Origin of the sequence: Cobetia sp. SIMBA_158 (genome assembly GCF_046566945.1) — a bacterium.
Classification (GTDB): Bacteria; Pseudomonadota; Gammaproteobacteria; order Pseudomonadales; family Halomonadaceae; genus Cobetia; species Cobetia amphilecti.
In genome coordinates this window covers 1-111,053 of record NZ_JAWJYL010000012.1, presented here as the reverse complement: position 1 = coordinate 111,053, position 111,053 = coordinate 1, and the positions used below count along the sequence as shown (strand labels likewise).

The window sequence follows — 111,053 nt, the reverse complement described above, 5'->3', positions numbered from 1 at the left end:
TGAAACCGCTTAGCGCCGATGGTAGTGTGGAGTTTCTCCATGTGAGAGTAGGTCATCGTCAGGCACTTATACCGAACTGCCCCTGTAGCCTTGCTACAGGGGCAGTTCTCTTTGTGCGCAGGAAAAGAAAGCCCGGCTCCCCCAGGAGTCGGGCTTTTTGCGTTCAATGTGCAAATACGGTGCTGAGAGACTGACAGCATGAGGTGTCAGGCAAAATGCCGTAGTCTCTGAGCACGACTCTTCGATGACGGGCTGGGCGATGGATGAGCTGATGTTGGTGGGCGTCATGATGGCGTTGCTGGTACTGGGTGGTTCCTTGATGGGGTGGCTCAGCATGTTGCGCATCAAAGCGCTGGAGCAGCGACTGCGCGATATGGAGGCCAGGCTTGCTCGCGAGCTTCCTGCTCATGGCGCTCCGGTTATGCACACCCCCTTGCAAGAAGGGGGTGTGGACAAATCGCCTGCCGAAGTGCCGCCCCGGGAGGGACTGGCAGCAGCCGATGCAACGCCATCGATCAGCGACTCGCGGACCACTGCATCATCCAGTGGCGGCCACTCTCTGTCCTACCGGCTACTTCAGCGCTTGTTGCATGGCGCTGCCTCCAGTCGTTCAGGCGAGAAGGGGCAGGGCGCAGACCCTGCAAGAAAGGCATCAGAGGTGCTGCCGGGGGGCATGTCACGTCTGCTGACGCTGCTTCAGGAACACTGGATGATTCTTGTGGGTGCCTTGTCTCTGGTGATGGCAGGCATCCTGCTCGTCGGGTACTCCCTTGAGCAGGGCTTGCTGGGGCCGGGGGTACGGTTGGCGCTGGGTCTCGGGTTCGGCCTGAGCATGACGGTATTGGCTGAGTGGCTGAGACTGCGTACGTCCCAGTCATCGAGTCTGACCGGCGCCGTCAGCGGTGCCGGCAGCCTGGTGCTCGCGGCGAGCCTGCTGGCTGGTCACTTTCTGCTTTCGCTGGTGTCCATGCCGGTCACCTTCGTACTGCTGGCAGCCTTGAGCCTGTGGATGCTGGAGCGTGCGCGGCATCATGGGCCGTGGCTGGCAGCATTGGGCATGTTGGGCGGATATGCTCTGCCCTTGGCGCTGCCCATTCACCAGCAGTGGCAGGAAGCCTCGACCTTGCTGTTGCTGGGGCATGCGGGTGTGATCGCGGCAGCGTGTCGTGTGCTGTACCGCCAGGTCGCGGTGAGCTGGCTGTATTGGGGCGGTCTGGTGGGAGCGCTCGCCTGGTGGTTGCTGTTGATGCCCTTCGGTATCACCTCTGGCACGACACTGCTGGTGGAGCTGTTGCCCTGGGTGGGTGGTGTCTGGCTGGCCGTGCTGGCGTTGGGGTATCTGTCGGAGCGGGTGTGGAAGCCATCCACGGGCGCCGCAGAAAAGGATGAGCGACAGGCGAAGACCTCACTTGCGACCTGGTTGCCCTGGCGCGCATCTCTTGAGCTGCGTCGGCACTGGCTCGCCGGAGGCCTTGTCTCAGTGAGCGTCGTGCTGGGACTCTGGCTGCCCTGGCTGGGCAGTCTCGTGCATGGCGTCTCCTTTGACTCCTTGGTGGCGTCTTCTGATATGGCCGGCTCCGGTGTGTCCCTGTGGCATCGGGGGTGGCTGGCTAGCCTCATGCCGATGCTGGTGATTGCCTGGTCTAGTCGCCGCCATGCGGTGCTGTGGTCGATGGTGGTTGTTGGCAACGGACTCTGGTTGCTGGTGTGGGGGCTTGCTTTGACGGCATCGCTGTCGAGCAGCGCGATGATCAGCCCGCTGATACTGAGTGCCGGCCTGTTGTCGCTGGCGAGTTGGCGACCACGTCATGAAGCGGGTGAAGGAGCAGAGAGGGCGCTTGCAGCCTGTTGGTGGGCATTGGCGACCATGGTGCCGCTGCTGGCGTGGGCCCTGGTGCTCTGGCAGGACGTCATGCCATGGGCGAGCGATGCAGGGAGGCTGATCAACACAGGGCTACCGCCATTGATCTGGGGGCTGGTGTGCTGGGCAGGTGCCATGCGCTTCCAGGCGCGTGAAGGCGCTCAGCTTGCCGCAGGACTGTGGTTGCCGGCGCAGGCCGGGATATTCCTTGCCCTGGTGGCAGTGCTGGAGGGGCCATCGTTGACCCTGGCGCTGGCGTTGCAGCTGTTGGGTTTGACCGCTTGTGAATGGCGCTGGTATCGCGAGGGGCATACCGCGGCGCGCTCCGTGTTTGCTGAGCTGTCACGCTTGCTGGCGTGGGGTGTCGTGGCTCGCTTGATGTATGGCATGGCGCATGACGACTATGCCGATATCGCGCACTGGCCACTGCAGATACTGCTGCCGGTATTGGCCTGTGTTGCCATGACCAGTCTCGGCATGCGCCACCGCCCGCGGACACAGCGCTGGCTGGAAGGTGCCGTTGTCCAGCTTGCCGTCGCGACGGTGGTGATGGAAATCCGCTATGTGTTGACCGGTGGAAAGCCCTTCGAGGGCAGCCTCACCCTGGCGGAGCTTTCCCTGCAGGTATTGGCGCTGGCTGGGGTGGCGGCAAGCTACGCCTGGCGTGCTCGTGGCGCCGGTGCTGAGGCGCGGACAGGGACGCAGCTCTATCGCGTGCTGGCGCTGGTGGTCGGCGGAGCGGCCGTGATTCTCTGGAGTGTCGGCGTGCTGGGCATCTTCAATCCGCTCTGGCACCCGGGGGATGTCGGGAGCTGGCCGCTGGTCAATTGGCTTCTGCCGGCCTACGGCCTGCCTGCACTCGGCGCCGCAATGCTCTGGCGCATGACATCCAGGCGCGCATCGGACGTGGATGCGAGAAGCGCCGCGTCACGCTCACGAATGCGCGGGCTGAGTGAAGTGCTCGGTCTGTTGTCAGCCGGATGGTGGTTGGCGCTCAACTTGCGTCACTGCTGGCATGGCGCTGGGCTGGGGCTACGGCAGGGCATCGAGCAGGCGGAGCTATATGCCTACAGTGTGCTGATGCTGGTCGTCGCGGCGGCGCTGGTCGTGAGTGGTGCCAAGGTGGGGCAGCAACACTGGCAGCGTATCGGACAGGGCATCCTGATTCTCACCGTGATCAAGGTGGGGGTGTGGGATACCGCCACCCTGGAGGGGCTGTGGCGAGTAGGTTCATGGCTGGGACTGGGCAGTGTCCTGATGCTGCTTTCCGCCTTGTTCAATCGCCTGGCGGGGGCGGGAATGCGTGCCGGGGAGCGGAATTGACGAAAAGAGCGTTATCTTTGGTCGTTGTTCTTGGCTCGCAAGCCCATGAATCCGATAGAATGTGCGCTTTTGCACAGGGATAGGCCTCCGCATGACCATCCGTGATCTCATTCGTCTGCTTGGAGATGGTGGCTACCACTCCGGAGAGGCCCTGGGCGAAGAGCTCGGGGTGTCGCGTACGGCGGTCTGGAAGCAGCTCAAGAAACTTGAGGCGCTCGACATTCCGCTGGAAGCCATCAAGGGGCTTGGCTATCGACTGGCCAACCCCATCGAGTTGCTCGATGGTCAACAGATCATCGAGGCGCTGCCGCGCGAGACTCGCAAACACCTGACGCGCCTGTTCGTCGAGGAGTCGGTGGACTCGACCAATACCTTCATCCGCGAGCGCTTTCGTCAGGGAGCCGGCCATGCCGAGGTCTGTCTGGCTGAGGTGCAATCTGCTGGGCGTGGCCGTCGTGGGCGTGAGTGGGAGACTCCCTGGGGGCGCAGCCTGGTCTTCTCGCTTGGCTGGCGCTTCGAATCAGGCGCCGCATCGCTTGAGGGCCTGAGTCTGGCGATCGGCGTGGCGGTGGCGGAGGTGCTCGAGGCCGATGGCCTGCCCGCGCGCCTCAAGTGGCCCAACGATGTCCTGCTGCAGATCCAGAAGGATCAACCCAAGATCGCCGGTATCCTGGTCGAGGTCACAGGGGATGTATCCGGTCCCTGTGATGTCGTCATCGGTATCGGCATGAACATCGAGTTGCCGGCCTCCCGACGCGAGGCGATCACTCAACCGGTGGCTGCGGTACGTGACATCATTCCCGGTGCTTCACGCAATCGCTATGCCGCGCGTCTGATGGAGTCATTGCTGGCGCTGTTGCCCGAGTTCGAGTCGCAGGGCTTTGCCGGATGGCAGGCGCGCTGGAATGAGCGCAATGCCTTCAAGGGGCGTGATGTGGTGATTCTGCGCGGAGACAGACGAGAAGAAGCCGTGGCAGAAGGTGTCGATATCAATGGAAATCTCGAGGTGCGCATGAATGGCGAAACCATCACTCTCGCCGGTGGCGAGATCAGTCTGCGCGCCGCCTCATGATTCTGGATCTTGATATCGGCAACACCTTGTCAAAATGGCGTCTCAAGGACACCGTTTCCAGCGAGATCCGCTCGCGCGGTGCCGTCTGGACGCGAGAGGAGTGGCGGCCGGGCGCAGACATTCCTGATCTGGATGTCGTCACGGCCGTGCGCATCTCCAGTGTGGCGCGCAAGCAGGTGCTGGATGAGACGGTGGAGTTGCTGCGCAAGCAGGTCGGCGTCGTGCATGTCGCGCACTCGACGCGGGAGGCGTTGGGCGTCACCTGTGGCTATGAAGAGCCTCAACGGCTGGGCGTCGATCGCTGGTTGGGCGCACTCGCCGGCCATCATCTCACCGGGGGCTGTTGCAGCGTCGATTGCGGTAGCGCGATCACGGTGGATTTCGTGCTGCCGGGTGGCAAGCATCTGGGGGGTTATATTCTCCCGGGGCTGCGTCTGATGAAGGAAAGCCTCAAGTTGGGCACGCGCAATGTGGCCATCGATCCGGATACCGAGGTGGATACGCTGCTCGCGCCGGGCCGCAATACGGTAGAGGCCGTCAATCACGGCATCTACATGGCGGCCGTCAGCGCGGTCAATCGTCTCTATGCCGAGGTCTGCGATCGCGAAGGGGTAGCCTTGCCGCTACTGCTGACCGGCGGTGACGCGCGGGTGGTGGCGCGCGGTCTGCGGGTGCCGCATGCGCTGTGGCCAGACATGGTGTATGCCGGCCTGGAGGCGCTGTATCCATTGACCGCTGCCGAGCGAGCAGGGCGCCTGTCGGGTGCGCCCGACCAGCCGCGAGTGCCTGATCTAGAAAAACTTCGCTCAGGGCTTGCGCTCACCCAGATGCTTTGACATACTACGTCCCGTTCTGAGGCGATACATTCCCTCAAGCGCTTGAAGTAGAATGAAATCAAGCACTTGACAGCGTATCCCAAGCGGCGTAAGATTCGTCGTCACAGATGGTGGGGTTCCCGAGTGGCCAAAGGGAGCAGACTGTAAATCTGCCGCGAAAGCTTCGAAGGTTCGAATCCTTCCCCCACCACCAGATTCGCTTGTGATGCCGCGTGCATCAGGGCAGCAAGAGTTGGAAAGCGGGCATAGTTTAATGGTAGAACCTCAGCCTTCCAAGCTGATGACGCGGGTTCGATTCCCGCTGCCCGCTCCAGTTCATCTCGCCAGTCGAGATTGCGCAAAGGTTTTGCTCGTGTAGCTCAGGGGTAGAGCACACCCTTGGTAAGGGTGAGGTCGGCGGTTCAAATCCGCCCACGAGCTCCATACAACGGAAAGGCGAGTCGCAGTTTGGCTCGTCTTTTTCGTTTCCGACGACCTCCCAGGTCGCGGTCAAAGATAAGGCTTGTCAGTTTGGGTTGTCTCAGCTATGATGGCGCCCGCTGTTCATTCAGCCTTGTTTTTAGTCTCTGGAACACGCAAGTGTTACAGGCCAGTAGCTCAATTGGCAGAGCAGCGGTCTCCAAAACCGCAGGTTGGGGGTTCGATTCCCTCCTGGCCTGCCATCCTTCCCCAGGATGGTATTCGACTTCTTACCGATTCTCGATTCTAGCGATCGCTGCACCCTTGAGGAGTCTCTTTGATGAAACAGAACGCCGAGGTGCAGGAAGCGCGCCACGACGGGTTCAAGTGGTCGGTCGTTGTCATTCTTCTTGTGCTGGCTGTTGCTGGCAACGCCTATTTTGCTGACCAAGCGCTGCTTTATCGCGTGCTTGGCGTCGTCGTGCTTGGTGTTGCAGCGGCTGCTCTGGCGATCACGACCAACAAAGGCCGTGATGTTGTCGAGCTGGCAAGTAGTGCGCGCCGCGAGATCCAGCGCGTCGTTTGGCCGACCCGACAGGAAACTGTCCAGACAACTGCCATCGTGCTGGGTGCCGTGCTTATCGTGGGCCTGTTGCTATGGCTCATCGATACCACCCTCGGCTGGCTGATGTCCGGCATCGTCAGTTAACGGAGTTTCCATGTCCAAGCGTTGGTATGTCATACACGCCTATTCCGGTTTCGAAAAGCAGGTCATGCGCTCGCTCAACGAGCGTGTGAAGCTTTACGCCATGGAAGATCACTTCGGTGAGATTCTCGTGCCGGTCGAAGAAATCGTCGAAATGCGTGACGGCAAGCGCCGCAAGAGCGAGCGCAAGTTCTACCCGGGCTACGTGCTGGTCGAGATGGACATGAATGATCAGTCCTGGCACCTGGTGAATGAAACCCCGCGCGTCATGGGTTTCATTGGCGGAACCCCGGAGAAGCCGGCAGCGATTACCCAGAAAGAAGCCGACGCCATGCTGCGTCGCGTTCAGGATGGCACCGACAAGCCGCGTCCGAAGACTCTCTTCGAGCCGGGTGAAACGGTGCGTGTCACTGATGGTCCGTTCGCGGACTTCAATGGCGTAGTCGAGGAAGTGAATTACGAAAAGAGCCGTCTGCAGGTCAGCGTGCTGATCTTCGGGCGTGCTACGCCGGTGGAGCTCGAGTTCTCCCAGGTCGAGAAGGACTGATCTCAGGATCATCATCTCACCTGTTTGAATACGAGCATCACGGCAACACGACGGGTCGCCTGAGGCGGCCCGGTTTTACGGGGAGCCGCAAGGCGCTACCACCCATACTGGAGTCCTATCATGGCCAAGAAAGTACAGGCTTACATCAAGCTGCAGGTTGCAGCCGGTAAAGCTAACCCGAGCCCGCCCGTGGGTCCTGCCCTCGGTCAGCACGGTGTCAACATCATGGAGTTCTGTAAAGCGTTCAACGCCGCTACCCAGAACGTCGAGCCGGGTCTCCCGACTCCCGTGGTCATCACTGTCTACTCCGACCGTAGCTTCACTTTCGTCACCAAGACGCCGCCTGCGGCCGTCCTGCTGCTGAAAGCGGCTGGTCTGAAGTCCGGTTCTGGCGAGCCGAACAAGAAGAAGGTCGGTACCGTGACTCGCGCTCAGCTCGAAGAGATCGCGACCACCAAGGAACCGGACCTGACAGCTTCCAATCTGGACGCTGCTGTTCGCACCATCGCCGGTACTGCCCGTAGCATGGGCCTGAACGTGGAGGGTCTTTGATCATGGCCAAGATTTCAAAGCGCGCCCAGGCGATCAACGCGAAAGTTGAATCCGGCAAGGTCTACAGCGTCGAAGAAGCTGTTGCTCTGCTGTCCGAGCTGTCCACCGTCAAGTTCAAGGAGACCATCGAGGTCTCTCTGAACCTGGGTGTTGATCCGCGTAAATCCGATCAGGTCGTGCGCGGCGCTACCGTGATGCCGAATGGCACCGGTAACGAAGTGCGCGTCGCTGTCTTCACCCAGGGCGCCAACGCTGAAGCAGCGAAGGAAGCCGGTGCAGACGTGATCGGCATGGACGACCTGGCAGAACAGGTCAAGAAAGGCGTGATGGACTTCGACGTCGTCATCGCTTCTCCGGATGCCATGCGCGTTGTCGGTCAGCTGGGCCAGATCCTCGGTCCGCGCGGCCTGATGCCGAACCCGAAAGTCGGTACCGTGACGCCTGACGTCGCGACTGCCGTGAAGAATGCCAAGGCTGGTCAGGTGCGTTTCCGTACTGACAAGAACGGCATCATTCACGCCGGTATCGGCAAGATCGACTTCAGTGCTGACTCCATTCAGGGTAACATTGACGCCCTGGTGGCCGAAGTCAAGAAGCTGAAGCCGAGCACTTCCAAGGGTATCTACCTGAAGAAGATCACCCTGTCCAGCACCATGGGCCCGGGTCTGACTGTCGATCACGCCAAGTACGCGTAAGGCAGTCTCAGAATGTTTCACTTTGCGGTCCCCGTGCTCAGCCGCGGGGCGCCGTCAAAGACCGCAGGCGCTGGCCTTGTCACCTCGGTGACGGGGCCGGCTTAATCGCGCCGCGATGCTTGCATTGCGCGTAGCCTGCGCAGATGGTGTCCCAGCCCTGCTGGTGGCAGCCATCCTCCAAGACTCTCCCGCGCAGTTCTGGTGAGAGAGATGGTAAACCACTGGGGAATTCGTTCCCCGGCACGAAATGGAGTCAACACCGTGGCTTTAGGTCTCGAAGACAAGAAGGCAATTGTTGCTGAGGTCAGCGAAACCGCCAAGGGTGCTCTCTCCGTAGTCGCTGCCGACTCTCGTGGTGTAACTGTTGGTGCAATGACCGAATTGCGCAAACAGTGCCGCGAAGCGGGCGTCCAGCTGCGTGTTGTTCGCAACACTCTGGCTCGTCGTGCGCTGTCCGGTACCTCTTACGAGGTGCTGAACGAGTCCTTCGTCGGCCCGACTCTGCTTGCATTCTCCATGGAACACCCGGGCGCTGGCGCTCGTCTGTTCAAGGAATTTGCCAAGCAGGTCGAGGCGTTCGAAGTCAAGGCATTGGCCTACGAAGGCGAGTTCATCCCGGCGGCGAATATCGACCGTCTGGCATCTCTGCCGACCCGCGATGAAGCACTGTCCAAGCTGCTGTCTGTCATGAAGGAAGCTTCTGCAGGCAAGCTGGTCCGTACTATCGCAGCACTGCGCGATCAGAAGGAAGCCGAAGCCGCCGCGTAAGCAGCGCTTTGACCTCCTGGCTGTCTCGTGCAGCCTGAATCGATTTCCGTTTGACTGAGCATCTTTGCTCCGCAAAGTTTAGGATTGCTAAAATGGCACTGACCAAAGAAGACATCATCAACGCCGTCGCTGACATGACCGTCATGGAAGTGGCTGAGCTGATCGAAGCAATGGAAGAGAAGTTCGGCGTTTCTGCCGCTGCCGCCGTCGCTGCTGGCCCGGCTGCCGCTGAAGCTGTTGAAGAGCAGACCGAGTTCGACATCGTTCTGACTGCTGCTGGTGACAAGAAAGTCAACGTCATCAAGGCTGTTCGTGAACTGACTGGCCTGGGCCTGAAAGAAGCCAAGGCAGCTGTTGACGGCGCTCCGGCCACCCTGAAAGAAGGCGTGAGCAAGGAAGACGCAGAAGCAGCTAAGAAGAAGCTGGAAGAAGCTGGCGCGTCCGTGGAACTCAAGTAACTCGTGTTCCAGGCTGCGCACGCTGCGTAAGCTTCCTGGCTGGTGGCGGACTCCGCCACCAGCCTTTTTCTGTTGCAAGACGAATTATGACGGCGAGCCAGCCCGCAAGGGAGGCTTGCCGTCCGCGCCTGATGGACATCGCCGCGCCATCAGGTATGAGCCGACCACGCATCGGTCACCCAAGGTGAACAAGCTGGGGAATACAGATGGCTTACTCATACACTGAGAAAAAACGCATCCGCAAGGATTTTGGCAAACTGCCCCAAGTGATGGATGTGCCTTACCTGCTGGCCATCCAGCTTGATTCCTACCACGACTTTCTCCAGCAGGACAGGGCGCCAGAACAGCGCCTGGAAGTCGGCCTTCACGCTGCCTTCAAGTCCGTGTTCCCGATTGCCAGCTTCTCTGGCAACGCAGCGCTCGAGTATGTCAGCTACCGCTTCGGTACGCCGGCGTTCGACGTCAAGGAATGTCAGCTGCGCGGAGTCACTTACTCTGCACCGCTGCGCGTGAAAGTGCGCCTGATGATCTATGACAAGGAATCGTCGAACAAGGCGATCAAGGACATCAAGGAGCAGGAAGTCTACATGGGGGAAATCCCCCTGATGACAGAGAACGGTACCTTCGTCATCAATGGTACCGAACGTGTCATCGTGTCACAGCTGCACCGCTCGCCGGGTGTGTTCTTCGACCACGACAAGGGCAAGAGCCACTCGTCCGGCAAGCTGCTGTACTCCGCACGTGTGATTCCTTACCGCGGTTCCTGGTTGGACTTCGAGTTTGATCCGAAGGACAACGTCTACGTCCGTATCGACCGTCGTCGCAAGCTGCCGGCTTCCGTTCTGCTGCGTGCCATGGGCATGACCAGCGAAGAGATTCTCGGTACGTTCTTCGACACCACGATGTACCACATCGAGCGCAGCGGCTTCTCCGTTGAGCTGGTGCCGGCACGTCTGCGTGGCGAGACCGCCGCCTTCGACATCAAGGATGCCGACGGTAGCGTGATCGTGGAGGAAGGTCGTCGTATTACACAGAAGCACGTCCGTCAGATGGAAGCCTCCGGCCTCGAGCGTCTCGAAGTGCCGATGGACTACCTGTATGGCAAGGTGCTGGCCAAGGATCAGATCGATCCGGCCACTGGTGAGCTGGTCTGCGAAAGCAACAGCGAGATTACTCCGGAACTGCTGGAGAAGATGGCTCAGGCCAAGATCACCCAGTTCGAAGTCATCTACACCAACGACCTGGATTGCGGTCCGTTCGTGTCCGATACCCTGAAACTGGATACCACGCGTAACCAGCTCGAGGCGTTGGTCGAGATCTACCGCATGATGCGTCCGGGCGAGCCGCCCACCAAGGATGCAGCAGAGTCACTGTTCCAGAACCTGTTCTTCAGCGAAGACCGCTACGACCTGTCGGGCGTGGGCCGCATGAAGTTCAACCGTCGCCTGCGTCGCGAAAGCGATACCGGCAGCGGCGTGCTCGATCAGGACGATATCCTGACCGTCATGAAGGAGCTGATCAGCATCCGTAACGGCAATGGCGATGTCGATGACATCGACCACCTGGGTAACCGTCGTATTCGCTCTGTGGGCGAAATGGCGGAAAACCAGTTCCGTGTCGGCCTGGTCCGCGTCGAGCGTGCGGTCAAGGAGCGTCTGTCCATGGCCGAGAGCGAAGGTCTGATGCCGCAGGATCTCATCAACGCCAAGCCGGTTGCGGCGGCGGTGAAGGAATTCTTCGGTTCCAGCCAGCTCTCCCAGTTCATGGATCAGAACAACCCGCTGTCCGAAGTGACGCACAAGCGCCGTGTCTCCGCGCTTGGCCCGGGTGGTCTGACCCGTGAGCGCGCCGGCTTCGAAGTTCGTGACGTTCACGCCACGCACTACGGCCGTCTGTGCCCGATCGAGACGCCGGAAGGCCCGAACATCGGTCTGATCAACTCGCTGGCGACCTACTCCAAGACCAACAGCTATGGCTTCCTCGAGACGCCGTACCGCAAGGTCGTGGATTGTCAGGTCACCGACGATGTCGTCGATCTGTCCGCGATCGAGGAAGGCGATTTCATCATCGCCCAGGCCTCCGCGACCGTCGACGAGAACGGCCGTCTGGTCGACGACCTGGTTCAGGTTCGTCACCGTGGCGAGACCACCTTCATGGCGCCGGAAAAGGTCACCATGATGGACGTGTCTCCGCGTCAGGTCGTTTCTGTCGCTGCCGCACTGATCCCGTTCCTCGAGCACGATGATGCCAACCGCGCCTTGATGGGTGCGAACATGCAGCGTCAGGCCGTTCCGACTCTGAAGGCTGACAAGCCGCTGGTCGGTACCGGCATGGAGCGCTTCGTGGCGCGTGACTCCGGCGTCTGCGCCGTGGCACGTCGTGGTGGCGTCATCGATTCCGTCGATGCCAAGCGCATCGTCGTACGTGTGCGGGAAGAAGAGATCATCGGCGGTGAAGCCGGCGTTGATATCTACAACCTGACCAAGTACGTGCGCTCGAACCAGAATACCTGTCAGAACCAGCGCCCGATCGTGCGCCCTGGCGACGAAGTCGCCATCGGCGACATCCTGGCCGACGGCCCGTCCGTCGACATGGGTGATCTGGCCCTGGGTCAGAACATGCGTCTGGCGTTCATGCCCTGGAACGGCTTCAACTTCGAGGATTCCATCCTGTTCTCGGAGCGTGTGGTGCAGGAAGATCGCTTCACCACCATCCACATCCAGGAACTGACCTGTGTCGCGCGTGACACCAAGCTCGGGCCGGAAGAAATCACTTCCGATATCCCGAATGTCGGCGAATCCGCACTCTCCAAGCTGGATGAGTCCGGTGTCGTCTACATCGGTGCCGAGCTGAACCCGGGCGACATCCTGGTCGGCAAGGTCACGCCGAAGGGCGAGACCCAGCTGACGCCGGAAGAGAAGCTGTTGCGTGCCATCTTCGGCGAGAAGGCGTCCGACGTTAAGGACACCTCTCTGCGTGCCCCGACCGGCATGAAGGCTACCGTCATCGACGTTCAGGTCTTCACCCGTGACGGCGTCGAGAAGGATCAGCGTGCGCTCTCCATCGAGCAGATGCAGCTGGCCGAGGTCCGCAAGGACCTGCAGGAAACCTACCGCATCGCGGAAGAGGCGACCTTCGAGCGTATGCAGCGCAACCTGGTCGGTCAGGCCGTCAACGGTGGTCCGAAGCTCAAGAAGGGCGACGTGCTGACCGATGACTACCTGGAAGCACTGCCGCGCCAGGAGTGGTTCAAGCTGCGTCTGCAGGACGAGTCTCTCAACGAACTGCTGGCTCAGGCCGATGAGCAGCTCGAGATCCGTCGTCGCGAGATGGACGAGCGCTTCGAAGACAAGAAGCGCAAGCTCACCCAGGGTGATGATCTGGCACCGGGCGTGCTCAAGATCGTCAAGGTGTACGTCGCCGTGAAGCGTCGTATCCAGCCGGGTGACAAGATGGCCGGTCGTCACGGTAACAAGGGTGTCATCTCCGCGATCATGCCGGTCGAAGACATGCCGTTCGATGGCAATGGCGAGTCGGTTGACGTCGTGCTGAACCCGCTGGGTGTACCGTCGCGCATGAACGTCGGTCAGATCCTTGAGACCCACCTCGGCATGGCCGCGCGTGGTCTGGGCGTGAAGATCGAGCACATGCTACGCGAAGAGCGTGCCGAGCAGGTCAAGCAGATCCGCGAATTCCTCGACAAGGTGTACAACACCGTCGGCGGTCGCCAGGAAGACCTCTCCGTGCTCAGCGATGATGAAATCATCACCATGGCGCACAACCTGAAGAAGGGCGTGCCGATGGCAACGCCGGTCTTCGATGGCGCCAAGGAACACGAGATCAAGCAGTTGCTCACGCTGGCCGGTATCCCTGATTCCGGACAGATGGACCTCTACGATGGCCGCACCGGCGAGAAGTTCGATCGCAAGGTGACCGTCGGTTACATGTACATGCTCAAGCTCAACCACCTGGTGGATGACAAGATGCATGCGCGTTCGACCGGCTCCTACTCCCTCGTCACGCAGCAGCCGCTGGGTGGTAAGGCGCAGTTTGGTGGTCAGCGCTTCGGTGAGATGGAGGTCTGGGCCCTCGAGGCGTACGGCGCTGCCTACACCCTCCAGGAGATGCTCACGGTCAAGTCCGATGACGTGGAAGGCCGTACCAAGATGTACAAGAGCATCGTAGATGGCGATCACACCATGCAGGCGGGCATGCCCGAATCCTTCAACGTGCTGGTGAAGGAAATCCGCTCGCTGGGTATCGACATGGAGCTGGAAGGCTGACGCCGAAAAGCCACAAGTATTGACGGTCCGCAAAGCCTGGTGTCAGCAGCCAGGCTTTGCCCATGACAACTCCGCAACGGAGCGACCCATGAAAGATTTGGTGAAAGTTCTCAAATCGCAGGCGCAGTCCGAAGAATTCGACGCCATCAAGATTACCCTGGCGTCTCCGGACATGATTCGCTCGTGGTCTTTTGGTGAAGTGAAGAAGCCTGAAACCATCAACTACCGGACATTCAAGCCGGAACGTGATGGTCTTTTCTGTGCCAAGATCTTTGGCCCGGTGAAGGACTACGAGTGCCTGTGTGGCAAGTACAAGCGGATGAAGCATCGCGGCATCATCTGTGAGAAGTGTGGCGTTGAAGTGACCAAGGCGGCAGTGCGTCGTGAGCGTATGGCTCACATCGAACTGGCGAGCCCGGTCGCGCATATCTGGTTCCTGAAGTCTCTGCCGTCCCGTATCGGCATGCTGCTCGACATGACTCTGCGTGATATCGAGCGCGTGCTGTACTTCGAAAGCTTCGTGGTCATCGATCCGGGCATGACGACCCTCGAGAAGGGTCATCTGCTCAACGATGAGCAGTACTTCGAAGCGCTGGAAGAATTCGGTGATGATTTCGACGCCCGCATGGGTGCCGAAGCCATCAAGGCGCTGCTCGAGGACATCGAGCTGGAAGAAGAGGTCGAGCGCCTGCGTGAAGAGATTCCGCAGACCAACTCCGAGACCAAGATCAAGAAGCTGTCCAAGCGCCTCAAGCTGCTGGAAGCCTTCTACTATTCCGGCAACAAGCCGGGCTGGATGATCATGGAAGTGCTGCCAGTGCTGCCGCCGGACCTGCGTCCGCTGGTACCGCTGGACGGCGGCCGCTTCGCGACCTCGGATCTGAACGATCTGTATCGTCGTGTGATCAACCGCAACAACCGCCTCAAGCGTCTGCTCGACCTCAATGCGCCGGACATCATCGTGCGCAACGAGAAGCGCATGCTGCAGGAATCCGTGGATGCACTGCTCGACAATGGTCGTCGCGGTCGCGCCATCACCGGTTCCAACAAGCGTCCGCTGAAGTCGCTGGCCGACATGATCAAGGGCAAGCAGGGTCGTTTCCGTCAGAACCTGCTGGGCAAGCGTGTCGACTACTCCGGTCGTTCCGTCATCACCGTCGGCCCGACCCTGCGTCTGCACCAGTGTGGTCTGCCGAAGAAGATGGCGCTTGAGCTGTTCAAGCCGTTCATCTACGCCAAGCTGCAGGCCTCCGGTCACGCCAGCACCATCAAGGCCGCCAAGAAGATGGTCGAGCGCGAAGCCCCGGAAGTCTGGGATTTCCTCGCCGACGTCATCCGCGAGCACCCGGTGCTGCTGAACCGTGCCCCGACTCTGCACCGTCTGGGTATCCAGGCGTTCGAGCCGCTGCTGATCGAAGGCAAGGCCATCCAACTGCACCCGCTGGTCTGCGCTGCGTACAACGCCGACTTTGATGGTGACCAGATGGCTGTCCACGTACCGCTGACGCTGGAAGCCCAGCTGGAAGCGCGTGCGTTGATGATGTCGACCAACAACGTGCTGTCGCCGGCCAACGGCGAGCCGATCATCGTGCCGTCCCAGGACGTCGTGCTGGGTCTGTACTACATGACCCGCGAGAAGATCGGTGCCAAGGGTGAGGGCATGGCCTTCGCGAACCTGGGTGAAGTCGAGCGTGCCTTCGGTACGCACAGCGCTCACCTGCACGCGATGGTCAAGGTCCGTCTGACCGAGACGCTCAAGGACGAAGAGTCCGGCGAGCTGTACGAGAAGACGTCCCTGCACGACACCACCATCGGTCGCGCACTGCTGTTCCGCATTCTGCCGAAGGGCATGCCGTTCGAGCTGATCAACCAGGTGATGAAGAAGAAAGCCATCTCCGGTCTGATCAACGAGGCGTACCGTCGTGTCGGTCTGAAGGACACCGTCATCTTCGCTGACCAGCTGATGTACACCGGCTTCCGTCTCGCGACCTGGTCCGGCGCCTCCATCGGCGTCAACGACTTCGTCATCCCGGACGCGAAGAAGGTCATCATCGACGCGGCCGAAGACGAAGTGAAAGAGATCGAAGACCAGTTCTCCTCCGGTCTCGTGACCGCGGGCGAGAAGTACAACAAGGTCATCGATATCTGGGCGCGTGCCAACGACCGTGTCGCCAAGGAGATGATGGCAGGTATCTCGAAAGAGACCGTCGTCAACTGGAAAGGCGAAGTGGTCAATGACGAAGACGGCAATCCGATGGAGCAGGACTCCTTCAACAGCGTCTTCATCATGGCCGACTCCGGTGCGCGTGGTTCCGCCGCACAGATTCGTCAGCTGGCTGGTATGCGTGGCCTGATGGCCAAGCCGGATGGCTCGATCATCGAGACGCCGATCACCGCCAACTTCCGTGAAGGTCTGAACGTACTCCAGTACTTCATCTCCACGCACGGTGCCCGTAAGGGTCTGGCGGATACGGCACTGAAGACCGCCAACTCCGGTTACCTGACCCGTCGTCTGGTCGATGTTGCCCAGGATCTGGTCATCACCGAAGCGGATTGCGGCACTCAGGAAGGTCTGATTCTGCACCCGGTCATCGAAGGCGGCGACATCATCGTCCCGCTGTCCCAGCGTGTGCTGGGTCGTGTCGTGGCGCAGGACGTGGTCGATCCGGTCTCTGATGAGGTCCTGATCGCACGCGGCACGCTGCTCGACGAAGCCTGGTGTGCACAGCTCGATACCATGGGCGTCGATGAGATCATCGTGCGTACCACCATCGGTTGTGAAACCGTGCACGGTGTCTGCTCGGCCTGTTACGGTCGTGACCTGGCGCGTGGCCATCAGGTCAACGTCGGTGAAGCCATCGGTGTCATTGCGGCACAGTCCATCGGTGAGCCGGGTACCCAGCTGACCATGCGTACCTTCCACATCGGTGGTGCCGCTTCGCGGGCATCTGCCGTGGATAGCGTCCAGGTCAAGCATGGTGGCAGCGTACGTCTGCACAACATCAAGTCGGTTGAGCGTGCCGATGGCAAGCTGATTGTCGTCTCGCGTTCCAGTGCACTGGCCGTGGCCGATGCGCAAGGCCGTGAGCGCGAATTCTACAAGCTGCCGTACGGTGCTGAACTGTCCGTGCGCGATGGCGACTCGGTCTCTTCCGGTCAGTCCGTGGCGAAGTGGGATCCGCACACCCACCCGATCGTCGCGGAAGTTGCGGGTCAGGTGCAGTTCACGGATATGGAAGATGGCCAGACCATCAACCGTACCACCGATGAAATGACCGGCCTGTCCTCCATCGAGATCATCGAGAGCGCTTCACGTCCGTCCGCGGCACGTGACAAGCGTCCGATGATCATGCTGGTAGACGGTAGCGGCAAGCACGTGACACTGCCGGGCTCCAACACGCCGGTCCAGTACCTGCTGCCGGGCAATGCCGTGGTGTCCGCCGAGAATGGCGCAGCCGTCGGCGTGGGTGACGTCATCGCACGTATCCCGATGGAAGCGTCCGGTAACAAGGACATCACCGGTGGTCTGCCGCGCGTTGCCGACCTGTTCGAAGCACGTCGTCCGAAAGAGCCGGCCATCCTGGCCGAGATCTCCGGTACCGTGACCTTCGGCAAGGAAACCAAGGGCAAGCGTCGTCTGACCATCACTCCGGCGGAAGGCGATCCGTTCGAGCTTCTGATTCCGAAGTGGCGTCAGATCAGCGTGTTCGAAGGTGAGACGGTCGAGAAGGGTGAGGTCATCTCCGATGGCCCGAGCAACCCGCACGATATCCTGCGTCTGCTCGGCGTCGCGGAAATGACCAAGTACATCACCACCGAAGTCCAGGAGGTCTATCGCCTCCAGGGTGTCGGCATCAACGACAAGCACATCGAAGTGATCGTGCGTCAGATGCTGCGCAAGGTGGAGATTACCGACTCTGGTGATTCCACCTTCATCACGGGCGACCAGGTGGAATACGCCCGTGTCGTCGAAGAAAACATGCGACTCGAGGCGGACGGCAAGTTCCCGGCCAAGTTCGATCGCATCCTGCTCGGTATCACCAAGGCGAGCCTGGCAACTGAATCGTTCATCTCCGCGGCGTCCTTCCAGGAAACCACGCGAGTTCTGACCGAGGCATCTGTCACCGGCAAGCGCGATTATCTCCGTGGTCTGAAGGAGAACGTCGTGGTCGGTCGCCTGATTCCTGCGGGTACTGGCCTGGCCTATCACGACGAGCGTCGCCGCCGTCGCGATGGCCTGCCGCTCGCACCGGCCCCGTCGGCACAGGACGTCGAGCAGGAGCTGGGTGCCCAGCTGACTGCGCTAGACGCGGACGACGACGACCTCTGAGGTCTTGAGCCCCGCCGTCTCTGACGGCGGGGTTGACGCCCTTGTGGCCCAAGCCCTAGAATATGCAGCCTTTAACAATAGGGCGGGTGAATCCTGTCCTGTCGTTGGAAGGCAGTACAACCCATTGGAGCAAGCAAATGGCAACCGTTAACCAGCTCGTGCGCAAGCCGCGCAAGCGTCAGGCGTCCAAGAGCGACGTCCCTGCGCTGCAGGCATGTCCGCAGAAGCGTGGCGTGTGTACCCGTGTATACACTACTACCCCGAAGAAGCCGAACTCCGCACTCCGTAAGGTTTGCCGTGTTCGTCTGACCAACGGCTTCGAAGTTTCTTCGTACATCGGCGGTGAAGGTCACAACCTTCAGGAACACTCTGTTGTTCTGATCCGTGGCGGTCGTGTGAAGGATTTGCCGGGTGTCCGTTACCACACCGTTCGTGGTGCACTGGATACCTCTGGCGTTCAAGGTCGTAAGCAAGGTCGTTCCAAGTACGGCGCCAAGCGTCCGAAGGCGTAATTCAAAGTTTAATATCGGTCTGATAAGAGTAAGGTCGGGCGTCGCGTCCAACGCGAGGCGTCCCGGGTTTACCTGAAGGACCCTTCTACTGAGGGCTTATCATGCCTAGAAGACGTGTAGCAGCTAAGCGCGAAATCCTGCCGGATCCGAAGTTCGGAAGCGAGCGCCTGGCCAAGTTCATGAACCACCTGATGATCAGCGGCAAGAAGTCTGCAGCTGAGCGCATCGTTTACGGTGCTCTCGATCGTGTTGCCGAACGCTCCAATGACGAGCCGCTGGACCTCTTCGACAAGGCGCTGGAAGCCATCCAGCCGATGGTCGAAGTGAAGTCCCGTCGTGTTGGTGGTGCAACCTACCAGGTGCCGGTTGAAGTTCGTCCTTCCCGTCGTCAGGCACTGGCCATGCGTTGGCTGGTGGACGCTGCGCGCAAGCGCGGCGAAAAGACCATGGTGCAGCGCCTCTCTGGCGAGATCCTGGATGCCGCTGAAGGCAAGGGTTCTGCTGTGAAGAAGCGTGAAGACGTGCACCGCATGGCAGAAGCCAACAAGGCCTTCTCCCACTACCGCTTCTAAACAACGGGGATACTCACCGTGGCACGCAAGACTCCACTTAAGCGTTACCGCAACATCGGTATCTGTGCCCACGTCGACGCCGGTAAGACTACCACTACCGAGCGCGTCCTGTTCTATACCGGCCTGTCTCACAAGGTCGGCGAAGTCCACGATGGTGCTGCCACCATGGACTGGATGGAGCAGGAACAGGAGCGTGGCATCACGATAACCTCTGCGGCAACCACCTGCTTCTGGCAGGGCATGAGCAAGCAGTTCGACGAGCACCGTATCAACATCATCGATACTCCGGGGCACGTTGACTTCACTGTTGAAGTCGAGCGTTCACTGCGTGTTCTCGATGGTGCGGTCGTGGTGCTGTGTGCTTCTTCCGGTGTCCAGCCGCAGACAGAGACTGTCTGGCGTCAGGCCAACCGTTACGAAGTTCCGCGCATGATCTTCGTCAACAAGATGGACCGTGCTGGCGCGGACTTCTTCATGGTCGTCGAGCAGGTGCGCAAGCGCCTGGGCGCGAACGCCGTCCCGATCCAGATCAACTGGGGTGCGGAAGACGAGTTCAAGGGCGTCATCGACCTGATCAAGATGAAGGCCATTGTCTGGGACGAAGACAACCACGGCATGAACTACGAGCTGATCGACATTCCGGCCGAGCTGCAAGATACAGCTGCCGAATGGCGTGAACACATGCTCGAGTCTGCTGCTGAAGCGTCCGAAGAGCTGATGGACAAGTACCTTGAAGAAGGCGAGCTGTCCGAGGAAGAAGTCAAGGCTGCGCTGCGTCAGCGTACCCTGGCCAACGAAATCTGCCTCGTGACCTGTGGTTCTGCCTTCAAGAACAAGGGTGTCCAGGCAGTTCTGGATGCGGTCATCGAGTACATGCCGTCTCCGCTTGAAGTCAAGGCCATCGAAGGTGAGCTTGACGACAAGGACGGCACCATCGAGACCCGCGAAGCTGACGACAAGGCTCCGTTCGCGGCGCTGGCGTTCAAGATCGCGACCGATCCGTTCGTGGGTACCCTGACCTTCATTCGCGTCTACTCGGGCGTGCTGAAGTCTGGTGATGGTGTCTTCAACTCCGTCAAGAGCAAGAAGGAGCGCGTCGGTCGTATCGTCCAGATGCACTCCAACTCTCGTGAGGAGATCAAGGAAGTGTATGCTGGCGATATCGCGGCATGCATCGGTCTGAAAGACGTGACCACCGGTGACACCCTGTGTGACCCGGATCACAAGATCGTCCTTGAGCGCATGGAATTCCCGGAGCCGGTGATTTCCGTTGCCGTCGAGCCGAAGTCCAAGGCTGACCAGGAAAAGATGGGTATCGCACTGGGCAAGCTGGCCCAGGAAGATCCGTCCTTCCGCGTCGAGACCGACGAAGAGTCTGGCCAGACCATCATCTCCGGTATGGGTGAGCTTCACCTGGACATCCTCGTCGACCGCATGCGTCGCGAGTTCAATGTCGAGGCGAACATCGGCAAGCCGCAGGTGGCTTACCGTGAGACCATTCGTACCAAGGTCGAGCAGGAAGGCAAGTTCGTTCGTCAGTCCGGTGGTCGTGGTCAGTTCGGTCACGTCTGGGTCCGCATTGAGCCTCTGACTGCAGAGGACAAGGGCGACGACGAAGAAATGACCTTCAAGTTCGTGTCCGAAATCGTCGGTGGTGCTGTTCCGAAGGAATACGTGCCGGCCGTCGAGAAGGGCGCCGCTGAGCAGCTCAAGAATGGTGTCATCGCCGGTTATCCGATGATCGACGTCAAGGTCACGCTGTTCGATGGTTCCTACCACGACGTCGACTCCAACGAGACTGCGTTCAAGGTCGCCTCTTCCATGGCGATCAAGGCCGGTGCCCCGAAAGCGGGTGCAGTGCTGCTTGAGCCGCTCATGAAAGTCGAAGTCGTAACCCCTGAAGATTTCATGGGTGACGTCATGGGCGACCTGAACCGTCGTCGTGGTCTCGTTCAGGGCATGGATGACTCTTCCACAGGCAAGATCATCAATGCACTGGTGCCGCTGGGTGAGATGTTCGGTTATGCGACCGACCTGCGCTCACAGACCCAGGGCCGCGCAAGCTACTCCATGGAGTTTGCGAAATACGACGAAGCGCCGAACAGCATCGTCGAAGCCGTCATCAACCAGAAGTAACCGATTAGCTAACGAAAGAGGTTATAGCAGTGGCTAAGGAAAAATTTGAGCGTTCGAAGCCGCACGTCAACGTCGGCACCATTGGTCACGTCGATCACGGCAAGACCACTCTGACTGCGGCACTGACTCGTGTCTCTGCAGAAGTTTTCGGTGGTGACGCGCGTGCGTTTGACTCCATCGATAACGCCCCGGAAGAGCGTGAGCGTGGTATCACCATCTCCACCGCTCACGTGGAATATCAGTCCGAAGAGCGCCACTACGCGCACGTCGACTGCCCGGGTCACGCCGACTACGTCAAGAACATGATCACCGGTGCTGCCCAGATGGACGGCGCTATCCTGGTCTGTTCCGCTGCTGACGGCCCGATGCCGCAGACTCGCGAGCACATCCTGCTGTCCCGTCAGGTCGGCGTTCCGTTCATCGTTGTCTTCCTGAACAAGGCTGACATGGTCGATGACGAAGAACTGCTCGAGCTGGTCGAGATGGAAGTTCGTGAACTCCTGAGTGAGTACGACTTCCCGGGCGACGACACTCCGATCATCATCGGCTCTGCCCTGATGGCTCTGGAAGGCAAGGACGACAACGGCATGGGTACTACCGCCGTTGCCAACCTGATCAAGGCCCTGGATGCGTACATCCCGGAGCCGGAGCGTGCTATCGACCAGCCGTTCCTGATGCCGATCGAAGACGTCTTCTCCATCTCTGGCCGCGGTACCGTTGTTACTGGCCGTATCGAGCGTGGTCTGGTCAAGACTGGCGAAGAGATCGAGATCATCGGCGTGCGTGACACCACCAAGACTACCGTTACCGGTGTCGAGATGTTCCGCAAGCTGCTGGACGAAGGTCGTGCTGGCGAAAACGTCGGCGCCCTGCTGCGCGGCACCAAGCGTGATGACGTCGAGCGTGGCCAGGTTCTGGCCAAGCCGGGCTCCATCAAGCCGCACACCAAGTTCGAAGCCGAAGTCTACGTCCTGTCCAAGGAAGAAGGCGGTCGTCACACTCCGTTCTTCAAAGGCTATCGTCCGCAGTTCTACTTCCGTACCACTGACATCACTGGTACCTGTGAGCTGCCGGAAGGCGTCGAGATGGTCATGCCGGGCGACAACGTCCAGATGGTCGTGTCTCTGATCGCTCCGATCGCCATGGAAGATGGTCTGCGTTTCGCTATCCGTGAAGGCGGTCGTACCGTCGGCGCTGGCGTCGTGGCCAAAATCGTCGAGTAAGGTTCTCCTTACCTGACACAGAAGGGGGCCCTGATGGGCCCCCTTTTCTCGCATGTTTGACACCTGATGTCAGTCTGCCTATAATGCGCATCCTTTGAATGCGTGGGTGACGGCCTACGCCGTCGACATCCATTGGAGTTTTGGGCAATGCAAAACCAGAAGATTCGCATCCGGTTGAAAGCATTCGACCACCGTCTGATCGACCAGTCCTCTGCAGAGATCGTTGAAACTGCAAAGCGTACCGGTGCTCAGGTTCGTGGCCCGATCCCGCTGCCGACCCGTCGCGAGCGTTACACCATCCTGGTCTCTCCGCACGTCAACAAGGACGCGCGTGACCAGTATGAGATTCGTACCCACAAGCGCGTTCTCGACATCGTCGAGCCGACAGAGAAGACTGTCGACGCGCTGATGAAGCTTGACCTGGCTGCCGGTGTGGACGTCCAGATCAAGGTTGACTGATACCTCACTAGTCACTGCGGCCCAGCGCTCTCACTGATAGAGCAGCAGCCGCCACGCCGGGATGGCGTCATACAATGTGCTAGTGGAATGCTCTGGAAAGGGCAGCCATAGCGGGTGACAGCCCCGTACACTAAAGGAGACTGAACATGTCTATCGGTTTAGTCGGTAAGAAGGCCGGGATGACCCGTGTCTTCACCGAAGCTGGCGCCTCTGTGCCGGTTACCGTGATTGAAGTTGAGCCGAACCGCATCGTGACCATCAAGTCTCTCGAGACTGACGGCTACAATGCTATTCAGGTGACAACTGGCTCTCGTAAAGCCAAGCACCTCACCAAGGCAACTGCTGGTCAGTATGCCAAGGCGGGTGTTGAGGCTGGCCGTACCCTGATGGAATTCCGCCTGAACGAAGGCGACGAAGCTCCTGCAGTGGGCGGCGAACTCACCGTATCCCTCTTTGAAGCTGGTCAAAAGATTGACGTGACCGGCACCTCCAAGGGTAAAGGTTTCCAGGGCGCAGTTAAGCGCTGGAACTTCCGCACCCAAGACGCTACCCACGGTAACTCACTGTCGCACCGCGCGCCGGGTTCCATCGGTAACTGTCAGACCCCGGGCCGCGTCTTCAAAGGTAAGAAGATGGCTGGCCAGATGGGCAACGTCCGTTCCACCGTCCAGAGCCTGGAAGTGGTCCGCGTCGACGCTGAACGCAATCTTCTGCTGGTCAAGGGTGCCGTTCCAGGTGCTCCGGGCGGCGAAGTGATCGTGCGTTCCGCTGTGAAAGCTCGCTGAGGGGAATTAACCGATGAATCTTAATCTTGCAGGTGCAGGCGGCGCAGTAGACGTCTCCGATGCCACCTTTGGTAAGGACTTCAACGAGGCTCTGGTTCACCAGGTCGTCACCGCCTATCTGGCTGGTGCACGTCAAGGTACCGTGGCTCAGAAGACCCGTTCTGACGTGTCCGGCGGTGGCAAGAAGCCGTGGCGTCAGAAAGGTACTGGTCGTGCACGTGCCGGTACCATCCGTTCCCCGCTGTGGCGTTCTGGCGGTGTGACCTTTGCAGCGCGTCCTCAGGACCACTCGCACAAGGTCAACCGCAAGATGTATCGCGCTGCCATGCGTTCCATCCTGTCCGAGCTGGTCCGTCAGGATCGCCTGGTCGCGGTCGATGCTATCAGCGTCGAAGCTCCGAAGACCAAGCTGCTGATCGCCAAGCTCCAGGAACTGGGCCTTGAGAAAGCGCTGATCGTCACTGAAGAGCAGGACGTCAACCTGTACCTGGCCGCGCGCAACATCCCGTATGTTGACGTCGTCAATGTCGCTGGCGCTGACCCGGTCAGCCTCGTCGGTTACGACAAGGTGCTGATGACTGTCGCTGCCCTGCGCAAGTTCGAGGAGAACCTGGGATGAATCAGGAACGCGTATTCAAGGTCCTGCTTGGTCCTCACATGACCGAGAAGGCCGCGGTCGCTGCCGAGAACAACCAGTACGTGTTCAAGGTTGCCAGCGACGCGACAAAGCCCGAAATCAAGAAAGCCGTCGAAGCGCTGTTTGGTAAGAAAGTCGATCGTGTTCAGGTTCTGAACATGAAAGGCAAGACCAAGCGCACCGCTCGCGGTGTTGGTCGTCGCGCTGGTTATCGCAAGGCCTATGTAACTCTGGCCGCCGGCGAGACCATCGAAGACTTCTCTGGCGCCGAGTAAGGCAGGAGTACGGAACATGGCAATTGTTAAGACAAAACCTACCTCCGCCGGTCGCCGCCACCTGGTAAAGGTCGTCAATGACGAACTTTTCAAAGGTCGCGCGTACGCTCCGCTGCTTGAAAAGCAGTCAAAGTCCGGTGGTCGTAACAATAATGGTCGCATCACTACTCGCCACATCGGCGGTGGTCATCGTCACCATTACCGTCTGGTCGATTTCAAGCGTAACAAGGATGGCATTCCGGCCATCGTTGAGCGTCTGGAGTACGATCCGAACCGTAGCGCGAACATCGCGCTGGTGAAGTACCTTGACGGCGAACGTCGCTACATCATTGCACCGAAAGGTGTCTCTGCTGGCGATCGTCTCGAGTCTGGTGTTAACGCACCGATCAAGAAAGGCAACGCTCTGCCGCTGCGCAATGTCCCGGTGGGTTCCACCGTTCACTGTGTAGAGCTGAAGCCAGGCAAGGGCGCCCAGATCGCTCGTAGTGCAGGTACCAGTGCCCAGGTCGTGGCACGTGACGGTAACTACACCACGCTGCGTCTGCGCTCTGGCGAGATGCGTAAGGTGCTGTCCGAATGCCGTGCAACTCTCGGCGAAGTGGGCAACTCCGAGCACAGCCTCCGTCAACTGGGCAAGGCCGGTGCTAAGCGTTGGAGAGGCGTGCGCCCGACTGTTCGCGGTGTCGCGATGAACCCGGTCGATCACCCGCATGGTGGTGGTGAAGGTCGTACCTCTGGTGGCCGTCACCCGGTCAGCCCGTGGGGCGTCCCGACCAAGGGTCACAAGACTCGCAAGAACAAGCGCACCGATAAGCTTATCGTCCGTCGCCGCAAGGCCAAGTAACAGATATTGAGGGGTAACGGCTGTGCCACGTTCACTGAAGAAAGGTCCTTTTATTGACCTTCATCTGCTGAAGAAGGTTGAGACAGCAGTGGAAAAGAACGACCGCAAACCGATCAAGACCTGGTCGCGTCGTTCCATGATCCTGCCGAACATGGTCGGGCTCACCATTGCCGTCCATAACGGTCGCCAGCATGTCCCGGTTCTCGTTTCTGAGGAAATGGTCGGTCACAAGCTCGGCGAGTTTGCTGCCACCCGCACATACCGCGGGCACGCTGCAGATAAAAAAGCCAAACGGTAAGCCAGAGAGGATTTAAGAGATGGAAGTAGCTGCTAAGCTGCGCGGCGCTCGTTTATCCGCCCAGAAGGCCCGTTTGGTGGCTGACCAGGTGCGCGGTAAGCCGGTCGCCGAGGCGCTGAATCTGCTCGCTTTCTCACCGAAGAAGGCCGCGAAGATTGTTCGCAAGGTTCTGCAGTCCGCGATCGCGAATGCGGAAGAAAACAACGGCATGGACATTGACGAGCTTCGCGTCTCGACTATCTGTGTCGACGAGGGCATGACGCTCAAGCGCATCCAGCCACGTGCCAAAGGCCGTGCGGATCGTATCTTGAAGCGCACTTGTCATATCACCGTCAAGGTAGCCGAGAAGTAGGAGACGACCAATGGGTCAGAAAGTTAATCCGACAGGTTTCCGACTGGGTATTGTCAAGGATCATACCTCTGTCTGGTACGCCGAAGGCGCTACCTATGCCGACAAACTGAACAACGATCTGCAGGTGCGTGGATTCCTGGAAGAGCGTCTGAAAAGCGCTTCCGTGAGCCGCATCAGCATCGAGCGTCCGGCAAACAACGCCCGTATTACCATTCACACCGCCCGTCCGGGTATCGTGATCGGTAAGAAAGGTGAAGATGTCGACCGCCTTCGTCGTGAAGTTTCCGAGATGATGGGCGTTCCCGTCCACATCAACATCGAGGAGATTCGCAAGCCGGAACTCGATGCCAAGCTGGTTGCTGCCAATGTGGCAGGTCAGCTCGAGCGTCGTGTCATGTTCCGTCGTGCGATGAAGCGTGCTGTGCAGAACGCAATGCGTCTGGGCGCCAAGGGCATCAAGATTCAGCTCTCTGGTCGTCTCGGCGGTGCCGAAATCGCCCGTACCGAATGGTACCGCGAAGGCCGCGTTCCGCTTCACACCCTGCGTGCTGACATTGATTACTCCACCTTCGAAGCTCACACCACCTACGGCATCATTGGTGTCAAGGTCTGGATCTTCAAAGGCGAGATCCTCGGTGGCATCGAAGAGGTGCGAGCCAAGGCGAAGCAGCCCGCGTCCGCACCCAAGAAGAAAGGCAAGTAAGGGGGTAATCGATGTTACAGCCCAAGCGTATGAAATTCCGCAAGATGCAGAAAGGTCGCAACCGTGGCCTGGCGCATCGCGGAAGCAAGGTAAGCTTTGGTGAGTTTGGCCTGAAAGCCACCGGCCGTGGTCGTATCACCGCTCGTCAGATCGAAGCTGGCCGTCGTGCCATCACTCGTCACGTCAAGCGTGGCGGTAAGATCTGGATCCGTGTCTTCCCAGACAAGCCGATCTCCAACAAGCCGTTGGAAGTTCGTATGGGTAAAGGTAAGGGTTCTGTCGAGTACTGGGTCGCTCAGATCCAGCCCGGCAAGGTCCTCTACGAGATCGAAGGTGTATCCGAAGAGCTGGCCCGTGAAGCATTTAGCCTGGCCGCTATGAAGATGCCGATCTCCACCACCTTTGTTAAGCGGACGGTGATGTGATGAAAGCCCAAGAACTCCGTGAAAAGTCAGTCGAGGCGCTCCAGGAGCAGTTGTTCGAACTGCTGCGTGAGCAATTCAATCTGCGCATGCAGAAGGCAACAGGCCAGCTGAGCCAGGTTCACCTGCTCAAGCAGACTCGTCGCCAAATTGCTCAGGTTAAGACTGTGCTCAACCAGAAGTCAGGTGAGTAAAATGGCCGAAGAAACTAAAGCACGCACACTCACCGGCAAGGTGGTGAGTGACAAGATGGAAAAATCCATCGTTGTCATGGTCGAGCGCCGTGAGCGTCACCCGATCTATGGCAAGTACCTGAGACGCTCCACCAAGCTGCACGCCCATGATGAGGCGAATCAGGCTCGGATCGGTGACACCGTCTCTATCGCCGAGACTCGTCCGCTGTCCAAGAAGAAAGCCTGGACCCTGGTCGAGGTGGTTGAACAGGCCAAGGGTTAATCCCTAGGCCAGTTCCCACCAGGCAGTCAGATTAGGTTTGGAGAAAACCGATGATTCAGACTCAGACAATGCTGGATGTCGCCGACAACAGTGGCGCGCGCCGGGTGCAATGCATCAAGGTGCTGGGTGGTTCACACCGCCGTTACGCTCGTGTTGGAGACATCATCAAGGTCACCGTCAAAGAAGCTATCCCGCGTGGCAAGGTCAAGAAAGGCCAGGTCATGAAGGCAGTGGTCGTTCGTACCAAAGCCGGTGTCCGTCGTAATGACGGTTCCGTGATCCGCTTCGACGGTAATGCGGCCGTTCTGTTGAACAACACCAACGAACAGCCGATCGGTACCCGTATCTTCGGCCCGGTTACCCGTGAACTTCGCAGTGAGAAGTTCATGAAGATCATTTCCCTGGCGCCCGAAGTGCTGTAAGGAGCGGAAGCGGATATGCAAAAGATCAAACGTGACGATGAAGTCATCGTCATCGCCGGGAAGGACAAGGGCAAGCGCGGTACCATCAGCAAGGTGCTGAAAGGTGAGCGTCTGCTCGTGTCCGGTGTGAATATGATCAAGCGTCACACCAAGCCCAACCCGATGCTGGGCACCCAGGGGGGTATCGTCGAGCGCGAGGCTCCGATTCACGCGTCCAACGTGGCCATCTTCAACCAGGAGACCGGCAAGGCGGATCGTGTCGGAATCCAGGTACAGGAAGACGGTACTAAGGTACGCATCTTTAAGTCGACTCAGAAGCTGATCGACGCCTAACGCGAGTCGGGTACAACATGGCGAACTTGAAAGAACGTTATCAGAACGAAGTGGCCGCCCAGCTTAAAGAGCAGTTCGGCTACGCCAATGTGATGCAGGTTCCCCGCATCACCAAGGTGACCCTGAACATGGGTATCGGTGAAGCCACCGCTGACAAGAAGCTGATCGACAACGCGTTTGCCGATCTCCAGATGCTTTCTGGTCAGAAGCCCATCGTCACCAAGGCACGCAAGTCCATCGCTGGCTTCAAAGTCCGCGAAGGATGGCCGATCGGTGTTAAGGTGACCCTGCGCAGCGATCGTATGTGGGACTTCCTGGACCGTCTCGTGAACGTGGCTATCCCGCGCGTTCGTGACTTCCGTGGTCTGAACCCGAAGTCCTTCGATGGCCGTGGAAACTACTCCATGGGTGTGCGTGAGCAGATCATCTTCCCGGAGATCGAGTATGATAAGATCGACCGGATTCGTGGCCTGGACATCACCATCACCACTAGCGCCAACACCGATGATGAAGGTCGTGCGTTGCTGGGCGCGCTGAACTTCCCGTTCAAGAAATAAGGGTGGATCATGGCAAAGAAAAGCATGGTTGAGCGCGAGCTCAAGCGCACCAAGCTGGTCGCTAAGTACGCCGCCAAACGCGACGCACTGAAGACCATCATCAACGACGTCAACGCTTCTGAAGAAGAGCGCTTCGACGCACAGCTGAAGCTGCAGCAGCTGCCGCGTGATGCCAGCCCGGTCCGTCAGCGTAACCGCTGCCGTATCACTGGCCGTCCGCACGGCTACTACAACAAGTTCGGCCTGAGCCGCAACAAGCTGCGTGAAGCCGCTATGCGTGGTGACGTGCCTGGTCTGACCAAGTCCAGCTGGTAACACCACTGCAAGAATTCAGGAGCGCAACGTAAATGAGCATGCAAGACACTCTGGCGGATATGTTCACTCGTATCCGCAATGCGCAGATGGCCACCAAGGAGACGGTTACCATGCCGTCTTCCAAGCTCAAGGTTGAAGTGGCCCGCGTATTGAAGGAAGAGGGTTATATTTCCGAGTTTGCCGTCGCAGAAGGCGCCAAGCCGGAACTGACCGTGACCCTCAAGTACTTCGAAGGCAAGTCGGTTATCGAGAGCATCAAGCGTATTTCCAAGCCGTCCCTGCGCCAGTACAAAGGCAAGGGTGAGCTTCCGAAAGTCGCAGATGGCCTGGGTATTGCGATCGTTTCCACCTCCCGGGGCGTGATGACCGATCGTGCGGCCCGTCAAGCTGGTGTCGGCGGCGAAGTCCTCTGCACCGTATTCTAGGAGTTTGGAATGTCCCGCGTAGCCAAGTATCCGGTTAAATTGCCGAACGGCGTCGAGGCAAAGCTCGACGGCGACAAGCTGACCGTGAAGGGCAGCAAAGGCCAGCTGGAACTGACCGTCCACCAGGACGTGGTCATCTCTATGGAAGAAGGTCAAATGACCTTCGCTCCGTCCGAGACCGCCAAGAACTGGGCAATGGTTGGTACCACTCGTGCTCTGGTCAACAACATGGTGTCTGGTGTTTCCGTAGGCTTCACCAAGTCTCTGGAAATCAATGGTGTGGGTTATCGTGCCCAGGCCAAAGGCCAGACAATCAACCTGACACTGGGCTTCTCACACCCGGTCGACTATGAACTGCCGGCAAGTGTTACGGCTGAAACGCCGAAGAACACTCAGATCGTCCTCACGTCTGCTGACAAGCAGGCTTTGGGTCAGGTCGCCGCAGAGATTCGCGCATTCCGTCCGCCGGAGCCCTACAAGGGCAAAGGTATTCGGTACAGCGACGAAGTCGTCCGTCGTAAAGAAGCCAAGAAGAAGTAAGGCAGGGTTATGAACGCGAAGAAAGAATCTCGTCTCCGTCGTGCCCGCCGCGCTCGTGCGAAAATCCGCGAGCTGGGCGTGTTTCGCCTGTGCGTGAACCGCACCCCGCGTCACATCTACGCGCAGATCATCTCGCCGGATGGCGGCCAGGTCCTGGCCACCGCATCCACGCTCGACAAGAGCCTGCGCGAAGGTTCTACCGGTAACTCGGACTCCGCCGCCAAGGTGGGTGCTCTGATTGCCGAGCGCGCGAAGGAAGCGGGTATCAAGCAAGTGGCTTTCGATCGCTCCGGGTACAAGTACCACGGTCGCGTGAAGGCCCTGGCCGATGCCGCACGTGAAGGCGGCCTGGAATTCTAAAGGGTTTTACGATGGCGAATATCGAACAGAAGGGCGGTGACCTGCAAGAGAAGCTCGTGCAGATCAACCGCGTCGCCAAGGTAGTCAAGGGCGGCCGTATCTTCGGTTTCACCGCTCTGACTGTCGTTGGTGACGGCAATGGTCGTGTTGGCTTCGGCCGTGGCAAGGCGCGTGAAGTGCCGGTCGCGATCCAGAAGGCAATGGACCAAGCTCGTCGCAACATGATCAAGGTTGACCTGAAGGGCCACACCCTGCAGTACCCGGTGAAGGCTCGTCACGGCGCATCCAAGATCTACATGCAGCCAGCGTCCGAAGGTACCGGCATCATTGCCGGCGGTGCGATGCGTTCCGTGCTCGAACTGGCAGGCGTCCATGACGTCCTGGCCAAGTGCTACGGTTCCACCAATCCGGTCAACGTGGTGCGCGCGACCATCAACGGTCTCGCTGCCATGAAATCTCCGGAAGACATCGCCGCCAAGCGTGGCCTGTCTGTCGACAAGATTGCGGGGTAAGGCACCATGGCAGCTAAGATCACGGTAACCCAGATCCGCAGCACCATCGGCGTCCTCGAAAAGCACAAGGCCACTATGAAAGGTCTTGGCCTGCGCCGCATCGGTCACACTGTCGAGCTGGAAGACACCCCCGCGGTACGCGGCATGATCAACAAGGTTCACTACCTTGTCCGTGTTGAGGGAGAGTAATCCATGAAATTGAATACCCTGAGTCCGGCCCCGGGCTCCAAGCACGCTGCAAAGCGTGTCGGTCGTGGTATCGGCTCCGGTCTTGGTAAGACCGGCGGTCGTGGCCACAAGGGCCAGAAGTCCCGTTCCGGTGGCAGCGTCAAGCCGGGCTTCGAAGGCGGTCAGATGCCTATGCAGCGTCGCCTGCCGAAGTTTGGTTTCACTTCCGCGAAGTCTCTGATTTCCGAAGAAGTGCGCCTGAGCGAACTGGCACTGGTAGACGGCGAGATCGTCGACCTCGAAACGCTGAAGAAGGCCAACGTGCTTCGTGATTCCACGAAGTTCGCGAAGGTCATGCTCTCCGGCGAACTGGACAAGGCAGTCACGGTTCGCGGCATTAAGGTCACCAAAGGTGCCCGTGCTGCGATCGAAGCTGCCGGTGGCAAGGTAGAGGACTAAATGGCTAAGTCAGGAAACGTACCGGCGATGCAGGGAAGTGGGTTGAGCGAACTCTGGGCGCGTTTGCGCTTCGTGTTCATCGCCATCGTGGTGTACCGAATCGGTGCACACATCCCCGTTCCCGGTATCAATCCTGACCAGCTTGCTGCCTTGTTCAGGGAAAACCAGGGCACCATCCTGAGCATGTTCAACATGTTCTCCGGTGGTGCACTGGAGCGAATGAGTATCTTCGCGCTGGGCATCATGCCCTACATATCCGCGTCGATCATCATGCAGCTCCTGACGGTGGTCTCGCCTCAGCTTGAGCAGTTGAAAAAGGAAGGCGAGGCCGGCCGTCGCAAGATCAGCCAGTACACGCGCTACGGCACGGTAGTACTGGCCCTGGTCCAATCGATCGGCATGGCAGTCGGACTGGTCGGAAACGGTGTCGCCTATTCCGCTGACTTCAGCTTCTACTTCACCGCCGTGAGTACGTTCGTGGCTGGTGCAGTGTTCCTGATGTGGCTGGGAGAGCAGATCACCGAGAAGGGTATCGGCAACGGGATCTCACTGATCATCTTTGCTGGTATTGTCGCCGGGCTGCCGAGTGCCATCGGCCAGTCTTTCGAACTGGCGCGCAATGATGGTGCCTGGAATGTGCTTCCGCTGCTGGCGCTGACGCTGCTCGCAGTCATTACCGTTGCCTTCGTGGTGTTCATCGAGCGCGGCCAACGCCGCATCACGGTGAACTATCCGCGCCGTCAGGTTGGCAACAAGATGTATGCAGGTCAGAGCAGCTACTTGCCGATGAAGGTCAACATGGCCGGGGTCATCCCGCCGATCTTCGCGTCAAGCATCCTGCTGTTCCCTGCGTCGATGGGTCAATGGTTTGGCCAGAGTGAAAGCATGCAATGGTTGCAGACGGCGTCTCAGGCTCTCGGGCCGGGTCAGCCACTGTATATCTTGCTTTTCGCTGCCGCTGTAGTATTCTTCTGCTTCTTCTACACGGCGCTGGTCTTCAATCCGAAGGATGTTGCTGACAACCTCAAGAAGTCAGGAGCGTTTCTGCCGGGTATTCGCCCAGGCGAACAGACCGCCCGTTACATCGATAAGGTGATGACTCGCCTGACGCTGTTCGGCGCCCTCTACATCACCCTAGTCTCCCTGATGCCTCAATTCCTCGTTGTTGCATGGCAGGTTCCGTTCTATTTCGGCGGCACCTCTCTGCTCATCGTGGTCGTGGTGGTCATGGACTTCATGGCCCAGGTGCAGTCGCATCTGATGTCAAATCAGTATGCGTCGGTGATGAAGAAGGCCAACCTCAAAGGCTATGGCAGCGGTGGCATGATGCGCTGATTGCGCAGCCCCTGTTAGCAAACTGGAGAGAACGATGAAAGTTCGAGCTTCCGTCAAGAAAATTTGCCGTAACTGCAAGATCATTCGGCGTCGTGGCGCAGTGCGGGTCATCTGCACTGAGCCCCGCCACAAGCAGCGTCAGGGTTAATCCCCTCGACCCGCTTAGCTGAATACAAGCTCGGGTGCTGGCATACCCCCTTGTTCCCAATGGGATCAAGGGGTATGCTATTGCGCCCTTTGTGGATGTAAAATCCGCCGCTAACCTTTCGGAGAAAACTGATGGCCCGTATTGCTGGCGTCAATATCCCGGACAACAAGCACGCGGCGATCTCGCTGACTTATATCTTCGGGATTGGCCGTACGCGTGCACAGCAGATCTGCGCCGCTCTCGGTTTAGAACCGAGCGTCAAGATCGCTGATCTGTCTGTTGAACAACTGGACCTGGTTCGTGCCGAGGTGGGTAAGTACACCGTCGAAGGCGACCTGCGTCGTGAGATCACGCTGAACATCAAGCGTCTCATGGACCTCGGTTGCTATCGTGGCCTGCGCCATCGTCGTGGTCTTCCGTTGCGCGGTCAGCGCACCAAGACCAACGCACGTACACGCAAAGGTCCGCGTAAACCGATTCGCAAGTAAACGAACTGGCGTTTAGACAGGAAACATCTAATGGCTAACCCGAGTAAGCGCAAGAAGGTTAAAAAGCAGGTAGTGGATGCCATCGCGCATATCCACGCCTCTTTTAACAACACTATCGTGACGATCACAGACCGCCAGGGCAATGCTCTTTCCTGGGCAACTGCCGGTGGTTCGGGTTTTCGTGGTTCTCGCAAGAGCACCCCGTTCGCTGCGCAAGTCGCAAGTGAGCGTGCAGCGACCGCTGCAGCCGAATATGGTGTGAAGAACGTCGACGTGCTGGTCAAGGGCCCGGGTCCGGGTCGTGAGTCCGCCGTGCGTGCTCTCAATGCCGCAGGCTTCCGCGTGCAAAGCATCACCGACGTGACCCCCATCCCGCATAATGGGTGCCGTCCGCCGAAGAAACGCCGCGTTTAAGGAGACAGACTCATGGCTCGTTATATTGGACCGAAGTGCAAACTGTCTCGTCGTGAAGGCACCGACCTCTTCCTGAAGAGTGGCGTGACTCCGTTCGAGAAGAAGTGCAAATCCGAACAACCCCCGGGTGTTCATGGCCAGCGCCGTCAGCGTCTTTCAGACTACGGCCTGCAGCTGCGTGAAAAGCAGAAGGTACGTCGTATGTACGGCGTGCTGGAAAAGCAATTCCGCAACTACTACAAAGAAGCCGCTCGCCTCAAGGGTGCGACCGGTGAGGTTCTGCTCCAGCTCCTCGAGACTCGTCTCGACAACGTCGTCTACCGCATGGGCTTCGGCTCCACGCGTTCCGAGGCACGTCAGCTGGTCAGCCACAAGGCGATCGCCGTGAACGGCCGTACCGTCAACGTTGCTTCCTTCAAAGTGAAGGCTGGCGATGTGGTCACCGTTCGTGAGAAGGCCAAGAACCAGGCTCGCATCCAGCAGTCTCTGGCACTCGCTGCCAACCGCGGTGATGTCTCCTGGGTCGACGTCGACTCCAAGAAGATGGAAGGCACTTTCAAGGCTGTCCCCGAGCGTGGCGACCTGTCTGCCGATATCAACGAAAACCTGATCGTCGAGCTGTACTCCAAGTAATGTAACGCCGGGCCGATTCGTCGGCCCGGCTGGAGTACCCAGATTATCCGTTTGGCAGCCTTAAAGGTGTTCTTATGCAGCGCTCAGTGACAGAGTTTCTCCGTCCTCGCGATATCAAGGTCGAGGAAGTCAGCGCCCATCACGCGCGAATCGTCCTCGAACCCTTCGAGCGTGGTTTCGGCCACACCCTGGGGAATGCTCTGCGTCGCATCCTGCTTTCTTCCATGCCCGGCTGTGCCGTCGTGGAAGCTGAGATCGAAGGCGTTCTGCACGAGTACAGCGCCATTGAAGGGGTGCAGGAGGATGTAATCGAAATCCTGCTGAACCTCAAGGACGTGGCCATCAAGATGCATGGTCGCGACGAAGCTGTGCTGGCGCTGAACAAGAAGGGCCCGGGTATCGTGACTGCTGGCGACATCGCTGGCGACCACGATCTCGAAATCGTGAATCCGGATCACGTCATCGCTCACCTCAATGATGGTGGCGAGCTGAAGATGCAGCTCAAGATCGCTCGTGGCCGCGGCTACGAAGCGGCAGATGCTCGCATCTCTGCTGATGACGAATCACGTGCCATTGGCCGCCTCCAGCTGGATGCGACCTTTACCCCGGTTCGTCGGGTCTCCTATGCCGTCGAGGCTGCGCGTGTTGAACAGCGCACCAACCTCGACAAGCTGGTGATCGACCTGGAAACCGACGGCACACTGGATCCGGAAGAAGCGATCCGCCGCTCCGCAACTATCCTGCAGGAGCAGCTGGCCGCCTTCGTTGATCTGGAAGCAGACAAGGAACAGGAAGTCGAAGAAGAGGAAGATCAAATCGATCCGATCCTTCTCCGTCCCGTAGACGATCTTGAGCTGACTGTTCGCAGTGCGAACTGTCTCAAGGCCGAGAATATCTATTACATCGGTGATCTCATTCAGCGCACCGAAGTTGAGCTGCTGAAGACCCCGAATCTCGGCAAGAAGTCCTTGAATGAAATCAAGGACGTGCTGTCCGCGCGTGGTCTGTCCCTCGGCATGCGGTTGGAAAACTGGCCGCCCGCAAGCCTGAAGGACGACAAGGCTTCCGCTTAAGGAAGCCCGGTCGGCTCAAGCCCCAGACTGGTAAGGAATCACAACCATGCGTCATCGTAAGAGTGGTCGTCACCTGAACCGTACCAGCTCTCACCGTGAAGCCATGTTCAAGAACATGTGCATCTCTCTGGTAGAGCACGAAGTCATCAAGACTACCCTGCCGAAAGCCAAGGAACTGCGTCGTCATATCGAGCCGCTGATCACCCTGGCCAAGCAGGACACCGTTGCGAACCGCCGTTTGGCGTTCTCTCGCACGCGCTCCAAGGAAGCGGTCGGCAAGCTCTTCAATGAGCTCGGCCCGCGCTACACCTCCCGTCCGGGCGGTTACCTGCGCATCCTGAAGTGCGGCTATCGCGCCGGTGACAATGCCCCGATGGCATTCGTCGAGCTGGTCGATCGTCCGGTTGCCTCCGAGGCAGCGGGCGAAGAGTAAGCTTCGGCTTGCTTCGTCCACAAGAAAAGGCCAACCCTCGTGGGTTGGCCTTTTTTTATGCCTGGCAGTTGGCCGAGTGACACGCCCGTGTCATTTGCCGAACGGTTCACCTCGCCCCGGGGTGTGTTGAGAGTGTGCTGGGGCGAGGTGAGTCAGAGGAGCGGAAGGGACGTGAGCCGGCGCCTAGCTGCTGGTCTCGGCCTTCTTCTTGTTGCTCGCGGTGGCACTGGTGGCTTTCTGGCGCTCCAGCAGCGGGGCCAGGAAGCGACCGGTGTGCGAAATCTCCTGCGTGGCCAGTTGCTCCGGCGTGCCTTCGGCGATGATCTGGCCGCCGCCTGAGCCGCCCTCCGGGCCAAGGTCGATCAGCCAGTCGGCGGTCTTGATCACATCCAGGTTGTGCTCGATCACGACCACGGTGTTGCCGTGATCGCGCAGACGGTGCAACACGACCAGCAGCTGGCGAATATCCTCGAAGTGCAGACCGGTGGTCGGCTCATCGAGAATATAGAGCGTCTTGCCGGTATCGCGCTTGGCCAGCTCACGCGCCAGCTTGACGCGCTGGGCTTCACCGCCGGACAGCGTGGTCGCGCTCTGGCCGAGGCGGACATAGGAGAGGCCGACATCCATCAGCGTCTGCAGGCGGCGGGCGATGGCCGGAACCGGCGAGAAGAACTCCAGCGCCTCCTCGATGGTCATCTCCAGCACTTCGTGGATGTTCTTGCCCTTGTACTGCACCTCAAGCGTTTCGCGGTTGTAGCGCTTGCCCTTGCAGACATCGCAGGGCACGTACATGTCGGGCAGGAAGTGCATCTCGACCTTGATCAGGCCGTCGCCCTGACAGGCCTCGCAGCGGCCGCCCTTGACGTTGAAGCTGAAGCGGCCCGGCTTGTAGCCGCGGGCGCGTGCTTCCTGGGTGCCGGAGAACAGCTCGCGAATCGGCGTGAAGATGCCGGTATAGGTCGCCGGATTGGAGCGCGGCGTCCGCCCGATGGGGCTCTGGTCGATATCCACCATCTTGTCGAACAGGTCCAGCCCTTCGATGGTGCCGTAGGGCGCGGGCGTCAGGGTGGTGGCCCGATTGAGCTCACGCGCCGCCAGCGGCATCAGGGTGGCATTGATCAGCGTCGACTTGCCTGAGCCCGAGACCCCGGTGATGCACGTCAGCAGGCCTGTCGGCAGCGTCAGCGTCACATCCTGCAGGTTGTTGCCGGTGGCACCGGTCAGGCGCAGCACCTTGTCAGGGTTGGCCGGAAGGCGGTAGGGCGGCACGGCGATCTCGCGCTCGCCGCTCAGGTATTGCCCGGTCAATGAGCCCGGCGTGGCCTCGATCTGCTCCGGCGTGCCCTGGGCGACGATCTCGCCACCATGCACGCCGGCGCCCGGGCCGATATCCAGCACGTGGTCGGCGGCGCGAATCGCATCCTCATCATGCTCGACCACGATCACGGTGTTGCCCAGGTCGCGCAGATGGATCAGCGTCTTGAGCAGGCGATCATTGTCACGCTGATGCAGGCCGATGGACGGCTCATCGAGGATGTACATCACCCCGACCAGGCCGGCACCGATCTGGCTGGCGAGACGGATACGCTGCGCCTCACCGCCAGACAGGGTGTCGGCGCTGCGCTCCAGGGTCAGATAGTCGAGGCCGACATTGACGAGAAATTCGAGGCGCGCCTGGATCTCATGCACGATCTTGGCGGCGATCTCGCCCTTGCGTCCCGGCAGACTCAGCTTGCCGAACTCTTCCCACGCTTCACCGATCGGCTGACGCACGACCTCGGAGAGCGTGCGGTCATCGACATAGACGTTGCGCGCTTCACGACGCAGGCGCGAGCCGTCGCAGCTGGGGCACGGCTGGACTGCCAGATAACGTGCGAGGTCCTCGCGCACCATGTTGGATTCGGTCTCGCGGTAACGGCGCTCCATGTTGGGCAGCACGCCCTCGAAGGGGTGCTCGCGGGTCACCTTGCGGCCACGGTCATTCACGTAGCTGAAGGCGATGTCCTCGCGGCCGCTGCCGTTGAGCACGGCGTCACGCGCTTCATCGCTGAGCGACTCCCAGGCCGCTTCCAGCGCGAAGCCATAATGCTCGGCAACGGCCTGCAGCTGGCTGAAGTAGTAGACACTGCGGCGGTCCCAGCCCTTGATGACGCCTTCGGCCAGTGACAGCTCAGGATGGCTGATCAGCTTGTCGGGATCGAAATACTGCTTCACGCCGAGGCCGTCACAGGTCGGGCAGGCACCCGCCGGGTTATTGAAGGAGAACAGGCGCGGTTCCAACTCGGCCAGTGCATAGCCACACACCGGACAGGCGAAGCGCGAGGAGAAGACGAGGTCTTCCTGTTCGTCATCCATGAAGTGCAGGCGTGCGCTGCCGTCGGCCAGATTCAGCGCGGTCTCGAAGGATTCGGCCAGGCGCTGCTTGAGGTCTTCACGCACCTTGAAGCGATCGACGACGACGTCGATGTCATGCTTCTTGTTCTTCTCCAGCGGTTTGAGGTCATCCAGCTCGACGATCACGCCGTCGATGCGTGCCCGCACGAAGCCCTGGGCGCGCAGCTCTGACAGCAGCTGGAGGTGCTCACCCTTGCGGCCACTGACCACGGGAGCCAGCAGCATCAGCTTGCTGCCTTCCGGCAGGGCGAGCGCCTGATCGACCATCTGCGAGATGGTCTGAGCTTCCAGATCAATCGCGTGGTCCGGGCAGCGCGGCGTACCGGCGCGTGCATACAGCAGGCGCAGGTAGTCGTAGATCTCGGTAATGGTACCGACGGTGGAGCGCGGGTTGTGCGAGGTCGATTTCTGTTCAATGGAAATCGCCGGAGACAGACCTTCGATATGGTCGATGTCCGGCTTTTCCATCATCGACAGGAACTGACGTGCGTAGGTGGACAGTGATTCGACGTAGCGCCGCTGTCCCTCGGCATAGAGAGTGTCAAAGGCAAGTGATGACTTGCCGGAACCGGAAAGTCCGGTCACCACGATCAGCTTGTCACGCGGCAGTTCGACATCGATGTTCTTGAGGTTGTGGGTGCGCGCACCCCTCACCTGAATCCTGTCCATTGCCACCTCGGGCTGCGTCGATAAAAGCAACGATTATAAGGCGCGGGTGAAACACCCGGCAAAGGCTGCATGCTTTCAAAGCCGCCAAGCGGGCCTTAGAATATGCAGTCCATTGGTGGGCGACCACCGTTGGATGTCACATCTCGGCGACCCACGTGGTCGGCCTCCCTCTTCTTGACTGTCATGCTCCGGAGCCCGCCGCCGCCCATGAAAACCTCTCGACTGCTCGCGCCGGAACGCCGCGCCATCGTCGGCCTTGCCAGCCTCTATGCGACTCGCATGCTGGGGCTGTTCATGGTGTTGCCGGTGCTGGCGCTCTATACCCGTGACCTCGCCGGAGCGACGCCGACACTGGTCGGTGTGGCGCTGGGTGGCTACGGGCTGACCCAGGCATTGCTGCAGATTCCGTTCGGCTGGCTGTCAGACCGACTGGGGCGCAAGGCCGTGATCGGCTTCGGGCTCGGGTTGTTCATTCTGGGCTCGCTGGTCGCGGCGACGGCCGACAGCATCGAGATGATCATCCTCGGGCGCTGTCTGCAGGGCAGCGGCGCCGTGGCGGGAGCGATCATGGCACTGCTGGCCGATCAGACCCGAGAGGAGGTTCGCACCATGGCGATGGCCTCCATCGGCATGTCGATCGGGGTCGCCTTTGCACTGGCGATGGTCGCAGGGCCACTGGCCGCAGATGCCTTCGGCCTGTCGGGGGTCTTCTGGTTGACCGCCGTGATGGCCGTCGCGAGCCTGTTCGTGCTCTGGAAGCTGGTGCCAGCTGCGCCCAGGCGTCAACATCAGGATGTGGGGCTTGATAGGCGCCAGCTCAAGGGTATCCTCGCGAATTCCGCCTTATTGCGCATGGATGTGTCGATCTTTGCGCTGCACATGATCCTGACCGCCTGCTTCGTGGCCATTCCCCAGCAGCTGGTCAATTTCGGCATCGCCCCGGCGCATCACGGCTGGATCTATCTGCCATTGATGGGGCTGGCCTTTGTCGCCATGCTGCCGCTGGTCATCGTGGCCGAGAAGTATCGGCGCATGAAGCCCGTCTTCCTGGGGGCCGTCGCGACCATCGCGACAAGCTTGCTGCTGCTGGGAGTCGATGGCATCGAGCATGCCGGGCTTGCGATGTTCCTCGGCCTGCTGTGGCTGTTCTTCGTCGCCTTCAATCTGCTTGAGGCGACCTTGCCGTCGATGATCTCAAAGCTGGCCCCGGCCGGTGCCAAGGGCACGGCGATGGGGGTCTATTCCACCAGTCAGTTCCTGGGCGCCTTCGTGGGCGGTGTCGGGGGCGGCTGGTTGACCGGGCATTTCGGTCTGAGCGGCGTGTTCTTCGCCACGGGGCTGGTCGCCATTCTGTGGCTGGCCGTGGTGTGGGGCATGCAACCGCCGCGACATCTGGGCAGTGAAGTGATCGGCCTGTCACCCGAGGCCTCGCAATTGTCGGCCGTCGAGCTGCAGACACGCCTGCTGGCGATCGCCGGCGTGGAAGAGGCGCTCGTGGTGCGTGAGGAACGGGTCGCTTATCTCAAGGTCACACGCGATACACTGGATGACAAGGCGCTGGCCCGCTTCACTCGCCAGCGTGATGACGAAACTCCGGCAGGCGCGGAAGTGCCTGCCAGCTGAACCCTGACATCGGCAACACATTGCCGGTGCACTCGATACCTTCTCCGGTGCCCATGGCGCGCCGGTCTATTTGCAGGAGTAATCTTCATGGCTCGTGGCGTAAACAAGGTCATTCTGATCGGTAATCTCGGTCAAGACCCGGAAGTTCGCTTCACCCCGTCCGGTAGTGCGGTGTGCAACCTGAACCTCGCGACGACGGACACCTGGAATGATCGCCAGAGCGGTCAGCGTCAGGAACGTACCGAATGGCACCGTGTGGTGATGTTCAACAAGCTGGCTGAAGTGGCCCAGCAATACGTCAAGAAAGGCTCACGCCTGTATATCGAAGGTCGCCTGCAGACGCGCAAGTGGCAGGATCAGAACGGCAATGACCGTTACAGCACCGAAATCGTGGCCAACGACATGCAGATGCTGGATACGCGTGGTGAAGGTGGCGGCGGCAACTTCGCTGGTGGTCGCCCGCAGCAGGCGCCTCAGCAGGGCGGCCAGCAACCGGCCGCAGCACCCCAGCAGGGTGGCCAGTTCGGTGGTCAGCAGCCGGCCCCGCAGCAAGGTGGCCAGTTCGGTGGTCAGCAGCCGGCCCCTCAGCAAGGCGGTCAGTTCGGTGGTCAGCAGCCGGCACCTCAGCAGGGCAACAACTTCGGTGGCCAGCAGCCTGCCCAGCAGAACAACTCCCAGAACAACAATTTCGGTGCGCCGCCCGCGGGCAGCTTCGATGATTTCGATGATGAAATCCCGTTCTGAATAAAGTTTTTCGTCTGTGCGCCGATAGAGCGCGCAAGCGATAACGATGAAAAGGCCCTCGTTCAGCGAGGGCTTTTTTTTGAATTAATCATAAGATGTTCGCGATTTTGTTTATGTAAGCGTCTGTTTTTCATGAGTTATTGCTGAGCATGAAAAATGATCCCGAGCGCGACATCCAGTGGCTTGTGCCGCGCGTAAGGGAGGATGAGCGCCACTCCATTGCGGCTCATACATGCGTTGCAAACGAGCGTTGTGCAAAAACGCTTCATGGCCGTATTCTCTTGGTATCTCGCCGTTGGACTGCCAGAGTTGTCGGGTGGCAATCCATGGTCTGAGAAGCCTGTCGTGGTGCTCCAGAGAGAGTGCTGGCGACATGACGCCGTTGTCGGATTTCCGCCCCTATCTTGCCGACTGTGGCATGCCCCTGATGATTGAGGTTATTCATGCATGGCAGTTATTCCTACCCACTGGTCGCCCTGTCAATCGTGGTCGCCGTGCTGGCTTCACATGCAGCGCTGCAGCTGATTCGTCAGGTCGCGCTGGCCCCTTCGCGCGCCACCAGCCTCGGCTGGCTGGTGGGCGGAGCCGTGGCGATGGGGCTGGGTGTCTGGGCCATGCATTTCATCGGCATGCTGGCGTATGAAAGCCAGGCTTCGGTCACCTATGCGCCCGGCCTGACGGCGTTGTCGGTGCTGATCGCAATGCTGGCCTCGGGGCTGGCGCTCTGGGTGAATACGCTGCCACGCCTGACGCCGATGCTGTTGATGACGAGCGGGACCATCATGGGCGGCGGCATCGCCACGATGCACTACACCGGCATGGCGGCGATGCAGATGCACATGCCATACCGCTATGACCCGCTGCTGTTCGCGGTGTCCATCGTGGTGGCGGTGGTGGCCGCGACGGCGGCCCTGTGGCTGGGAGGTTTCTTCTTGCGCCAGCGCCGCCCCAATCGCATCTATCAGGCCCTGGCGGCCGGCGCGATGGGACTTGCCATCGCCGGCATGCATTACATCGGCATGGCGGCGATGGAGATGATACCGCTGACCACGCCCATCATCTCTCCCGCCGGGGTGGGCATGAACTCCGGGCAGAATCTGTGGCTGGCCCTGGCCATCGCGATCGCGACCCTGGCCGTGCTGGGGCTGGCACTCCTGGCCATCAGTGCCGAGCAGCGCATGCGTCGCAGTCGCCATTACCGCTCGCGTCTGGATGGCCTGCTGGAGTATCGGACCCGGGAGCTGCGTCATGAGCGCGACCAGGTGGCGGTCATGCTGGATTCCATCGATGAAGGAGTGATCAGCCTCGATCGAGAGGGCCATATCCAGCACATCAATCCCATCGCTGCCGAACTGTGTGGCTGGGACCCGTCGTTGGCCCGCGGGCGTCCCTGGGCGCGCATCTTGCAGCTGCGCCATGAAGGTACGTTGCAGTCGGTTGCCAGCCAGCTGGAAGGGGTCTTGCAGCGTGGCGAAGTGGTGCACATGTCCAGCCAGACGCTGCTGGTGGCACGTGATGGCAGTGAATGTGCCGTGGAGCTCAAGGCCTCGCCCGTGCGGCGTCGCAGTGGAGATGTCGAGGGGGCCGTACTGGTCTTCCGCGACATCAGCTATCGCCAGGCCATGATTCGGCGTCTCAACTTCCAGGCGCATCACGACAGTCTGACCGGCCTGCACAATCGCACCGCCTTCGATGACTCTCTCACCGCGGCGCTGGCCGATGGCGGCTTTCACCAGCTGCTGTACCTGGATCTCGACTTCTTCAAGGTGGTCAACGACACCTGCGGTCACGCGGCCGGAGACACCGTATTGCGCGAGCTCTCCGCGCTGATGCGAGCCCATGTGCGGGAAACGGATGTACTGGCACGCCTGGGGGGCGATGAATTCGCCGTGCTGCTCTATCGCTGTTCTCGCGAGCAGGCCATCGAGCGTGCCGAAGCGCTGTGCGCAGCCGTCAGTGCCTATCGCTACTACGATGAGGGGCGGCCATTCCAGTTGGGCGTCAGTATCGGGGTCGCGCCGGTCGAAAGTGGTGTCCAGGCCTCCGAAGTCCTGCGTCAGGCGGATGGGGCCTGCTACATGGCCAAGCAGAGCGGGCGCAATCAGGTGCATGCCTACCATGACGGAGATGCGGGATTCGAGCGCGCCCAGCGCGAGGTGCAATGGCTGCCGCTGCTACACGAGGCGCTGGAGAATGATCGCTTCACGCTGTATATCCAGCCGATCCGCTCGCTGAGTGATGCCACCAGCAAGCCCTACTATGAGGTGCTGCTGCGCTACGTCAACGACTCGGGCGAGCACCTGGCCCCGGCGCACTTCATGGCGACGGCGGAGCGATTCGGCCTGATGCCCGAGATTGATATCTGGGTCGTCACCCAGGCGCTGCAGGTGCTGGAGTCCGATGATGGCCGCATCGAATCGGATGCCGTGCTGGCGATCAACCTCTCCGGTCAGAGCATGGGTGACCTGCGCATGCGCGATCAGCTGGCGGCGCTGGTCACGCAAAGCTCCGTCATGCCACAGCGGCTGTGCTTCGAGATCACCGAGACGGCGGCCATCAGCAATCTGGCCCAGGCGCGCGAGTTCATCTACAGCATGCGACGGCTCGGCTGCAGCTTCGCCCTGGACGACTTCGGCAGCGGCATGTCGTCCTTTGCCTACCTCAAGGAGCTGCCGGTCAATCAGCTCAAGATCGACGGCGCCTTCGTGCGCAACCTGACTCGCGATAGCCTCGACGCCGCCATCGTCTCCGCCATCTGTGGCATCTGTGCCCAGATGGGCATCATCACGGTGGCGGAATATGTTGAGCGTCTTGAGCTGATCCCCGCCCTCGAGCTGATCGGTGTCGACTTCGTGCAAGGCTACGGCATCGGCCGTCCTCACCCGATCGGCGCCCCTTTGATCCCCATCACTCCACGCAACAACGGGCCTGCAGCCAGTCTGCAAGGTTGATAGAATGACACCTTTGCATCGTCGCCTCTTGCGGCGATGCGCCTGTTTGCTGGAGCCTGCCTGTGAAACTCTTGCTGCTAGATGCCGGGCATTGTCTTGGCCTGGGTCTGATTCGTGCGGCCGGTACGCGCGCCGATCTTGAGCTCAACGCCGTCGAGTCTGACCGTATTGGCGCCGATGACATCCGCGCCAGCCAGGCGGATGTCGTCATCGTGCCGCCGTTCGCACGCCCGGCCGATTCCGCACCTGCCGAGGTGATGGCGCATGCCGAGGCGGTGGAGCAAGTGCTGGCCGCCTGCATCGAGACCGGCACACCGCTGGTGTGGTGCGTGGCAGATCAGATGTTCGAGCAGGGCGGCGAAGGCTTGCTCGACGAGGACGAAGTGCCCTCGCCGATCGATACGGCGCTGCGGCGCGTCATCGCGACCGGTGATCGCATCCGTGCCGAGCTGCCCAATCACCTGATCGTGCGTCTGGGCCCGCTGTTCGGTCCGGAAGGGCGCGATGCCTGGTTGCCGACACTGATCGAGCGCCTGCTGGCGGGGGAAGAGGTGCGTGCCGCCGAAGATGTCATCCTGTGCCCGACCAGTGTCGATGCCGTGGCGATGGCATTGATCGGCATGCTCCAGCAACAGCGCTGCGGTGCGGGTGCCTGGGGGGCCTACCATCTGGCCGGCACCGAGCCCATCAGCACCTACGCCTTCGTCAGTGTCGTACGCACCCAGTTGATCACCCGCCTCGAGGGGCTGGGCGAGACGGTGGCCGCGGGCCCGCTCAAGGCGCTGACCCTCAACGCCGGTACGCCGCTGCGGCGTGTGCTCAACTGCCGTCGCGTGCTGGACACCTTCGGTGTGCATCAGAAGCCGTGGCGCCTCGAACTATCCCGCCTGATGGATGACTGGATCGCGCAGCGCGCCTCCGGCTCATCTCGCCCTGATTCGATCTGACCTGTGGAGACTGTGCCTGTGAATGCGCTGCGTAGCGTGCTGTTTTATGTAGGTTATTTCATGGCGTTGCTGCTCAGCGCCGTGGTGCTGGTGCCGCTGGCGGCCTGCCTTCCGCTACAGGCGCGCTACCGTGTCCTGCATAGCTACAACCATATCGTGCTGTGGTGGTTCCGTCTGACCTGCGGCGTGAAGGTGCAGGTGAGCGGGCGTGATGCCTTGCCTGAGGGGGCCTGCGTGCTGCTGGCCAATCACCAGAGCGAGTGGGAAACCATCTATCTGCAGGTGGCCAAGCGCCCGCTATGCACCGTACTCAAGCAGGAGCTGCTGAAGATTCCGGTCTTCGGCTGGGGGCTGAAACTGCTGGAGCCGATTCCGCTGGATCGCACCCAGCCGGCCAAGGCGCTCAAGCAGGTGCTGTCAGTGGGCACCCAGCGCCTCAAGGACGGTTTTACCGTGCTGATCTTCCCGGAAGGCACGCGCATCGCGCCGGGGACGCGCAAGAAGTTCAACAAGTCCGGTGCCGCGATTGCCTGCCGTGCCGGCGTGCCGGTGGTGCCGGTGGCGCACAATGCCGGTGAGATCTGGCCCAATGACAGCTGGATCAAGCGCCCGGGCACCATCCATGTCGCCTATGGCCCGGCCATCGAGACGGCGGGGCGCAAGCCGGATGCGGTGATCGCCGATGTCGAGGCCTGGGTCGAGGCCAAGCTGCAGGAAATCTCCAGTGTCCAGCGTCCGCCGCTGGAAGAGGAAGCGGCGGCCGATAGCGTCGGCGCCTGACTGTCTCTCGCCTTCACTGTTGCTCGGCTGATGCATCCGGTGCTGCCAGCGAGCACCGGACAGCCACCAAAAAGGCCGCCCCGAAGGGCGGCCTTTTCGTGTCTCACACCAGCGCGTATCTGCAGACTGCATGTCTGCTGAACGCGTGCTGAATCAGTCCTGGAAACGTTCCAGAATCAGGCAGGCGTTGGTGCCACCGAAGCCGAAGCTGTTGGACAGCACACGGTCGATCTTGACGCCATCACGACGGGTCGTGACGATGTCGAGGCCTTCGGCGCGGTCATCCAGCTCGCTGACGTTGGCAGACGCGGCAATGAAGTCGTTCTCCATCATCAGCATGGAGTAGATAGCTTCCTGCACGCCAGTGGCGCCCAGCGAGTGACCCGTCAGCGACTTGGTCGAGCTCATTGCCGGGCTGGCGGCGCCGAAGACTTCCTGGATGGCCTTGAGCTCGGCCACATCGCCCACCGGCGTCGAGGTGCCGTGGGTGTTGATGTAGTCGATATCGCCATTCACGGTTGCCATCGCCTGACGCATGCAGCGTGCTGCACCTTCGCCGGACGGTGCCACCATGTCGTGGCCATCGGAGGTCGCGCCATAGCCGGTCACTTCGGCGTAGATCTTCGCGCCGCGTGCCTTGGCGTGTTCCAGCTCCTCGAGTACCAGCATGCCGCCGCCGCCAGCGATGACGAAGCCATCACGGGTCTTGTCGTAAGGACGCGACGCGGTTTCCGGCGTGTCGTTGTAGCTGGTGGACAGGGCGCCCATGGCGTCGAACAGGCAGGACAGGGTCCAGTGCTCTTCTTCACCGCCACCGGCAAACACGATGTCCTGCTTGTTCAGCTGGATCTGTTCCACGGCGCTACCGATGCAGTGGGCAGACGTGGCACAGGCCGAGGAGATCGAGTAGTTGATACCCTTGATCTTGAACGGCGTGGCCAGACAGGCAGAGACGGTCGAGCCCATGGTGCGAGTGACGCGGTAGGGACCGACGCGACGCAGGCCCTTGGCGCGCATCACGTCTGCGGCCTCGACCTGGTTCGCGGAGGAAGCGCCACCGGAACCGGCGATCAGGCCGGTACGCTCGTGGGAAACCTGCTCTTCGGTGAGACCGGAATCGGCAATCGCCTGCGCCATGGAGATGTAGGCATAGGCCGCAGCATCCCCCATGAAGCGCAATTGCTTGCGATCGATGTGGTCTTCGAGATTGATGTCGACAACGCCGGCCACGTGGCTACGGAAGCCCAGCTCGGCGTATTCCTCTTTGCGGCGGATACCAGAACGTCCTTCGCGGAGCGATTCCAGGACCTGCTGGCGATCATTGCCCAGGCAGGAAACAATGCCCAGCCCGGTGACTACCACTCTACGCATGGGAGCCTCCCGTTCAGAAGTTCGCAGTGGAGGTGAACAGACCGACGCGCAGGTCGTTGGCCTGATAGATGTCGCGACCGTCAACTGTCACTGTACCATCGGCGATGCCGAGGATCAGCTTGCGAGTGATGACTCGCTTGATGTTGATGGTGTAGGTCACTTTCTTGGCGGTCGGCAGCACCTGGCCAGAGAACTTGACCTCGCCGCAGCCCAGCGCGCGGCCACGGCCCGGATTGCCCAGCCAGCCGAGGTGGAAGCCCACCAGCTGCCACATGGCATCGAGGCCCAGGCAGCCCGGCATCACCGGATCACCCGGGAAGTGGCAGTCGAAGAACCACAGGTCCGGAGAGATATCCAGCTCAGCAATCAGCTGACCCTTGCCGTGGCTACCGCCTTCCTCACTGATGTGAGTGATGCGATCCAGCATCAGCATGTTGGGAGCAGGCAGTTGCGCATTGCCCGGGCCGAAGAGTTCGCCCTGGCCACAGGCCAGCAGCTCGTCGCGAGTAAAGGAGTGTTGCTTGGTCACTGAGTCATTCCGAGTAGCGGGATGGTAATGCCGTACGAGGCACCTGAGCGCCTGAATGGGGCTAGTCTAATGGCTGGCACCCCTGAATGCACGTGGGGGCCAGACTAAAGGGCAGCAAGGGCGGGTGCAAATAAGTCCTACAGCTGGGGGGAAAGTGGTCGATAGGAGCTAGTGTGTGATTCGCGCGGGATCCCCTTTGCCGGCATCGGTCGCAATCCGCTGGAGCCGTGCCGAGAGTGGCCCGCCCCCTGCAAATGCAGGATCATCCCCGATGACCCCTTCCACCGAGAGCTGCTTATGTGGCCGCAAGCCCACTTCAATCGGCCCCTGATCATCGGGGCGCTCGTTGCCTTGACAGCGCTGCCCTGGTTGCCGGGGCTCGAGCTGCGTCTTGCCGCGTTGCTGCCCGCCGTTCTGGCGGGGCTGGACATCGCGCGCCAGCGTCGTCGCCAGCTGCTGCATCGTCAGCTGCTGGAAGCCGCCGTGCACCTGAGCAGTGATGGTCTGGTGATCAGTGATCGCCACAATCGGGTGCTGGCCGTGAACGCCGCCTTCAGTCATATCACCGGTTACGCACCGGAAGAGATCATTGGTCGCAACCCTTCCCTGCTGTCTTCCGGGCGCCATGACGAGGAGTTTCACGCCCGTTATCGCCAGGCGCTCGAGGCCAATGGCCACTGGGAGGGCGAGGTCTGGAACCGGCGCAAGCAGGGAGATGAATACCCCGAGTGGCTGCGGGCACGCCGTATCGAGCAGGGCGGCGATGTCTTCCATGTCGCTCTCTTTACCGATATCACCCGCCACAAGGCACGCGAGCAGGACCTGCAGCGCCTGGGGCTGGAAGATGCCCTGACGGGCCTGCCCAATCGTCGCCGGCTGGGCGACCTGCTGGTCAGTCGCCTCAATGGCCTGCGCGCCGGGGAGGCGATGGACCTGGCACTGATCGATATCGATGAGCTCAAGAGCATCAATGATGCCCTGGGCGCGGAAGGGGGCGATCGTCTGCTGCAGCAGTTCTCCCAGCGTCTGACGGCGCTGGCGCGCGGCGGCGTGGTGGGGCGCATCGGTGGCGACGAGTTCGTCATTCTGCGCTCCACGGCGGGGGGCGAGCATACCGCCTGGGTGGATGAGCTGCGCCAGGTGCTGACCAAGCCCTTCGAGATCGGCGATCAAGCGCTGCACCTTGCGCTGTCGATCGGCAGCTGCCGTGCGCCGGAGGATGGCGCTGATGCCGATGTGCTGATGCAGCGTCTGGAAAGCGCCCTGTATGCCGCCAAGCGGCATGGTCGCAATACCGACATGCGCTTCCAGCCCGCACTGGATGCGGGCGGTGACCTGCAACTGGGGCTGGCGAATGACCTGCGGGTCGCCATCGAGAGCCAGGGGCAATTGCAGCTGCACTATCAATGTCAGCACGACGCCAGCACCGGCAAGGTCGCGAGTGTCGAGGCGCTGTTGCGCTGGAAGCACCCGCTGCGGGGGGGCATCTCACCGGCCGAATTCGTGCCGCTGGCCGAGCGCCACGGCCTGATGCTGCGCCTGGGCAACTGGGTGCTGCGCGAGGCGGTACAGCAGCAGGCCAGCTGGCGGCGCGCCGGTCACCGCCTGTGCATCTGGGTCAATGTCTCGGCCTTGCAGCTGATCCAGGGTGGCTTTGAGGCCTCGCTGGCGGGCCTGTTGATGGAGTATGGCGTGCCTGCCAGCTCCATCGGGCTGGAGCTGACGGAATCGGTATTGCTGGATGAGCGTGCCGGCGACGTCTCACGGCGCCTGGCGGCACTACGCGCTCGCGGCCACCAGATCGCGGTGGATGACTTCGGTACCGGCTATTCGTCACTCGCCTATCTGAAGGACCTGCCGGTGGACAAGCTCAAGCTGGACCGCGCCTTCATCCGCAGTCTGCCCGGCGAGCGTGCGGATGCCGCCATCACCATGGCGGTGCTGGCGATGGCCAAGGGCCTGGGCATGGAGATGATCGCGGAAGGCGTCGAGACCGCTGAGCAGCGTGAATATCTGGTATCGAATGGTTGCGGCTGGATCCAGGGGTTCTACTTCTCGCGGCCGGCGCCCGCGGGGGAGGTCATCGAGCGGCTCAACGGTTACGAGGCCGGCAATCTGGCCATCAAGGCCGCTTGAGGCGCTCAGACGCGCTCGGCATGTCCCTGCAGGCGTGCGATGCCCAGGCACAGGCCGCCCCAGATCAGCGCCTGCGCCGGTAGCAGCCAGTCGGCGAGGGCCACACTGGCGAGCTGCGCCCCGCCGTAATAGGACAGCGGCGCACTGATGGCACCGCCAGCCGCCGCAAGCCAGGGCCGCTGCCACAACCAGTGCAGCGCATGATGGATCGTGCTGGCGAACAGCGGCCACAGACACCACATCCAGACAGGCAGGGGCAGCCAGTGCGCCCAGTCAGGCGTGTTCGAGGTGATGGTGTAGCCGCCGGCCAGTGACAGGCTGCCATCCACTACCATCCCCAACGCCACGAAGGCGGCCAGCCAGCGCAGCTCGCGCAGGCGCTCACCCATCGGCACGATCAGCCACAGATGCACGGCCAGTATCAGCGGCGTGGCCAGCAGGGCGACCGTCGAGCCGCCCAGCACGCAGCAGAACCAGCCGAGCTGGAAGAGCCCGGCATTGAGCAGTGCTCCAGGGCGCTCGGACAGCATGTTCAGGCGTCCCAATCCTGGAGCCCCGCCTGTACCGGACGCGCCCCCGGCCCCCCCAGCAGCAGCTGACAGGTGCCGATGGTGCGCTCGCGGAAGCCCCCCTCGCAGTACGCCAGGTAGTAACGCCACATGCGCACGAAGCGCTCGTCGTAGCCCTGCGCATAGACCTCCCCGAGACGCGCCTCGAAGCGCTGCCCCCAGGCCTTGAGCGTGGCGGCGTAGTGCAGGCCGATATCCTCGAGCTGCAACAGGTTCAGCTGGGTATCCTGTTGCATGGCGGTGAGAATCGCCGCATGGGACGGCAGGAAGCCGCCGGGGAAGATGTAGCGCTTGATGAAGTCCATCTCGCGGCTGGCGGCCACGAAGCGCTGATCGCGAATCGTGATGGCCTGCAGCGCGATCAGGCCTTCCGGCTCGAGCAGGCGCTCGAGGGTCTTCAGGTAGGTCGGCAGATACTGATGGCCGACCGCCTCGATCATCTCCACCGAGACGATACGATCGAAGCGGCCTTCCAGTGCCCGGTAGTCTTCCTTGAGCAGCGTGATGCGATCTTCCAGCCCTTCCGCGGCGATGCGCGCCCTGGTATAGGCATGCTGCTCATCGGAGATGGTCGTGGTGGTCACGCGGCAGCCGCGTGTTTTTGCGGCATGGATCGCCAGCCCGCCCCAGCCGGTGCCGATTTCCAGCAGGTGATGCTGTGGCCCCAGTTCCAGCAGGTTGAACAGCTTCTCCAGCTTGTGGGTCGAGGCCGCCTCCAGACTGGCTTCGGGATAGGGGAACACCGCCGCGGAATACATGCGGTGCTCGCGATCGAGAAACAGCTCGAAGAGATCATTGCCGAGATCGTAATGCGCCGAGATATTGCGCTTCGAACCCGCCAGCGTATTGCGCGCCAGCGCGTAGGCGACGCTCAGCGCCCACTTGGACAGGCGCGACGTCCCGCTGTCCACCGAGTCATTGACCTGTTCGAGGTTGTAGGCGAACAGGCGCACCAGGCCGACCAGATCATCCGTCTCCCACTGGCCATCCATGTAGGCCTCCGCCGCCGCGACGGTGCCACCCAGCGCCATACGCCGCCACGCGCGTGAGTCATGGATACGCAGCGTGACGTTGCGCGCGCCGCCCTTGCCCAGCACGTGGCGCTCACGGCCTTCCAGCACCGTCAGGCTGCCACCCTCGAGCTTGTCGAGCATGCGCAGCAGGCGTGGCCGCAGCAGCCGCGTCAGGCGGTCCGCCGGTGCCCGGGTCGTGGCCAGTGTGGGGGGAGCGGGTTCGAATTGGCTCATGATGAGTTCCTCATGATGAAGACGGCGAGCGCGGATGGTCGAAGATCGGCACGCGCTTGAGCGCCAGACGCAGCGCCTCGAAATGAATGCCTGCGACCGTCTTGAGCGTCATCCAGGGGAAACGCAGCAGCAGGCGATGAAAGGCGCGCGGGGTAGCCGGTTCCAGATGCAGGCTCAGGCTGGCATCGAACAGCGAGTGCTGCGCTTTCCGCGCCGTATCCCCGGTGAGGGGGTGGTTTTCCATGTGCAGCAACAGCTCATCCGCGCTGGGGTCGTTGAAGCGCCAGTGATAGCGCATGCCCATCGGCATGAAGGGCGAGACATGCATGCGCTTGTCGAACTGCGCCGCCTGCATGCGACGCTGCGGGTCCGTACGGGCGGCATACAGCACGCGCTCCCCCCAGGGGATATTGGTCACCTCACCGAGCACGGCCCCCAGCTGGCCTGAGGCGTGATAGAGGTAATAGAGGCGAATCGGGTTGAAGCCGATCCCGAAGTGGCGCAGCTGGGTCAGCAGAAAGATGCGCCCCTGCGGCAGCGGCGCGTGATCACCACTGCGGGCAAGCTCACGCTGGCAGGCGGCGCGCACCCGTTCCTCGAGTGGACCATCGGCAATGTCGTGGACTGCGGCCGGCAGATGGTCACTGTCGCGAAAGGCCAGTGGCGCGGCGTGACTGGCGCTCACCAGGCGCGTGCCGGCCATCAGTGCCGGCAACTCATCCAGTGCCAGCCACGCCATGGCGACGCGATAGCGAAAGGCATGCTGGCGTGGCGCGTGGCGACGGTGGCGCAGCGTGCCATAGCCGATGCGGCTGGCGGGCGCCTTCAATCGTCTGCCTCGCGCGCACCCAGTGCCTCGGCGACCCGCAGCGCACTCCATACGCCATCCTCGTGAAAGCCGTTGCGCCACCAGGCGCCACAGAAATGGGTGCGGCCCACCGCGCCCTCCGCCTTGGCCTGCGCGCCAGAAATCTGCGTGAAGCGTGCCTTGGCGGCTTCGGCGGCCAGCGTGAAGCGCGGGTGGTCGTAGGCATAACGGCCCAGCACCCGAGCGGGATCAATCGCGTCGCTGTCATTGAGCGTGATGCAGAAGGTCTCGCGGGGCGGGTGCTCGCACTCATCAAGGCGTTGCAGGATGTTCATGTCGTAGGTGACGCTGGCCCGCTGGGCGTCGTCGCGTCCATCGAGGCGGTAGTTCCAGCTCGCCCAGGCCGCCCTGCGCCTGGGCAGCAGCGAGGTGTCGGTATGCATCACCACCTCATTGCGCTGGGTCGTGATCGCCCCCAGCACCGCGCGCTCCTGCTCGCTGGCATCGCCGAGCAGTGCCAGTGCCTGCGGCGCATGACACGCCATCACCACCTGATCGAAGCGTTCACGGCGGCCATCGGCATGCTCAAGCGTCACGCCGTCGGCGTCGCGCAGGACCCGGGTGATCTTGCTGTTGAGGCGAATGCGCTCGGCATAGCCCTCGGTCAGCGGTGCGATATAGGCGCGCGAGCCACCGACCAGCGTGAACCACTGTGGGCGATCATTGACCGACAGCAGGCCGTGATGGCGGAAGAAGCGCACGAAGAACAGCAGCGGGAACTGCGCGATATCCGCGATGCTGGCGGACCAGATCGCCGCGCCCATCGGCAGCAGGTAATGCTCACGGAATACCTGCGAGTAGCCATTGGCATCCAGGTAGCTGCCCAGGGTCGCGCCCTCGGCGAGCTTGCCGTTGTCCAGATCGGCGGCAGCCTGCTTGTTGAAGCGCAGGATGTCGCGCAGCAGGCGATAGAAGCGCGGGCGCAGCAGATTGCGCTTCTGGGCGAACAGCGACAGCAGGGTATGGCCGTTGTACTCGAAGTCCTCGGCGGTGGTGTGCACCGAGAAGCTCATCTCGGTGGGCTGATAGGCCACGTCGAGACGCTCCAGCAGGCGCTGGAAATGCGGGTAGGTGCGGTCGTTGAAGACGATGAAGCCGGTGTCGATGGCCCAGTCGCTGCCATCGGCGCACTGCACATCCATGGTGGCGGTGTGGCCGCCCAGGCGCTCGGCTGACTCGAAGACATGTACTTCATGCTTGCGACTCAGGTAGTAGGCCGCTGACATGCCGCTGATGCCACTGCCGATGACGGCAATCCGCTGGCGGGGTAGAGGCGCTGTCGCGTAGGTCGTTGTCGTGTTCATGCCACTCCAGAAGAAGAACGCACCATGTCGTCATGAGCAGAAGCGTTGCCGGGTATTCGGCGCGGGCAGGCCTCGTCGGGTTTGCCTGCCGCGCACTCAGTCGCGGGTCATGCGTAGACCGATGCTGCGTCGCAAGGGGGCAGGCAGGATGCCCAGCAACTTGACCAGCAGCGTGAAGCGGCGCGGGAAATGGATGTCGAGCCGATGACGCGCGAGCCCCGCCACGATCGACTCGACCGCCTGATCGACAGTGACCTGCATCGGCATCGGGAAGTCATTGCGCTCGGTCAGCGGTGTCTTGACGAAACCGGGGTGAATCACGCTGACATCGATGCCCTGGTTGTCGAGGTCCAGTCGCAGCGACTCCAGGAAGTAGCTCACCGCGGCCTTGGAGGCGCCATACGCCTCCGCGCGTGGCAATGGCAGGTAGGCCGAGGCACTGGAGACCGCTGCCAGCTGCGGCCGCTCACCGCCGTCTGCCGCTGCCATGCGCAGCAGCGGCAAGGCGCTTTCGATCACATCCACGGCGGCCTGGAAATTGGTCGCGAACACGCGGTGGACCAGGTCTGCCTCGAATTCCCGTGCATCCAGATATTCGCAGGTGCCAGCGTTGAGCAGTGCAAGGTCGAGTCCACCAAAGCGGGCCTCTATCTGGCTGGCCGCCGCGCGGATGGCCTCACGGTCGGTGAGGTCGAGCGTCACGACCAGCGCTTCCCCGGGGCCTTGCTCGGCATCGGCTGCGATGGCCTCCAGCTTGTCGGCGGAGCGCGCGCTCAGGGCGACCCGGTGGCCATCCGCCAGCAGCCGGCGCGCCAGCCCTTCGCCGATGCCGGAGCTGGCACCGGTCAGCCAGATGCGTTTGCGAGCCTTTGCAGTTGTCGATGTGGTCGTCGATGTGGTGCTCGAACCATGACTGGCCATTTCCCCTCCTTGGCATGTGTGTGTCTGGCGTGCCTGTCTGTGTCTGTGTGTCTGCGCCTTGCATGCCTGGTCTGGCGAATCTGCATGGCACTGACTCAGAGAACGCCGGGCGTGTCCTTATGGATGCCGACAAGACTCAGCCCTCTTGCTGCTCAGTCCATGCGACGTTTCAGCAGGCCGATCACGTTGCGCAGTACGGGCACCTGCTCGTAGAGCAGCTCACCGGCATCGAAGAAATCACGGTGCTGGATGACTTTCCCGTCTCGGAACTCGAGGCGTGAGGCACCCTGCACGCTGATGTCCTTGCCCCCGTTCAGACGGGGATGGCGATAGGTCATCGTCCAGCTGAGCCAGGCAAGTCCCTGTTCATTGCCTTCATCCGCATTGCCTTCATCCGCAGGGCCGGCGTCTTGCGCAGGCATTGGCCCCAGCGGGTGATGAAAGACGAAGTCGATGGCGGCGACATTCATGTACAACCCTGAGAAGTAGGCGTTGAGTGCCGTCAGGCCGCGGACTTCATGCAGGGGGTCGCGGAAGACGATATCGTCACTGTAGACTGATTTGAGCAGTTCTGTAGAGGTTTTGTCCAGCTTTTCGTAAAGACGACATATCCGAGTCAGGGCCGGGCTCATCTCGTCGGGTAGCGATTGCATGGCAATGCTCCTGAAGGGGAGGGATACAAGAGCGGCCTGCTGAAGATCAGCAGGCCGCTTGAGGGGTCATTCGCTTTTTGACAGCGCCTTGAAGGTATCCAGCGCCCGCTGGCGGGCGGCCTTGTGATCGACGATCGGTCGTGGATAGCCCGTCTGTTGGCAGTCATCCGTACTGGGCTGGTGGCGCCGCTTGGCCGGCAGCTCGGCCAGTTCCGGCACCATGCTCGCGATGAACTCGCCGTCCTTGTCGAAGCGCTGGCCCTGGGTGGTCGGGTTGAAGATGCGGAAATAGGGCGCGGCATCGGTGCCGGTGGAAGCCGCCCATTGCCAGCCACCATTGTTGGCGCCCAGCTCACCATCGACGAGATGGGTCATGAAGAAGGCCTCGCCACGCCGCCAGTCGATCAGCAGATGCTTGGTGAGGAACATCGCCGTCACCATGCGCAGGCGATTGTGCATCCAGCCGGTCTGCACCAGCTGACGCATGGCGGCATCGACGATGGGGTAGCCGGTGCGGCCCTCGCACCAGGCGGCGAAGCCTGCGTCGTCATCGCGCCACTGCAGGGCCTCGGTATGGCGCTGGAAGGGACGGTGGCGATTGACGCGCGGGAAGCCGACCAGGATGTGCTGATAGAACTCACGCCAGATCAGCTCGTTGACCCAGCTGGTCAGGCCGACATCGCCATCGGCGAGGCTGCCGTTCTCTGCCAGTACGGCGGCGTAGCATTGGCGGGCCGAGATCATGCCCAGCGCCAGATAGGGCGAGAGCTCGCTGGTGCCACGGGTGGCGGGGATATCGCGCTGTTCGTGGTAGCGGCGCGCACGGAAGGTCAGGAAGCGCTCCAGGCGCTCCTGCGCGGCCTCTTCGCCGGCCGGCCACAGCTCGGCGTCCAGCGCTGTCGCCGGCTCGCCCTTGAGTGTCTCGGGCAGTGGCGGGATGGCGTCGCCTTGGATCTCGCGACCCTGGGCGTCGCGGGGCGTGGCTTGCACTTCAGGTGCCTCGTTCAGCGCCAGACGGCGGGAATCGACCTCCTTGTGCCAACGCTTGGAGAAGGGGGTGAAGACGCCGTAGTAATCGCCCTTGCCGGTCAGCAGCTCGCCGGGCGTGAAGGCCAGCATATCGGTGTAGCGATGCAGGCGGACGTCGCTCTCGGCCAGGCGCTCACGCACGCGCCTGTCGCGCTCACGCTCATTGACGGCATATTCGTCATTGAAGTGCAGGCCCTGGGCTCCCAGTTCGTCGCACAGCGCGGCCAGCGCCTCGGGCACCTCAGCGAAGGTGTCGCAGTCGAGCACCTTGAGCGGGATGTGATAGCCGGCGAGTGCCTGTTGCAGGACATGCAGGCCGCGGCGCAGGAAGTCGAGCTTGTTGGCGCCGTGGCCGTGCTCGACCCACTGCGCCAGGCAGGGGGCGACGACGGCTACGACCGGGCCGCGTGCGGCGGCCTGCGAGAGAGCAGTGTTGTCGTGTACGCGCAGGTCACTGCGCAGCCAGATCAGCTGCAGGGGAGCCCCCGCTGGCGCGGAGGCGGGGGAAGAGGCGGATGGTGAGTCAGATGACATCGGGGCTCCTTGGCGATCGGTGAAACCAATGCCGAGCAGGAGCCTGCGATCAACGTGCCATCAAGGACCTCAGGCGAGCGACCGCCTGAATCGGGTCGGCCCCCAGGCCTTCAATGGGCCCGTCTACCAGCTCCTGCTGGCGAATCTGGGCGGCCGGACCAGCGATGGCCAGCGGCACGCTCAATTGTTCTGCGACCCGCGGCAACTGACGGCGCATGACATCCGAGCGCTCGGCCTGGGTGCCGACCAGTACCACGGCCTGTGCCTGCAGGCGCTCTGCGGCCAGCGGCAGCTCCGCCAACGGCAGTGGGCCATCCAGCAGGCTGACGTGATAGCCGGCGTCGCTGGCGACCAGCGCGAACAGCAGCAGCCAGCTCAGGCCCGGTTCTTCCGGCAGGCGAGTCAGCGTGATATGCGGGGCGTGACGCTCCTGATTGGCAAACACCAGCCGGGCACCGATGCGCGAGCGCAGGAAGCTCTCGAAGAAGCACTGGGCCAGGCGGGTACCAAAGGTGGCGGTACCGCGCTCCTCGAGCTGCTCGAGCAGCGGACGCCACAGGCGCTCGACCACGCTGCTGACCGGGTACAGCGCCAGGCTCTGGTTGTACAGCTCGGCCAGGCGCGCCTCGTCCTGGGCGTCGATGGCGGCCAGTGCCAGCTGCTGCTGGCCACTCCAGCTGCCTTCGTCCGGCATCGGCGTGCTTTCCGGCTGCGGCTGGTCGAGCAGCTCGCGTACCTGGCTGACAGGTACTCCGCGGTTGAGCCACTGCAGGATGTGTTCGATCCGCTCGATGTCCTCGCGGGCATACAGGCGATGCCCCTTGGGCGTCCGGCGGGGCTCGATCAGTCCGTAGCGGCGTTCCCAGGCTCTCAGCGTGACCGAATTGACGCCGGTCAGGCGAGAGACTTCGCGGATCGGAAACAGCGGCGAACTGGCAGTTTCCGTGGCCTTGTCAGTCATGAATGGTGTTACCTCTGGCGGTGACGAGGCATCCCGGGTGAAGCACAGGTGAGGACGACACACAGGGTAAAGTTGAAGTGTCGTCACTTGGGGCGCTGTGGGATACCGGCAATGCATCTTGTGCACTAGCTGTACATGTGGGCATCAGGATGGCGCAGCCGCCAGAGCCTGACAAGAGGCAAGCTGCGTCGCATCCCCGGTGCGCATGTTCTGAAGGTGCATCACAGCGCCTTTGACGCCGAAGGTCCCCTCATGAAATCGGCCGTCTAGGCGTTGTCCTGTTGCTCCACAATCTGGATCAAGGCCTCGACAAAGGCCGGATGTGCACCCACCGGGTCAAGCAGACTGATGGGGCAGTCGGGGTGCTGGCGCTGCGAGTCTTCCAGCATGGCGGGCACGTCCTCGCGCAGATGACGGCCGGCCGCGAAGAACAGCGGCAGGATGTCGATACGCGCGGCACCGTCTGCCGCCAGGGCATCGATGGTGTCGGTCAGCAGCGGATCGCACATCTCCATATAGGCCAGGCGCGTCGGGCGCTTGAGGCGGGAAGCCAGCGTGGCTTCCAGTGCCTCGAAGGGCTCGCGCCAGCGCGGGTCACGTGACCCATGGGCCAATAGAATCAAGGCGTTGTCGTGATCTGTGGACGTAGTCATGCAGCTATCCTGTGGGCGATGAGGGGTCGCGGCAGCGTATCAGCTGTCGGCGAGGGTGTTGAGCAGCTGTTCGGCTACCTCGTGTCCTGACAGCCAGGCGTCCTCGACGCGCGGGCCACGCAGGGCGTCCCCGGCCAGCCATAGCCCGGATCTCCCCTGGCCGCAGACATTGTGGCCATGGACATTCTGGCCATAGCCCTTCTGGTCATAGCCATTGTGGCCGGTTGCCGCTGAGGTCTGCGGCAGTGTCTGGGTCGGGTGAGCGTAGCGCCAGCGATGCGCCGCAAGGGTGACCTTGCCCTGGCTCCAGCCCGGCGCCAGCTCGCGGAGCTCCGGCAGTGCCTCGAAGGCCTGCCACAGCAAGGTCGCGACCTCCTGTGGCGACTTCTCGAGATTCGCTCGGCTCCAGCCGGCGGTCGCCAGCAGGCTCAGGGTTTCCCGAGCATGCGTCGGTGTCTGGCGGCCGGGACGCGAATGCTGGCGCATCACGCAGCGCAGCGGGCCATCATCGCCGCGACTGACCAGCAACCCTTGCCAGTCGGCGTCGCCCCCCAGCGCGGGTAGCGGCGTCTCCAGAGTGGCCATCAGTGTCCAGGTCGGCGCCATCTCCACCTGCGCCAGCGCCTCACTCAGGGCCGGGGCCAGCGACTCCTCGGCGAGCGCCCCCCCCTGGGCGTCGGTGCCGGCCGTGCTCAGCAGGGCGCGTGCCTGCGGCGCCGGTGCGCTGATCACCACGTGATCGAAGGGGCCGTGCTGATCACCGTCGCTGTCCTCGAGCCGCCAGCGTTTGTCTGGCGCGGTGCCATCGCCCGCGATCAGGCGCGTGATGCGCGTTTCGCTGTGCAGGCTGGCGTGGGCCGGCAGCTGTTCACTGAGGTGGCGGCTCAGGGCGCTCATGCGCGGACTGGCCACGTAGCGGGTGGAATCATCGCGCAGCCGCTGCCATTGGCTCTCGTTAGACGCCGACTTGCCGAGACTCAACAGCCTCTCACCCCAAGTTGCGACGACGCCTGCGGCCCGCCACTGCTCGAGCGCGGACTGGAAGCGTGGATCACGCGCCGTGAAGTATTGCGCGCCGATGTCGATGGGGCCTTCGCTCGTGCGGCGACTGGCCAGACGTCCGCCGGGGCCGCGTGCCTTCTCGAATATCGTCACCGCATGGCCCTGCGCGGCCAGTCGGGTGGCGGCTGACAATCCGGCGATACCGGCACCGATGATGGCGATGGACGATACTGGCATCTGGAGGGGACTCCTGCGCGGGCGGTGTTCAGGGGGGACGGGTCGTCATGTGACCCGACAGCAGATACGCTAAAGTTAACTTCTTGCGCATAATTGTACAATATAAGTATAGATTTATGGCGGAAGTCGGCACACTCGATGCTTCATCGCCGAGGAGGGCAACATGCGAATATTGATAACAGGTGCAACGGGGTTCGTCGGCCAGGCGCTGTGTCAGTCACTGGCCGCTGCGGGTCACTCGCTGGCGGTCGTATCGCGCCGCCCGGAGCGTGCTGAGCGCCAGTTTGCCGACCTGGGGCTGACGGTGGTCGCGGCGGATTCGTCGCTGGCCTTCAAGGATTGGCAGCCTGAGGGCATCGTCAATCTGGCAGGGGAGTCGATAGCCGGGCGGCGCTGGAGCGAGGATCACAAGCGCGAGCTACGGCGTTCGCGGCTGGAGACCACCGAGCATCTGGTGATGCTGTGTCAGCAGCTGGCCGCCGAAGGCCATCCGCCGCAGGTGATGGTGTCCGGCTCGGCGATGGGCTATTACGGCGCACAGCCCAAGGCGGGCGAGCCGGGCGATGTCGAGATCGATGAACAGGCGACGCCTCACGATGATTTCAATCATCGCCTGTGCCGCGACTGGGAGGCGGCCGCCATGCCCGTCACCGAATACGGCGTGCGACTGGCCATCATCCGCACTGGCCTGGTGATGGAGGCCGATGGCGGCACGCTGGCCAAGCTGCTGATGCCTTTCAAGCTCGGGCTCGGGGGGCGGCTGGGTGATGGGCGCCATTACATGCCGTGGATCCACCGCCACGACATGATTCGCATCATCGAGCGCCTGCTGGCGGATGACAGTCTCAGCGGTGCCTTCAATGCCAGCGCACCGCATCCGGTCACCAACATGGGCTTCACCCACGCTCTGGCTCGCGGTCTGGGGCGTCCGGCGATCCTGCCGCTGCCGGCCAAGGCGCTTGAGCTGGGGCTGGGGGAGATGAGTACCCTGCTGCTGGAAGGCGCCCGCATGGTGCCGGCGCGTCTACTGGCTGCCGGCTTCACCTTCGACTACCCGACCCTCGACGTGGCCTTCGCCGATATCCTGTCACGCAAGTGAGCCTTGGCAGCAAGGCGAGGCTAGAAGGGCAGCGGCGCTTCCATCACCAGTGGCGGTGACTCGCTGTCGCTGGCTGGCGGAATCACCAGGCGCGCCGCATGCAGCAACAGGCGCGGGCTGGCATTGAGTGCCGCCCCGCGCGCATAGAAGCCATCGCCGATGATCGGATGGCCGAGCGCCAGCATATGCAGGCGTAGCTGGTGTGAGCGCCCGGTATGCGGCGTCAGCGATACACGGCTGGCGGCGAGGGTCTGAGGCGTACCATCCGGGCGCTGGCCCTCGAGCGTCAGATGCTGCTCGACCCGATAATGCGTCAGTGCCGACTTGCCATGCGTGAAGTCGACGATCTGACGCGGGCGGCGTGGCCAGTCACAGCGCAGCGGCAGGGCGATGCTGCCCTCGGCGGGCGTGAGATGCCCTGCTGCCACGGCCAGGTAGCGTTTCTCGATGGTGCGCGACTGGAAGAGCCGTGACAGCCGCCGCTGGCCCTCCACGTTGCGCGCCACCAGCAGCACCCCGGAGGTCGCCACATCCAGACGGTGCACGGCGCGGGTATCGTCGCTCAGCTGACACAGGCGCGAATGGACACTGTCGAAGCGCGAAGGGTCACGCCCCGGCACCGAGGGCAGCTCGGCCGGCTTGTCGATGGCCCACCAGTCATCGCCCGCCGCCAGCAGCGACAGCCCCACCTTCGCGACACGCTCGCCTTCCTCGGCCAGGCGCTCTCCCTGCCAGCTCTGCCCTGACGCTGCCTCGTCGCTCTCTGGATATGATCTCGCCATGAGGGTGCTCTGTAGTAATGAAACGATAGGATGAAACGATAGGGGTGAAGCGGAAGTGATGAAGCGTACGTGATGGGCCGCGATTCGCGACGTGCAAGCGATGGCATCGTCGCGGCCGCTGGTCGATCTGGCAAGTCCAGCGGGCCATTGTCGCTGGCGCACACGGCAAAACGCCCCACCTGCCGATGGCAGGTGGGGCGTTTCAGGTGCATCACTGACGCCTGCGGTCAGCTCAACGCTCGTGGGCATCCACGGTGACGATGACGCGCACGCTGTCCAGACGCAGACGGGTGGTCTCGATGGCGCCATCCAGCGCGGCACGTTCCTGCCGCAGCGCTTCGAGCTCTTCCTCGCGCACGGCCGGGTTGTGGCTGGCCAGGGCTTCCAGGCGCGCCAGTTCGGCACTGAGCTGCTCGCGCATCTGCTGCTGGGCCTGCTCGACGATGGTCGGCAGTTCGCGCTCGGCTTCCTGCTCGGCATCACTCATCAGCTTGCGCAGCGTGGCGTGGCTCTGCTTGATCAGGTCGCGCGCGACCGCCTTCTTGACCGGCTTGAGGTTCTTGGCCAGTCCGCCGAAGGAGACCTTGTCGGACAGGTTGCTGCCGGTTTCATCCAGCAGGACGCGGATGGCGGTCGGCGGCAGGAAGCGGCCAAGACGCAGGCCGCGCGGCGCGGTGGACTGGGTGCGGAACACCACTTCCGTCATCAGGCGGCCACCGGGAATCGCCGGGTGCTTGAGCAGCGCCAGCGCGGTGTTGCCCATCGAGCCGTCCAGGATGCGGACCAGCATCTCGCGTACCAGCGGGTGCTCCCACGACAGGTGCTGCACGTCTTCGCGTGACAGCGCGGTGGCGCGGTCACTGGTGACGCTGAAGCCTTCCTCGCCCTTCACCAGCCCCGGCAGGCCATCGAGCATGTGCGGGCCCGGTGCCAGATAGGTGATGCCGTCGCCGAGGTCCCGGCTCTCGATGCCGAAGATGTCGAAGGCGCGCTCCAGATAGCCGGGCAGCGCCTTGTCATTGTCCAGCGTCTCGATGGCGGCGATGACTTCCTCGGCGCGCTCGTGACGGCAGGCATTGAGTTCCAGCAGGCGGTTGCGGCCGGACTGACGCTCTTCCTGCAGGGCGTCGAAGCGCTCGCGGGTCTGCTCGATGATGCTGTCGATCTCTTCGCTGTCGAGCAGGGCTTCTTCCAGCTCGTCGCCGAACTGGGCGTAGAGCTCGCTGCCGATGCCGTGCGGCGCGCTGAAGGCGTCCATGCCGTCACGGTACCAGCGCAGCAGCTGGGCGCCCGGCGAGCCTTCGAAGACCGGCACGTGGATCTCGATCGGGAACTGCTGACCGATGCGATCCAGGCGCCCGATGCGCTGTTCGAGCTGGTCCGGGTGTACCGGCAGGTCGAACATCACCAGGTGGTGACAGAACTGGAAGTTGCGACCTTCCGAGCCGATTTCCGAGCACACCAGCAGCTGCACGCCTTCCTCTTCGGAGGCGAAGGCCGCGGCGGCACGGTCGCGCTCGACCAGGCTCATGCCCTCATGGAAGACCGGCGCATGCACGCCGCCCAGCACGCGCAGGCCTTCGGACAGCTCACGCGCGGTATCGGCGGTATGGCAGATCACCAGCGCCTTCTCGTTGCCGAGGTCGGTCAGGGTTTCCAGCAGCCACATGACGCGCGGGTCGATCTGCCACCAGGGTTCCGCGTTCATGCGGTCATCGGGCAGGGCGCGATACATCTCGTCGAGGAACAGCACCACCTCGGGGTGGTTCATGCCGGTCTCGATCAGCAGATCATCGAGATAGTCCTCGTCACGCTCCAGCTTGCGCACCACGCGACGGTAGGAGGAGGGCAGCTCAAGCTCATGGACGTGCAGGCGACGCTCGGGGAAGCCGGCGACATGGGTGCGTGAGTTGCGGAACATCACGCGGCCGGTGCCGTGGCGATCGAGCAGCTGGCGACGCGCGCTGTCGCGCTGGGCATCGTCGGCATCGCTGTCCATCAGGGTGTCGAGCAGGGCGCGGCTGTCGCTGTCATCCAGCACGCTGGCGAGTCTGTCGAGACCAGATTGATCGGCGGGCAGCGCTTCCAGGGCGTCGATGGCGCTGGCGACGGCCACATAGCCCTGTTCCTCGGCCTTGAAGCGCTCGATGTCGTGATAGCGCTCCGGGTCGAGCAGGCGCAGGCGCGCGAAGTGGCTCTCGAGCCCCATCTGCTCCGGCGTGGCGGTCAGCAGCAGCACACCGGCGGTCTGGCGAGCGAGGGATTCGACACAGGCGTAGCCCGGGCCGACCTTGTCTTCGCTCCAGTCGAGGTGGTGGGCCTCATCGACGATCAGCATGTCCCAATCGCAGGCGGCAGCCTGGACCTGACGCGACGGGTTGGCGAACAGCCAGTCCTGGCTGGCCAGAATGATCTGGTTGCCTTCGAAGGGATTGCGCGTGCCGTAGGCCTTGCACTGCTCTTCGTCGAGCAGCGAGACATCCAGCGCGAAGCGGCGCAGCATCTCGACCAGCCACTGGTGGGTCAGGCTCGCCGGTACCAGGATCAGCGCACGGCTGGCACGGCCGCTGAGCAGCAGGCGGTGCAGAATCAGGCCGGCTTCGATGGTCTTGCCGAGGCCGACTTCATCGGCCAGCAGTACGCGCGGTGCGTGACGGCGCGAGACTTCATCGGCGATGTAGAGCTGGTGTGGCACCAGATCGACCTTGGGGCCGGACAGGCCCAGCGCCGGGCTCTGCTCGACACGATGGAAGTGGCGCAGGGTGCGGTAGCGCAGGTCGAACCAGTCATTGCGGTCGACCTGGCCGGTCAGCAGGCGGTCACGCGCCTGATTGAACTGCATCTTGTCGTTCAGGCGGGCTTCGGGGAGCTCGATGAGCTCGCCGGCATGCTCGCCGCTGCGCTCACAGATGTAGACGATCTGGCCGCGCACTTCCTTGAAGTCATCGACGATCAGCCATTCGCCATCGTCGGACTGGATGCGGTCGCCATTGCCGAAGGCCACCCGGGTAAGGGGCGCTTCGCGCAGACTGTAGGTGCGGGTTTCTTCGCTGGCGGCAAAGAGCACGGTGACGGTACGGAAGTCGACATTGAGGATGGTGCCAAGGCCGAGATCAGCCTCGCCGTCACTGATCCAGCGCTGACCGGGAATGAAGTCGCTCATGAAGCCTCGGGGTAGGACAAAGACGGGAATCGGGAATACAGGGGCGCGGTATCTTACCGGATCAGACGCCGTGGCTTAAGCGCCTTTTCTTGTGGCGAGCGTCTTTGTCGCACCGAGCGAGGCCAGCGGCGTGTCGCACTATGGCTGTGACGCCGGTAGCAGGGCGTCCAGCTGGGCGCGGCTCAGCTCGCCGATATGACGCTCGATCAGCTGTCCGTCGCCATCGAAGACGAGGGTCGCGGGCAGTCCCTGCGCCTCGGCCAGCGCCATCAGTTGCATGGCGGGGTCGAGCAGCGCGTACTCGAGCGTCAGCTGTTCGCTTTGCAGAAAGCGGGTCACCGCCAGTGCCTGCTCGCCCTGATTGGCGAGTACCACGGTGACGCCGGGTCTCTGATCAGCCTCTGCCAGCAGTGGCATCTCGCGCCGGCAGGGCGGGCACCAGGTGGCCCATAGATTGACGATCACGCGCTCGTCCTGGATGTCATTCAGTGCCACGGGGCGGCGGTCCAGATGATTGAGGGTGATGGCAGGCATTGCCTCGATGGCGGAGTCATTGCCCAGCGGGTCGAGTTGCTTGAGGCCGAGGAAGGCGGTCAGCCCCAGGGTCAGACTGCCCAGCGCGATGACCTGGCGAATCGCGCCATGCCGGCGCAACAGCCACAGGCTGGCCAGGGTCGCGGCTAGCATGCCGCCGAGCAGGTGGTAGCCCGGTTGCCACAGCTTGAGGATATCCAGCGGTGCCTGCTGATAACTTGCCCAGTGCAGCGCGACATGAGTGAGGCGCGCGCCGATCACCCAGCTGACCAGCATGCGATTGAACCAGCGCGAGGGGCTCAGCGGGGGAGAATCGTGAGCGGGCGCGGTCGTGCCCCTGGCGTGCATGCGTGCCAGCAGACGAATCAGCAGCGAGAACTCGATCAGCATCACCAGGGCTGCCACGAAGGCATAGAGGCGTTCGACGGAAATCAAGGCAGGGCCCAGGGCGATGGCATCCATGCGGTTATCCTCTGGCGGTGTCCGGGGGAGGCGTTCAGGGCAGCAATACCTGTCGGCCTGTATGTGGCAGGCGCTCGACAGGCGCTGCAGTCGCGAGGCTCGAGTATGCGATAATCGACGGACTTCGACATCCACGCCTCGCGCGCTGATCAATGCTCTACCGCCGAGGACGCTGCAAGGATATCCCCATGCTGTCACATCATTATGACCGTAGCCGTGCGATCGCCGTTGCCAGTCAGGCCACTGGCCTGATCGCCATCGTCGCGCTGGAGACCTGGCTTGGCGATGCCGCCCGCCCTTGGCAGGGGCTGGTATTCGCCCTGATGCTGGCCTTTGGCCTCGGCCTTGCCCTGCGCAGTTACTACCTCAAGCAAAAGGCCCGCCGCGACCGTGAACGTGCTGGTCGCGAGCGGGCCCGCAAGGCGAGTGACAGCTGGATGTCCGACTGACTCGCCGCTCGATATGGTTCAGTGCGCGCTATGAATCAGTAACTCTGCAGGCGGTAGCCGTCGCGCTCCATGCAGTATTTCAGCAGTGTCTGCTTCTCGTTGGCGGACTTGTCGGTCAGGCCAAGCTCGTACTGGCAGCCCGCATAGGTATTGTGGGCTTGTGTGCTGTTGGCGCCGGGCTTTTCCCATTGCGCACGTGGGGTGGCGCAGGCGGAGAGCAGTGAGGTCAGCAGCAGGGATAGCAAGGCAAGACGCAGTGTGTGCATGGGGCATCCTGAGGGATGTAGCGCGTTGGGGAGTGCGTCGCAGGCGCGAGCAAGCAGAAGGAAGCTTGTGAGGTAGGAAAAACCTTCCAGCATCAAAAAAGCCGCTGATCAGTGATCAGCGGCTTTTTCATATATCTGGTCGGAGTAGCAGGATTCGAACCTACGACCTCTGCCTCCCGAAGGCAGCGCTCTACCAAGCTGAGCTATACTCCGATGCGTCGTGAGCTTGTCTCGACGGAGGTGAATTATACGCAGGCAGCTTTGCTTTGCAAGCCCTTGAGGTCAAAAAGTTTTATCTGAGTCTCAAGGGGCAATTCCGCTGTCGAGAAGCGCGCTTCTCTTCACCTCATCCTGCTGGCGCTTCTTGCCACGTTGGCGGCGGTTTTCTGCTGTCATGATGGACTGACGGACCCACTGACTGACGACCTGCCAGGCAGGCCATCGTCATGCGGGTATCAGGCCTGGCGGCCGACGCTCAACAACGCGATGCGCTCGAGGCTGTCGCGGAATTCGCTCTCCGGCAGTGCCTTGAGCTCGTTCAGGGCGTTGTCGGCCATTTCCTGGGCGCGGCTGCGGGTATAGTCGAGGCCACCCGTGAGGCGCACCACTTCCAGTACCTCGTCGAGCTGCTCCAGCCCACCTTTCTCGATAGCGCCGCGCACCAGACTGGCCTGGGCCGGGCTGCCGACCTGCATGGCGCGAATCAACGGCAGGGTCGGCTTGCCTTCGGCCAGGTCATCACCGACGTTCTTGCCCATGGTCTCGGCATCGCCCTGATAGTCGAGCAGATCATCGATAAGCTGGAAGGCGAGGCCCAGGTAGCGGCCATAGTTCTGCAGCGCGCTGACCTGTGCCGGGGTGACGGTGTCGTCGGTTTCCCTGGCCAGAATCGCGCCGGCATGTGCGGCCGCCTCGAACAGCATGGCGGTCTTGCCGTGGATGGTCTCGAAGTAGGCGGCTTCATCAATGTCGGCATTGCCGATATTGGTCAGCTGCAGGACTTCGCCCTCGGCGATGGTGCAGGTGGCAGCGGAGAGAATCGCCATCACGTCCATCGAGCCGACTTCGACCATCATCTGGAAGGAGCGCGAATAGAGGAAGTCACCGACCAGCACCGAAGGCGCATTGCCCCAGGTGTCATTGGCGGTGGAGCGGCCACGCCGCAGGCTGGATTCATCCACGACATCATCGTGCAGCAGGGTCGAGGTGTGCATGAATTCGATCAGCGCGGCCAGATGAACGTGTTTCTCGCCTTGATAGCCCAGCGCGCGGGCTGCCAGCAGCACCAGCACCGGGCGCAGGCGTTTGCCACCACTCTGGATGATGTACTGACCGATGGTCTGGACCAGCGGCACGCGCGACTCGAGCTGCGCGAGGATGGTGCGGTCGACGGCGGCGAAGTCATCTGCCACTGCCGCGTGAAGGGTCGATGCGTCGGCTTGCATGAGATCGTCGTGCCCGTAGCGAGAGGTGAGGCCGCCGTGGCGTGCCGTTTGGCGGTAATGCTATGGGGCACCCCTATGGCCGTCAAGGCGTGCACCCGCGCAAGGACGCTGGCTGGCGGCCGATTGGTCGCGTAAACCTTGACATTGCTTGTCGGTCGCGGCACGTGGCGCTATAATACGCGGCCGTGACTCATCCCGCTCCCTGTCAGATGGCTCCAGAAGGGGCGCCACTCGCAGCAGGCCACCCAAGAGCACACCCTTGATGAGTCCGATGGAGAGAATCATGTACGCAGTTATCAAGAGCGGTGGCAAGCAGTACCGCGTTCAGGAAGGCCAGACCCTGAAGCTCGAGAAGCTTGAAGTCGCGACTGGCGAAGCTATCCAGTTTGACGAAGTCCTGATGGTCGCTGAAGGCGACGACATCAAGGTCGGCGCTCCGCTGGTTGAAGGTGCCAAGGTTTCTGCCGAGGTCGTGTCTCACGGCCGTGGCGACAAGGTCACCATCATCAAGTTCCGTCGCCGGAAGCACTCCATGCGTCGTGCGGGCCACCGTCAGTGGTTCACCGAAGTCAAGATCACTGGTATCTCTGCTTAATTGCAGCGCTACCCACCATAGGAGAATTATCCAATGGCACATAAGAAGGCGGCGGGCTCTACCCGCAACGGTCGCGATTCTGAATCCAAGCGCCTTGGTGTGAAGCTGTTCGGTGGCCAAGCGGCTATCGCCGGCAACATCATCGTGCGTCAGCGCGGCACCCGTTTCCACGCTGGTACTGGCGTCGGCATCGGCAAGGACCACACTCTCTTCGCGCTGGCCGACGGCCACGTGAAGTTCGAGACCAAGGGTCCGAAGAACCGCAAGTTCGTCAGCATCGTTTCTGCCTGAAACGTCTGACAGCTTACGCAGGCTGCTCGATGCCCCGGTGTCGCATGGCAGTCTGCAAGGAAGCCCCGCTCAGGCGGGGCTTTTTTGTCGCATGACGGCCCGGGTCGTCGTCAGGAGAGAGCAGCATGCAGTTCCTTGATGAAGCGTCGATCATTGTAGAGGCCGGACGTGGCGGCAATGGTTGCCTGAGTTTTCGCCGTGAAAAATACGTGCCGCGCGGTGGTCCCGATGGGGGCGACGGCGGGCACGGCGGCAGTGTGTACCTGATCGGGGATGACTCGCTCAATACCCTGATCGACTTCAAGTTCCAGCGCTACTATCAGGCGGAGAGCGGCGATGCCGGTCAAGGCCGCCAGATGGCAGGCAAGGCGGGCGAGGATCTGATCGTCAAGGTGCCGGTCGGCACCACCGTGATCGACGAGGAAACCCTCGAGATCATCGGTGACGTGACGGAAATCGGTCAGCTGTTGCTGGTCGCGCAGGGCGGGCGTCGTGGTCTGGGTAACATCCACTTCAAGTCCTCGACCAACCGCGCGCCGCGCCAGACCTCCAAGGGAACCTGGGGCGAGCGTCGCAACCTGCGCTTCGAGATGAAGGTGATGGCAGATGTCGGTCTGCTCGGCATGCCGAATGCCGGCAAGTCGACGCTGATCCGCGCCGTCTCCGCCGCCAAGCCCAAGGTCGCCAACTACCCGTTCACCACCCTGGTGCCGAACCTCGGTGTCGTGAAGATCGGTAGCCACCAGCACTTCGTGATGGCCGATATCCCCGGTCTGATCGAAGGCGCTGCTGACGGCGCTGGCCTGGGTCTGCGCTTCCTCAAGCACCTGACGCGTACGCGCCTGTTGCTGCACGTGGTGGATATTGCGCCCTTTGACGAGAGCGACCCGGCCTATGCGGTCGAGGCGATCCTCAAAGAGCTCAAGAACTTCTCCGCGGCACTGACGGAGCTGCCGCGCTGGCTGGTGATCAACAAGATCGACCTGCTGCCCGAGGATGATCGCGACGCGATGGTCAAGGACCTCGTTGAGCGCCTGGGCTGGGAGGGCGAGCTGTTCGTCGTCTCCGCGGCCAGCGGTATCGGCACTCAGGAGCTGGTGCAGGCCGCTCACCGCTGGCTGGGCGAGCAACGCCTGCAGCTGGCGGAAGATCCGGAAGCTGCCGAGGCACATGCCGCGCTGCTGGCGCGCATGGAGAACGAGTCGCTGGAGCGCGCTGAAGAGCGCCTGACACGTCGCAAGCGCAAGAAGGATGACGAAGAAGAGGACGATGACGACTTCAATGACGACGATTACGACGTCGAAGTCGAATACGCGCCCTGAGGTCTCAGTTCGTCCGGTGGCTGTCCTGCACGGCAGCCACTGAGTGACGAGCGACCCGCTTCGCGATTCACGCCCCGCCCCGAGCCTCATGGTCTCGCGGCGGGGCGTTTTCGTTGTCGGGGCCGGCGAGGAGTGATGACAGCGGGCTGGCGGGAGCAGACAATGGCAAGCAGGGAGGCAGAGCCTGCCGGGCGAGGGATTACATGACAGGAGAGAGCGCGGTGTCGGAGCAGAAGGTGGCGGAAGTGGCGGAACTGGGCAGTCAGACGGGGCGTGAGGCCTTGGCCAATGCACGACGCGTGGTGGTCAAGATCGGCAGTGCGCTGCTGACCGATGACGGCCGCGGGCTGGATGATGCCGGCATCGGCCGTTGGGTCGATCAGATCGCGGCGCTGCACGCGCGGGGCGTCGAGGTGATCGTGGTGTCCTCCGGGGCGATCGCGGTCGGCATGTCGCGGCTGGGCTGGTCGGCTCGCCCCAGCGGCGTGCATGAGCTGCAGGCGGCAGCGGCGGTCGGGCAGAACGGCCTGACCCAGTGCTATGAAGAGCATTTCCATCGTCATGGCCTGACCACGGCGCAGATTCTGCTGACTCACGATGACCTCTCCAACCGCAAGCGCTACCTGAATGCACGCTCGGCGCTGCGCACCCTGGTCGACCTGCGGGTGGTGCCGGTGATCAACGAGAACGACACCGTGGTCACCGACGAGATCCGCTTCGGCGACAACGACACCCTCGGCGCGCTGGTCGCCAACCTGCTCGAGGCCGATGCGCTGTTGCTGCTCACCGATCAGGAAGGCCTCTATGATGCCGACCCGCGTCATGACCCGGCGGCCAGCCTGATCGAGGAAGCCCAGGCCGATGACCCGATACTGGTCAAGGTGGCCGGCGGTGGCGGCGTGCTCGGACGTGGCGGCATGGCGACCAAGGTGCGCGCGGCGCGTCTGGCGGCGCGCAGTGGCGCATTGACCGTGATCGCCTCTGGTCGTCAGCCCGAGGTCATCACCCGGCTGGCTTCCGGTGAGCGCTTCGGCACGCTCCTCTTGCCGGAGCATGCGCCGATCGCGGCGCGCAAGCGCTGGATCGCGGGGCAGCTGCAGGTGCGCGGCACCCTGACGCTGGATGCCGGCGCCGTCAATGTGTTGACCACGCGTGGCTCCAGCCTGTTGCCGGTGGGCGTCAGGAAGATCGAGGGCGCCTTCAAGCGCGGTGATCTGGTGCAGTGCGTCGATGAATCCGGCCAGCGCATCGCCAAGGGGCTGGTGAATTACAGCGCCGAAGATGCCGGACGGATTCTCGGCCTGCCCAGTCATCAGATCGAGGCGGCGCTGGGCTATATCGAGGCGCCGGAACTGATCCACCGCGACAACCTTATCGTGCTGTAGCACCCATGAAGCCTGCTTCCTGGCTCTGTGCCCGACTCCTGCGCAGGCAAGCTCAGACTGGCGATATGCGCTCGGGTCATGCTAGACTCTGCCGTCCTGTCGGGTGCTGGTCCGCCCCGATGGCGAAGGTTTGGCGGGGCTTCCACGTCAAGTCGCTGATTTCTCGAAAGTCTTCACATCAGTGTCGAAAGGCGAGAGATGATCGGACTCGCTGTCGCGGTGCGACAACGTCTTCCAAATTCAAGTTCATGAGTACGCGCCTACGGGTGGACTCATAAGGAGCATCAAAGTGGCAAATTCCAAGCAAGCACGTAAGCGCGCTCGTCAGGCTGAAGTTCGTCGTCAGCACAACTCCGCACAGCGTTCCGCCGTGCGTACCAGCATCAAGAACGTGCTGAAGACCGTCAAGACTGGCGATCACGCTGCTTCCATGGCCGCTTTCAATGTCGCGCAGAAGGTCCTCGACCGTTACGCCGACAAGGACATTCTGTCCAAGAAGAAGGCCGCTCGTCTGAAGAGCCGTCTGAACACTCGCGTCAAGGCACTGGCTGTCTAAGACGTATGAGTGTGAAAAAACCGGCTTCGGCCGGTTTTTTTGTGTCTGTCTGTCGAGTGGATGACATCGGTGTCAGGTCAGGGAAGCGAGAGGGGTGTCAGGGTGAGCAAGCCGCAGGATGAGTCGCCCGCAGGCGAGAAGGAAGTCAGGGGAGAAGACGGCAAGGCCGAGGCCGCCGCGCAGTCCGCTTCACAGGCGAGTGCCCAGGGCGAGACCCGCTCGGGCGACAGCCTGCCGGTGCGGGGTGGTCTGTTGCGCTCCGGGTTGATCGTCAGCGTGATGACGATGCTGTCGCGCGTGCTGGGCCTGGCGCGCGATGTGACCATCGCATCCCTGCTGGGTGCCGGCAGCGGGGCGGACGCCTTCTTCGTCGCCTTCAAGATCCCCAACTTCATGCGCCGCCTGTTTGCCGAGGGTGCCTTCAACCAGGCCTTCATTCCGGTGCTGTCGGAGTATGCGACTCGCCGGACGCGGGAAGAGGTCCGTGAGTTGCTGGACGCCGTCAGCGGCAGTCTTGGCGTCATACTCGCGTTGATCACTGCGCTTGCGATGCTGTGCGCACCCTGGCTGGTGTGGGTCTTCGCGCCCGGGTTCGGTGACGATGCCGGCAAGCTGGCGCTGACCGGCGACATGCTGCGCCTGACCTTCCCGTATCTGCTGCTGATCTCGCTGACCGCCTTCGCAGGCAGCGTGCTCAATACCTGGAATCGCTTTGCGGTGCCGGCCATCACGCCGGTGCTGCTCAACCTGAGTCTGATCGGCGCGGCGCTGTTGCTGGCCCCTCGCTTCGAGACACCCGCCATGGCGCTGGCCTGGGGCGTGTTGATCGCAGGCGGCGTGCAGCTGCTGTTCCAGGTGCCGTTCCTGCTGCGCCTCGGCCTGATGCCGAAGCCATGGCCGAATTTTGCCCATGAAGGCGTGCGCCGCATTCTCAAGTTGATGACCCCGGCGCTGTTCGGTGTCTCGGTCTCGCAGATCAATCTGCTGCTGGATACCGTGCTGGCCTCGTTCCTGGTCACCGGCAGCGTGTCGTGGCTCTATTACTCCGACCGTCTGGTCGAGTTGCCGCTGGGCATCATCGGCATCGCCATCGGGACGGTGATTCTGCCGGCACTCTCCAAGCGCCACGCCGAGCAATCACTGGAGCACTTCCAGAAGATGCTCGACTGGGCGCTGCGCTCGGTACTGTTGATCGGTGTGCCGGCGGCGCTGGCGCTCGGCGTGCTGGCCGAACCGCTGCTGATCACGCTGTTCCACTACGGCGCGATGACCGACAACGATGTGGTGATGTCGGCCCAGAGCCTGCGTGCCTACAGCTTCGGTCTGCTGGCCTTCATGTTGATCAAGGTGCTGGCGCCGGGCTTCTATGCGCGTCAGGACACGAAAACGCCGGTCAAGATCGGTATCATCGCGATGGTCGCCAACATGGCCTTCAACCTGGCGCTGATCGTGCCGCTGGCACACGCCGGGCTCGCGCTGGCCACGGCGCTGTCGGCCTTCCTCAATGCGGGCCTGCTGGCACGCGGCCTGTATCGTGACGGCGTGCTGCGCTTCCAGCCCGGCTGGGGACGCTATTCGCTGACGCTGATCGGCGGTTGTGCCCTGATGGGCGGCGGCCTGATGTGGCTGTCACCGGACTGGACCACCTGGCTTGGTTGGGGCCTGTGGGAGCGCTGTGCGATGATGGGAGCGCTGGTCGTCGGCGGCGTGCTTGCCTATGCGGTGTGGTTGGGGCTGTGCGGTGTCCGCCCGCGCCATTTCCGCATGCAGAGCTGAGTCTGCTGTCCGGGTGCCACGCAGGTTGGTGCCCCCCGGTTCCAGCTGTTTTCTCCCTGGCGGGGCAACGGTGGCTGTCAGCGCCGTGCCCCTTCGCTATAATCGACCACTTTCGGCGGCTTGTGTGATGCACGCATGGACTTGATCAGAGGACTCCACAATCTCGCCCGCCTGCGCAAGCAGGATGGCAGTCGCGGCTGTGTGGCCACCATCGGCAATTTCGATGGCGTGCATCTCGGCCACCAGGCGATTCTGGAGCAACTTCGCGAGCGCGCGGCGGCCTATGGTCTGCCCGCCACGGTGGTGGTGTTCGAGCCGCAGCCGCGTGAGTTCTTCGCGGGTGACAAGGCGCCGCCGCGGCTGACGCGTCTGGCGGACAAGGTGCGTCTGCTGGGCAGCCATGGCGCCGAGCGCGTACTGTGTCTGCCCTTCAATGAGACGCTGCGCTCGCTGTCGGCACGCGAGTTCATCGAGCAGGTGCTGATCGATGGGCTCGGCGTGCGTCATCTGGTGGTCGGTGACGACTTCCGCTTCGGCTGCGATCGCGCCGGAGACTTCGCGCTGCTGGAACGCATCGGCGCCGCCGAAGGCTTCGCGGTGGAGCATACCCGCACCTTCGAGATCGCCGGTGAGCGTGTTTCCAGCACCCGCGTGCGTGAGGTGCTGGCCGCAGGCGACATGGCGCTGGCCGCCCGGCTGCTGGGGCGTGCCCACCACTGGCAGGGACGCGTGGTCGCTGACCGCCAGCTGGGTCGCACGCTGGGCGTGCCGACCGCCAACCTGCCGCTGCCGAATGCGCCGCTGGCGGTCTCCGGCGTCTACGCGGTGATGGCGCATCTTGCCGACGGCCGCGACTGTCCGGCGGTGGCCAACATCGGCTGGCGCCCGACGGTCGGCACGCCGCGGCCGGTGCTTGAGGTCCATCTGCTGGACTTCGCGGAAGACCTCTATGGCCAGCCGATGCGCGTCAGCTTCTGCGCCTTCCTGCGCGGTGAACAGCGCTTCGATGGCCTGGAAGCCCTCAAGGCCGCCATCTACGCCGACATCGCCCTGGCGAAGCGCTTCTTCGCGCTGGCCGCGGGCGAGACGCCTGCCGGTGATGAGCAGGCGTTGCTCGATAGCATGACCTCGATGGCTGACCTGCCGCTGGCCAGCCGTCCGCTGAGCGCACTGATGACGGATGCGCCGACGGCACCCTTACACGGCACTGCTGAGGTGTCTGATTCCACAGCTCGGGAAGCCCAGGCTTCCCGCCCCCACGACGGCTGACCCGAAAGGCTATGAGCGACTACAAGCACACTTTGAATCTGCCCGATACCGACTTCCCGATGCGCGGCAATCTCCCCAAGCGTGAGCCGGACCAACTGGCCCGCTGGAACGAGATTGACCTCTACGCGCGTCTGCGTGAAGCAGGCAAGGGCCGTCCGAGCTTCGTGCTCCACGACGGCCCTCCCTATGCCAACGGCAATATTCACATCGGTCATGCCGTCAACAAGATTCTCAAGGACATCATCGTCAAGTCCAAGACGATGGCGGGCTTCGACGCGCCTTACGTGCCGGGTTGGGACTGTCATGGTCTGCCCATCGAGCACAAGGTCGAGACGACCCACGGCAAGCATCTCGAGTCCGAGAAGGCGCGTCATCTCTGCCGTGAATACGCCGGCGTGCAGGTGGAAGGCCAGAAGCACGAGTTCATCCGTCTCGGCATCGTCGGTGACTGGGGCAACCCGTATCGCTCCATGGACTTCGCCAATGAAGCCGGTGAGATCCGTGCGCTGGCCGAGATGGTCAAGGGCGGTTATGTCTTCAAGGGCCTGAAGCCGGTCAACTGGTGCTTCGACTGCGGCTCTGCACTGGCGGAAGCGGAAGTCGAGTACGCCGACAAGACCTCTGACGCCATCGACGTCGCCTTCGCGGCAGACGATAGCGCGGCGCTGGCCAAGGCCTTTGGCCTCGAGTCACTGAGCAAGCCGGCGGCGATCGTGATCTGGACCACCACCCCGTGGACCATCCCGGCCAACCAGGCACTCAACGTTCACCCGGACTTCGTCTACTCGCTGGTCGACACCGGCGAGCGCCTGTTGGTGCTGGCCGAGGAACTGGTCGAGGACAGCCTGGCGCGCTTCGGCCTGAGCGGCGAGACGCTGGCGACCGTCAACGGCGCGGCGCTGGAGCTGATCAACTTCCGTCACCCGATCTACGATCGTCTGTCGCCGGTCTATCTGGCTGACTACGTCGAGACTGGCGCCGGTACCGGTATCGTCCACTCCGCGCCGGCCTACGGCGAGGATGACTTCCATACCTGCCGTCGTTACGGCATGAGCTTCGACGAGATCGAAAGCCCGGTGCAGGGCAACGGCGTCTACGTGCCGGACCTGCCGGAATTCGGTGGCCAGTTCATCTGGAAGGCCAACCCGAACATCGTCGCGCGTCTGGAAGAGCTCGGCGCGCTGATGGCGCACGAGAAGATCAGCCACAGCTACATGCACTGCTGGCGCCACAAGACCCCGGTCATCTATCGCGCGACGGCCCAGTGGTTCGTCGGCATGGACATTGCCGGCACCGACGGCGTGACCCTGCGTGACAAGGCGCTGTCCGCCATCGAGGACACCGCCTTCATCCCGGCCTGGGGTCAGGCGCGCCTGAAGAGCATGATCGCCAACCGTCCGGACTGGTGCATCTCGCGTCAGCGCAACTGGGGCGTGCCGATTCCGCTGTTCCTGCATCGCGCGACGGGGGAACTGCACCCCGACAGCGTGGCGCTGATGGAAGCGGTCGCCGATCGCGTTGCCGAGCACGGCATCGATGCCTGGTGGTCACTCGACAGCCAGGAGCTGCTGGGCGATGAGGCCGAGAACTACGAGAAGGTCACCGACACGCTGGACGTGTGGTTCGACTCCGGGACGACCCACTGGCATGTGCTGCGTGGCTCGCATCCGCATGGTCACGAGCAAGGCCCGCGTGCCGACCTGTACCTGGAAGGCTCCGACCAGCACCGTGGTTGGTTCCACTCGTCACTGCTGACCGGCTGTGCCATTGACGGCCACGCGCCCTACAAGGCGCTGCTGACTCACGGCTTCACCGTGGATGCGCAGGGTCGCAAGATGTCCAAGTCCGTCGGCAACGTGGTCGCGCCGCAGCAGGTGATGGACAAGCTGGGCGCCGACATTCTGCGCCTGTGGGTGTCCTCCAACGACTACTCCGGCGAGATGGCCGTCTCGGACGAGATCCTCAAGCGGACCGCCGATGCCTATCGTCGTATCCGCAACACCTCGCGCTTCCTGCTGTCCAATCTGAACGGCTTCGAGCCCGAGCGTGATGCGCTGGCCTTTGACGACATGCTGGCGCTGGATCAGTGGGTGGTCGATCGTGCCGCCCAGCTGCAGGCACGTGTCGAGCTGGCCTACGAGGAATACCGCTTCCTCGACATCTATCAGCAGGTGCTGACCTTCTGCTCGCGTGAGCTGGGCGGCTTCTATCTGGATGTCATCAAGGACCGCCAGTACACCACGCAGCCGAACTCGCGTGCGCGTCGTAGCTGCCAGACGGCGCTGTATCACGTGATCGAGGCACTGGCACGCTGGATGGCGCCGATCCTCTCCTTCACCGGTGAAGAGATCTACGCCAACATCCCGGGCCCGCGCAAGGACACCATCTTCCTCGAGACGGCCTACACCGGCCTGACCACCCTGGCGGATGATGCGGCCATGGGGCGTGAGTTCTGGGAGCAGGTGCTGCACGTCAAGCAGGCGGTCAACAAGACGCTGGAAGGCGCGCGCAACGCCGGTCTGGTCAAGAATGGCCTGGCGGCGGAAGTCACTCTCTACGTCAACGACGAGCTCAACGCGCTGCTGGCAAGTCTCGGCGACGAGCTGCGCTTCGTGATGCTGACCAGCGGCGTGACCCTGGCGCCTCTCGAGGCGGCCGGTGAGGCAGAAGAGACCGAAGTGTCCGGCCTCAAGGTGGCGGTCAAGGTCAGCGAGAATGCCAAGTGCGAGCGTTGCTGGCACCACCGTCCGGAAGTCGGCACCCTGCCGGAACATCCGACGCTGTGCAGCCGCTGCGTGACCAACCTGCCGGATGGCGAAGGCGAGACGCGTCACTTCGCTTGATCGCTGATGCGACCGCGGCATCGTTCAGCCTCCGCTGAGCGCTGATATCGAACGCCGGGCTCTGGCCCGGCGTTCGTGTCTTGCCGGTCGCAGACTCATTTCACGACAGGAAGGTAACATGACGTCTTCTTCACAAGGCCCCGCGACGGATACCCCTTCAGCCGGCAGTGAGCCGATGCGCTCGCCGCTGCGCTGGCTGTGGCTGTCGCTGGTGATCGTGGTGCTGGACCTGGCCACCAAGTGGCTGGCCAGCAGTTCGCTGGTCTATGGTCAGGCCAACGAAGTGCTGCCGATCTTCAATCTGACGCTGCTCCACAACACCGGCGCGGCGTTCAGTTTTCTGGCTGGCCATGATGGCTGGCAGCGCTGGTTGTTTGCGGGCATCGCGGTGGTGGCAGCCATCGGCCTGAGCATCTGGCTTGCGCGCCTCAAGCGTCACGAGACCTTCACCGCGCTGGGCATCGCGCTGGTGCTGGGGGGCGCGCTTGGCAATCTCTATGATCGTGTCGTGCATGGCTACGTGGTGGACTTCCTGTCCTTCCACTGGGGCAATGCCTTCTTCCCGGCCTTCAACGTGGCGGACGTCGCCATCAGCCTGGGAGCCGTGGCACTGATTCTTGAATCTTTCCGTGGCCGCTCCGAATGAGCGCCACAAGCGAGGTCAGCATGAGCGAGCATCGTATCGCCGATAACATGGAGGTCAGCCTCCATTTCCGTCTGCGTCTGGAAGACGGCACCGAGGTGGACTCCACCTTCGACAAGACACCGGCCACCTTCCAGGTGGGTGACGGCAATCTGCCGCCGGGCTTCGAGCGCTCGATCATGGGCATGGCGGCGGGCGAGACCGGCAGCTTCACGATCACGCCGGAGCATGCCTTCGGTCAGCACAATCCGCAGAACGTCCAGACCGTGGCGCGCAAGAGCTTCGATGAAGAGATCGAGGTCGGCATGGTGATGTCCTTCGCCGAGCCGTCGGGTTCGGAGCTGCCGGGCATCATCCGTGAGATTGATGAGCGTGACGTCAAGGTCGACTTCAATCACCCGCTGGCCGGGCGTACCCTGACCTTCGAGGTCGAGGTACTGTCAGTCGCCCCCGCGACCACGCACTGAGTCTTCTTTCCAGAGGTGCGCTCCCCGTGAGCGCACCTCGCCATCAAGCGGAGCCTGTCATGCAGATCAAGCTGGCCAACCCGCGCGGTTTCTGCGCCGGAGTGGATCGCGCCATCGATATCGTCAACGGGGCGCTCGACGTGTTCGGGCCGCCGATCTACGTGCGTCACGAGGTGGTGCACAACCGTTTCGTGGTCGACTCCCTCAAGGAGCGCGGCGCCATCTTCGTCGAGGAACTGCACGAAGTGCCGGATGACGTCATCGTCATCTTCTCGGCGCACGGTGTCTCGCGTGCCGTGCAGGAAGAGGCCGAGCGTCGCAACCTCAAGGTCTTCGATGCCACCTGTCCGCTGGTGACCAAGGTGCACATGGAAGTCCTGCGCTATGCGCGCAAGGGCCAGGATTGTGTGCTGATCGGTCATGAGGGCCACCCGGAAGTCGAGGGCACCATGGGCCGCTATGACACTTCCCAGGGTGGCACCATCCATCTGGTGGAAGACGAGTCCGATGTGGCGCGTCTGGAGGTCAAGGACCCGGAGCAGCTGGCCTTCGTCACCCAGACCACGCTCTCGATGGATGACACGGCGCGCGTGATCGACGCGCTGCGCGAACGCTTCCCGGCGATTCAGGGCCCGCGCAAGGATGACATCTGCTACGCGACCCAGAATCGCCAGGACGCCGTGCGCATGCTGGCGGAAGCCTGCGATGTGGTGCTGGTGGTCGGCAGTCCCAACAGTTCCAACTCCAATCGCCTGCGCGAACTGGCCGAGCGCATGCAGACCCCGGCCTGGTTGATCGACGATGCGCAGCAGATCGAGGCCAGCTGGCTCGAGGGTATCGGCAGCATCGGTATCACCGCCGGGGCCAGTGCCCCCGAAGTGCTGGTGCAGGGCGTGATCGATCGTCTGATGGCGCTGGGAGCCTCGGCGCCCGAGGAGCTCGAGGGCCAGGAGGAAAACATCGTCTTCTCGATGCCCAAGGAGCTCAAGGAGCGCTTGATCGCCTCGGATCAGATCCGCGAGCTGTAACGCCTTGTAAGTTTCTGCCAGTGAAGAAGCCGCGACCCTGTCGCGGCTTTTTTGTGCGCGCCATTCGCATTTTGCCATCTAATTCAGCAGTTTCTTGTATAAGCAACGGCATTCTTGAGCACGATCGTTGATCAATCTGGTGCGTATTGAAAAAAAATGTAATGCGCAGTTACCAAAATGATACATAATAGAGGTATGGTTCGTACTCTGGAGAATTCCCCATGCCACGACTGTTCTCGGTCACCGGTGTCAGCAGTGCAGGTGCACGCCGCAAGCCGAGACCGGGGCGCGGGGCAGCTGGCAGGCGTCGGGCCAAGGGCTTCACCCTGATCGAGATGATGATGGTGGTCGCGATCATCGGCATTCTGGCGGCGGTCGCCATTCCCTCCTATCTCGGTTATGTGGAGCGCAGCTGGCGCTCGCATGCTCAGCAGGCACTGGGGCAGCAGGCCAGACAGTTGCATGGATTCTACTACCAGAACTTTTCCGAGGCGCCCGTGGGGGATGATGACCAGCCGACGGATGGCGTCAGCCGTATAGAGGACGGCGGTGGCAATCTTCGCTACCTGATCACGTATCGCAGTCTGTCTGCCTCGGCCTTCGTCCTGCAGGCGACGCCTCAAGGGGCACAGCTCAATGATGACTGCGGCGTGCTGTGGATGGACCAGGACATGAATACCGGTGCCGAAGGAGGAGGCCGGTGCTGGTGATGATGGGCCCCCAGAAGACAGACTCGAGTCCGGCACGGCCGGTCGACCCTCAGCGGCAAGGAGAAGTATCTCTCATGCGCCAATCCCGTGGTTTCACCCTGATCGAGCTGGTCGTGACAGTGGCGATCATTGCCATCATCGCGACCTGGGCGGTGCCGGCCTGGCAAGGCCTGGTGCAGCGCTCTCAGGTGGAGTCCGATGTGCGTGCCCTGACCCATGCGCTCGGCATGGCGCGCAGCACCGCTACCACGCGCGGTGTCGACGTGAGTGTCTGTCCCTATGCGCCGAGCGTTGCCACCCCCAATCCCACGACCTGCGACGATGACTGGGCGAATGGCTGGGTCGTCTATGTCGGGAATACTTCCAACTTCACCCTCGACGACCGCCTGTGGATCCATCAGGACAGCAATGCGGTTGCCCAGTCGGGGGGCGCCTCCAGGATCACCTACAACGATCGCGGCACGCTGACTAGTGGCAACAGTACGCTGGTGTTCTGTGCGGCCTCTGATGCTACCTCTGTGGTAGTGGCGCCTTCAGGCCGTGTACGCCTTGAATCAGGAGGGGACTGCTCATGACAGCATCGTTGATGATCACATCCCTCAAGCAAGCCCTGCAGCCGAGAGCGCTGAGGAAGACATTGCTGTCTCGCCTGCAGCGGCGGCGTTCCGCTCGGCATTCTCAGCGCGGCGTCGGCCTGATCGAGGCGCTGGTCGCGGTCATGCTGCTGGGGGTTTCCCTGCTGGGGCTGGGGTTGTTGCAAGTTCAGACGCTTCAGCATCAGCGCGTCAGCTACAGCAATACCGTGGCACAACTGCTGTCGCTGGACATGGCTGAGCGTATCCGCGCCAACCTTGAGGCCATCGATCAATATGATGATGCCGATACCACCAATGCGCCCGCGGATGGATGCAGCTCGGACTGCGTGCCCGCAGAGCTGGCGGACCAGGACATCATTGATTGGCGTGACGCCATCATCGGCTCCACGCTGACCAGCGGCGTCGGCAGCGTGGAAGTCGACGAGCGTGTTGTCGGCGGCGCCGGTATCGGCGTTCACGACGTCAGTGTCCAGGTACAGTGGAGTGACCCCATCAGCGGGGGAGTTGACCAGCAGACCTATCGTTTCGAGGTAGAGCCATGAATCGCTGTTCCCCTGCATCGGTCCGCCGACGCTCTGCCCCCGACACCACCCGCCCGCATGGCATGAAACGCCAGGCGGGCGTGGGGCTTGTCGAGCTGATGATCAGCCTGGTGTTGGGGCTGCTGATCACGGCGATGGCCGTGCAGATGTTCTCGACCTCACGCAGTACCGTGAGCACCCAGGAGGCACTTTCCTATCTGCAGGAATCGGCCCGCTACGTGTCCTTCCGGCTCCAGCCGCTGATGCGCAATGTGGGCTACGCAGGCTGTGCCAATAGCCGCGATATCACCAATGCCAGCTCGGTGGATGCCTCCCATGACCTCACGGCGCCTTTCGGTGGTCAGCAGCGTACCCAGCGGGGCCTCAGCTATTTCAATCTGACGTTCGTCGCTGCCAGCAAGGACGGCGATGAAACCACGCTGACCAGCAGCATGACGTCGCTGGGCGGCCCCCTGTCCGTGCGCAACGGTAGCGAAGATGCCTTCGTGACCAACGAGTATGCGCTGGTCAGTGATTGCAGCAGCACCGATGTCTTCAGGGTGTCGGGCATCACCCAGGGCAATGTGGAAACCAATGACACCCTGTCACGTTCCTATGGCAGCTCTCAGTCCTCGAATGCCTATCTCTACCCGGTGCAGGCCTGGGAGCTGCGGCTGGATGACCAGGCCAACGATTCTTCGGTGCGTTCACTGTATATCGACCGTATCGATGCCGCTTTCGCACGCGAAGAACTGGCCTCCGGCGTACAGGGCTTCGATGTCAGCTTCAGCCTGGATACCACCGGCAATGGCAGTGTCGATCGCGTCAAGGTGCCGGCTGCCACGGTACGCAGCGAAGGCCGATGGGATGAGGTGCGTCGTATCGAGATCGCCCTGACGCTCGAGAGCCTGCCAGGAGTGGTGCCGGGCGGGGATAACGATGGGCGTTTGACGCGAACCTTCAATCTCACGTTCACACCGCGCAATCTGCAACTGAGGGGCGGCTGATGAATACATCGTCTTCAACGTCCAGGGTCTGCGCGGTCACTCGGGGGCCAGCACGTCAGCAAGGCATCGCCTTGCTGATCGTGTTGATCATGCTGGTCGTGATCGGCCTGCTGGCCGTGACCGGGGTCGAGGACAGTCAGCTGCAGACACGCATGGCCGTCAACAGCCGCAACTTCGAGCAGTCCTATTACAACGCGGAAACCAGCCTGAGCATCGGTGAGCGCGCGCTGCAGGAAAGCCTGGAGGATGGCACCTGGAGCCTGGACAGCTTCGATGACTCGGCCGGCCTGATGCTGGCACTGCCCGAGGATGCACCGCCGATCAACCCGCTCTCGGAAGCAGATTGGCAAGCCAGCGGTATCCAGACGCTGGACAGTGATACCGGTGCGGTCATCGGAGCCTATGTGATCGAGTATCTGGGCAAGGTCGGCGAGCCGCCGCTGAATGCCAGCAACGAAGTGAATGCGGTGGGCACGCGCCTGGATGCCTTCCGTATCAACGCGATGGGCACGGGGGGCGGCAATGGTGCCTCCTGGACAGTAGTGCAAAGCGAGATGGAACTGGGCCCTTACTTCTGAGAGGAGCATGAATATGCGTTATCTGCTGAGTGGTGCCCTGTGCCTTGTCGCCTTGCCCTGTCTGGCGGCCCCCGGGGAAATCGCCCGCGCCCCGGTCACGGAAGCGACCGGGGTTCAGCCCAATATCCTGTTCATTCTGGATGATTCGGGCAGCATGGCCTGGGAAGACACTCTCAACAAGGGGGTGGAACACTGGGGGTATCAGCCAGCGTCCTCGGTGCTTGGGAACTCCGGGGTCTACTCGATCAATGCCGGGGTCGTCAGCCATCGCACCCAGAACACCATCGCTCGGGCCATCGGCTCGTGCAATGGTTTCAATGTGCTGGCCTACAATCCGGAGCTGACCTACACCCCTTGGGCGGGCAAGGACCGCCTTGGGGTGGAGTACGCAGATGCCACGTTGTTGACGGCGCGTTCAAATCCTTATGAGCCGACGTCCACCGTCAACCTCACCGGGGTCTACTACATGCCCTGGACGGATAATGATGGTGATGGAGAGTATGACTTCGAGGAGTGTGGCCTCTATCAAAGCGGCAGCAGCCTCTATGTGGACAACACACGTCAGACCTACATCAACCAGCAGTCCGCGGCTCAGCAAGTCAACTTCGCCAACTGGTTCACGTATTATCGCGACCGCATGTCCGTGGCCAAATCCGCCATGGCCGGTGTGATCGATGCCAACGAGTCTCGGGTCGGGCTACGCACCATCCAGGGTCGCAACAATCGCAACGTTGCTGACATGACGGATGTCGATGAGCGTGAAGACCTGCTGGAGGAGCTGTTTACCGCTTATCCCTCCGGTGGCACCCCTCTGCGTACCGCGCTCAAGAATGCCGGTGAGTATTATTCCAGCACTGGTCGCTCGGCTCCCATTCTGAGTGCGGATGAGGGCGGCATGTGCCAGCAGAACTATTCCATCATGATGAGCGATGGCTACTGGAATGGCTCCAGCCCCAGTGTCGGCAACGTCGATGGTGGCAGCGGTGATCACATCAGTGCCAGTCACCGTGACAGCCATTCCAATACGCTTGGCGATGTCGCGATGAAATATTATCGCGAGGACCTGCGGACTGACTTGATCGACAGCGTGCCTACCATACCGGGAGTGGATGAAAACTCCGCTCAGCACATGGTGACCTACACCGTCGCTTTCGGTGTGGATGGCTCGCTGTCCGAGAACCCTGCTGATCTCGAGACTGCCTTCACCTGGCCGCAGCCTTCCGCCAATACCAATACCACCATCGATGATCTGCGTCATGCGGCCTGGAACGGACGTGGTGAGTATCTCAGCGCCGCCAATCCGCAGGCATTGATTGATGCGCTGAACAATATCGCGCAGTCCATCGCAGGACGCGCGGCCAGCACCGGTAGTCTGGACATCAGCAGTGGCGGGCAGACCAGCGGCGCTTATGTGATTCAGACCATCTATGATCCCGCCGATTGGTCGGGCGATGTCGTTGCACGCAAGATCGGCACCAATGGCGCCTTGAGCGCCACCTCGGACTGGTCCGTCGCGGAGTGGTTGCGTGACGATGATAGCCGTAGCTCCAGCCGCAAGGTGATCACCTACAACCCGGGGATCTCCGAAGTGGATGAGAAGGCGTTCTTCTTCAATATCGAGGAGGCCGGATCACTGGAGGCCGAACAGGTACTGGACCTCGTGGGCTTCCTCGATGAGACCCTGCTGTCAGAAACGCTGTTGGCAACGCTGCGGAGAACCGTCCGGGATGATGACGACGACGACGACGACGACGACGATGATGATGATGATGATGATGGCATTCTTGGCGGAGTCGGCTCAGTGGTCGGAGGCGTCACCAGTGGCGTGACTCAGCTGACGGGACGCGTCCTGGATACTACCGGTACCTTCCTGAAGCTGGATGGCGCTGATCTTGGCGTCAGAACGTCGGATCTCGAGAATCTGATCGGTTATCTCAAGGGTGATGATGCCTACGAAGGCACCTTGTTCCGCGAGCGTGACGACAACTATCTCGGGGATATCGTGCATGCCTCGCCGGCGATCGTCGGGCCGCCTTCGGCCAGCTATCGCAATGACATGGAAGTGTCTTCGTACCGCTCCTTCAAGACGCTGTATGAGGACCGCCAGAACATGATCTACATCGGTGCCAACGACGGCATGCTGCACGCCATCGACATGGAGACCGGTGAAGAGAAGTTCGCCTACATGCCGTATGCCGCCTTCAGCATCGAGAGCGGGCGCGGTATTCGCCAGCTCGCTGATCAGAACTATGTGCACCAGTACTACGTCGATGCCACTCCGGTCGCGCGTGACGTGCATGTCCAGTTGGGGGATGAGGATGCGCCCGGTTGGCACTCGGTCCTGCTGGGTGGGCTGGGCGCTGGCGGCAAGGCGGTCTACATGCTGGATATCACCGATCCTGAAGGCTTCGAGTCATTGGGTGAATCCAACGGCACCTCGCCGGCCGAGATCGTGCAGTGGGAATTCACGCACGAGGACCTCGGCTATACCTTCAGCGATATTCAGGTAGCGCGTCTGGATGACGGCAAGTGGTATGCCATCTTCGGCAATGGCTACAACGCCGACAGCGATGGGCGTGCCAAGTTGTTCATCGTGGACCTGGAAGACCCCGACAACTATGCGCTGCTGGATTCTCAACAGGGCAGCAATGCCGGTGGGTCGTGCACCTCTGGCAGCAGTGACTGCAATGGCATGTCGAGTCCTGAGCTGGCCGACGTCGATGCCGATGGCATCACCGACTGGGTCTATGCCGGCGATCTGCATGGCAATGTCTGGGTGTTCGACATGCGCGAGTTCTCGCTGAGCAACATCGGCAGCAGCGAAATGTCGCGTCTGTTCCAGTCATGTGCCGTTGCCTTGAACAGCACGTCATCGACCTGTCCGGCAGCTTCCCGACAGCCCATCACATCGCGGGTAGCCGTGGCACGCAGCGGTGTCTTCAACAGCACCGTCGATACGCCGTACCTGAATGTGTACTGGGGCACCGGGCAATTGCTGACGCTGCAGGATGCGGTCGATACCTCGGCGCAATCCTTCTACAGCGTGCTGCATACCGGGTCCTCGACTCGCCGTCATCATGGCCAGCTGGAAAAGCAGAGCTTCTCCAATATCAGTGGCGTGAGTGACGCGCGTACGGTCACGGGGGTAGGCGTCGATTACTCCAATCAGAACAATAATGGTATGCAGTACGGCTGGTACCTGGAGCTACCGGACTCTGGTGAGCGTCTGGTGACCATCCCGGCTGTCCGTGGTGATCTGATTGTCTTCAATACCACCATCCCGGGCTCCAATGGCCCCTGTACTGGCGGTGCCAGTGGTTGGCTGAATGCGCTCAGCTTGCGCAACGGCCTGCAGCCGGTACGCAGTTACAACAATGTGCAGCAGGTCTTTGATTACAACGCTGATGGCGAGGTCAACGCGAGCGACAACGTCAACAATCAGGTCGTACTCTCGATCAAGACAGAAGGCGAGCCCACCGCACCGAAATTCCTGGGTGATACCCAGTATGTCGGTCAGGGTGGCACCAATCAGGTGGTCGAAATGGCCATGGACTTCGGGATCGATGGGCTGGAAGGCCGTAGTGCCTGGTATCAGCTGCGCTAGGAGAGAGACCATGAAGACATTACGACTCAAGCTGACTGGTAGTGGACTGATGCTGGCGGCGGGCTTGCTCTTCACGAGCTGGGGCTCCCAGGCCCTGGCGGAAGATGCCCCGATTCCGCTGGTCATGGAGCAGAGCGTCACCGGCGTCATCGACGAGCGAGAGGGGGATCAGCTGCTCGTCGACGACATGGGGTTCGTGCTTCAGCCGGATAGCCGGATACTCAATCGCAATGGGCGCGAGCTGAAGGCCTTCCACCTCACGCCGGGGCAGGAGGTCGAGGTGCGCTTCGACCCACGTGGTGAGCCGAAGCAGGTCATCGACATCACGCTGCTGCGTCGGGGGCGCTGATGATCAGGCTAACAGGGGGGGCTCGGGCACAAGGCGGCTTCGGTCTGCTGGAGCTCATGATTGCCGTGGCCATCATCGGCATTCTGGCGGCGATCGCTTATCCCAGCTATCAGGATCAGGTGGAGCGTTCACGTCGCACCGACGCCACCACCGCCTTGCTGGCGCTGGCCCAGACCCAGGAGCGCATCATGGCAACCTGCGGTGAATACGCGACGGCCAGCGTGACAGCGGCGACCAGCTGTGGAGATGCGCTTGGAGGCGGTGGCGGTGGTATCGGGCTGGGCCAGGCAGATGCCGTCAGCGAGGAAGGCTTCTACAACCTGGCCGTCGCAGGCGATGCAGACAGCTATACCTTGACCGCCACTGCTACCGGCAGTCAGGCCAACGATGAGGACTGCGCCACCTTTACGCTCACGGAGTTGGGAGTGAAGGGAGCGGCAGTCCTTGAGGACTCGGAAGACACCGATAGCAGTGATTGTTGGTAGGCACTGACAGCCGACATTGCATGGCAAGCGCCTGAAGCCTCGATCTACGATGATCGGGGCTTTTTTTGTCTGGTGGATGAGGTTCAGTCGAGAAATATGGAATAACGGTGATTATGGGGAGTTTTCGGAATGATGGGTAATCTTGTGTAACATAATGATTCCATCTGTGGTTCATAGACGTTAAATTGCCCAATTTCACGCCCTGCAGGGTGCTTTGGCCTGCGTGGCTTTCAGGGGTAAGACGATGCAGCTTTTTCCTGCACTTCGGCATGGATGTCAGCAGAGCCGCCAGCAAGGCTTCACGTTGATTGAGCTGATGATCACGCTGGCCATTCTCGTGATCACGATCACGATTGCCGTCCCCGCCTGGCAGGGGGTGGTCGCGCGCAACGCCGTCACCGGCACGGCCGAGACGCTCGTGTCTTCGATCAACTATGCGCGTAGCGAGGCGGTGGCCAGCGGCAACGACATCACGCTCTGCCCTCTGAATGCGCAGGGTGACGCCTGCATGAATTCCACCAGCTGGAGCAATGGCTGGGCGGTGGTGCAGGGCAGTCAGGCCGAGGCACGGGCGTCGCTGGGCGATGACCTGTTGCGCGTATTTGATGCCGCCATCACCGTGCAGGCGGGTGTTGCCGGCGTGACTTTCGATGATCAGGGCGCGACCTCTGATTCCACCTGGTTGTTGATCTGCGATCAGTCGGGCGGGCAGGGCCATCGCCAGCTTGAATTGACTCCCATCGGACGAGTAGTGACGGAGACTTATGGCAGCGATGACCAGAGTTGCTGAGCTTGGCGTGTCCCGTGCAAGCGGTAGCCAGCAAGGTACCAGCCTGCTGGAGGCGTTGATCGCTCTGCTGTTGATGGGGCTGACATTGCTGGGGTTCGGGCTCATGCAGATGGAAAGTCTGCAGGCCAACAACGAGAGTTACGCGCGTACCGAAGCCCGTATTCTCCTGGTCAGCATGGCTGAGCGCATTCAAGCCAACCCCGATGGCGTGGATGACTACGATGGGCTTTCCACCGCGGGGGCAGGAAATCCGGGCGGTTGTCCCTGCAGTGTTGCCGAGCTGGCGGCCCGTGATGTGGCGGTGTGGGCGGACAGGCTTGAGGACAGCAGTCTGAACGCGCCGGTCGGGTCCATCGCCAGCAGCGGTAGTGACCTTCTCACCCTGACCCTCGGCTGGAGCGGCGCCGCGCAGCTCGGGCAGAACGAAGACAGCATGGACGCCGGTGCTCAGGCGTTGAGCGAGACCCTACAGATACGAGTGGTGCCCTGATGTCGTCGAAAGCCTCCTTCCCACTGCGAGCTTTCGCGTCGCGCTCGCATCGGGCGCCGCGCTCGATTCCCTCACGGCGTGCCCAGCAGGGCGTCGGCCTGGTCGAATTGATGCTGGCGCTGGTGCTGGGACTGTTCATTTCTGCCATGGCGCTGGAATACTTTCTGGCCTCGCGCTCTACCCTCAACACCACGTCGGCCGTGTCCTACCTGCAGGAGTCTGCGCGCCACGTCACGCGTCGCCTGCAGCCATTGGTGCGCAATGCCGGCTTTTCCGGCTGTGCGTCGGTGAGCAGTGTCAGTGATGGTACCGGCAGCCATGCGCTGTCCGATTCTCCTCTGACGGCCGAGTCCGACACGGTGGCGGGGATCACCTACGACCGTCTGGCCTTGCAGGTACCGGCGCTGGGAGCGCAGCGCGGTTGGCAGCTCGGGGCGAGCGTCGCCCAGGGCGATACCTCGCTGACCCTGGAGGACTACACCTCCGGCACGCTGGAGACGGATAGCGTCGTGCTGATCAGCGACTGTGAGAGCGGCGACATCGCACGCCTCTCGGGCGATGGCAACAACTCGCTCGATCTGTCGAGCGCCGTCGAGCACGGCTATGGCGGCACCATACAGACCCAGGCATATGTCTATCCGCTGCAGCGTTGGTACCTGTTGCTGTCGCAGGCCGATGACGACTCCCCCGTTCGGCTCTGCCTGAACGGCGAGGATGTCGATGGCGATCCGGCAGCAGGCTGTGGCGAAGAAGTGGCGCGATACGTCGAAGCTCTGGACCTGACCTTCGATACGGCCTCCGGCAGCGGTAGCGCGAGTCGCTTTGCCGTGGAGCGCAGCGTGGCGGAAGTGGAAGCCGCGAACGACTGGAGCAGCGTCAGACGGATCCACATCAGCCTGACCCTCAAGACGCCCCCGACGATCAACGTCGAGGGAGAGGGGGACGGTGAGTTGCAACGCACCTTCGATATCACCCTGAGCCCGAGGAATATCGGTCTATGAACCAGGCAAGTTCTCCCAGGCCGCCACGCCAGCAAGGCATGGCATTGCTGGTCGTGCTGATCATGCTGATCGTGGTGGGCGTGATGGCGGTGACAGGCAATGAAGATACCCAGTTGCAGACCCGCATGTTGATGAATACCCAGTTCTACGACAACGCCTACGCGGAGGCCGAGAGCCTTCAGCAACAGGCTGAGAGTCGTCTGCTCGAGGGGGAGCTGACCCTGGATGATTTCGGTGGGGACGGCTTCTACGACGTGACGGCGGGGGAGGACCTGGACTTCGATCCTCTGCAGGCAGACGCCTGGGAGGGGGAAGGTGTCTTGAGTGGTGATGCGGCTGACAACGGCAACTATGTCATCGAGTATCTCGGAGAGACGACGGAAGGCGTTCTGAATGACGATAACCTGAGCAGCAGTCAGTTGTTGAATGCCTTCCGCATCACGGCCGCTGGTTGGAGTCTTGAGAGCGCAGGTGACCCTGATAGCAAGAAGCGTGCACTGGCAGTGGTGCAAAGCGAAATCATGATGGCCGATTGAAGGGAATCTATCGATGAAATCGAAGCACTCACCCCGCTGCAGCGGCTTGCGTCGTATTCACCTGCCGGCCTTGCTGTCAGGCGGGCTGCTGGTCGCCTTGCCCGTGCTGGCAGACAGCGACACGCTACTCCAGTTGCCAACCACCCAGAGTGTCGGCGTTACGCCCAATGTTCTGCTGGTGCTGGATGATTCGGGCTCGATGTCTTTTGAAGACACTTTTGAGGGTGGGGATTCTGTTCAGAAATATGACCTGGTCTATGCCGAACAGAAAGAGTGTGAGTGGGTACAGGGGTGGTGGGGAAAACAAAAGATATGTGAGACTGTTTTTAAACCTCTTGACTTGGATAGAAAGTATTTCTGCTACACACAAAATACTCAAGCATATAACCCTCATCAGACTTATCTTCCTTGGAAAAAGGGGGATGGGGATGAACGCTATGACAATATGGATCCTACTGCTGCCTGGGTTGATTTCAACTTAGGAGATGTTACCAGTAACCTGGTTGATCTCACCGATCCAGATTTGAACTACCGTTACTACACTGGAAGTAACTGTAATTCGGATACTGAGGTAAAACTCTCGGATGACAATCTGACTGATCAAGAAAAAATCAACTACGCCAACTGGTTTACCTACTATCGTGACCGTTTGGGCGTCGGTAAGGCCGCTGCCTTGGAATTGCTGGCAGGTACTGATTTTCGTACTGGTTTTTTGACTATCAACCCAGGCTCTGTTACTGCCAAGCAGGCTGAAGTTGATAGTATATATGATACATTGATAAATGAAGTCATCAATTCTATCGGAACAATAGTTTCTGTAATAACGAATTCTGATAATGGCAATGAACATCTGGATGAAGTGAAGAATGCTATCGTAGGCTCAAAAATTATATCGGACGCTGAATATAATTATGGCGCCTATCGTGGTACACCATTAAGAGAAGCTCTTTATCGTGCTGGAGAGTATTATCGTGATAATTACTCCTATCTAGGCTCTTCGCCTATTGTGTCGGCTGATGAAGGCGGCATGTGCCAGCAGAACTTCACTGTTCTGATAACGGATGGTTTCTGGAATTCCGAAGACTCTTCGTACTCCAGTGCGATCGAAAAATATATTGGTGATGCCAATGGTGATGGGCGCTCTTGGTATGACAGCAGAACAAGAAGAAAAGGTGGAAACGCCACTTTAGCTGATGTCGCCCATTATTATGCCAATAATGATCTGCTACCGGATCTTGGAAGCGGTACCTATGAAAAGCAGGTAATGACGACCTATACGGTGGCGTTCGGTGTGGAGTCCACCAGCTCTTACTGGAATGGCTATGATCTCGTTCTTGAGAGTGATTCCAGCACCATCGATGACCTGGAGCAGGCGGCCATCGATGGCGGTGGCTCCTACTTCAATGCCTCCAGCCCGACGGACCTCGTCTCGGCCCTGGCGGCGATCGCCTCCGAGATCGTCGCGGTAGGCAACAGTGTCAGCGGCCTCTCCACCAACCTGACCACGGCCAGTGTCGAGACGGATAGCCGACTGATCGAGAGCCGCTATTCCGCCTCGACCTGGACGGGGGATGTGGTGGCCTCGTCGGTACAGGAGGGCAAGGACGTCGAGGATGACGACCAGGTCTGGAGTGCTGCCACCCAGTTGAGTGAGGCATTGGAAGAGAAGGATGGTGTTGAGTCGCGTACGGTCTTCACCATGTCCGGCGACAACGGAGTCGAGTTCACGACCGACAACGCGGGCCGCCTGAGCTCCAGCCAGCGCAATGATCTCGCGCGCATGGAGGTCGGTGGCAACTCCACCGATGACCATGTGGAGGCGGCGATCGAATGGTTGCGGGGCAGCGATGAATACGAAGGCGATGGTCTGCGCAATCGCACTGGCGTCCAGCTGGGCGACATCATCGGCTCGTCGCCTGTCGTCGTGACTCAAGAAGACTCGACGACAGAGGGCAGTGTCTTCGTCGGGGCCAACGACGGCATGCTGCATGCCTTCGACCTCAAGACCGGCAACGAGCAGTTCGCTTATATACCGGAACTGCTCTATAGCGAAGAGGATGACGCAGGGCTGGGGTATCTGACGGACCCGGGCTATCAGCATCGCTACTATGTCGACGGTGAACTGCGTCTGGCCAGCCTGAATGGTGAGGAGTGGCTGGTATCCGGTCTCGCCGGCGGTGGACGCGGCCTGTTCGCGCTCAATGTCACCAAGGCCGTGGCAGGCGAAGACTTCGACGAAGATGATGTGGTGCGCTGGGAATTCGGTGCCAGCGACGATGATGACATGGGGCATGTCTACGGCAGCGCGCATATCGTCACCCTCAACAACGGCGACAGCGCGGTGCTGGTCGGCAACGGGCTGGAAACGGCCGATGAGAACGCCGCGCCGACGTTGTTCGCGCTGGAGCTTGATGGAGTCAATGCAGGCGGCGTGATCGCCAAGCTGTCCCCCAGCGGAGTGACCGGCGGATTGGCAAACCTGCAGGTCGCGGACCTCGACAGCAATGGCACCGTCGATTTCGCCTATGGCGGAGACCTGCAGGGGCGACTGTGGAAGTTTGACCTCAGTGACGACGACAGCAGCAAGTGGAGTGTCACGCGCCTGTTCACGGCCTGTGCTACCAGCCTGACCGGCGGGGAGTGCCAGACGGACGCGTTGCAGCCGATCACCGTCAAGCCGACGCTCAGCCGCTACTCCGGCGAGACGCACACCATGACCTCGCCCAATCTGCTGGTGTCCTTCGGGACCGGCCAGGACATGTATGCCGATGCTGAAGATGAAGCCTGGGTCACGCAGAGCCTCTACACCGTGCTGGATACCGGCGGCAGTCATACCAGTCTGACACGCAGTGACCTTGAGGCACGCAACTTCGTCAGCGGCAGCTACACCAACGGCGAGCTGACAGGCCGGACCCTCGGTGGCGACAGCTTTGCCTACTATCCCAGCCAGCTCGAGGATCAAGACACGGATCGCTTCGGCTGGTATCTGGATCTGGACGCCTCCGAGCAGGAAGAGCTGGTCGAGCCGGCCAATCTGCTCTCCAACCTGGTGGTCTTCTCCACCAGCACGTCCAGTACCGGAACTAACTTCTGTGAAAGTACCGGTGGTGGCTGGCTGGTCGCGCTGGATACCGAGACAGGTCTGCCGACCTACGACGATAGCGAAGGCAGCTACGTGACCATCTTCGATTTCAATCAGGATGAGGCCTTCAGCACTGATGACCTGGTCGGTACCCTCGTTGATGACACCGTCGCCGTCGGCAATGTCATCGTCAGCGTCAAGTTGAGCGGTACACCGACGTCCAGTGTCAGTGTCGGCGATACGGTCTACGTGGGCACCAGTTCGCTGGGCAGCGAGGAGGGCGGCGTCTCCTCCTATGATCTCAACGTGTCCAGCTCGACGGACACCGGCCGTGTCTCCTGGTATCAGCTGCGCTGAGCCCGTCTCGGGCATGAGGCAATGATGACACGCTGCGCCGCCACGCCTTCCCCGGGGTGGCGGCGCCTTGCCTTTCATCAGGGTTTACTTCCTTCAGTCAGGCTTGCCCAGTGCTTTTTAGTTGAGTCTTGCGCCCGAGTCTTTCACTGAAGTCTTTCTCCCAAGCCTTTCACCCAAGCCCTTCATTCACGTTCTTCAAGGAAGCACTTCATGGCCAGTCTTCTCTCTTCCCGTTCGCGTCTTTCTCGGCGTCGGTTTGCCTCAGGCTTCACGCTGACGGAGATCATGATCGTGATCGTCATCGTCGGCATTCTCGCGGCGATCGCCTACCCGAGCTATCAGGATCAGGTGATCCGCTCGCGTCGTGCCGATGGGCAGGCGGCACTGATGTCATTGGCCCAGGCTCAGGAGCGCTACATGGCGCGTTGCGGCGGCTACGCGACCAGCATCGCCGGCGACAGTGATTGTGATGAGGAAGGACTGGGGCGTGCCACCGAGTCGCCGGAAGGCTATTACACCCTGAGCCTGGAGGATGGCGCCACGACCACGCGCTTCACGCTCATCGCGACCGCGGTGGCGCCTCAAAGCGCCGATGCCGACTGCCCCGCGCTGACCCTCACCAATACCGGTGTCCGCGATACGACCGGCGATGGCGATTGCTGGTAGCCGTGAAGCGCTTGCTGTGCACGATGCTGGAGACTCTGCTCAATGCTGGATTGCACGCGGCTCGCTTGCACCGCCTTGCGGGCGGCGTATTCTTGACCCCTTTCCCGGGCTGATGGCAGGAGCGAACAGGCGTGAATGACTTTGTGGTGGTAGGCGGTGGCGTGATCGGCATGCTGACCGCGCTGGAGCTGGCGGATGGCGGTGCCGAGGTCACGCTGGTCGAGCGAGGCCAGTGTGGGCGTGAGGCGTCATGGGCGGGCGGCGGTATCGTCTCGCCGTTGTATCCGTGGCGTTATAGCGCGCCGATCTCGCGCCTGTCTGCCTGGTCGGAAGGCTTCTACCCCACGCTGGCCGAGCGCCTGATCGAGACTACCGGCATCGACCCCGAATATCGCCAGCAGGGCCTGCTGTACCTGAATGTCGAGGATGCCGAGCAGGCACTGGCCTGGTCCCGGGAATATACCAAGCCGCTGACGCGCGTGGACGCCGACTTCGTCTATGACAAGGCTCCGGCGGTCGCGCCCGGTTGCGAGTCGGCATTGTGGATGCCGACGCTTGGCAGCATCCGCAATCCGCGTCTGGGCAAGTCACTGCGCGCCGCGCTCGACGCTCACCCGCGCGTGCGGCTGCTTGAGAATGTCGCGGTGCAGGGCATTCTGCTGCAGGACGACACCGCCATCGGCGTACAGACCGCCAATTCAGTGCTGTCTGCCGGGCAGGTCGTGGTCTGCGGTGGTGCCTGGAGTCGAGAGATTCTGAGTGAGGCGGGGCTTGCGCTGCCGGTACGGCCGGTACGCGGCCAGATGGTGCTGTTCAAGGCACCCAAGGGGCTGGTGGAGCGCGTGGTGCTCAAGAATGGTCGCTACGTGATACCGCGGGGCGATGGCCGTATCGTGGCCGGCTCGACGCTGGAGGAGGTCGGCTTCGACAAGGCGACCACCGCCGAGGCGCGCGAGTCACTGATCAAGAGCGCCTGCGAGATCATCCCCGCGTTGGCGGAGTGTGAGGTCGAGCACCACTGGGCGGGGCTGCGCCCCGGTTCGCCGACCGGCACGCCCTTCATCGGTGCCGTGCCTGAACGCCGCCACCTGCACGTCAATGCCGGCCATTACCGCAATGGGCTGGTACTGGCGCCGGCCTCGACCCGCCTGCTGGCGGATCAACTGCTCGGGCGCACGCCGATCATCGACCCCGCGCCCTACCAGCCCGAGACTCTGCTGGCCGAGATCGCTGCGCTGGATACGTCGTCAGATGCCGGCGAGACCCGCTGGGCCTGAGTATTTTCGTGTTGTCTTTCGCCATCGAGCGCTTCGCCTCGGTGGCGAATCATTTGCGCGGTCCTTCGTCGAGGAAGTGTTGCTGGTGTTCCTGGCAGCAGAAGTGCAGCGCCTCATGGCGGATGGCGTCATTTTCCGGCAGATGCAGGTCGCAGTAGGCGCAGCGCACCATGTTCTGCGCCTCGCGTTCGGCGGGGCTGTCGTTGCCGTAGTCGTCCTGGCTCAGCTTCCATTGGCGATACATGCGGTAAAGGCGCAGGCCGGCCCAGAACAGGGCGACGAAAACCAGCAGACGGATGATCAACAGGCTCATTCCTATATGACTCCCAGATGAGGCGGCGCGCGTGGCTTTTGCCAGCGGCGCGACCTTGCGGGACAATGGCGGCCAACATGATGACAGGTGGGCCGGTGCACGGCTCAGTGATCTGAGCCAGATGTCTGGCCACAGTGTACTGGCCCCTTATCGAACCGCCAATCGAGAGATCCTTACCGCATGCAAGATCTGACTCTGGTGATGGCCCAGCTCGACCCGCTGGTCGGTGATATTCCCGGCAACACTGCGCGTGCCATCGAATCGGTGCGTGAAGCGAGTCTTGAGCACAAGGCCGATGTCGTAGTGCTGCCCGAGTTGTGTCTGACCGGCTACCCGCCGGAAGACCTGCTGCTGCGCGAGTCCATGGAATCCCGCCTCGAGGAGGCGCGCGCCCAGATGGCGAAGAAGGTCGCGCCGGGCGTGATGGTCATCGTCGGCTACCCCGGCATGCGTGACGGCAAGCGCTACAACCTGGCCGGCGTGCTCAAGGATGGTGAGTGGATCGCCGAGTATGCCAAGCAGGCCTTGCCCAACTATCAGGTCTTCGATGAGCAGCGCTATTTCACGTCGGGCACTGAGCCGTGTGTGGTCGAGTGCCGCGGCGCCCGCCTGGGCATCGTCATCTGCGAAGACCTGTGGGACGGCGCGCCGGTCCGTCAGGCACGCGATGCCGGTGCCGAGATTCTCGTCAGCCTCAACGCCTCGCCCTATCACCTGGAGAAGCCGGCCGAGCGCAATCAGCTGTTTGCCGAGCGGGCAGCCGAGGTCAATTGCCCGCTGGTCTACGTCAATCAGATCGGCGGTCAGGATGAGCTGGTCTTCGATGGGGGCTCTGCCGCCATCGATGCCGACGGCAAGACCTGCGTGCAGGCGCCGTGGTGGGATGTCGGCCTGATGCCGGTGCAGTTCCTCAAGGCAGAGGGTGGCAACTGGGTGCCGCAGAGTGGCGAGATCGCCGAGTTGCTGTCGCCGGAGGAGTCGCTCTACTGTGCGCTGGTCACCGGGCTGCGTGACTACGTCAACAAGAGCGGCTTCAAGGGTGTGGTGCTGGGGCTTTCCGGGGGCATCGATTCCGGCCTGTCGCTGGCCATCGCCGTCGATGCGCTGGGCGCGGACCGCGTGCACGCCGTGATGATGCCGTATCACTACACCGCAGACATTTCCAAGGAAGACGCCGCCGAGCAGGCCAGGCTGCTGGGCGTGAATTACGAGGTGATGCCCATCGCGCCGATGGTCGAGGCCTTCACCGAGACCCTGGCGGAGAGCTTCGCCGGTAGCGAGCGCGACACCACCGAGGAGAATCTGCAGTCGCGGTGCCGTGGCGTGCTGCTGATGGCCATCTCCAACAAGAAGGGCCTGATGGTGCTGACCACCGGCAACAAGAGCGAGATGGCGGTGGGTTACGCCACGCTCTACGGCGACATGGTCGGCGGCTACAACGCGCTCAAGGATGTCTACAAGAGCTGGGTGTTCCGTCTCGCCAACTGGCGCAACACCATGGGCCCGGCGATTCCGGAGCGCGTCATCACGCGCCCGCCGTCCGCCGAGCTCGCCGAAGACCAGCTCGACAGCGATTCGCTGCCGGACTATGACACCCTGGATGCGATTCTCACCCACTACATCGAGGGTGACATGAGCGCCGAGGCGATCATCCGCTCAGGCTTCGAGGAAGAGGATGTCTATCGCGTGGTGCGTCTGGTCGACCGTACCGAGTACAAGCGTCGTCAGGCACCGGTAGGCGTGCGCGTCACGCCGCGCGGCTTCGGGCGGGACCGCCGCTACCCGATCGTCAATGGCTGGGTAGCCGGCGAATGACGGATTGCGGATTCTTTGCGCAAGACGCTGAAAGCGCCTGAATCCGACGATTCTGGCCATGCTGGCAGCACGAAAAAGCCCGTGATCGATGATCACGGGCTTTTCGATGGTGACGCCTGCCGGTCGTCAGACCGTCAGGTCGTCAGTCTTCACGTAACGCGGCTCGAAGGTGCGGCCATCCAGACGTTCGTTGTCCGGATCATTCTGGATCAGCACCTTGAGCGTCTCGCTGGCACGATCACGCAGACCGAGGCCCAGATAGCCCTCGACCATCACGGCCAGCGCATCGCGGGTGGCAGGAGTGTTAGGGTAGTGCTCAATGACCCACTCGCCACGCTTCACGGCAGCCAGATAGGCCTGCTTGCGCAGGTAGAAATCGGCTGTCTGCAGCTCGCCGCGCGCCAGTACGTTGCGCAGATAGATGATGCGCTGACGGGAATCTGCCGCGTAGGTGCTGTTGGGGAAGCGACGTACCAGCTCCCCGAAGTCGACGTAGGCATCGCGTGTCGCGCCCAGGTCACGCTTGGAAATATCGATCAGATCGAGGGATTCCAGGCTGAAGCGACCCGCGCTGTACGCTGCCAGTCCACGCATGTAGTAGGCATAATCGACCTGCGGGTGATCGGGGTGCAGGCGAATGAAACGGCTGGCCGCGGCGCGTGCCGCCTCCCAGTTGTCGACCTGGTAATAGGCGTAGATCAGCTCCAGCTGCGACTGTTCGGCGTAGCTGCCGAACGGGAAGCGAGTATCCAGGGCTTCAAGTTGTTGCACAGCGGAGTTGAAGCGGCTGGTATCCAGGGAAACCTGGGCCTGACGATACAGGTCCTGCTCCTGAAGATCCGGTGCCGGCTCGTTGGACGCACAGCCAGCCAGCAAGGTGCTGGCCAGGGCGAGGGCAGTCAAGGGAAGGGCGCGCATCGGTTTCCTCATCTCGGGCAATCCATGGCGGGCATGCTAGAATCCGCCGATCCGCACTCACTATAAAGCAAAGGCCCTTTCGTGCGAAACGGCCTCAGAGAGCAATATGGCAGACACCATCAACCGCGAAGAGCGGATCCCGGAGGCGATGATTGGCATGCGCCTTGATCAGGCCTGCGCCGAGATCTTCTCCGACTATTCCCGCGAGCGTCTCAAGCACTGGATCAAGACCGGTGCGCTGACCCTCGACGGTGCCGCCGTCAAACCCCGCGAGAAGGTCTATGGCGGTGAACGTCTGGCCCTGACCGCCGAGCTTGAAGAGGAAGTCAGCCACGAGCCGGAAGATATCGAGCTCGAGATCGTCTATGAAGACGACGACGTGCTGGTCATCAACAAGGAGCACGGCATGGTCGTGCACCCGGGCGCGGGTAACCACGATGGCACTCTGCTCAACGCCATCCTGCATCATTGTCCGGGCAATTCCATGATGCCGCGTGCCGGCATCGTGCACCGTCTCGACAAGGACACCAGCGGACTGATGGTGGTGGCCAAGTCATTGACCGCCCAGGCGGACCTGGTCGAGCAGCTGCAGGCCCGTACCGTGTCGCGCGAGTACGATGCCGTCGTCACGGGCGTGCTGACCTCCGGTGCCACCGTGGATGCGCCCATCGGGCGTCACCCCAAGGACCGCAAGCGTCAGGCCGTCACTCACAGTGGCAAGCCGGCGGTCACCCACTTCCGCGTGGTGGAGCGTTTCCGGGGTCACACCCATATCCGCTGCAAGCTGGAAACCGGGCGTACCCACCAGATTCGCGTGCACATGGCGCACCAGCGCTATCCGCTGGTCGGAGACCCGGTCTACGGCGGGCGTCTGAAGCTGCCGCCGGGGGCCAGTGACCCGCTCAAGGAGCTGCTGCGTCAGTTCCCGCGTCAGGCACTGCATGCCCGTCGTCTCGCCTTCATCCACCCGATCACGGGCAAGGAAGTCGAATTCCGCGCCGAGATGCCGGGCGACATGCTGGTGCTGATCGACTATCTCAAGGAAGACATCGCTCGCTGAGGCGGCAGGCTCGCGCGACACGCCGCACAAGGAGAGGTTATGCACGACGAGAGTCTACGCCCGACCCTGATACTGCCGGACTGGCCCGCGCCGAGCCCGGTGCAGGCCTTCGTGACCACGCGTGAGAGCGGCCCCAGCCAGGGGCCGTATGCCGGCTTCAATCCGGCGCTGCATGTGGGTGATGACCCGGCGATGGTGGCGCAGGTGCGCGAGCTGCTCGCCGCGGAGGTCGATGATGGCCGTCCGCTGGCGTGGCTGGATCAGGTGCACGGCACTCAGGTGGTGGATGCCTTCGATGTCTGCCACGCCGAAGACCGGCCGGATGCGCCGCCACGGGCGGATGCCTGCATCAGTACCGGCACCGGGCAGGCCTGTGTGGTGATGACGGCGGACTGCCTGCCGGTGCTGTTTTGTGATCGGCAGGGCACGCGCGTCGGTGTGGCACACGCGGGTTGGCGCGGGCTGGTCGAAGGCGTGCTGGAAGCCACCATCGAGCGTCTCGGTGATGACCCCGGCGAGCTGATGGCCTGGCTGGGCCCGGCGATCTCCAATGCGCAGTTCGAGGTCGGCCCCGAGGTGCGTGATGCGTTCATCGCGGATTTGCCTGAGGCCGATGACGCTTTCGAGGCCAGCCCCTACCGGCTCGGTCACTACATGGGTGATCTCTACAAGCTGGCACGCCTGCGTCTCGAGCGTGCCGGGGTCGGTCATGTCAGTGGCGGGCACTTCTGTACCGCCTCTGAATCACGCTTCTATTCCCACCGGCGTGATGATGGCGTGACCGGACGCCTCGCCACGGTGATCTGGCTGCGCTGAGGCGCTGATCAGTGCATTGGCATGCAGTACCCACAAACGCCCCGCTGACCTGATGTCTCAGGTTGGCGGGGCGTTTCTGTGTGTGGCAAAGATGATGGCCGGCGGGGGCGGCGGGTCGTCGTCGTGGCGGCGGGAATCTGACCTGGATCAGGCAAATGCCACAACATGCTGCAGCGCGGCGAATCCTGCCTTGAAAGCCGTGCGCCAGCCCCCATCTTGAGAGTCAGATACGAAATGTTACAGGCGAAGCTCCTGAGAAAAGGAGTACCGCCATGACTCTCAGGAGAAGGCACCATGCGCATCGACAAACTCACCAGCAAGCTGCAGAACGCTCTGGCGGATGCCCAGTCGCTCGCCGTCGGGCGAGGCCACAATGAAATTCACCCGCAGCATCTGCTGCTGGCTCTGCTGGAAGACCGCGATGGCGGTCTCAAGGCACTGGTCAACAAGGCGGGCGGCGATGCCACCAGCCTGATGAGCGGCCTCAAGCGCCAGCTGGATGACCTGCCCACCGTGTCCCAGTTCGATGGCAATGTCGCGCCCTCGCAGGCCCTCGGCAAGCTTCTGAATCTGGCCGATCGCGAAGCGCAGAAGCGCGGCGATCAATTCATCGCCTCCGAGCTCGCGCTGCTGGCCGCGCTGGAGCTGGGTGGTGATCTGGGCAAGCTGTTCACCTCCTCGGGCATCAAGAAGCCCGCCCTGACGTCCGCCATCGATGCGCTGCGCGGTGGCGAAGCCGTGGGCGATGCCGATGCCGAGAACAATCGCGAAGCGCTCAACAAGTACACCCTGGATCTCACCGAGCGTGCGCGGGATGGCAAGCTCGACCCGGTGATCGGGCGCGATGAGGAAATTCGCCGCACGATCCAGGTGCTGCAGCGTCGCACCAAGAACAACCCGGTGCTGATCGGTGAGCCCGGCGTCGGCAAGACCGCCATCGTCGAAGGGCTGGCCAGCCGTATCGTCAATGGCGAGGTGCCGGAAGGCCTCAAGAACAAGCGCGTGCTGTCTCTCGACATGGGCTCGCTGCTGGCGGGGGCCAAGTTCCGCGGCGAATTCGAGGAGCGCCTCAAGTCGGTGCTGAAGGAGCTGGCGCAGGAAGAAGGCCAGGTCATCCTGTTCATCGATGAGCTGCACACCATGGTCGGCGCGGGTAAGGCCGAAGGCGCGATGGATGCCGGCAACATGCTCAAGCCGGCGCTGGCGCGTGGCGAGCTGCACTGTGTCGGTGCCACCACGCTTGACGAGTATCGTCAGTACATCGAGAAGGACGCCGCACTTGAGCGCCGCTTCCAGAAGGTGCAGGTCGACCAGCCCAGCGAGGAAGACACCATCGCCATCCTGCGTGGCCTGAAGGAGCGCTATGAGGTGCACCACGGGGTCGACATCACCGACAGCGCCATCATCGCCGCCGCGCGGCTGTCCTCGCGCTACATCACGGACCGTCAGCTGCCGGACAAGGCGATCGACCTGATCGATGAGGCCGCGTCACGCATCCGCATGGAGCTGGATTCCAAGCCGGAGGAGATGGACCGTCTCGACCGCCGCCTGATCCAGCTCAAGATGGAGCGTGAAGCGCTCAAGAAGGAAACCGACGAGGCGGCGCTCAAGCGCCTCGGCGCGCTTGAGGACCAGATCTCGGAGCTGGAGCGGGAATACGCCGACCTCGATGAGGTCTGGAAGGCCGAGAAGTCCAGCATCCAGGGCGCGGCCCAGTTCAAGGCCGAGCTGGAGCAGGCGCGTATCGATCTGGAGCAGGCACGCCGCGCCGGTGACCTCAGCCGCATGTCGGAATTGCAGTACGGCGTGATTCCGGGGCTCGAGAAGCAGATCAGCGAAGCAGGAGAAGGCGAGGCGGATACCTCCGCCCACGTGCTGCTGCGCTCCAATGTCACCGAGGAGGAGATTGCCGAGGTCGTCTCGCGCTGGACCGGCATTCCGGTCGCCAAGATGCTCGAAGGCGAGCGTGACAAGTTGCTGCGCATGGAAGAGGCGCTGCACGAGAAGGTGATCGGCCAGGACGAGGCGGTGATCGCGGTGTCCAATGCGGTGCGTCGCTCACGCGCTGGGCTGTCGGACCCGAACCGTCCCAACGGCTCCTTCCTGTTCCTCGGCCCGACCGGTGTCGGCAAGACGGAGCTCTGCAAGTCACTGGCCAACTTCCTGTTCGACACCGAAGAGGCGATGGTGCGCATCGACATGTCCGAGTTCATGGAGAAGCACTCCGTGGCCCGCTTGATCGGCGCGCCTCCCGGCTATGTCGGCTATGAAGAGGGCGGCTATCTGACCGAGGCCGTGCGTCGCAAGCCGTACTCCGTGCTGCTGCTCGACGAGGTCGAGAAGGCGCATCCGGATGTCTTCAACATCCTGCTGCAGGTGCTGGAAGATGGCCGCCTGACCGATGGTCAGGGGCGTACCGTCGACTTCCGCAACACCGTGATCGTGATGACCTCCAATCTGGGCTCGGAAATGATCCAGCGCATGAGCGGTCTCAATGGCGAGCTGGCGGAAGACGAGGGCAGTACGGAAAGCGCCGACGAGCGTGCCGAGCGCAAGGCGGCCTTCCAGTACGACGACATGAAGACGGCGGTGATGGAAGTCGTCGGCAATCACTTCCGTCCGGAGCTGATCAACCGCATCGATGAAGTGGTCGTGTTCCACGCGCTGGGGCAGGCGCAGATCGCCTCCATCGCGGGCATTCAGCTTGAGCGTCTCAAGGCGCGTCTGGCCGAGCGTGATCTCGGCTTCGAGATCACCGACCCGGCGATGGCCTTGCTGGCCAAGGCAGGCTTCGATCCGGTCTATGGCGCTCGCCCGCTCAAGCGCGCCATCCAGAGCCGCATCGAGAACCCGCTGGCCCAGGCCCTGCTGGGCGGCGACTTCGTGCCCGGTGACGTCATCCGTGTCGGCGAAGAGGGCGGGGAGCTGACCTTCACGCGCTGATTCGTGCGCCCGTGAGTGACGCCCCACCGTGACGGAAGCACGCCCTTCCGCTTGCGGTGGGGCGTTTTCGTGTCTGCCGCCCGGGCGCAAAAAGACAACCCGGCGTGAGGCAGGCTGAAATTCACGAAGCAGAAAATTGCGAATTTATCGCCACCGACGAGGTTTTACGCACGCTTATGGCCGGATTCGTTGTTATCGGTGTGGCATTTGGCGCAGGCGGCGCACACTGGCGTAAGGTTGAGTTGACAGCCCCTTGCGGCTGTTGGACTCTTGACCATTCCTGATTGCGGGCGCGGCCATTCGGGCGACCCTCGAAGCGCCGCGTGAAGGACAGACGCTGAGTCGCTGTCCGCCTGTCAAAGGATACGCCGGTCCGGGTACGCCAACCGTACCGACCGGCCATCAGCCCCGACCGCATCCAACCGATGCGACAAGAGTGCAGGCCCTAACCGGGCCGCAGACGCCAGGGTTTGGCATCAGGTGCCGCAATTTCTGCGGTAGCGACATTCAGGTCGCACTCGATCCGGCTTGCGCATTGCCGCCGGACGCACTCGAGACCTCCAGGGGAGAATAACCAAGTGGAATTGCTTTCCGGCGCTGACATGATCGCCCGCGCCCTGCATGATGAGGGCGTGGAATATATTTACGGCTATCCCGGTGGAGCGGCGCTGCATATCTATGACGCCCTGTTCCGCCAGGACAAGGTCCAGCACATTCTGGTCCGTCACGAGCAGGCCGCGACCCACGCCGCCGATGGTTACGCGCGCGCCTCCGGCAAGCCGGGTGTGGTGCTGGTCACCTCAGGCCCGGGCGCGACCAATGCCGTCACCGGTATCGCCACGGCCTACATGGACTCGATCCCCATGGTCGTGCTGTGTGGCCAGGTCGCCAGCCACCTGATCGGTGAAGACGCCTTCCAGGAAACCGACATCGTCGGTGTGACTCGCCCGATCGTGAAGCACAGCTTCTCGATCAAGCACCCGAGCGAGATTCCCGAGGTGATCAAGAAGGCCTTCTATCTGGCCTCCAGTGGTCGCCCGGGGCCGGTCGTCATCGATATCCCGAAGGACATGACCGCCCCGACCGAACGCTATGAGTACAGCTACCCCAAGAAGGTACGCATGCGCTCCTATAGCCCGGTCACCCGTGGCCACAGTGGCCAGATCAAGAAAGCCGTCGAGCTGATGCTCAAGGCACGTCGCCCGCTGTTCTTCACCGGCGGTGGTGTGGTGTCCGGGCGTGCCAGCGAAGCGCTGACTGACCTGGTGCGCCGCCTCAACTTCCCGATCACCACCTCGCTGATGGGCATCGGTGCCTACCCGCAGGGCGATCGGCAGTGTCTGGGTTGGCCCGGCATGCACGGCTCCTACGAGTCGAACAATGCCATGCACCACACCGATCTGATCATCTGCATCGGTGCGCGCTTCGATGACCGCGTGACCAACAACACCTCGAAGTTCTGCCCGACGGCCAAGATCATCCACGTCGACATCGACCCGAGCTCGGTTTCCAAGACCGTGCGCGCCGATGTACCGATCGTCGGTCCGGCCGATGCCGTGATCAACGAGATGATCAGCCTCGTGCAGGGTCGCGAGCTGGCCAACCCCGATGCACTGGAGGCCTGGTGGTCCCAGATCGATGGCTGGCGTGCCGAGCGTGAAGGCAAGCTGTATGAGCCGTCCGCCCCGGGTGAGCCGCTCAAGCCGCAACAGGTGGTGGAAGCCGTGCACCGTGCGACGCGTGGTGAAGCCTTCGTCGCCACCGATGTCGGTCAGCACCAGATGTTCGCCGCCCAGTACTACAAGTTCCAGCGTCCCAACCGCTGGATCACCTCCGGTGGTCTGGGCACCATGGGCTTCGGTTTCCCGGCGGCCATGGGCATCAAGATGTCCTACCCGGAAGACGATGTGGTGCTGTTCACCGGTGAAGGCAGCTTCCAGATGATGATGCAGGAGTTCTCGACCTGTAAGCAGTACGGGATCGGGGTCAAGATCATCAACCTCAACAACCAGTCGCTGGGCATGGTGCGTCAGTGGCAGGACCTGAACTACAAGTCCCGTCACTCGCATTCCTATATGGAGTCGCTGCCTGACTTCGTGCAGCTGGCGGGTGCCTATGGCTTCCGTGCCATCAAGGTGCACACGGTGGAGGAGCTCGAGCCTGCGCTGGAAGAAGCCTTCCGCAACAAGGACGAGCTGGTGTTCCTCGACATCTATGTCGACCCGCGTGAACACGTCTACCCGATGCAGGTGCCTCTCGGCTCCATGCGTGACATGCTGCTTACGAAGACGGAGCGGACCTGATGCGCCATATCATCTCCATTCTGATGGAAAACGAACCGGGCGCGCTGTCACGGGTCGTCGGCCTGTTTTCACAGCGCAACTTTAACATCGAGACCCTCAACGTGGCCCCGACCGAAGACGCGACCCTGTCCCGTCTGACCGTCACCACGGTCGGTGAAGATCGCGTCATCGAGCAGATCACCAAACACCTCAACAAGTTGGTGGATGTGGTCAAGCTGGTGGATCTCACCGAGGGCAGCCACATCGAGCGCGAGCTGATGCTGGTCAAGGTCAAGGCGCTGGGCGCCCAGCGTGACGAGATCAAGCGCACGGCGGACATCTTCCGTGCCCAGATCGTCGACATCACGCCGAGCCTCTACACCATCCAGATCACCGGCGACGGTGGCAAGCTGGATGCCTTCCTGGCGGCGATGCAGCCGGTAGGCGTGCTGGAAGTGGCACGTACCGGTGTCTCCGGCATTGCCCGCGGTGAGAAGGTATTGAGCCTGTAATACGGTGGTGGTGGAATCGCAAGACAAGAACGGCGCCCCTCGGGGCGCCGTTTTCGTTGCTGCGCCATTTTCGTTGCTGCGCCATTTTCGTTGCTGCGCCATTTTCGTTGGTTCGCTACCAGGTATCAGTCAGCGGGTCGCTGCGGCGAGCCGGGCAGTTGCTCCCACAACGCGCGCACCAGCGGATGTCGCAGGCGTTTTTCCTGTACGCACAGGCCGACCTTGTAGGGGGTCAGCGGCGGATCGACATCAAGGATGCGCACCTGGTCGGCCAGCGGCGAATTGTCGAGCACGATCTGCGGCACCACGCCGATCCCGAAGCCCAGTCCGACCATGCTGACGATGGCCTCGTTGCCGGCGACCTGGGCATACAGGCGCGGCTTGATGCCGCGTGTGTGGCACCAGGCATCGAAGCGCTCGCGCGCCAGGCCGGTCTCCGACAGGATCATCGGCACACGTGTCCAGTCGATGTGGTCGTCGCCCGCCGCCGAATCGTCCGCCTCGCCGATGCCTTCCAGTTGCTGGCCGGGGCCATCACGACGCGGGGCAATGAAGCGCAGCGGTGACTCGGCGAAGTCGGTGAAGGCGAGACGGGAAGGCAGCACGTCGGGGCGCGCGGCGATCGCCAGGTCCTCGTGGCCCATCAGGACGCGCTCCAACGCCACGGCGGGGTCGCCGGTATGCAGCTTGAGCTCCACATGCGGATGGCGGGCACGGAAGGTGGCCAGAATCTCGTAGAGAAAGCTGTAGCTGGCGGTCACCGAGCAATACAGGGAGAGCTCGCCGCGCAGTTCATCGCTGTCTTCCAGCAGTGACTGGCGAATGTCATCCCATTGGCTCAGGAGTTCGCGAGCATGACGACGGAAGCGTTCACCCGCCGGTGTCAGCGCGACGCTGCGGTTGTCGCGTTCGAACAGGCTGACGCCCAGCTCTTCCTCCATGGCCCGGATGGCGCGTGACAGGGCAGAGGCGCTCAGGTGGCAGGCTGTGCTGGCGCGCCCGAAATGCAGCGTTTCGGCGAGGGTCAGGAATTGCTTGAGTTGACGATTGTCCATGCCGGAGTCCGCTGTCGGTGAGTGCTGAAGGCGGAAATGCCTTGTATTGCGCAATATGGCATATTATGGTGCAAATATAGCATTTTACGCAATGTCGAGGTGCAGGTAAGGTGGACTCATCGCCGCGCAGGAGGAGGACGGCAGACCTTGATCCAAGGCGCACGACCTCCCCAGGACGCAGAGCGGCCGAGACAGATGGCCGTCGGCGCTGGACACTGTCATACGCCTTTCCCTCACGGGAAGGGTCGCAAGAACAACAGACACTCTTTCAAGATCTCACGCCATCCCGCTGACGGGGTGAGCCGCCAGGAGCAATGACGATGAAACTCTATTACGACAAGGATTGTGACCTCTCCCTCATCCAGGGCAAGAAAGTGGTCATCCTCGGTTACGGTTCCCAGGGTCACGCCCACGCGAACAACCTGAAGGAATCCGGCGTCGACGTCACCGTAGCCCTGCGTCGCTCTTCCTCCAGCTGGGCCAAGGCCGAAGCGGCTGGTCTGAAGGTTGCTGAAGTCGAGGAAGCGGTCAAGGCTGCCGACCTGGTCATGATTCTGGCGCCGGACGAGAACCAGAAGGCCATCTACGAGAACCAGGTGGAACCGAACCTGAAGCAGGGCGCGACCCTGGCCTTCGCTCACGGCTTCAACGTCCACTACAACCAGGTCGTGCCGCGTGCTGACCTCGACGTCATCATGATCGCGCCGAAGGCGCCGGGTCACACCGTGCGTTCCGAGTTCGTGAAGGGCGGCGGTATCCCGGATCTGATCGCCATCCACCAGGATGCGACTGGCCAGGCCAAGGACATCGCACTGTCCTACGCGGCAGGCGTCGGCGGCGGCCGTACCGGCATCATCGAGACCACCTTCAAGGATGAGACCGAAACCGATCTGTTCGGTGAGCAGGCTGTCCTGTGTGGTGGCGCGGTCGAGCTGGTCAAGATGGGCTTCGAGACCCTGACCGAAGCGGGCTACGCACCGGAAATGGCCTACTTCGAGTGTCTGCACGAGCTCAAGCTGATCGTCGACCTGATGTACGAAGGCGGCATCGCCAACATGAACTACTCCATCTCCAACAATGCGGAGTATGGCGAGTACGTGACCGGCACCGAAGTCATCAACGAGCAGTCCCGTGTCGCCATGCGCAATGCACTCAAGCGCATCCAGAGCGGTGAATACGCCAAGATGTTCATCCAGGAAGGCAACACCAACTACCCGTCCATGACGGCCCGTCGTCGCCAGAACGCCGAGCATCCGATCGAGCAGACTGGTGAGAAGCTGCGCGGCATGATGCCGTGGATCACTGCCAACCAGCTGGTCGACAAGTCACGCAACTGATCCTGGCTATTGGATCCGGCGTGAAATGAGCGGGGCGCTCTCCATCAGGAGGGCGCCCCGCTTGCGTTGTTGCTCTATAAGCGCTATCGAATGGGAGAGGGAAGTGACAGTCGACGGTGAGGCCGCTAGGGTGTCACCACTATTCGCGCTCACTGGCAGGTGTAGAATGTGGTTACCCTGCCACGACGAGGCATGATGCAAGGAATCCCATGACTGACGAAAATCGACATCCCGGCGCAGAAGAAGCCCCCGAAGCACAGACACGCCGTAGCAGTTCAGTGCTGGACAAGGTAGTGGAGGAGTTCACCGACGACAGCGAAGTCGTGGAAGAAGCCATCGAGGACGGCAAGCCCGTTCGTCGGCGTGGCATCTATCTGCTGCCCAACCTGTTCACCACCTCCGCGCTGTTCTCCGGCTTCTTCGCTGTGGTGTGTGCGCTGAACGGGGAGTTTGCCAACGCCTCCATCGCCATCTTCGTCTCGATGGTGCTCGACGGCCTGGATGGTCGTGTGGCGCGCCTGACCAACACCCAGAGCGCCTTCGGTGCCGAGTACGACAGCCTCGCGGACATGCTGTCCTTCGGCGTGGCGCCGGCGCTGGTCACCTTCAGCTGGATTCTGCAGGATGTCGGCAAGATCGGCTGGATCGCCGCCTTCGTCTACGTGGCGGGCGCTGCACTGCGTCTGGCGCGCTTCAACGTCCAGATTGGCTCCACCGACAAGAAGTGGTTCATCGGTCTGCCGAGCCCGGCAGCGGCGGCGCTCGTGGCCGGCTGCGTGTGGACCATGCACAACTTCGACGCCGAGACCTTCGCCTTCAAGTCGCTGATGGTCTTCGTGGTCGCGGCTGCCGGTATCCTGATGGTGTCGAACATTCGCTACTACAGCTTCAAGGAAATCGACCTCAAGGGGCCGGTGCCCTTCGTGGCGCTGCTCGCCATCGTGCTGGCCTTCGTGGTCATCTCGCTGGAGCCGTCCGTGATGCTGCTGGGCCTGTTCGGTTGCTATGTCGCCAGTGGCCCGATCATGGCGCTGGGGCGCAAGCTGCGCGGTAACAAGTAAGCGTCAGCTGTCAGCAGTGTGATGATCGATATTCGGCCCCGCCATTCCTGGCGGGGCCGAATGCGTTTCTGGCCAGGGGAAGATGTCAGCAAGCAACGGCGCGACGAGGACAACAAGAAAAGAGAAGCAGTATGAGGAGGGGAGAGAAAGGCAGAGCAGAGATGTCACCCGTATGTCCCGAGAATGACAATCTCTTGAAAAAGCCCTTGCCCTCACGGCGGTTCGTGCGTAAAGTACGCATCCGCTGCCGGGGACGCATGGCGTTACCAGCGGTGA

Annotated in this window: 106 protein-coding genes and 5 tRNA genes; 89 read left to right on the top strand and 22 right to left on the bottom strand. The window is 61.9% G+C overall.

Translation table 11 applies throughout. The features are described 5' to 3' along the window. Nucleotides 1–244 precede the first annotated feature (244 nt). From R2R70_RS15910 to rplQ, 47 genes are all read left to right on the top strand, one after another. A complete protein-coding gene (locus tag R2R70_RS15910; RefSeq protein ID WP_410978479.1) occupies nt 245–3,184 on the top strand; it encodes a DUF2339 domain-containing protein in 2,940 nt (979 codons plus the stop codon). A gap of 91 nt (nt 3,185–3,275) precedes the next feature. Then, entirely contained in the window at nt 3,276–4,256 is a 981-nt protein-coding gene (locus tag R2R70_RS15905; RefSeq protein ID WP_410978478.1) for a biotin--[acetyl-CoA-carboxylase] ligase, read from the top strand. Then, the gene (locus tag R2R70_RS15900) at nt 4,253–5,092 is read left to right on the top strand and encodes a type III pantothenate kinase (RefSeq protein WP_054556896.1); all 840 of its coding nucleotides are present in this window, start codon (nt 4,253–4,255) and stop codon (nt 5,090–5,092) included. Before R2R70_RS15905 ends, R2R70_RS15900 begins: the two co-directional genes overlap by 4 nt. Nucleotides 5,093–5,201: 109 nt before the next feature. Next, nucleotides 5,202–5,285 (top strand) — tRNA-Tyr (locus R2R70_RS15895). Between the two features lie 46 nt (nt 5,286–5,331). Further along, nucleotides 5,332–5,405 (top strand) — tRNA-Gly (locus tag R2R70_RS15890). A 35-nt stretch (nt 5,406–5,440) separates the two neighbouring features. Then, a tRNA-Thr gene (locus tag R2R70_RS15885) sits at nt 5,441–5,515 on the top strand. A 163-nt stretch (nt 5,516–5,678) separates the two neighbouring features. Further along, a tRNA-Trp gene (locus R2R70_RS15880) sits at nt 5,679–5,754 on the top strand. A 77-nt stretch (nt 5,755–5,831) separates the two neighbouring features. After that, nucleotides 5,832–6,200, top strand: a complete 369-nt coding sequence (gene secE / locus R2R70_RS15875) for a preprotein translocase subunit SecE (RefSeq protein ID WP_043334897.1) — start codon at nt 5,832–5,834, stop codon at nt 6,198–6,200. A gap of 10 nt (nt 6,201–6,210) precedes the next feature. Continuing rightward, nucleotides 6,211–6,744, top strand: coding sequence for a transcription termination/antitermination protein NusG (gene nusG / locus R2R70_RS15870; protein WP_043334895.1), 534 nt, complete (start codon nt 6,211–6,213; stop codon nt 6,742–6,744). A gap of 120 nt (nt 6,745–6,864) precedes the next feature. Then, nucleotides 6,865–7,296, top strand: a complete 432-nt coding sequence (gene rplK / locus R2R70_RS15865) for a 50S ribosomal protein L11 (RefSeq protein WP_043334893.1) — start codon at nt 6,865–6,867, stop codon at nt 7,294–7,296. 2 nt (nt 7,297–7,298) lie between these two features. Further along, a complete protein-coding gene (rplA, locus tag R2R70_RS15860) occupies nt 7,299–7,991 on the top strand; it encodes a 50S ribosomal protein L1 (protein WP_054556897.1) in 693 nt (230 codons plus the stop codon). Between the two features lie 261 nt (nt 7,992–8,252). Next, entirely contained in the window at nt 8,253–8,759 is a 507-nt protein-coding gene (gene rplJ / locus R2R70_RS15855) for a 50S ribosomal protein L10 (protein ID WP_054556898.1), read from the top strand. 92 nt (nt 8,760–8,851) lie between these two features. Further along, the gene (rplL, locus tag R2R70_RS15850; RefSeq protein WP_054556899.1) at nt 8,852–9,217 is read left to right on the top strand and encodes a 50S ribosomal protein L7/L12; all 366 of its coding nucleotides are present in this window, start codon (nt 8,852–8,854) and stop codon (nt 9,215–9,217) included. 206 nt (nt 9,218–9,423) lie between these two features. Then, a complete protein-coding gene (gene rpoB / locus R2R70_RS15845) occupies nt 9,424–13,500 on the top strand; it encodes a DNA-directed RNA polymerase subunit beta (RefSeq protein ID WP_043334884.1) in 4,077 nt (1,358 codons plus the stop codon). Between the two features lie 88 nt (nt 13,501–13,588). Continuing rightward, nucleotides 13,589–17,830 carry a DNA-directed RNA polymerase subunit beta' gene (gene rpoC, locus R2R70_RS15840; RefSeq protein WP_410978477.1) on the top strand — a complete coding sequence of 1,414 codons (4,242 nt, stop codon included), beginning with the start codon at nt 13,589–13,591 and terminating at the stop codon, nt 17,828–17,830. A 137-nt stretch (nt 17,831–17,967) separates the two neighbouring features. Beyond that, nucleotides 17,968–18,342 (top strand): 30S ribosomal protein S12, encoded by a 375-nt coding sequence (gene rpsL / locus R2R70_RS15835; protein WP_107335824.1) that lies wholly within the window; start codon nt 17,968–17,970, stop codon nt 18,340–18,342. Nucleotides 18,343–18,443: 101 nt separating this feature from the next. Next, nucleotides 18,444–18,914: a 30S ribosomal protein S7 gene (gene rpsG, locus R2R70_RS15830; RefSeq protein ID WP_043334878.1), complete on the top strand. Its 471-nt coding sequence runs from the start codon at nt 18,444–18,446 to the stop codon at nt 18,912–18,914. Between the two features lie 18 nt (nt 18,915–18,932). Continuing rightward, nucleotides 18,933–21,050 carry an elongation factor G gene (fusA, locus tag R2R70_RS15825; protein ID WP_107335825.1) on the top strand — a complete coding sequence of 706 codons (2,118 nt, stop codon included), beginning with the start codon at nt 18,933–18,935 and terminating at the stop codon, nt 21,048–21,050. A gap of 29 nt (nt 21,051–21,079) precedes the next feature. Next, a complete protein-coding gene (gene tuf, locus R2R70_RS15820; protein ID WP_054556900.1) occupies nt 21,080–22,273 on the top strand; it encodes an elongation factor Tu in 1,194 nt (397 codons plus the stop codon). A gap of 147 nt (nt 22,274–22,420) precedes the next feature. Beyond that, a complete protein-coding gene (gene rpsJ / locus R2R70_RS15815) occupies nt 22,421–22,732 on the top strand; it encodes a 30S ribosomal protein S10 (RefSeq protein WP_024950650.1) in 312 nt (103 codons plus the stop codon). Between the two features lie 146 nt (nt 22,733–22,878). Then, a complete protein-coding gene (gene rplC, locus R2R70_RS15810; RefSeq protein ID WP_024950651.1) occupies nt 22,879–23,517 on the top strand; it encodes a 50S ribosomal protein L3 in 639 nt (212 codons plus the stop codon). Between the two features lie 13 nt (nt 23,518–23,530). After that, entirely contained in the window at nt 23,531–24,136 is a 606-nt protein-coding gene (rplD, locus tag R2R70_RS15805; protein ID WP_054556901.1) for a 50S ribosomal protein L4, read from the top strand. Then, nucleotides 24,133–24,429, top strand: coding sequence for a 50S ribosomal protein L23 (rplW, locus tag R2R70_RS15800; RefSeq protein ID WP_043334865.1), 297 nt, complete (start codon nt 24,133–24,135; stop codon nt 24,427–24,429). The genes rplD and rplW overlap by 4 nt, the downstream gene beginning before the upstream one ends. Before the next feature lie 16 nt (nt 24,430–24,445). Further along, nucleotides 24,446–25,273, top strand: a complete 828-nt coding sequence (gene rplB / locus R2R70_RS15795; RefSeq protein ID WP_043334862.1) for a 50S ribosomal protein L2 — start codon at nt 24,446–24,448, stop codon at nt 25,271–25,273. Between the two features lie 22 nt (nt 25,274–25,295). Beyond that, complete coding sequence (gene rpsS, locus R2R70_RS15790) at nt 25,296–25,571, top strand: 30S ribosomal protein S19 (RefSeq protein WP_024950655.1); 276 nt, start codon at nt 25,296–25,298, stop codon at nt 25,569–25,571. Nucleotides 25,572–25,590: 19 nt separating this feature from the next. Continuing rightward, nucleotides 25,591–25,923, top strand: coding sequence for a 50S ribosomal protein L22 (gene rplV / locus R2R70_RS15785; protein WP_043334859.1), 333 nt, complete (start codon nt 25,591–25,593; stop codon nt 25,921–25,923). 10 nt (nt 25,924–25,933) lie between these two features. After that, nucleotides 25,934–26,626 (top strand): 30S ribosomal protein S3, encoded by a 693-nt coding sequence (gene rpsC / locus R2R70_RS15780; RefSeq protein ID WP_043334856.1) that lies wholly within the window; start codon nt 25,934–25,936, stop codon nt 26,624–26,626. A gap of 11 nt (nt 26,627–26,637) precedes the next feature. After that, nucleotides 26,638–27,051 carry a 50S ribosomal protein L16 gene (rplP, locus tag R2R70_RS15775; RefSeq protein ID WP_043334854.1) on the top strand — a complete coding sequence of 138 codons (414 nt, stop codon included), beginning with the start codon at nt 26,638–26,640 and terminating at the stop codon, nt 27,049–27,051. Then, on the top strand, nt 27,051–27,242 hold the full coding sequence (rpmC, locus tag R2R70_RS15770; protein WP_024950659.1) for a 50S ribosomal protein L29: 192 nt from the start codon (nt 27,051–27,053) through the stop codon (nt 27,240–27,242). The genes rplP and rpmC overlap by 1 nt, the downstream gene beginning before the upstream one ends. 1 nt (nt 27,243) lies before the next feature. Beyond that, a complete protein-coding gene (gene rpsQ, locus R2R70_RS15765; protein WP_043334852.1) occupies nt 27,244–27,504 on the top strand; it encodes a 30S ribosomal protein S17 in 261 nt (86 codons plus the stop codon). A 50-nt stretch (nt 27,505–27,554) separates the two neighbouring features. Continuing rightward, a complete protein-coding gene (gene rplN, locus R2R70_RS15760) occupies nt 27,555–27,926 on the top strand; it encodes a 50S ribosomal protein L14 (protein WP_043334850.1) in 372 nt (123 codons plus the stop codon). Nucleotides 27,927–27,941: 15 nt separating this feature from the next. Further along, nucleotides 27,942–28,259, top strand: a complete 318-nt coding sequence (gene rplX, locus R2R70_RS15755; RefSeq protein WP_043334846.1) for a 50S ribosomal protein L24 — start codon at nt 27,942–27,944, stop codon at nt 28,257–28,259. Nucleotides 28,260–28,276: 17 nt separating this feature from the next. Continuing rightward, the gene (rplE, locus tag R2R70_RS15750; RefSeq protein WP_043334844.1) at nt 28,277–28,816 is read left to right on the top strand and encodes a 50S ribosomal protein L5; all 540 of its coding nucleotides are present in this window, start codon (nt 28,277–28,279) and stop codon (nt 28,814–28,816) included. Between the two features lie 9 nt (nt 28,817–28,825). Continuing rightward, the gene (rpsN, locus tag R2R70_RS15745; RefSeq protein WP_043334842.1) at nt 28,826–29,131 is read left to right on the top strand and encodes a 30S ribosomal protein S14; all 306 of its coding nucleotides are present in this window, start codon (nt 28,826–28,828) and stop codon (nt 29,129–29,131) included. Between the two features lie 32 nt (nt 29,132–29,163). Next, entirely contained in the window at nt 29,164–29,556 is a 393-nt protein-coding gene (rpsH, locus tag R2R70_RS15740) for a 30S ribosomal protein S8 (protein ID WP_043334840.1), read from the top strand. A 9-nt stretch (nt 29,557–29,565) separates the two neighbouring features. After that, entirely contained in the window at nt 29,566–30,096 is a 531-nt protein-coding gene (gene rplF, locus R2R70_RS15735) for a 50S ribosomal protein L6 (protein ID WP_043334838.1), read from the top strand. 9 nt (nt 30,097–30,105) lie between these two features. Then, on the top strand, nt 30,106–30,456 hold the full coding sequence (gene rplR, locus R2R70_RS15730; protein WP_024950667.1) for a 50S ribosomal protein L18: 351 nt from the start codon (nt 30,106–30,108) through the stop codon (nt 30,454–30,456). 11 nt (nt 30,457–30,467) lie between these two features. Further along, nucleotides 30,468–30,968: a 30S ribosomal protein S5 gene (gene rpsE / locus R2R70_RS15725; protein WP_054556902.1), complete on the top strand. Its 501-nt coding sequence runs from the start codon at nt 30,468–30,470 to the stop codon at nt 30,966–30,968. A 6-nt stretch (nt 30,969–30,974) separates the two neighbouring features. Next, nucleotides 30,975–31,157 (top strand): 50S ribosomal protein L30, encoded by a 183-nt coding sequence (gene rpmD / locus R2R70_RS15720; RefSeq protein ID WP_024950669.1) that lies wholly within the window; start codon nt 30,975–30,977, stop codon nt 31,155–31,157. A 3-nt stretch (nt 31,158–31,160) separates the two neighbouring features. Then, a complete protein-coding gene (gene rplO, locus R2R70_RS15715; RefSeq protein ID WP_043334834.1) occupies nt 31,161–31,595 on the top strand; it encodes a 50S ribosomal protein L15 in 435 nt (144 codons plus the stop codon). After that, nucleotides 31,596–32,930 carry a preprotein translocase subunit SecY gene (gene secY, locus R2R70_RS15710; RefSeq protein ID WP_043334831.1) on the top strand — a complete coding sequence of 445 codons (1,335 nt, stop codon included), beginning with the start codon at nt 31,596–31,598 and terminating at the stop codon, nt 32,928–32,930. A gap of 34 nt (nt 32,931–32,964) precedes the next feature. Then, the gene (gene rpmJ, locus R2R70_RS15705) at nt 32,965–33,078 is read left to right on the top strand and encodes a 50S ribosomal protein L36 (protein WP_077373351.1); all 114 of its coding nucleotides are present in this window, start codon (nt 32,965–32,967) and stop codon (nt 33,076–33,078) included. A 131-nt stretch (nt 33,079–33,209) separates the two neighbouring features. After that, a complete protein-coding gene (rpsM, locus tag R2R70_RS15700; RefSeq protein ID WP_024950672.1) occupies nt 33,210–33,566 on the top strand; it encodes a 30S ribosomal protein S13 in 357 nt (118 codons plus the stop codon). Between the two features lie 30 nt (nt 33,567–33,596). After that, complete coding sequence (gene rpsK, locus R2R70_RS15695) at nt 33,597–33,980, top strand: 30S ribosomal protein S11 (RefSeq protein WP_043334827.1); 384 nt, start codon at nt 33,597–33,599, stop codon at nt 33,978–33,980. Between the two features lie 12 nt (nt 33,981–33,992). Next, on the top strand, nt 33,993–34,613 hold the full coding sequence (gene rpsD, locus R2R70_RS15690) for a 30S ribosomal protein S4 (RefSeq protein ID WP_043334824.1): 621 nt from the start codon (nt 33,993–33,995) through the stop codon (nt 34,611–34,613). A 74-nt stretch (nt 34,614–34,687) separates the two neighbouring features. Continuing rightward, nucleotides 34,688–35,686 carry a DNA-directed RNA polymerase subunit alpha gene (locus R2R70_RS15685; RefSeq protein ID WP_043334822.1) on the top strand — a complete coding sequence of 333 codons (999 nt, stop codon included), beginning with the start codon at nt 34,688–34,690 and terminating at the stop codon, nt 35,684–35,686. Nucleotides 35,687–35,732: 46 nt separating this feature from the next. Beyond that, on the top strand, nt 35,733–36,119 hold the full coding sequence (rplQ, locus tag R2R70_RS15680; RefSeq protein WP_043334820.1) for a 50S ribosomal protein L17: 387 nt from the start codon (nt 35,733–35,735) through the stop codon (nt 36,117–36,119). Nucleotides 36,120–36,302: 183 nt separating this feature from the next. Here rplQ and uvrA read toward each other — a convergent pair whose 3' ends face one another. After that, nucleotides 36,303–39,182 carry an excinuclease ABC subunit UvrA gene (gene uvrA, locus R2R70_RS15675; protein WP_410978476.1) on the bottom strand — a complete coding sequence of 960 codons (2,880 nt, stop codon included), beginning with the start codon at nt 39,180–39,182 and terminating at the stop codon, nt 36,303–36,305. Nucleotides 39,183–39,389: 207 nt separating this feature from the next. On the opposite strand from uvrA, the gene R2R70_RS15670 reads away from it, so the two are divergent. The 5 genes from R2R70_RS15670 (at nt 39,390) to R2R70_RS15650 (ending at nt 46,227) form a co-directional block, all read left to right on the top strand. Next, the gene (locus tag R2R70_RS15670) at nt 39,390–40,805 is read left to right on the top strand and encodes an MFS transporter (protein ID WP_410978475.1); all 1,416 of its coding nucleotides are present in this window, start codon (nt 39,390–39,392) and stop codon (nt 40,803–40,805) included. An 87-nt stretch (nt 40,806–40,892) separates the two neighbouring features. Beyond that, on the top strand, nt 40,893–41,549 hold the full coding sequence (gene ssb / locus R2R70_RS15665; protein WP_131432841.1) for a single-stranded DNA-binding protein: 657 nt from the start codon (nt 40,893–40,895) through the stop codon (nt 41,547–41,549). Nucleotides 41,550–41,992: 443 nt separating this feature from the next. Continuing rightward, entirely contained in the window at nt 41,993–44,500 is a 2,508-nt protein-coding gene (locus R2R70_RS15660) for a bifunctional diguanylate cyclase/phosphodiesterase (RefSeq protein WP_339927467.1), read from the top strand. Nucleotides 44,501–44,562: 62 nt separating this feature from the next. Continuing rightward, the gene (locus R2R70_RS15655) at nt 44,563–45,447 is read left to right on the top strand and encodes a sugar nucleotide-binding protein (RefSeq protein WP_213114260.1); all 885 of its coding nucleotides are present in this window, start codon (nt 44,563–44,565) and stop codon (nt 45,445–45,447) included. A gap of 60 nt (nt 45,448–45,507) precedes the next feature. Further along, the gene (locus R2R70_RS15650; protein WP_339927487.1) at nt 45,508–46,227 is read left to right on the top strand and encodes a lysophospholipid acyltransferase family protein; all 720 of its coding nucleotides are present in this window, start codon (nt 45,508–45,510) and stop codon (nt 46,225–46,227) included. A gap of 153 nt (nt 46,228–46,380) precedes the next feature. Here the strand turns inward: R2R70_RS15650 and fabB are convergent, their stop codons facing one another. Both fabB and fabA read right to left on the bottom strand, forming a co-directional pair. Then, entirely contained in the window at nt 46,381–47,598 is a 1,218-nt protein-coding gene (gene fabB, locus R2R70_RS15645) for a beta-ketoacyl-ACP synthase I (RefSeq protein WP_043334810.1), read from the bottom strand. Between the two features lie 13 nt (nt 47,599–47,611). Next, nucleotides 47,612–48,127 (bottom strand): 3-hydroxyacyl-[acyl-carrier-protein] dehydratase FabA, encoded by a 516-nt coding sequence (gene fabA / locus R2R70_RS15640; protein WP_043334808.1) that lies wholly within the window; start codon nt 48,125–48,127, stop codon nt 47,612–47,614. Nucleotides 48,128–48,424: 297 nt separating this feature from the next. Here fabA and R2R70_RS15635 point away from each other — a divergent pair, with 297 nt between their 5' ends. Beyond that, nucleotides 48,425–50,263 (top strand): putative bifunctional diguanylate cyclase/phosphodiesterase, encoded by a 1,839-nt coding sequence (locus R2R70_RS15635; RefSeq protein WP_410978474.1) that lies wholly within the window; start codon nt 48,425–48,427, stop codon nt 50,261–50,263. 5 nt (nt 50,264–50,268) lie between these two features. Here the strand turns inward: R2R70_RS15635 and R2R70_RS15630 are convergent, their stop codons facing one another. The 10 genes from R2R70_RS15630 to R2R70_RS15585 all read right to left on the bottom strand — a co-directional run bounded on the left by R2R70_RS15630 (nt 50,269) and on the right by R2R70_RS15585 (nt 60,241). Continuing rightward, nucleotides 50,269–50,793, bottom strand: coding sequence for a DUF2878 domain-containing protein (locus R2R70_RS15630; protein WP_284727289.1), 525 nt, complete (start codon nt 50,791–50,793; stop codon nt 50,269–50,271). A 2-nt stretch (nt 50,794–50,795) separates the two neighbouring features. Beyond that, nucleotides 50,796–52,079 (bottom strand): class I SAM-dependent methyltransferase, encoded by a 1,284-nt coding sequence (locus tag R2R70_RS15625; protein ID WP_410978473.1) that lies wholly within the window; start codon nt 52,077–52,079, stop codon nt 50,796–50,798. A 10-nt stretch (nt 52,080–52,089) separates the two neighbouring features. Continuing rightward, nucleotides 52,090–52,908 (bottom strand): DUF1365 domain-containing protein, encoded by an 819-nt coding sequence (locus tag R2R70_RS15620; protein WP_410978472.1) that lies wholly within the window; start codon nt 52,906–52,908, stop codon nt 52,090–52,092. Continuing rightward, nucleotides 52,905–54,251, bottom strand: a complete 1,347-nt coding sequence (locus R2R70_RS15615; protein WP_410978471.1) for an NAD(P)/FAD-dependent oxidoreductase — start codon at nt 54,249–54,251, stop codon at nt 52,905–52,907. The genes R2R70_RS15620 and R2R70_RS15615 overlap by 4 nt, the downstream gene beginning before the upstream one ends. A gap of 96 nt (nt 54,252–54,347) precedes the next feature. After that, entirely contained in the window at nt 54,348–55,172 is an 825-nt protein-coding gene (locus R2R70_RS15610; RefSeq protein WP_410978470.1) for an SDR family NAD(P)-dependent oxidoreductase, read from the bottom strand. 152 nt (nt 55,173–55,324) lie between these two features. Continuing rightward, nucleotides 55,325–55,825 carry a nuclear transport factor 2 family protein gene (locus tag R2R70_RS15605; protein ID WP_410978469.1) on the bottom strand — a complete coding sequence of 167 codons (501 nt, stop codon included), beginning with the start codon at nt 55,823–55,825 and terminating at the stop codon, nt 55,325–55,327. 66 nt (nt 55,826–55,891) lie between these two features. Next, nucleotides 55,892–57,388, bottom strand: coding sequence for a deoxyribodipyrimidine photo-lyase (gene phrB / locus R2R70_RS15600; protein WP_410978468.1), 1,497 nt, complete (start codon nt 57,386–57,388; stop codon nt 55,892–55,894). Between the two features lie 49 nt (nt 57,389–57,437). Then, on the bottom strand, nt 57,438–58,349 hold the full coding sequence (locus R2R70_RS15595; RefSeq protein ID WP_043335996.1) for a MerR family transcriptional regulator: 912 nt from the start codon (nt 58,347–58,349) through the stop codon (nt 57,438–57,440). Between the two features lie 266 nt (nt 58,350–58,615). Next, the gene (locus R2R70_RS15590; RefSeq protein WP_410978467.1) at nt 58,616–59,002 is read right to left on the bottom strand and encodes a sirohydrochlorin chelatase; all 387 of its coding nucleotides are present in this window, start codon (nt 59,000–59,002) and stop codon (nt 58,616–58,618) included. Nucleotides 59,003–59,041: 39 nt separating this feature from the next. Next, nucleotides 59,042–60,241, bottom strand: coding sequence for an NAD(P)/FAD-dependent oxidoreductase (locus R2R70_RS15585; protein ID WP_410978466.1), 1,200 nt, complete (start codon nt 60,239–60,241; stop codon nt 59,042–59,044). 163 nt (nt 60,242–60,404) lie between these two features. Here R2R70_RS15585 and R2R70_RS15580 point away from each other — a divergent pair, with 163 nt between their 5' ends. After that, on the top strand, nt 60,405–61,340 hold the full coding sequence (locus R2R70_RS15580) for a TIGR01777 family oxidoreductase (RefSeq protein WP_410978465.1): 936 nt from the start codon (nt 60,405–60,407) through the stop codon (nt 61,338–61,340). Nucleotides 61,341–61,360: 20 nt separating this feature from the next. Here the strand turns inward: R2R70_RS15580 and R2R70_RS15575 are convergent, their stop codons facing one another. The 3 genes from R2R70_RS15575 to R2R70_RS15565 form a co-directional block, all read right to left on the bottom strand. Further along, entirely contained in the window at nt 61,361–62,122 is a 762-nt protein-coding gene (locus tag R2R70_RS15575; RefSeq protein ID WP_410978464.1) for an RluA family pseudouridine synthase, read from the bottom strand. Nucleotides 62,123–62,354: 232 nt separating this feature from the next. Then, nucleotides 62,355–65,285 (bottom strand): RNA polymerase-associated protein RapA, encoded by a 2,931-nt coding sequence (gene rapA / locus R2R70_RS15570; RefSeq protein WP_410978463.1) that lies wholly within the window; start codon nt 65,283–65,285, stop codon nt 62,355–62,357. A gap of 138 nt (nt 65,286–65,423) precedes the next feature. Then, nucleotides 65,424–66,281, bottom strand: a complete 858-nt coding sequence (locus R2R70_RS15565) for a prolipoprotein diacylglyceryl transferase family protein (protein WP_410978462.1) — start codon at nt 66,279–66,281, stop codon at nt 65,424–65,426. Between the two features lie 188 nt (nt 66,282–66,469). On the opposite strand from R2R70_RS15565, the gene R2R70_RS15560 reads away from it, so the two are divergent. After that, complete coding sequence (locus tag R2R70_RS15560; protein ID WP_153636672.1) at nt 66,470–66,730, top strand: hypothetical protein; 261 nt, start codon at nt 66,470–66,472, stop codon at nt 66,728–66,730. A gap of 35 nt (nt 66,731–66,765) precedes the next feature. On the opposite strand, the gene R2R70_RS15555 is transcribed toward R2R70_RS15560, so the two are convergent. From R2R70_RS15555 to ispB, 3 genes are all read right to left on the bottom strand, one after another. After that, entirely contained in the window at nt 66,766–66,996 is a 231-nt protein-coding gene (locus R2R70_RS15555) for a hypothetical protein (RefSeq protein WP_213114272.1), read from the bottom strand. 136 nt (nt 66,997–67,132) lie between these two features. Next, nucleotides 67,133–67,209: transfer RNA gene (locus R2R70_RS15550), tRNA-Pro, on the bottom strand. Nucleotides 67,210–67,451: 242 nt separating this feature from the next. Continuing rightward, nucleotides 67,452–68,441, bottom strand: a complete 990-nt coding sequence (gene ispB / locus R2R70_RS15545) for an octaprenyl diphosphate synthase (RefSeq protein ID WP_107335841.1) — start codon at nt 68,439–68,441, stop codon at nt 67,452–67,454. A 283-nt stretch (nt 68,442–68,724) separates the two neighbouring features. On the opposite strand from ispB, the gene rplU reads away from it, so the two are divergent. From rplU to thiO, 26 genes are all read left to right on the top strand, one after another. After that, nucleotides 68,725–69,036, top strand: coding sequence for a 50S ribosomal protein L21 (gene rplU, locus R2R70_RS15540; RefSeq protein WP_043335971.1), 312 nt, complete (start codon nt 68,725–68,727; stop codon nt 69,034–69,036). A 33-nt stretch (nt 69,037–69,069) separates the two neighbouring features. Next, on the top strand, nt 69,070–69,327 hold the full coding sequence (gene rpmA / locus R2R70_RS15535; RefSeq protein ID WP_043335969.1) for a 50S ribosomal protein L27: 258 nt from the start codon (nt 69,070–69,072) through the stop codon (nt 69,325–69,327). 125 nt (nt 69,328–69,452) lie between these two features. Beyond that, nucleotides 69,453–70,649: an Obg family GTPase CgtA gene (cgtA, locus tag R2R70_RS15530; RefSeq protein WP_043335967.1), complete on the top strand. Its 1,197-nt coding sequence runs from the start codon at nt 69,453–69,455 to the stop codon at nt 70,647–70,649. A gap of 221 nt (nt 70,650–70,870) precedes the next feature. Next, nucleotides 70,871–72,034: a glutamate 5-kinase gene (proB, locus tag R2R70_RS15525; protein ID WP_410978461.1), complete on the top strand. Its 1,164-nt coding sequence runs from the start codon at nt 70,871–70,873 to the stop codon at nt 72,032–72,034. A 289-nt stretch (nt 72,035–72,323) separates the two neighbouring features. Continuing rightward, on the top strand, nt 72,324–72,590 hold the full coding sequence (gene rpsT, locus R2R70_RS15520; protein ID WP_043335965.1) for a 30S ribosomal protein S20: 267 nt from the start codon (nt 72,324–72,326) through the stop codon (nt 72,588–72,590). A gap of 279 nt (nt 72,591–72,869) precedes the next feature. Further along, the gene (murJ, locus tag R2R70_RS15515) at nt 72,870–74,366 is read left to right on the top strand and encodes a murein biosynthesis integral membrane protein MurJ (RefSeq protein ID WP_234368289.1); all 1,497 of its coding nucleotides are present in this window, start codon (nt 72,870–72,872) and stop codon (nt 74,364–74,366) included. A 135-nt stretch (nt 74,367–74,501) separates the two neighbouring features. After that, entirely contained in the window at nt 74,502–75,635 is a 1,134-nt protein-coding gene (gene ribF, locus R2R70_RS15510; protein WP_339927206.1) for a bifunctional riboflavin kinase/FAD synthetase, read from the top strand. Nucleotides 75,636–75,646: 11 nt separating this feature from the next. After that, nucleotides 75,647–78,478 carry an isoleucine--tRNA ligase gene (gene ileS, locus R2R70_RS15505; protein ID WP_279834892.1) on the top strand — a complete coding sequence of 944 codons (2,832 nt, stop codon included), beginning with the start codon at nt 75,647–75,649 and terminating at the stop codon, nt 78,476–78,478. 118 nt (nt 78,479–78,596) lie between these two features. Then, complete coding sequence (lspA, locus tag R2R70_RS15500; protein ID WP_054556926.1) at nt 78,597–79,124, top strand: signal peptidase II; 528 nt, start codon at nt 78,597–78,599, stop codon at nt 79,122–79,124. A gap of 20 nt (nt 79,125–79,144) precedes the next feature. Beyond that, nucleotides 79,145–79,588 (top strand): FKBP-type peptidyl-prolyl cis-trans isomerase, encoded by a 444-nt coding sequence (gene fkpB / locus R2R70_RS15495; RefSeq protein WP_043335961.1) that lies wholly within the window; start codon nt 79,145–79,147, stop codon nt 79,586–79,588. Nucleotides 79,589–79,647: 59 nt separating this feature from the next. Beyond that, nucleotides 79,648–80,616, top strand: coding sequence for a 4-hydroxy-3-methylbut-2-enyl diphosphate reductase (gene ispH, locus R2R70_RS15490; protein WP_054556927.1), 969 nt, complete (start codon nt 79,648–79,650; stop codon nt 80,614–80,616). A 221-nt stretch (nt 80,617–80,837) separates the two neighbouring features. Next, on the top strand, nt 80,838–81,326 hold the full coding sequence (locus R2R70_RS15485) for a type IV pilin protein (protein WP_107335846.1): 489 nt from the start codon (nt 80,838–80,840) through the stop codon (nt 81,324–81,326). A gap of 74 nt (nt 81,327–81,400) precedes the next feature. After that, nucleotides 81,401–81,901, top strand: a complete 501-nt coding sequence (locus R2R70_RS15480; RefSeq protein ID WP_347421810.1) for a GspH/FimT family protein — start codon at nt 81,401–81,403, stop codon at nt 81,899–81,901. Continuing rightward, nucleotides 81,898–82,464, top strand: a complete 567-nt coding sequence (gene pilV, locus R2R70_RS15475; protein ID WP_082388834.1) for a type IV pilus modification protein PilV — start codon at nt 81,898–81,900, stop codon at nt 82,462–82,464. Before R2R70_RS15480 ends, pilV begins: the two co-directional genes overlap by 4 nt. Beyond that, nucleotides 82,461–83,450, top strand: a complete 990-nt coding sequence (locus R2R70_RS15470; protein WP_410978460.1) for a prepilin-type N-terminal cleavage/methylation domain-containing protein — start codon at nt 82,461–82,463, stop codon at nt 83,448–83,450. The genes pilV and R2R70_RS15470 overlap by 4 nt, the downstream gene beginning before the upstream one ends. After that, nucleotides 83,450–84,028 (top strand): hypothetical protein, encoded by a 579-nt coding sequence (locus R2R70_RS15465; RefSeq protein WP_131432819.1) that lies wholly within the window; start codon nt 83,450–83,452, stop codon nt 84,026–84,028. Before R2R70_RS15470 ends, R2R70_RS15465 begins: the two co-directional genes overlap by 1 nt. A gap of 13 nt (nt 84,029–84,041) precedes the next feature. After that, a complete protein-coding gene (locus R2R70_RS15460; RefSeq protein ID WP_410978459.1) occupies nt 84,042–87,632 on the top strand; it encodes a pilus assembly protein in 3,591 nt (1,196 codons plus the stop codon). A 10-nt stretch (nt 87,633–87,642) separates the two neighbouring features. Next, nucleotides 87,643–87,981, top strand: a complete 339-nt coding sequence (locus tag R2R70_RS15455) for a hypothetical protein (RefSeq protein ID WP_159055824.1) — start codon at nt 87,643–87,645, stop codon at nt 87,979–87,981. Further along, complete coding sequence (locus R2R70_RS15450; protein WP_410978458.1) at nt 87,981–88,466, top strand: type IV pilin protein; 486 nt, start codon at nt 87,981–87,983, stop codon at nt 88,464–88,466. The genes R2R70_RS15455 and R2R70_RS15450 overlap by 1 nt, the downstream gene beginning before the upstream one ends. Nucleotides 88,467–88,710: 244 nt before the next feature. Further along, the gene (locus tag R2R70_RS15445; RefSeq protein WP_410978457.1) at nt 88,711–89,256 is read left to right on the top strand and encodes a GspH/FimT family pseudopilin; all 546 of its coding nucleotides are present in this window, start codon (nt 88,711–88,713) and stop codon (nt 89,254–89,256) included. Beyond that, complete coding sequence (locus R2R70_RS15440; RefSeq protein WP_410978456.1) at nt 89,240–89,746, top strand: hypothetical protein; 507 nt, start codon at nt 89,240–89,242, stop codon at nt 89,744–89,746. The genes R2R70_RS15445 and R2R70_RS15440 overlap by 17 nt, the downstream gene beginning before the upstream one ends. Then, entirely contained in the window at nt 89,746–90,747 is a 1,002-nt protein-coding gene (locus R2R70_RS15435) for a PilW family protein (protein ID WP_410978455.1), read from the top strand. The genes R2R70_RS15440 and R2R70_RS15435 overlap by 1 nt, the downstream gene beginning before the upstream one ends. Further along, a complete protein-coding gene (locus R2R70_RS15430) occupies nt 90,744–91,283 on the top strand; it encodes a hypothetical protein (RefSeq protein ID WP_248380983.1) in 540 nt (179 codons plus the stop codon). The genes R2R70_RS15435 and R2R70_RS15430 overlap by 4 nt, the downstream gene beginning before the upstream one ends. Nucleotides 91,284–92,547: 1,264 nt before the next feature. Next, a complete protein-coding gene (locus R2R70_RS15425) occupies nt 92,548–94,722 on the top strand; it encodes a pilus assembly protein (protein WP_410978454.1) in 2,175 nt (724 codons plus the stop codon). Between the two features lie 210 nt (nt 94,723–94,932). After that, a complete protein-coding gene (locus tag R2R70_RS15420) occupies nt 94,933–95,388 on the top strand; it encodes a type IV pilin protein (protein WP_216060006.1) in 456 nt (151 codons plus the stop codon). Between the two features lie 131 nt (nt 95,389–95,519). Next, a complete protein-coding gene (gene thiO / locus R2R70_RS15415; RefSeq protein ID WP_405277629.1) occupies nt 95,520–96,665 on the top strand; it encodes a glycine oxidase ThiO in 1,146 nt (381 codons plus the stop codon). Between the two features lie 49 nt (nt 96,666–96,714). Here the strand turns inward: thiO and R2R70_RS15410 are convergent, their stop codons facing one another. Then, a complete protein-coding gene (locus R2R70_RS15410) occupies nt 96,715–96,978 on the bottom strand; it encodes a PP0621 family protein (RefSeq protein WP_043337174.1) in 264 nt (87 codons plus the stop codon). A gap of 180 nt (nt 96,979–97,158) precedes the next feature. Here R2R70_RS15410 and R2R70_RS15405 point away from each other — a divergent pair, with 180 nt between their 5' ends. Next, the gene (locus R2R70_RS15405) at nt 97,159–98,793 is read left to right on the top strand and encodes an NAD+ synthase (RefSeq protein ID WP_410978453.1); all 1,635 of its coding nucleotides are present in this window, start codon (nt 97,159–97,161) and stop codon (nt 98,791–98,793) included. 126 nt (nt 98,794–98,919) lie between these two features. Here R2R70_RS15405 and R2R70_RS15400 read toward each other — a convergent pair whose 3' ends face one another. Further along, nucleotides 98,920–99,723, bottom strand: coding sequence for an outer membrane protein assembly factor BamD (locus tag R2R70_RS15400; protein WP_410978452.1), 804 nt, complete (start codon nt 99,721–99,723; stop codon nt 98,920–98,922). A gap of 94 nt (nt 99,724–99,817) precedes the next feature. Between R2R70_RS15400 and rluD the strand changes: the two genes are divergently transcribed. From rluD to ilvN, 5 genes are all read left to right on the top strand, one after another. Then, complete coding sequence (gene rluD / locus R2R70_RS15395) at nt 99,818–100,771, top strand: 23S rRNA pseudouridine(1911/1915/1917) synthase RluD (RefSeq protein ID WP_054556942.1); 954 nt, start codon at nt 99,818–99,820, stop codon at nt 100,769–100,771. Between the two features lie 39 nt (nt 100,772–100,810). Next, nucleotides 100,811–101,587, top strand: coding sequence for a peptidoglycan editing factor PgeF (gene pgeF, locus R2R70_RS15390; RefSeq protein ID WP_043337183.1), 777 nt, complete (start codon nt 100,811–100,813; stop codon nt 101,585–101,587). A 294-nt stretch (nt 101,588–101,881) separates the two neighbouring features. Further along, on the top strand, nt 101,882–104,530 hold the full coding sequence (gene clpB, locus R2R70_RS15385; protein ID WP_410978451.1) for an ATP-dependent chaperone ClpB: 2,649 nt from the start codon (nt 101,882–101,884) through the stop codon (nt 104,528–104,530). Nucleotides 104,531–105,108: 578 nt separating this feature from the next. Next, on the top strand, nt 105,109–106,833 hold the full coding sequence (locus R2R70_RS15380) for an acetolactate synthase 3 large subunit (protein ID WP_043337225.1): 1,725 nt from the start codon (nt 105,109–105,111) through the stop codon (nt 106,831–106,833). Then, nucleotides 106,833–107,324, top strand: a complete 492-nt coding sequence (gene ilvN, locus R2R70_RS15375; protein WP_043337227.1) for an acetolactate synthase small subunit — start codon at nt 106,833–106,835, stop codon at nt 107,322–107,324. The genes R2R70_RS15380 and ilvN overlap by 1 nt, the downstream gene beginning before the upstream one ends. 125 nt (nt 107,325–107,449) lie before the next feature. On the opposite strand, the gene ilvY is transcribed toward ilvN, so the two are convergent. Continuing rightward, on the bottom strand, nt 107,450–108,379 hold the full coding sequence (gene ilvY, locus R2R70_RS15370; protein WP_043337230.1) for an HTH-type transcriptional activator IlvY: 930 nt from the start codon (nt 108,377–108,379) through the stop codon (nt 107,450–107,452). 320 nt (nt 108,380–108,699) lie between these two features. Here ilvY and ilvC point away from each other — a divergent pair, with 320 nt between their 5' ends. Both ilvC and pssA read left to right on the top strand, forming a co-directional pair. Next, on the top strand, nt 108,700–109,716 hold the full coding sequence (gene ilvC / locus R2R70_RS15365) for a ketol-acid reductoisomerase (protein WP_043337232.1): 1,017 nt from the start codon (nt 108,700–108,702) through the stop codon (nt 109,714–109,716). A 209-nt stretch (nt 109,717–109,925) separates the two neighbouring features. Further along, nucleotides 109,926–110,777, top strand: coding sequence for a CDP-diacylglycerol--serine O-phosphatidyltransferase (pssA, locus tag R2R70_RS15360; protein WP_043337235.1), 852 nt, complete (start codon nt 109,926–109,928; stop codon nt 110,775–110,777). The last annotated feature ends 276 nt before the right edge of the window (nt 110,778–111,053 follow it).

Excerpts from the sequence above, each read along its gene's own strand:
- R2R70_RS15560 (WP_153636672.1), top strand. The coding sequence starts at position 66,470 with ATGCTGTCACATCATTATGACCGTAGCCGTGCGATCGCCGTTGCCAGT.
- R2R70_RS15565 (WP_410978462.1), bottom strand. The coding sequence starts at position 66,281 with ATGGATGCCATCGCCCTGGGCCCTGCCTTGATTTCCGTCGAACGCCTC.
- rplE (WP_043334844.1), top strand. The coding sequence starts at position 28,277 with ATGGCGAACTTGAAAGAACGTTATCAGAACGAAGTGGCCGCCCAGCTT.
- R2R70_RS15455 (WP_159055824.1), top strand. The coding sequence starts at position 87,643 with ATGAAGACATTACGACTCAAGCTGACTGGTAGTGGACTGATGCTGGCG.
- phrB (WP_410978468.1), bottom strand. The coding sequence starts at position 57,388 with ATGTCATCTGACTCACCATCCGCCTCTTCCCCCGCCTCCGCGCCAGCG.
- R2R70_RS15450 (WP_410978458.1), top strand. The coding sequence starts at position 87,981 with ATGATCAGGCTAACAGGGGGGGCTCGGGCACAAGGCGGCTTCGGTCTG.
- R2R70_RS15440 (WP_410978456.1), top strand. The coding sequence starts at position 89,240 with ATGACCAGAGTTGCTGAGCTTGGCGTGTCCCGTGCAAGCGGTAGCCAG.
- pgeF (WP_043337183.1), top strand. The coding sequence starts at position 100,811 with ATGCACGACGAGAGTCTACGCCCGACCCTGATACTGCCGGACTGGCCC.
- rplQ (WP_043334820.1), top strand. The coding sequence starts at position 35,733 with ATGCGTCATCGTAAGAGTGGTCGTCACCTGAACCGTACCAGCTCTCAC.
- R2R70_RS15555 (WP_213114272.1), bottom strand. The coding sequence starts at position 66,996 with ATGCACACACTGCGTCTTGCCTTGCTATCCCTGCTGCTGACCTCACTG.
- R2R70_RS15585 (WP_410978466.1), bottom strand. The coding sequence starts at position 60,241 with ATGCCAGTATCGTCCATCGCCATCATCGGTGCCGGTATCGCCGGATTG.
- R2R70_RS15485 (WP_107335846.1), top strand. The coding sequence starts at position 80,838 with ATGCCACGACTGTTCTCGGTCACCGGTGTCAGCAGTGCAGGTGCACGC.
- R2R70_RS15430 (WP_248380983.1), top strand. The coding sequence starts at position 90,744 with ATGAACCAGGCAAGTTCTCCCAGGCCGCCACGCCAGCAAGGCATGGCA.
- pssA (WP_043337235.1), top strand. The coding sequence starts at position 109,926 with ATGACTGACGAAAATCGACATCCCGGCGCAGAAGAAGCCCCCGAAGCA.
- clpB (WP_410978451.1), top strand. The coding sequence starts at position 101,882 with ATGCGCATCGACAAACTCACCAGCAAGCTGCAGAACGCTCTGGCGGAT.
- ssb (WP_131432841.1), top strand. The coding sequence starts at position 40,893 with ATGGCTCGTGGCGTAAACAAGGTCATTCTGATCGGTAATCTCGGTCAA.
- rplB (WP_043334862.1), top strand. The coding sequence starts at position 24,446 with ATGGCAATTGTTAAGACAAAACCTACCTCCGCCGGTCGCCGCCACCTG.
- R2R70_RS15410 (WP_043337174.1), bottom strand. The coding sequence starts at position 96,978 with ATGAGCCTGTTGATCATCCGTCTGCTGGTTTTCGTCGCCCTGTTCTGG.
- R2R70_RS15425 (WP_410978454.1), top strand. The coding sequence starts at position 92,548 with ATGACGACCTATACGGTGGCGTTCGGTGTGGAGTCCACCAGCTCTTAC.
- R2R70_RS15610 (WP_410978470.1), bottom strand. The coding sequence starts at position 55,172 with ATGGCCAGTCATGGTTCGAGCACCACATCGACGACCACATCGACAACT.
- nusG (WP_043334895.1), top strand. The coding sequence starts at position 6,211 with ATGTCCAAGCGTTGGTATGTCATACACGCCTATTCCGGTTTCGAAAAG.
- rpsG (WP_043334878.1), top strand. The coding sequence starts at position 18,444 with ATGCCTAGAAGACGTGTAGCAGCTAAGCGCGAAATCCTGCCGGATCCG.
- R2R70_RS15435 (WP_410978455.1), top strand. The coding sequence starts at position 89,746 with ATGTCGTCGAAAGCCTCCTTCCCACTGCGAGCTTTCGCGTCGCGCTCG.
- R2R70_RS15670 (WP_410978475.1), top strand. The coding sequence starts at position 39,390 with ATGAAAACCTCTCGACTGCTCGCGCCGGAACGCCGCGCCATCGTCGGC.
- rpmD (WP_024950669.1), top strand. The coding sequence starts at position 30,975 with ATGGCAGCTAAGATCACGGTAACCCAGATCCGCAGCACCATCGGCGTC.
- secY (WP_043334831.1), top strand. The coding sequence starts at position 31,596 with ATGGCTAAGTCAGGAAACGTACCGGCGATGCAGGGAAGTGGGTTGAGC.
- rplF (WP_043334838.1), top strand. The coding sequence starts at position 29,566 with ATGTCCCGCGTAGCCAAGTATCCGGTTAAATTGCCGAACGGCGTCGAG.
- R2R70_RS15580 (WP_410978465.1), top strand. The coding sequence starts at position 60,405 with ATGCGAATATTGATAACAGGTGCAACGGGGTTCGTCGGCCAGGCGCTG.
- R2R70_RS15470 (WP_410978460.1), top strand. The coding sequence starts at position 82,461 with ATGAATCGCTGTTCCCCTGCATCGGTCCGCCGACGCTCTGCCCCCGAC.
- cgtA (WP_043335967.1), top strand. The coding sequence starts at position 69,453 with ATGCAGTTCCTTGATGAAGCGTCGATCATTGTAGAGGCCGGACGTGGC.
- rpoC (WP_410978477.1), top strand. The coding sequence starts at position 13,589 with ATGAAAGATTTGGTGAAAGTTCTCAAATCGCAGGCGCAGTCCGAAGAA.
- rpsK (WP_043334827.1), top strand. The coding sequence starts at position 33,597 with ATGGCTAACCCGAGTAAGCGCAAGAAGGTTAAAAAGCAGGTAGTGGAT.
- rpsL (WP_107335824.1), top strand. The coding sequence starts at position 17,968 with ATGGCAACCGTTAACCAGCTCGTGCGCAAGCCGCGCAAGCGTCAGGCG.
- ilvN (WP_043337227.1), top strand. The coding sequence starts at position 106,833 with ATGCGCCATATCATCTCCATTCTGATGGAAAACGAACCGGGCGCGCTG.
- rplL (WP_054556899.1), top strand. The coding sequence starts at position 8,852 with ATGGCACTGACCAAAGAAGACATCATCAACGCCGTCGCTGACATGACC.
- fabB (WP_043334810.1), bottom strand. The coding sequence starts at position 47,598 with ATGCGTAGAGTGGTAGTCACCGGGCTGGGCATTGTTTCCTGCCTGGGC.
- pilV (WP_082388834.1), top strand. The coding sequence starts at position 81,898 with ATGACAGCATCGTTGATGATCACATCCCTCAAGCAAGCCCTGCAGCCG.
- R2R70_RS15635 (WP_410978474.1), top strand. The coding sequence starts at position 48,425 with ATGTGGCCGCAAGCCCACTTCAATCGGCCCCTGATCATCGGGGCGCTC.
- uvrA (WP_410978476.1), bottom strand. The coding sequence starts at position 39,182 with ATGGACAGGATTCAGGTGAGGGGTGCGCGCACCCACAACCTCAAGAAC.
- rpsJ (WP_024950650.1), top strand. The coding sequence starts at position 22,421 with ATGCAAAACCAGAAGATTCGCATCCGGTTGAAAGCATTCGACCACCGT.
- rpsM (WP_024950672.1), top strand. The coding sequence starts at position 33,210 with ATGGCCCGTATTGCTGGCGTCAATATCCCGGACAACAAGCACGCGGCG.
- R2R70_RS15660 (WP_339927467.1), top strand. The coding sequence starts at position 41,993 with ATGCATGGCAGTTATTCCTACCCACTGGTCGCCCTGTCAATCGTGGTC.
- R2R70_RS15910 (WP_410978479.1), top strand. The coding sequence starts at position 245 with ATGACGGGCTGGGCGATGGATGAGCTGATGTTGGTGGGCGTCATGATG.
- ilvC (WP_043337232.1), top strand. The coding sequence starts at position 108,700 with ATGAAACTCTATTACGACAAGGATTGTGACCTCTCCCTCATCCAGGGC.
- rplR (WP_024950667.1), top strand. The coding sequence starts at position 30,106 with ATGAACGCGAAGAAAGAATCTCGTCTCCGTCGTGCCCGCCGCGCTCGT.
- R2R70_RS15480 (WP_347421810.1), top strand. The coding sequence starts at position 81,401 with ATGCGCCAATCCCGTGGTTTCACCCTGATCGAGCTGGTCGTGACAGTG.
- R2R70_RS15685 (WP_043334822.1), top strand. The coding sequence starts at position 34,688 with ATGCAGCGCTCAGTGACAGAGTTTCTCCGTCCTCGCGATATCAAGGTC.
- R2R70_RS15575 (WP_410978464.1), bottom strand. The coding sequence starts at position 62,122 with ATGGCGAGATCATATCCAGAGAGCGACGAGGCAGCGTCAGGGCAGAGC.
- ileS (WP_279834892.1), top strand. The coding sequence starts at position 75,647 with ATGAGCGACTACAAGCACACTTTGAATCTGCCCGATACCGACTTCCCG.
- R2R70_RS15400 (WP_410978452.1), bottom strand. The coding sequence starts at position 99,723 with ATGAGGAAACCGATGCGCGCCCTTCCCTTGACTGCCCTCGCCCTGGCC.
- R2R70_RS15595 (WP_043335996.1), bottom strand. The coding sequence starts at position 58,349 with ATGACTGACAAGGCCACGGAAACTGCCAGTTCGCCGCTGTTTCCGATC.
- R2R70_RS15900 (WP_054556896.1), top strand. The coding sequence starts at position 4,253 with ATGATTCTGGATCTTGATATCGGCAACACCTTGTCAAAATGGCGTCTC.
- secE (WP_043334897.1), top strand. The coding sequence starts at position 5,832 with ATGAAACAGAACGCCGAGGTGCAGGAAGCGCGCCACGACGGGTTCAAG.
- rplV (WP_043334859.1), top strand. The coding sequence starts at position 25,591 with ATGGAAGTAGCTGCTAAGCTGCGCGGCGCTCGTTTATCCGCCCAGAAG.
- R2R70_RS15420 (WP_216060006.1), top strand. The coding sequence starts at position 94,933 with ATGGCCAGTCTTCTCTCTTCCCGTTCGCGTCTTTCTCGGCGTCGGTTT.
- rplK (WP_043334893.1), top strand. The coding sequence starts at position 6,865 with ATGGCCAAGAAAGTACAGGCTTACATCAAGCTGCAGGTTGCAGCCGGT.
- rplN (WP_043334850.1), top strand. The coding sequence starts at position 27,555 with ATGATTCAGACTCAGACAATGCTGGATGTCGCCGACAACAGTGGCGCG.
- R2R70_RS15460 (WP_410978459.1), top strand. The coding sequence starts at position 84,042 with ATGCGTTATCTGCTGAGTGGTGCCCTGTGCCTTGTCGCCTTGCCCTGT.
- rpsQ (WP_043334852.1), top strand. The coding sequence starts at position 27,244 with ATGGCCGAAGAAACTAAAGCACGCACACTCACCGGCAAGGTGGTGAGT.
- ispB (WP_107335841.1), bottom strand. The coding sequence starts at position 68,441 with ATGCAAGCCGACGCATCGACCCTTCACGCGGCAGTGGCAGATGACTTC.
- R2R70_RS15630 (WP_284727289.1), bottom strand. The coding sequence starts at position 50,793 with ATGCTGTCCGAGCGCCCTGGAGCACTGCTCAATGCCGGGCTCTTCCAG.
- rpmJ (WP_077373351.1), top strand. The coding sequence starts at position 32,965 with ATGAAAGTTCGAGCTTCCGTCAAGAAAATTTGCCGTAACTGCAAGATC.
- rpsN (WP_043334842.1), top strand. The coding sequence starts at position 28,826 with ATGGCAAAGAAAAGCATGGTTGAGCGCGAGCTCAAGCGCACCAAGCTG.
- rplA (WP_054556897.1), top strand. The coding sequence starts at position 7,299 with ATGGCCAAGATTTCAAAGCGCGCCCAGGCGATCAACGCGAAAGTTGAA.
- R2R70_RS15905 (WP_410978478.1), top strand. The coding sequence starts at position 3,276 with ATGACCATCCGTGATCTCATTCGTCTGCTTGGAGATGGTGGCTACCAC.
- rplW (WP_043334865.1), top strand. The coding sequence starts at position 24,133 with ATGAATCAGGAACGCGTATTCAAGGTCCTGCTTGGTCCTCACATGACC.
- rpsD (WP_043334824.1), top strand. The coding sequence starts at position 33,993 with ATGGCTCGTTATATTGGACCGAAGTGCAAACTGTCTCGTCGTGAAGGC.
- rpsC (WP_043334856.1), top strand. The coding sequence starts at position 25,934 with ATGGGTCAGAAAGTTAATCCGACAGGTTTCCGACTGGGTATTGTCAAG.
- rpoB (WP_043334884.1), top strand. The coding sequence starts at position 9,424 with ATGGCTTACTCATACACTGAGAAAAAACGCATCCGCAAGGATTTTGGC.
- rplC (WP_024950651.1), top strand. The coding sequence starts at position 22,879 with ATGTCTATCGGTTTAGTCGGTAAGAAGGCCGGGATGACCCGTGTCTTC.
- lspA (WP_054556926.1), top strand. The coding sequence starts at position 78,597 with ATGACGTCTTCTTCACAAGGCCCCGCGACGGATACCCCTTCAGCCGGC.
- fkpB (WP_043335961.1), top strand. The coding sequence starts at position 79,145 with ATGAGCGAGCATCGTATCGCCGATAACATGGAGGTCAGCCTCCATTTC.
- ispH (WP_054556927.1), top strand. The coding sequence starts at position 79,648 with ATGCAGATCAAGCTGGCCAACCCGCGCGGTTTCTGCGCCGGAGTGGAT.
- rpsE (WP_054556902.1), top strand. The coding sequence starts at position 30,468 with ATGGCGAATATCGAACAGAAGGGCGGTGACCTGCAAGAGAAGCTCGTG.
- rpmC (WP_024950659.1), top strand. The coding sequence starts at position 27,051 with ATGAAAGCCCAAGAACTCCGTGAAAAGTCAGTCGAGGCGCTCCAGGAG.
- R2R70_RS15615 (WP_410978471.1), bottom strand. The coding sequence starts at position 54,251 with ATGAACACGACAACGACCTACGCGACAGCGCCTCTACCCCGCCAGCGG.
- rluD (WP_054556942.1), top strand. The coding sequence starts at position 99,818 with ATGGCAGACACCATCAACCGCGAAGAGCGGATCCCGGAGGCGATGATT.
- rplX (WP_043334846.1), top strand. The coding sequence starts at position 27,942 with ATGCAAAAGATCAAACGTGACGATGAAGTCATCGTCATCGCCGGGAAG.
- R2R70_RS15465 (WP_131432819.1), top strand. The coding sequence starts at position 83,450 with ATGAATACATCGTCTTCAACGTCCAGGGTCTGCGCGGTCACTCGGGGG.
- rplP (WP_043334854.1), top strand. The coding sequence starts at position 26,638 with ATGTTACAGCCCAAGCGTATGAAATTCCGCAAGATGCAGAAAGGTCGC.
- rplU (WP_043335971.1), top strand. The coding sequence starts at position 68,725 with ATGTACGCAGTTATCAAGAGCGGTGGCAAGCAGTACCGCGTTCAGGAA.
- rplD (WP_054556901.1), top strand. The coding sequence starts at position 23,531 with ATGAATCTTAATCTTGCAGGTGCAGGCGGCGCAGTAGACGTCTCCGAT.
- R2R70_RS15625 (WP_410978473.1), bottom strand. The coding sequence starts at position 52,079 with ATGAGCCAATTCGAACCCGCTCCCCCCACACTGGCCACGACCCGGGCA.
- R2R70_RS15445 (WP_410978457.1), top strand. The coding sequence starts at position 88,711 with ATGCAGCTTTTTCCTGCACTTCGGCATGGATGTCAGCAGAGCCGCCAG.
- R2R70_RS15605 (WP_410978469.1), bottom strand. The coding sequence starts at position 55,825 with ATGCAATCGCTACCCGACGAGATGAGCCCGGCCCTGACTCGGATATGT.
- rplO (WP_043334834.1), top strand. The coding sequence starts at position 31,161 with ATGAAATTGAATACCCTGAGTCCGGCCCCGGGCTCCAAGCACGCTGCA.
- murJ (WP_234368289.1), top strand. The coding sequence starts at position 72,870 with ATGACGATGCTGTCGCGCGTGCTGGGCCTGGCGCGCGATGTGACCATC.
- R2R70_RS15590 (WP_410978467.1), bottom strand. The coding sequence starts at position 59,002 with ATGACTACGTCCACAGATCACGACAACGCCTTGATTCTATTGGCCCAT.
- rpsH (WP_043334840.1), top strand. The coding sequence starts at position 29,164 with ATGAGCATGCAAGACACTCTGGCGGATATGTTCACTCGTATCCGCAAT.
- R2R70_RS15650 (WP_339927487.1), top strand. The coding sequence starts at position 45,508 with ATGGCGTTGCTGCTCAGCGCCGTGGTGCTGGTGCCGCTGGCGGCCTGC.
- R2R70_RS15405 (WP_410978453.1), top strand. The coding sequence starts at position 97,159 with ATGCAAGATCTGACTCTGGTGATGGCCCAGCTCGACCCGCTGGTCGGT.
- rapA (WP_410978463.1), bottom strand. The coding sequence starts at position 65,285 with ATGAGCGACTTCATTCCCGGTCAGCGCTGGATCAGTGACGGCGAGGCT.
- rpmA (WP_043335969.1), top strand. The coding sequence starts at position 69,070 with ATGGCACATAAGAAGGCGGCGGGCTCTACCCGCAACGGTCGCGATTCT.
- ribF (WP_339927206.1), top strand. The coding sequence starts at position 74,502 with ATGGACTTGATCAGAGGACTCCACAATCTCGCCCGCCTGCGCAAGCAG.
- ilvY (WP_043337230.1), bottom strand. The coding sequence starts at position 108,379 with ATGGACAATCGTCAACTCAAGCAATTCCTGACCCTCGCCGAAACGCTG.